This window comes from Bradyrhizobium sp. UNPA324 (assembly GCF_006658635.1).
Classification (GTDB): domain Bacteria; phylum Pseudomonadota; class Alphaproteobacteria; order Rhizobiales; family Xanthobacteraceae; genus Bradyrhizobium; species Bradyrhizobium nanningense.
Genome location: NZ_LFJD01000004.1, coordinates 5877985 through 5972418, shown reverse-complemented (window position 1 = coordinate 5972418; position 94434 = coordinate 5877985). Strand labels below are relative to the sequence as shown.

The following is a 94434-nucleotide window of genomic DNA, read 5'->3' as shown; positions in this document are numbered from 1 at the left end:
TCCACATCGCGCGCCGACGCCGTCGCGGCCACCGCATCCCGGCCCGCGTCCCGTGACGATCGCGAAACGCCCCTTGTGGCAGGCGGGATGTCCAGGCTTGTACGGCAAAACCGAATTACTGTAAATACGAATATTTTTTTCGGCGGCTCTCGACCCAGCGCTGGCGTGTTTTGCACGTCGGGCAACGCAAGGGATTGTGTACCCCGCTTTGGACAAGACCCATTCGGCTCTTCGTCTCGCCCATCGCCCGCAACCATCCTTCGAGACGCCCGCTTTAGGCGGGCTCCTCAGGATGAGGACGGTGTGCGCGGCAGCAGTTTCAACGGCACCGGCGCCGATGAGCCTCATCCTGAGGAGACCGCAAAGCGGTCGTCTCGAAGGACGAGGCGTCGCGCTCAGACCGGCCTCCCCCGAAAATCAAGCTGTTCTCAAGAAAAACAGGAGCCGGTCCGAAGACTTCCCTCAAGCCGGAACTGGCGTCCCGGCCTACAGACGAGATCGTTTGTCGTTCGCCTCGGCATCGCGAAGAGCGTCACGATCCCGCCGCACGGCCCATTTCGATCACGCAGAGCGAGAAGTGCACATGGCTGTCATAGCAAATTTTTCCGCCGGAATTCTCACCGTCTTTGGCGACGGCAACAACAACGCGGTCACGTTGGGCCGGAATGCGGCCGGGACAATCGTCGTCAACGGCGGCGCGATCGCGGTCAAGGGCGGCCCCGCCACGGTCGCCAACACCAAATTGATCCAGGCCCTCGGCCTGGACGGCAACGACATCATCACGATCGACGAGAGCAACGGCGCGATGCCAGCGGCGAACCTGTTCGGTGGCGCCGGCAACGATACGTTGACCGGCGGATCCGGCGGCGACATGCTATTCGGCCAGTCCGGCAACGACACGCTGTTCGGCAAGGGCGGCAACGACCTGCTGTTCGGCGGCTCCAGCAATGACGTGCTGGTCGGCGGCGACGGCGACGACCAGATGTTCGGCGAGGCCGGCGACGACCGCATGATCTGGAACCCCGGCGACGACAGCGACCTGATGGAAGGCGGCGAAGGCATCGACACCGCCGAGGTCAACGGCGGTAACGGCAGCGAGATCTTCGCCATCACGGTCAACGGCACGCGCGTGCGCTTCGACCGGGTCGATCCGGCACCGTTCTCGCTGGACATCGGCACCACGGAAAACCTCGTGGTCCATGCAGGTGGCGGCGACGACGTCATTACTGCCACCGGCAATCTCGCTGCGCTGATCAATCTGACGCTCGACGGTGGCGCCGGCAACGACACGATCCTCGGCGGCAACGGCGCCGATCGCCTGCTGGGCGGCGACGGCAACGATTTCATCGACGGCAACCAGGGCAACGACACCGCCCTCTTGGGCGCCGGCAACGATACCTTCCAGTGGGACCCCGGCGACGGCAGCGACAAGGTCGACGGGCAGGCCGGAACAGATACCCTCCTCTTCAACGGCGCGAACATCAGCGAGGACATCACCTTGTCCGCCGCCAGTGGCGGACACACGCAGCTGACCCGCAACGTCGGCAACGTCACGATGGACCTCGACAGCATCGAAACCATCACCATCAATGCACGCGGCGGCAACGACAACATCGTCGTCAACAATCTGGCGGGCACCGACGTCAAACAGGTCAATATCGATCTCGGATCGGCCGGCGCCGGTGACGGCGCGGCCGATACCGTGACGCTGGTGGGCACGAACAGCGCCGACGCGATTCAGATCTCCGGCTCGGGCACGTCCGTCGCGGTCACGGGCCTGCCGGCCGCCGTCAACATCACCAATGCGGAAGGCGCGAACGATGCCCTTCTCGTCGAAGGCCTCGCCGGCAACGATACGATCTCGGCGGCCGCGCTTGCCGCGGGGATCGTGCACCTGACGATCGATGGCGGCGCCGGCAATGACACGATCACCGGCAGCGGCGGCGCCGACACGCTGATCGGCGGCGACGGCAACGATTTCGTCGTCGGCGGTCGCGGCAACGACGTCGCCCTGCTGGGTGCCGGCACGGATGTCTTTCAATGGAATCCCGGCGACGGCAGCGACACCGTCGAGGGCGGCACCGGCGTCGACACGCTGCAGTTTTTCGGCGCCAACATTGCCGAGACCATGGCCGTTGTGGCGAACGGCGACCGCGCCCTGCTGACGCGCGACGTTGCCAATATCACGATGGACCTGCACGGGGTCGAGCACGTCGATATCCACGCGTTGGGCGGCGCCGACCATATCGCGGTGGGCGATTTGAGCGGGACCGACGTGACGCGGGTGAACATCGACCTCGCCGGTCCGGCCGGAACGCCCGACGGCGCCGTCGATACCGTCTCGGTCGACGCGACCCAGGGCGCCGACACGTTCGGCGTCAGCGGCAATGCCGGCGGCGTGACGGTGTTCGGCCTGCATGCGGCGACCCACCTGACCTCCATGGACGCAACCGATCAGCTGACGCTCAATGGCCTTGCCGGCGACGACACCATCGACGCCAGCGGGCTCGCTGCCGGCGTGCTGCAGCTGACGATCAACGGCGGCATCGGCAACGACACCATCCGCGGCAGCCAGGGCGACGACCTCATCAACGGCGGCGACGGCAACGACGTCGCCCTGATGGGTGCAGGCAACGACACCTTCGTCTGGAATCCCGGCGACGACAACGACACGATCGAGGGCCAGGCCGGCAGCGACACTCTGCTGTTCAACGGCGCCAACATCGCCGAAACCATCGACATCTTCGCGAACGGCTCCCGTGCCGAGCTGACGCGGGACGTCGCTTCCATCACGATGGACACGGGCGGCGTCGAGACGATCGCGTTCAACGCCCGCGGCGGCGCCGACAAGATCACCGTCGGCGACATGAGCGGCACCGACGTGACGCAGGTGAAGATCGACCTCGGCGGCGTCCCCGGCACCCCCGGCGGCGACGGCGCGGTCGACAACATCACAATCAACGGCACCGGCGGGGACGACGTCATCACGCTGTCGCTCAACAGCAACGGCGCGCTGGTGATCGACGGTCTGGCCAGCCAGGTCGTGATCGAGAATTTCGACTTCAACGACACCATCACTATCAACGGTCTGGGCGGTGATGACGTGATCACGGCGTCGGGCGTCGGCCCCGGCGGGCCGCACCTCGTTTTCGACGGCGGCGTCGGCGACGACGTCCTCATCGGAAGCGCCGGCAACGATACGCTGCTCGGCGGGATCGGCGACGACATCCTGAGCGGCGGCGGCGGCATCGACGTGCTGGACGGAGGGCCCGGCAGCAACGTCGTGCTTCAATCGCTGCTCGCCCATGCAAGCTTGCACGCGGGCACGCTGGTCTAAACAGGCGGTTCCGGACTTGCGTTGGCGGCGTCGGCGCCCAGGCGTGACGCGCCGACGCAATCACTCGCAAGTCGGCCGGCCGCATGGCTGACCTCCGATCGCCGCGACCGCGGGCGCTTGTCGATCTCGCCATTTCCTGATCCTCTCTCCCCAATCGCCGGAGCAACCGGCCATGCCTTAAAGGGAGAGAGACGCCATGAAGCTCGGCACCGCCATTGCGGAAATCATGCGGCGCGAGGGGATCGAGATCCTCTGCGGCTATCCCGTCAATCATCTGATCGAGCATGCGGCGAAAGCCGAGATCCGCCCGGTGATGGTGCGGCAGGAGCGCGTCGGCATCCACATGGCGGACGCGATCTCGCGCGTAACCTCGGGACGCAGCATCGGCACGTTCTGCATGCAGCATGGGCCCGGCGCGGAGAATGCGATGGGCGGCGTCGCCCAGTGCTTTGGCGAATCCGTTCCCGTGCTGGTGCTGCCGATGGGCTATCAGCGCCGGCTGTCGCATATCGAGCCGAACTTCAATTCCAGCGAGGCGATGAAGCCGTTCGCGAAATCGTCCGAGCCGATCATCCTGGCGGCCGAGGTCGCCAACATCTTCCGCCGCGCCTTCACCAAATTGAAGAACGGCCGCGGCGGGCCCGTGATCGTCGAGATCCCCTCCGACATGTGGAACGAGGAGGTGCCGGAGCCGCTCGACTACACGCCGGTGCTGCGCACGCGCTACGGCGCCGACCCTATGCATGTGACGGAGGCCGCCAGCCTGCTCATCAACGCCAAGCGTGCGGTGATCTATGCCGGCCAGGGCGTGCATTACGCGCAGGCCTGGCCGCAACTGAGGCGGCTCGCCGAGCGGCTGGCGATCCCCGTCACCACCAGCCTCGGTGGCAAATCCTCGTTCCCGGAGACGCATCCGCTCTCGCTCGGCTCCGGCGGCCTTGCTGTGCCGCGCGCGGTGCCGAAGTTCCTCGCGGAGGCCGACGTCATCTTCGGCATCGGCTGCTCGTTCACGGAAACGAACTTCGGCATCGCCATGCCGAAGGGCAAGACCATCATCCATTCCACGCTCGACCCCAATCATCTCAACAAGGACGTGGAGGCCAAGATCGGCCTGGTCGGCGATGCCGGCCTCGTGCTCGACGCGCTGCTGGAGGAGATCGGCAAGACCGTCACCTCGGATCGCGATGCCTTAGCCGTTGCGGCCGAGATCGCGGCCTCGCACAAGGAGTGGCTGGCGAAATGGATGCCGAAGCTCACCAGCAATGACGCACCCTTGAGCCCCTACCGCGTGCTGTGGGATCTGCAGCACACCGTCGACATCGACAACACCATCATCACGCATGATGCCGGCAGCCCGCGCGACCAGCTCTCGCCGTTCTGGAAATCGACAAAACCTCTCACCTATCTCGGCTGGGGCAAGACGACGCAGCTCGGCTACGGCTTGGGCCTTGCGATGGGCGCAAAACTGGCGAAACCCGACAAGCTCTGCATCAATGTCTGGGGCGATGCCGCCATTGGATTCACGGGCATGGATTTCGAGACCGCGGTGCGCGAGCGCATCCCGATCATGTCGATCCTGCTCAACAATTTCTCGATGGCGATCGAATTGAAGGTGATGCCGGTCTCGACCGAGAAATATCGCTCGACCGACATCTCCGGCGACTACGCCGCCATGGCGCGCGCCTTCGGCGGCTACGGCGAGCGGGTGACGAGACCGGAGGACATCATCCCCGCGATCGAGCGCGGCATCCAGAAGACGCAGGAAGGCGTGCCGGTGCTGCTGGAGTTCATCACCAGCAAGGAGACGGAAGTGTCGCGGCCGGGCACGTGAGGCAAGCCGAACGCTGGCTCCGACCGCGGAGGATGTGATAATCCGGCTCGATGCCGCGCGGCTCGCGGCATCGGACTGGATTACGAATGACTGACCGTCCCAACGATATCGCCAACGAGCTTGCAGCCGAGAATGCGCGGCTACGCAGCGAGCTGGCGACTGCGCGGGATCGCCAGAGCGCCAGCGCCGAGATCCTGCGCAATATCGCGGCCTCGCCTTCCGACGCCCGTCCGGTATTCGCCGCGATTGCGTCCAGCTCCAAGCGCTTGCTCGACGGCTTCTCCGCCACGGTGCTGCAGTTCATCGGCGACGAGCTGCACCTCGTGGCGTTTACGCCGACCAGCCCGGAGGCGGACGATGGGCTGAAGGCCTCCTTCCCCCGCAAGATCGCGGAGTTTCCGACCTTCGCGCTGGTGCGCGGCGGCGAGACGATCCAGTTTCCCGACAGCGAAGCCGAGGACGTTCCGGAGCTGAACCGCGAGCTGGCGCGGCTGCGCGGCTTCCGCAGCGTGCTATTCATGCCGCTGATGAACCGCGGCACGCCGGTCGGCATGATCAGCGTCACGCGCGCCCAGCCCGGGGCCTTCGCGCCCGACCTGGTGCAGTTGCTGCAGACTTTCGCCGACCAGGCCGTGATCGCGATCGAGAATGCACGCCTGTTCAACCAGACGAAAGAGGCGCTGGAGCGCCAGACCGCGACGGCCGACATCCTGAAGGTGATGGCGGCCTCGCCCTCCGACGTGCAACCGGTGTTCGAGGCCATTGCCGCCAACGCCAACCGGCTGATCGGCGGCTTCTCCACGGCGGTGCTGCGCTATGTCGACGGCGCCGCGCATCTTGCGGCATTCACGCCGACCGATCCGGCCGGCGATCGTGTGCTGCAGGCCTCGTTCCCCGTGCCCTTCGCGCAATTCCCACCCTACCAGCTGGTGGCCAAAGGGGCCGCCGCGCAACTGCCCGACACCGAGCTCGAGCCGGCCGCGCGCGACATCGCGCGTGCCCGCGGCTACCGCAGCATGCTGTTCGCGCCCTTGATGAGCGAGGGCGAAGCGATCGGCCTCATCATCGCGACGCGCCGTACGACTGGTGCCTTCGCCGAGCATCACGTGCGCCTGCTGCAGACCTTCGCCGACCAGGCGGTGATCGCGATCAAGAATGTCAGCCTGTTCAATGCGACGCGGGAAGCGCTGGAGCGCCAGACCGCGACCGCCGATATCCTCAAGGTTATCGCGGCTTCGCCCGCCGACGTCACGCCGGTGTTCCAGGCCATCTCCGACAGCGCCAAGGCGTTGATCGGAGGACATTCGTCCACCGTAACCCGCCTCAAGGACGGCATGCTGCATCTGGCTGCCTTCACCACCGACAATGAAGCGGGCAATGCCGATCTGCTCAGTTCCTTCCCGGCGCCGCTGTCGTCATCGGGCATTCACAGCCGGGTGGCGAGAAGCGGACAATATGCCTTCCGCAGCGACATGCAGAACGAGCCTGATCTCACCGAGGCCATGAAGGAGCTGGCGCGGACGCGGGGCTATCGCAGCATCCTCGTGGCGCCGATGCTGCGCGACGGCGTTGCGATCGGCACCATCGCCGTGACGCGGCCGCAAGCCGGTCAGTTCCCGGACAAGGCGATCAACCTGCTCAAGACCTTTGCCGACCAGGCCGTGATCGCGATCGAGAACACGCGCCTGTTCAACGAGGTGCAGGACCGTACGCGGGAGCTTGCGAAATCGCTGGACGATTTGCGGGCGGCGCAGGACCGGTTGGTGCAGACCGAGAAGCTTGCTTCGCTCGGCCAGCTCACCGCCGGCATCGCGCACGAGATCAAGAATCCGCTCAACTTCGTCAACAATTTTGCATCGCTCTCCGCCGAATTGACCGACGAGCTGAACGAGGTGCTCGCGCCCGTCACCCTCGCGAACGATGTCCGCGCCGAGGTCGACGAGCTCGCGGGACTCTTGAAGGACAATCTCGGCAAGGTCGTGCAGCACGGACGGCGCGCCGATTCCATCGTCAAGAACATGCTGCTGCATTCGCGCGAGGGCGGCGGCGAGCATCGGATGAGCGACATCAATGCGGTGGTCGAGGAAAGCCTCAACCTTGCCTATCACGGCGCGCGGGCCGAGAAGCCGCAGTTCGACGTGACGCTCGAACGCGACTTCGATCCGGCGGCCGGCTCAGCCGATGTGTTCCCGCAGGAGATCACGCGGGTGCTGCTGAACCTGATCGGAAACGGATTCCATGCGGTCGCCAAGCGCAAGGCGGAGAGCGAGGCGGCCGGTTACGAGCCGGTCGTGACCGCCGCGACCCGCGACCGCGGCGATCGCATCGAGATCCGCATTCGCGACAACGGCACGGGAATCCCGGACGAGGTGAAGGAGAAGATGTTCAATCCGTTCTTCACCACCAAGCCGGCCGGTGAAGGCACCGGCCTCGGACTGTCGATGAGCCACGACATCGTGGTGAAGCAGCATGGTGGCACGATCGACGTCGCGACGGAGCCGGGCAAGTTTACCGAATTCACGATCATGCTGCCGCGCAAGAGCAGCTTCCCGGATCGTGCGGGCTGAGCTTACTCCGCCATCTCGACGGGTTGCTTCGCCGAGGGGCCGGCCAGCGGCCGCTCCTCCATCGCGATCAGGCACAGCGCGGCAATGGTCATCAGCGCGGTGGCGGCGCCGAACACGTAGCGGAAGGCGTGCCGCATGTCCTCAGTGGGAATCGCCACGCTACCTGCGGCGTGATGCTCGCCGGCGAGCGGAACGTCGATACCGAGCGCGATGAGCAGGATCGCCGCGAACGCGGCGACCGTGAACGAGGACATCAGCGAGCGGAAGAAGTTCATCGCGCCGGTGATGGTGCCGACCTGCGGGCGCGCGACCGAGTTTTGCAGCGAGACCACGCAGACCGGGAAGGTGGTGCCGAGCCCGAGCGCGAACGTCGCCATCAGCATCAAGAGCCCCCACAGCGGCAAGGTGGTGAGCGTGAGGCCGAGGCCGCACAGCGCGGCCCAGGATGTGCCGATGATGGCGACGCGCTTGTAGTGTTTTGCACGGGCCATGGTGCGGCCGGCGACGGCCGCGCCAATGGTCGAGACCGCCGCAAGCGGGATCAGCGCGAGACCCGCCTCGCTTGCGCTCAAATGGTAGACCTGCTCGTAATAAAGCGGCAGTTGCACGGTGAGGCCGGTGATCGCCCCGAGCCCGCAGCCGCCGGCGGTCAGCGCGAACGGCGCCACCGATCCGGTCAGCAGCTTGAGCGGCAGGAACGGCTCCTCAGCCCGGCGGGCGTGCCACACGAAGCTGACCGCGAGCGCGACAGCGCCGCCCACCATCGCCAGCACGGTCGGCGACAGCCAGGGATAGTGCGTGCCGCCCCAGGTCAGCACCAGCATGAAGACGACGGCCGAGGCCATCAGCAGAATACCGCCGAGCCAGTCGACCTTGCGCTTGCGGTGGAATACCGGGATCTTCTTCATCTTCGGCAGCAGCATCACGATCGCTGCAGCCGCGAGCGGCAGGTTGATCCAGAAAATCATCGACCAGTGCAGATGCTCGGCGAACACGCCGCCGATCACCGGGCCCAAAATGCCGCCGACCATCCAGACGCTGGAGAAATAGGCCTGATACTGGCCGCGCTCGCGAGGGGAGACGACGTCCGAGATCACGGTCTGCACGACGGGCATGATGCCGCCGCCGCCGAGGCCCTGAAGGCCGCGCGCCAGGATCAGCATCGGCATGTTCGGTGCGATCGCGCACAGCACCGAGCCCGCCACGAACAGGCTAAGCGAGGTGATAATCATGGCGCGGCGGCCGTAGATATCGCTGAGCGTGCCGAACACCGGCGCGACCGCGGTCGAGGCGAGCAGATAGGCGGTGATGACCCAGGAGAGATTGGAGACGTCCTGGAACTGGCGCCCGATGGTCGGCAGCGCGGTCGCCACGATGGTCTGGTCGAGCGCCGCCAGGAACATCGTCAGCATCAGGCTGATGACGATGGTGCGGACCTCGTCCTGTGACAGCGGCGCCGGCGGCGTGATGGACGGGGCGTCATCGACGCTGATGACCTCGCTCGGCAGCCGGGACAGCTCCTCGGCGATATCGTCGGGCAAAGTCTGGATGTCGGCAGAACTGCTCTGCCGGTCGAACTTGTTCATCTCGCTCGGACGTCGTGGGGCGGCGCAACGCCGCGAAGGATTCGTTCTATGCAGCCCAATCTAGACAGCAAAGTTTGTCCCGGGCAGGCACCACGGCGCATGGGTGCATCCCGCCCCCGGGCCATCCCGACCACGTGATCGGCTGCGTGCCGCGCCTCAGTCCTTCGGACGTCGCTTCAGGCGGGCCCGTTTCGGCAGCAGGGCCGGCCATTGCACGATGTGGTCCTCGAGCTCCTGGTCCGGGATCTCCCCCTCGCTGCCTTCGACCCGGCCGCGCACGGAGACGCCGGCTTCGTGGACCGTGTTGGGATCACCGGAGACCAGCGGATGCCACCAATAGAGGTCCCGCCCCTCGGCGACGAGCTTGTAGCCGCAGCTCGGCGGCAGCCAGTTCAGGGTGCGGACATTGGCCGGCGTCAGGCGGACGCAATCTGGAACCTTGTCGGAACGATTCGGATAGTCCTTGCAGGCACAGCTGGCGCCATCGAGCAGCTTGCAGCCGACATGGGTGAAATAGATCTGCCCGGTGTCCTCGTCCTCGAGCTTGTTCAGGCAGCAGCGGCCGCAGCCGTCGCACAGGCTTTCCCATTCGGCCCCCGACATCTCTTCCAACGTCTTGGTTTTCCAGAAGAATCCTTCCTGGCCGGAAGGTCGTTTGGGAGCTGCGGTCATGCGCCTCAACAAAGGTTCGAAAGAGTAACGGCGACGCCATCTAGGGCGTGCGGCCGGGATGGTGCAAGCAACGCGCCCGCAAGGCCCGTAATGAACCGGGGTCAATTAGGCCTGTTGTTCAAAATCGCGAGCGTGACCATTGGTTTATGGGCCCCGCTCGGCTAGAAGGAACAGCAAGTCCCTCGGATGCTGGCCGGGCGCCTTGGGTTTGCCGCAACATTCCCCCAAGACGTCTCGATGCCGCCCCGGCCGGGTGCTTGAACGCTTTCGAAGCGAGCCTCAAGGGTTCTAGGTGCGCCAGATCATACCACCGCATTGGAAGCAGAAGGTCCGGAATTTCTTCCTGGATCTCGATGCGCGCATCGACTCCTCGCTGTTCTCCTCGGCCAAGGGCATCCGCGAGCTCTACGAGCGCTATTCGACCTTCATGGACCGGTTCTATGTCGGCCGCTGGAAGCGCTGGGTGTTCATCGAGCCGCTGTCGGAGGCCGCGACGCTGGGCCTCGGCGGCCTGGTCGTGATGCTCACCCTCGCCATCCCCGCCTTCCGCGAGACCGCGGACGAGGACTGGCTGAAGAAGTCGGATCTGGCGGTGACCTTCCTCGACCGCTACGGCAACCCGATCGGCAGCCGCGGCATCAAGCACAACGATTCGATCCCGCTGGAAGATTTTCCTGACGTGCTGATCAAGGCGACGCTGGCGACCGAGGACCGCCGCTTCTACGAGCATTTCGGCATCGACATCGCCGGCACCGCGCGCGCCCTCGTCACCAACGCGCAGGCCGGCGGCGTCCGCCAGGGCGGCTCCTCGATCACCCAGCAGCTCGCCAAGAACCTGTTCCTGAGCAACGAGCGAACCATCGAGCGCAAGGTCAACGAGGCCTTCCTCGCGGTCTGGCTGGAATGGCGCCTGACCAAGAACGAGATCCTCAAGCTGTATCTGGACCGCGCCTATATGGGCGGCGGCACCTTCGGCGTCGACGGCGCGGCGCATTTCTACTTCAACAAATCCGCGCGCGACGTGACGCTGGCGGAAGCTGCGATGCTGGCCGGCCTGTTCAAGGCCCCGACCAAGTACGCGCCCCACATCAACCTGCCCGCCGCGCGCGCCCGCGCCAACGTCGTGCTCGACAACCTCGTCGATGCCGGCTTCATGACCGAGGGCCAGGTGTTCGGCGCCCGCCGCAATCCGGCGTTCGCCGTCGACCGCCGCGACGAGGCTTCGCCGAACTATTATCTCGACTATGCCTTCGACGAGATGCGCAAGCTGGTCGACACCTTCCCGAAGTCCTACACCGAGCGCGTCTTCGTGGTGCGGCTCGCCATCGACACCAACGTGCAGAAGGCGGCGGAGGACGCGGTCGAGAACCAGCTGCGCCAGTTCGGCCGCGACTATCACGCGACCCAGGCCGCGACCGTCGTCGCCGATCTCGACGGCGGCATCCGCGCCATGGTCGGCGGCCGCGATTACGGCGCCAGCCAGTTCAACCGCGCCACCGACGCCTATCGCCAGCCCGGTTCCTCGTTCAAGCCTTACGTCTACACCACCGCGCTCCTGCACGGCTTCACGCCGAACTCGATCGTGGTCGACGGCCCGGTCTGCATCGGCAATTGGTGTCCGCAGAACTATGGCCATTCCTATTCCGGCTCGGTGACGTTGACGCAGGCGATCACGCGCTCGATCAACGTGGTGCCGGTGAAGCTCTCGATCGCGATCGGCCAGAAGGAGCAGCCGAAGGCGCCAAACCCGGCCAAGATCGGCCGCGCCAAGATCGTCGAGGTCGCGCGCCGCTTCGGCCTCAAGGCGCCGCTGCCCGACACGCCGTCGCTGCCGATCGGCTCGGACGAGGTCACCGTGCTCGAGCACGCCGTGGCCTACGCAACCTTCCCCAACCGCGGTAAGGCGGTGACGCCGCATTCGGTGCTCGAGGTGCGCACCGGCGCCGGCGACCTCGTCTGGCGCTGGGACCGCGACGGCCCGAAGCCGCGGCAGGCCATTCCGCCGAACATCGCCGCCGACATGGCCGGCATGATGAGCCACGTCGTCAGCGAGGGCACAGCGCGCCGCGCGGCGCTCGACGGCATTCCGACCGCGGGCAAGACCGGCACGACCAATGCGTATCGCGACGCCTGGTTCGTCGGCTACACCGGCAATTTCACCTGCGCGGTCTGGTACGGCAACGACGACTATTCGCCGACCAACCGCATGACCGGCGGCTCGCTGCCGGCGCAGACCTGGCACGACATCATGGTCGCGGCGCATCAGGGCGTCGAGGTCCGGGAGATCCCCGGCGTCGGCATGGGCCAGAAGCTGCCGCCGCAGCATGTAGCCAACGCGCAGGCCAATGCGGCGCCGAAGATCCTGGAGACCAAGCCGGGTCCGCCGCCGGTGCTGACCAAGCGCGGCGCCGACATCCTGGTGCGGGTCGAGAAGCTGCTGGATGACGCGGCCAGGACGGCGAAGAAATCGGCGGATGCCGACGCCAAGCCGTCCTCGGCGACGAGCGCCCTCGCCTTCCCGCAGAACTATGCGGAAGAGAATGCCAACGCCTCCGCTCCGCGCAAGAACTGATCGAAACCCGTGCGGCTGATCCTGATCACATTGACGGCCCTTCTGCTCGCGACGGTGGTCGGCGTCGGCGCGACCTGGATGACGACGACGCGCGGCACCGAGATCGGTGCGCTCACCATCGGCGCCTGGACCGCCCGCCCCCGCACCGGCACCGCCGACGTCGATCCCTATTCGCGCGCCACCATCGTGCGCAACGGCGAGCTGCCGATCGGCACCGGCGACGGCGTCGCCTTCACCGCCACCACCGACGACAAGAAGAAGGCGCTCGACGGCCGCTGCGACGTGATCGTCTCCGGCGTGACGCCGCCGGCGCGGTTCTGGACGCTGACGCTCTACGATCGCAAGGGCCATCTCGTCGCGAACTCGCTGGCGCGCTACGGCTTCACCAGCCAGGAGATCGTGCGGTCCTCCGACGGCTCGTTCGAGATCCGGATCGCCTCGCGCTCGCGCGCCGGCAATTGGCTGCCGACCGGCGGCATCGAGCGCTACGCACTGATGCTGCGCCTCTACGACACCCCGGTCGGCGTGGCGACCCGCACCCAGCGCGATGCGCCGATGCCCTCGATCTCGACGGTGGGCTGCTCATGATACGCCTGCTGTTCACAATCGTTGCCGGCATCGTTCTGGGCCTCGTGGTCCATCTCGTCAGCGTGCTGGCGCTGCCGCGGATCGCGACGCAGGACGCCTATTCCAGGCTGACGCCGATGACGAAGGTGAACGCCGTCACCCAGCTTCCCCTCGCCGATCCCAGCACGTCGCCGATGCCGTTCATGGACCCGGCCTTCGCACTGGCGATCTGCCGCTACGACCTTTCGGGCGGACCGATCAAGCTCACCGTGCCCGTCAGCCAAGCCTACACCTCGGTGTCGTTCTACACCCGCAACGAGATCGCCTATTACGCCATCAACGACCGCTCGGCGGGGCGCAAGGTGATCGAGCTCGACCTCATGACGGAAGCGCAGCACAACGAGCTGCCCGAGGACGAAGAGGTCACCGCGGCCGACCGCCTGATCATCGATTCCCCGACCACCACCGGCCTGATCTTGATGAAGGCGCTCGCCGCCGAGCCCGGGCTGATGCAGCAGGCGCAGGCAACGCTTCAAGCCGCGACCTGCGCGCCGCAGACCGAGCCGCCGGCCAAGGCCGAGGCGCCGCGCGGACGGCGGTGAAGCTCGGCCGGTTCGGCAGGCCTCATCACGAAAAGCGCGAAAACAACCCCATGCACAGTAGCGGGGGCATTGAAATCATTGGGCGCTTGCCTTGGACTCATAAAGCGGCCGGCAAGCCAATGTCGGCTCGGTCCCGTCACTGATCCAGGCGCCCGGCACACGCCGCTCCCGCCGGCAACGCCGCCTCCGCCGATAACACAACCTCGTTTATGAACCTCGCGGCCCCACCGGGAAGGGTAGAGCTGGATGCGAGCGCGATCACGAGGTTGCGGTCTGGAAAGTTCAAGATGAGCTGGCTCTGCGAGCCGGAAGCAAAATAGGCCGGCGAGCCATCGCGCGTCGCACCCTGGGTGGATTTTGATCTGTCGCCCTATCCCGCCGTGCTAGTCTAGCTCATCGGCAGCGAGTAGGGTCTCGCGCGGCTGTGGTTGCTGCTCTCAAGGCCGAAGGGCTGGTGCCATGGCCGGTTACGCCGCCTCATTGACATTGCAGACAGCGACGCCGTTATCGGTCAAGGGCCGCCCTCGGCAGCTTTCAGAGCGCAATTCAGCTTCGTCCTCGGAAGCGGACGGTGTGAGGCCGGGAGTGGAAGTCAGCCACGGGCCAAACCCGGAAATAGACCGGGTCTATTCGATCACCTCGTCGGCGCGGGCGAGTAGTGAGGCCGGGACAACGATGCCAAGCGCCTTAGCGGTCTTCAAATTGATCACCAGTTCGAACTTGGTCGGTTGCTCGACGGGCAGGTCAGACGGTTTCGTTCCCTGGAGAATCTTGCCTACGTAGATCGCGGCGCGGCGACTCAAATCAGGAAGATTCGGTCCGTAGGACATGAGGCCGCCAGCCTCGACATAGTTCCTGGACTGGAAGACAGCCGGCAGCCGATGCTCTGCCGCGAGATCCGCGAGGCGTCGTCGCTCAAGTTGGAATACGGGTGTTGGCCACACGACCAGAGCACCCGCGCGCGCACTGGACATATCCGAGAAGACCCCGTCGAAGTCCCCCCGTTCCCGCGCCTCAAAAACTTGAAGCTCCATCCCGAGCGCCCGCGCCGAGGCATCGGCCTCCTTTAGTCTAGCCTCTCTGACGCGGTCGGGCATGGTATCTGGTTTAAAGAGAAGAGCGACCCGACTGGCCCCCGGCACGGCTTCCTTGACCAGTTCCAGCAACTTGCCGATAAGGTCGGGAAGGGTGATAGAAAACCCTGTGACGTTACCGCCAGGCCGCGCCAAGCTGACGACGAGGCCCTCTGCTACCGGATCACCAACAGCAGCGAAGACGATGGGGATAGTCGCCGTCGCCCGCTTGGCGGCTATGGCGGCGAGTGTGCCTCCAGTGGTCAAGATGACATGGACCTTGAGCATAACCAGTTCGGCCGCGAGAGCGGGGAATCGCTCGGGGTTACCCTCCGCCCAGCGATAATCGATCGTCACGTTCTGGCCCTCGGCGTAACCGGCTTCGCTCAGTCCCTGACGGAACGCGGCCAGAAACACCTCCGTGTCGGACGAGCCCATACCGAGGTAGCCGATCACTGGCATCGCCGGTTGCTGCGCCCGCGCGGCCAGCGGCAACGCCGCCGCGCCACCGATTGCCGCAATGAAATCTCGCCGCTTCATAGTCCGCCCCCGGCTCAGAGCCAATATCCTATCGGCTCAAACAATCATCCGATAGGTGCACCACATGCGCGCTGATGTCTCTTGTGGGTCGAAATGCGAAGAACGCAGTGTGAGCAAATCTGGTCCGCTTCCCTGCGCCGAGCGGACCTCAACGCGAGCGCGCGAGCACTTCGCTGATGGGCCACGACCGGACATCAGGTCGATTACGACCGGGGCCGCGCGACTGTCTTGCTACGGCACGAAAAACCATGAACATTGATCGGCAGTTCCAAACGGCTCGATGATTCAGAAACAGGAACCGCAATCGGGGGGCATCATGAAGAAGCTCTCGGGCAATGTAGTCGCGTCAACGCTGGGGTTGGCGATCATCCTGTTGTGGCTCACCAATGCGCAGGCCGCCGAGCTCAGAGTGTTGGCCGGCGGCGCCATGACGACGATTTGGGGAGAGCTTAAACCGAAGTTCGAGCATGCCTCGGGCCACAAGCTCATTGTTCGGTTCGGTACGACCCCCGAACTAATCAAGCTGGCCACGACTGGCGGTCCCTTTGACCTCGGTGTGGTCCCTCGGGAAGTATTCAAGGACGCTGCCGCTCAAGCTCAGTTCGTAGCCGGGCCGACAACTGACATTGCTCGTGTGGGGCTCGGGATCGCGGTCCGTTCCGGTGCTTCCAAACCCGACATTAGCACGCCGCATGCCCTGAAGCAGACGTTGCTCAAGGCGGAATCAGTCGCCACCATCCCCGCTAGCGCGGCCGGTGCACAGGTTTTGCGGGCGTTCGAACGTCTCGGCATTGGTGAAGCGATGAAGGCTAAGATCAGGGCGCAGCCCGGACCTGCCAAGGTCGTCGAGGCGGTTGCCAACGGCGACGCAGAGCTTGGCGTTTTCCTTATCAACGTGCCCACCGCCCCGGGACTCGACGTTGTTGGGCCATTCCCCGGCGATTTGCAGCAGGATGTGGTATTCACAGCGGCGCTTTCAACGGACACCAAAGAGACGGCCGTTGCGCAGGCGTTGATCACCTATCTCAAGACACCGGAGGCGGCTGCCATCATCAAGGCCAAGGGGATGATGCCGTAGATAGCGCAAGCCGTGAGATCACTTCGTGCCAGCATCCGGAACATCAGGTTTTGATGTATCCGATCGGATAGGCCGCTTTGGGTCAAAATGCGAATAACTCAGGTTGAGCAAATCTGGTTCCTGCGCCGCATTGAGCGGACTTCCGTCAAACGGCGCGCGACTTCGCCGATGGGCCAACGCCAGACTCGGGAGGCTCAATCACGTCGCGTGTTTGCCTCAAAAGGATCGGCGCAGCCATCGCCCCCCGCTCGGTAATGCGGTCAATGCACCACAAAGATTATCGGCGAACGATCCAGCCTCGACGTGGCGGCTGGGTTAGGGGTGAAGAAAAACTCCTGGCTGCTGCCGGGCTTTCTCGCGCAGAGATTCCCACGTATTGTAGCTGGATCATAGCCCTGCTGTGCTGTTGATGCGAGCTTAGCGGTGTTCAGGCGATGAACCTAGATCTCGTTCTCCTAAGATTTATCAACAGCTTCGCTCATCGCTCATCGAGCTTCGATGCGTCAGTCAGCTTTTTGGCCGATCTACCATTACTCAAAGGCGCGCTACTAACATCGATTCTATGGTTAGTCTGGTTCCAACCCTACCGGAATCAAGAAACGCGTCGCGAGCTAGTCATTTCAACCCTTGCCGCGACGATCACGTCACTCGTTCTGGCAAAAGTCATCAGATCGCTATTGCCGTTCCGGTTACGACCCATTCATGACGCCGCGACCGGCTTCACACGGCCTTATTATGTCTCCAGCGAGACATTATGGAACTGGAGCTCATTCCCGAGTGATACTGCTGCTATGGTATTTGCTTTAGCCGTGGGTCTGCTGATTATTTACGGTCGATGGGGATGGCTCGCTATCCTGTACAGTTTGGTCGTGGTTGGTATCCCCCGCATCTACCTCGGCTACCACTATCCATCGGATGTTGCTGCGGGCGCTGTGTTAGGGGGCCTATTTGCATATATCATGAGCCGTGACGAAATCAGGACGCCTTTAAGCCGCCCGTTACTGTCATTGAGCCAATGCTATCCGGGCGCGTTCTACTGTGCATTTTTCGTTTTAACGTACGAGATCGCGACGGTGTTCGAGAACACGCGGCAAATCATCGCCGTCGTCTCGAAGTTGTTTCGGTAGCCGACCTCCAACAATCCGTCGCGCGCTCGTCTCGACAGGCCCCGCAATCCTGCGCAAACGCGCGGTGCGCGAAGAGGCCGATCGCGTGTCCGAAGCAAAGGCGGCTTCTCCGATGGGTCCGCATGCACGGAGCGTTACACCTTGATCGCGCATGCGCGCGCCGACGACATCATCTCGCCGTCCGACGTCGTGGTCCGCTTCGGGTCAAAAAGCTGAAGGTCGTCGGCTTACGCGATGAGGTCTGTTATGGGCCAACAGGTACCAACGTCAGCAAGCGGCCGTGATGGAAGGCCGATGATTGGGTTGGGCACGAAGCTGTCTTATGCGCACCAGAGCGTACGCAGGCGGCTCCTGGCACAGAAGTCCACGGCACCGGACATAGACTATGGAAGCCGGAGCAAAGTCACCCAAGGAAAGCCAATAGTATCAAAATCCGGCCCGAATCTAGAACGTGTATGGCAAGCGATAGCAGTCGGGCCGACCAAAATTACCAGATGCTCATAGTTGGCGGGCTTGTCTTTCGAGGCGTATGCGATGAGATCGCCGGGCTGAAGCTTGGTCAAAATATTATGTTTTGTAAGTGGCAAATCTCTAGGCTGAAACTGCGGCCCCACCACTGTTGCCAGCTTCGCAGAAACCAGATGCGGCACCATTTCAGGTACCGTGTCTCGACCATAGGCGCCAGCTTGCTTAACGTGCGGAGCTGTCTGTAGTGGTAGGCCGCCGCCCTCAATGTGAGTCCCCATGACCTTCATGGCCGGCGGCCGTCCGATGCAGCAGGAGATAAAGTGAGTGCAATCCTCCTCTCCAGCTACAGCGCCGATCTGGCTGAATGGAAGGCCGGGTGTTAGATTCACACCATTTACTGCTTTGGGATATCCGGTTTTGGTAGCTATTCGCCCGTCCGATGTGATCTTGTCATGGAACATGCCCGCGTAAATTATTGCGAACATTCGCTTGTATATCCCGACGGGCGGAGGTGGCGCTGGGAGTCTCTTGATCACATCCATTGCTATGTTGATCAAGTTCATGGTGATCGAGCCAACGATGCCGTCACCGACAATGTTATTGCGTGACTGAAATTCGACAACCCGCGCCTTCGTCCTAACTCCGAAGATTCCGTCTGTCTTGAGAAGCGCGTTCGCCGTGTCGAATTTGGGCTGATTATACTGGGCTATCGTATTAAGAGCGTTTTGAAGATGTTTGACATCTTCGCCGCTCAATCCCATGGACAGTTGCCTTGGCATGTTCGCCTGCCCTATCTTAAGTGGTCAGCACATAGCATAGCATGACCTGGCTTTGCTGCCACCATGTCACCGGGCCTTGTTCTTAGAGCGTCACTGAGGTGTAAGTGACCTTTATGGATCACAAGCGGCCGTGAGCGGGCATCGCCGTGATAGTCCGCTATAGCCCAGACGCGGACTCTTGGCTTTGGTCTTGCACCCATTATCGGCCGCAACTCGTGCGTTGATCGTTCAACCTGTACGTGGAAACCTGAATCATCATGATGATCCGCACATCCGATATGGCTTCGGTCTTCTTCCTGAGCCGCGTCAGTGCGCGAATTTGAAGTGGACGACCGTCGCCGATGCGACCGTCAGCAATGCCGAAGCAATCCAGATCGGCACCAGCAGGAAGATGGCTAGCGCGCCCTGCCCACAGGCACCGCACCCAACCCAAAACACGATGGGAAAAAGACAGAGCAGGATGACGTTGGCACGTCCCGTGCTGAGCCAGACGCCTCTTCTTCCCCATCGCCGACCAAAGAGCCATGGCACGGCGGGAAAGCCAAAGGACAGAACAACCAGGGAATTCACGAGAACGTCGAACATGATCTCTGCCCGATCGGCATTTCGATCGCGCTCCCAACCGACGCGGCCGGCCGATCTTATGCCCGGCTCTTGGTCGTCAACGCCTGGCGGATGGTTCAAGCTCATGCAACAAGCGCGCGAGCCCTCGTCATTCCGCGCCGGACTAACGCTCCGTCGAAACAAGCGTGCTCACGATCGCCGCTTGCCCGAATGATCCCTCCGCGCCCACAGCAGTGCCAACGGTCCCAGCGCGATACCGGCTGCCAGCACGACGAACACCAGCAGCCAGCCGCTCGCACTCTGCGGTCCGCCCGCCGTGTCGAGCGCGACGCCGGTGCCCCAGGCGCCGAGCGCCGACAAGCCGAAGCCGACCGTGGAGTGCAGGGCCAGGGTCGCGCCGCGATGCTCGGAGACGGCCGCCGCCGACATGCCGGCGGTCAACGCACCTGAATCAGCCGGCACCGTCAGGCCATAGATCATCAGCAGCAGCGCCAGCAGCCACGCCGGGGCCGTTGCATTGAGGCCGATCACGAGCGCGACGCAAGCCGAAGCGATCATCACGACCGTGATCGCGCGATGCCGCCCGAATTTCAGAGCGGCCTCGTTGCCGAGAATGCTGGCCGGCATCGAGATCACCGCGAAGCAGAAGCTCATCAGCACCGGCGTCATCCAGGACGGCCCGCCCTGATGCGCAACGACGAAGGTCCAGAATCCGACCAGCCAGGTGCGAATGCCGTAGAGCTCGAAGCAGTGCGCGCCGTAGCCGAGGATGTAGCCGAGCGCCTCGCGATTGGCGAAGACGGGCGCGAAGTTCAGCAGCCGTCCCGCTTTCGCAGCCGGCCGACGGCCCTCGATCAGAAGGCACGCGACCACCATCGCGATCGGACCGACGCCGGTGACATAGAACGCGGTCCGCCAGCCCCAGCGATCGGCGAGGACTTGCGCAACCAGGAACGACAGGCCGACGCCGACCGAGAAGCTCGACGTGTACAGCGTCACCGCCCGCGAGGTGTCGCCGGCGGGCAACCGGTCGGTCAGCGCCTTCAGCCCCGGCATGTAGGCGCCGGCAAAGCCCAATCCTGCGACCGACCAGATGATGGTGCCCGACCAGAATCCGTCGGCGAAGATGCCGAAGGCCGCGGTTGCAAGTCCGCTGACGATGGAGCCGCACAGCAGCACGATCCGGGCATCGATGCGGTCGGTCAGTGTCGTCAGCACCGGCACGGCCAGCATGTAGCCGAACGCATAACCGCTCGCCATCAACCCGCCTTCGGCGGCGGACAGTCCCCACGCCGGCATCAGATGCTGCGCCAGATTCGCAGACAGCGTCACGTGCGGCAGCAGATTGCCAAGCTGGCCGATGCACATCACCGCGATCAGCGGTCCCCCGTCCAGACTCCGAATGCTCGCCTCCCGTCCGATGCGGGGCAATCGCATATGGGATCGATTTCCCCTGTGGCTATCCTTCGAGACGCCCGCCTTTGGCGGGCCCTCAGGGTGAGGATCGCGTGCGCGGCTGTCGTTGCGACAAGCACCGATGCTGCCTAGCGCGTCATGAACAGCCGCACCCCGCGCGGCCTGCCTTCTTGGCCGTTTCATCGGCGGCACAGCAGGCTGACGTCTCTTCCTTCGCCGGACCGCCGCAGCATCCCGCGCCCGCCGCCTCGACGCCGCCGCGCGTGCAGACGCCAGTCTCCGGCAGCACGAGCTCGACCCGCGCCGCAGCCTTCTTGTCGCCGGCGATGTCGGCCGCGATGGAACGGACCTGCTCGTATCCGGTCATCATCAGGAAGGTCGGTGCACGGCCGTAGGACTTCATGCCGGCAAGATAGAAGCCCGGCTCGTCGTGCGCGAGCTCGCGCGCGCCGTGGGGACGGACTGTGCCGCAGCTATGCTCGTTGGGATCGATCAGCGGCGCGAGCGCAACAGGCGCCTCGATGGCCGGATCGAGGCGCAGCCTCAGCTCGGACAGGAACGACAGATCGGGACGAAAGCCGGTGGAGACGACGAGTTCATCGGCCATTACGCTTCGCGCGCCGCCGCCGGAAATCCTGAGGCGACCTTCGGACTCCGAGAGGTGAGTGACTCCGAACTCGCTCTCAACCCTGATCTTGCCGGCGGCCACGAGTGCGGCAAAGGCTGCGCCGAGTTCGCCGCGCGCGGCAAGCTTGTCATTGCGGCCGCCGCCGAATGACTTTGCGGGATCGGCGCCGCGCAACAGCCAGATCGCTTGCGTGCCGGACACCTCGCCCGCGAGCTGTGCGAGATCGATCAGCGTCCCCACCGCGGAATGGCCGGCACCGAGCACGGCAACAATCCTGCCGGCATATCTGGCGCAGTCGGTGCCCCGCACATCCGGCATGCCATAGGCGATGCGGTCGGCGCGCTCGCGCTCGCCGATCGCGGGCAAGCCGTTGCTGCCGGCGGGATTGGGGGAGAACCACGTGCCCGATACGTCGATAACGGCATCGGCCAGCAGCACCTCGGGACTCCTGCCATTCTGATAGCGGATCTCGAACGGCGCCCGCTCCCTGCCCTTCGTTTTCGCCTTGTCGAAGCCGGCGCGGCTGATCGCCGCGACCCGGCTCGACGTGCGGATCGTCTCGCGCAGCGGCGTGCGCGTTGCGAGCGGCGTCAGGTATCGGTCGATCAGCTCGCCGCCGGTCGGATAGGATTGAGGGTCCGGCGAATTCCATCCCGTCGGCGCGAGCAGGCGCGCCGCCGCCTTGTCGATATTGTATTCCCATGGCGAGAACAGCTGGACATGTTGCCACTGGCGGATCGCGTGGGCGGCTTCAGGCCCGGCCTCGAGCACGATCGGAGACATGCCGCGTTCGAGCACGTGCGCGGCGGCAGCGAGGCCAACCGGCCCTGCACCGATGATGGCTACCGTCTTGGCGCTCATTTTGGCGTTCATTCCGACTTATCCTGTATTTCTAGAATCATCGAATAAATTCACAAAAGGATCACGCCGCCGTTTGCGCTCCCTTGCATCCAGCTTCGTCGGCGCAACACTCCGCCGCCAGGAAGGCGACGAGGCCGCGCATCGCATCGAAGTTGGCGTGGCAGATCAGCGTCGTCGATTCCCTGACCTGGCTGACGAGCCCGACCGCAACCAGGGTCTTGATGTGATGCGACAGCGTCGACGCCGGGATCTTCAGCTTCTCCTGCAAGCGGCCGACGGGCATGCCCGCGTGCCCCGCCCGAACCAGGGCCCGGTAGATCTGGAGCCGGGTTTGATTGCCCAGGGCCTCCAAACGTGCTGCTGCGTCGGCGATCTTCATGACACCCACGCTGCGTCCGTCCGCGCTCCCTGTCAAACCATATTTCTAGAATATTCGAATTAATGCGCGACTGACGACGAGCTTCAGGTTGACGCTCTTCCGTGATTTCCGTAAATCTGGATATATGGAAAATAGAGAAGCTGTTCTCGCCCTCGCTGCACTGGCCCAACCGACCCGTCTGGAAGCATTCCGGACGCTGGTCAGGCACGAGCCCGAGGGCCTTGCCGCCGGCGACCTCGCCCGCCTGCTTGAGGTCCCGCAGAACACGCTCTCAGCGCATCTGGCGATCCTCAGCCGGGCGCGCCTCGTCTCTTCCGAGCGGCACAGCCGCTCGATCGTCTACCGCGCCAATCTCGACGAATTCCGCGACGTCGCGCTCTTCCTGCTTCGCGATTGCTGCGGGGGACGACCGGAGGTCTGCAATCCCGTCGTCGAGACACTGCAATCCTGCTGCTCGCCGAAACGAAAGGAGCGAAGCCGTGCCTGACCATATCTACAATGTGCTGTTTCTGTGCACCGGCAATTCGGCACGATCCATCCTGGCCGAGTCGATCCTTCGCAAAGACGGCGCCGGCCGCTTTCGGGCCTTCTCCGCCGGAAGCACGCCAAAGGGCGCGGTGCATCCGCTCGCGCTGCGCACGCTTCAGTCCATGGACTACCCGGTCGACGGGATGCGCGCGAAGAGCTGGCTGGAATTCGCAGCCGCCGATGCGCCCGTGATGGATTTCGTATTCACCGTTTGCGACAACGCAGCCGGAGAAGCATGTCCGGTCTGGCCCGGCCACCCGACGACGGCGCATTGGGGTATCGAAGATCCTGCAGCTGTCGAAGGTTCTGAGCTGGAGAAGCAGGCAGCGTTCGTCACTGCGTTCCGCTACCTCAAGTATCGGATCGATGCCTTCGTAAATCTGCCGCTCAGCAGCATCGACCGACTGTCGCTCGGCACCAGGCTGCGCGAGATCGGCCGCTCCGATGGCGCGACGTCCAACCGAGGCGACGTGGCCTGACGATGGGCATCTTCGAACGATATCTCACTCTGTGGGTTGCGCTTTGCATCGTCGTCGGCGTCGCACTGGGGCACGTCCTGCCCGGTTTCTTCGGCGCGGTCGCGGCCGCCGAGGTCGCCAAGGTCAATCTGCCGATCGCAGTGCTGATCTGGCTCATGATCGTGCCCATGTTGCTGAAGATCGACTTCGGCTCGCTGGGCGAGGTGCGGAAACATTGGCGCGGCGTCGGCGTCACGTTTTTCATCAATTGGGCCGTGAAGCCGTTCTCGATGGCGCTGCTCGGCCCCTTCTTCATCGGTCATTTGTTCGCACCGCTGCTGCCGGCAGGCCAGATTTCGTCCTACATCGCCGGCTTGATTCTGCTGGCGGCCGCGCCCTGCACCGCGATGGTGTTCGTGTGGTCGAACCTGTGCGAGGGCGAGCCTCACTACACGCTGAGCCAGGTCGCCCTGAACGACGTGATCATGGTGTTCCTGTTCGCGCCGCTGGTGGGACTGCTGCTCGGAGTGGCCTCGATCAGCGTCCCCTGGGGCACGCTGCTGCTCTCCGTCCTGCTTTACATCGTGGTTCCGGTGATCGTCGCACAGCTGTGGCGCAAGGTTCTTCTGCGAAACGGCACGGCCGGCTTCGACCGCGTCATGCGCACGCTGCAGCCGCTGTCGCTGTTTGCGCTCCTCGCCACATTGGTGCTGCTGTTCGGCTTCCAGGGCGAGCAGATCGTCAGGCAGCCGCTCGTCATTGCCATGCTCGCCGTGCCGATCCTCGTCCAGGTCTATCTCAATGCGGGCTTGGCGTACTGGCTGAGCCGACGATTTGGCGTGGCCTGGTGCGTCGCCGCTCCAGCCGCCCTGATCGGCGCGAGCAATTTCTTCGAGCTGGCGGTCGCCGCCGCGATCAGCCTGTTTGGCCTGAACTCCGGCGCAGCGCTGGCGACCGTGGTCGGCGTGCTCGTCGAGGTCCCCGTGATGCTGTCCGTCGTCCGCATCGTCAAGGCGACCCGGGACTGGTATGAAGCGGGCGCAGCCAGAGCCCCGACGGCTTTGGAGGCCCGCCAGTAAGGCGGCCGACCAGGCGCGGAGCGCCCATGAGCGCTCCGCGTTGCACGGGGCCCGAAGAGATTAGGCAACCCTGGCGAGAGGCAACTCAGTGACCCCCGGCACCACCGCTTTGATGCGAATGTTGCGGAATTGCACCTTCGAACCATCGTGATGGTTTTGCAGCGCGATGTGCCCGCGAAGAGACCTGGGCCTGGGGTCGGTGAAGTCGTTCACGACCACATCGTTCAGCGTCACCTTGATGCGGCTGCCGACAGCCTCGATGACGAATGTGTTCCACTGCCACGGGCCTTTCGCAACATCGGTGCGGATCGGCGCATTGACGTTGTAGATTGCGCCGGTGCTGCGCAAGGGATCGTTCTCCATGCTCTTTTCGGAGTTGTATCCACGCGGATCGATCTGGATTTCGTAGCTCTGGTCGATTGCAGCCGTCCAATCGTTCGGATTCGAGCTGTTCAAGTTGGGCACGCGGATGAACACACCGGAATTGTCGGTGCGGTTCGCGTATTGCCATTCGAGCTCGAGCACGAAATCGGAGAAGCTCTCGCGCGTGTACCAGAGCAAGCCGGGCCCCCCGACGGATTCGAGGATGTCGTAAACCTGGAGGAAGCTTCCACCTCCCGACATCTGCCAGTCTGCCAGGCTCCCGGCGTATAGCGGCTTGGAACGTGCCGAAGGTGCCGGCGTCAATGCCGCAACGACCGCCGCGCTCGTCCGACGCGCGAGCGCAAGCCCCGTCAAGGAGGGGTTCGCCGAGCCGACGGTGGGGAACAAGGCAGGGCCGGCGACGTAGGCGTTCGAGATATGATGGAATTGTCCGTTGGGGGCCGTAATCGACGTGGTTGGATCGTCGCCCATCCACAGCGTGCCCGCTTCATGATGGGTGTTGCCAAGCTGGTCCTTAGTGGCAGCAAACGGATCAGGTGGCGGTGCGCTTTGCCAACCGCCGTTGTACAAGTACTCGACGTCGCCGGCGGTCTTGCCGAAGCGTTCCGCCAGCTTGACGGCCGCGGCAGCGAGCTTGCCCCATGCCGTATAGTCATTCGACGTCGGCGTGAAATTGACCCACGCACGCGCGCTCATGCCATCATTTTGAAGCGGGTCGGCCGCATTGGTGAGATTTACGAAACTCGTGGCGCTGCCGGGGCCGGCCGTCCTGTCGCCATCCATCTCTCCGAGGCCGCGGAAGACGATGGCCACCCAGTCGGGGTCCTCGTTTGACAGCAGGTTTCGCAAGAGGTCGATGTCGGGCACCATCGTCCACATCGTCGCTTCCGGATTCTGTCCCTTCTCGGCCGATGCCAGTACCTGCAAATGATAGCGCCGTTTGCTTCCGTCCGGGTTGGTGATCTCGCCACGCACGATCGCGCCGCCCTGCTCAAGGGTTGTGGCCGCGGCGAGCCCGAGCGCACTGCGCTTGACGCGCACGGTGAGATTCGTGCGCAGATGCGCCATGAAATTGGCACCCATGCTGTACGCACCACGCGCCACCGGAAACGACTCGATGGCCAGTCGCGTCGATTCGATCGTTCCCGCCGCGACCACGACCTGGCAATCGGGACTGAGATTGGACGGAGTGGAAAGCGACCGGAACTGACCATTGTAGGTGAGATCGATCCCGGTGACTCTGCCTCCGCTGTTGCGAAGCCGTATCACGTGGCACCGTGGAACGAGGAAGAAGCGCCGCCGCGAGTTATCGTTCAAGGTCCAGCGCTTGGCGATATCGTCCCGGATGCTTTCGAGCAGCAGGGGTCCGCTGCTGAACTTGTCGAACGAAAACAGCCCAGGGCCCGGGGAGCTCGCCTGCACCGCGATCGGAGCTTCCTCGACGACGTCCAATGTCACGTCAGGCATGATCGCGCTCGTGCCCGAGGCGACAGCCTGCAACTGCGCATTGAGCACCGTGTTGAGCCGACCCGATAGATAGTCAGCTTTGTCCTCTACGCCGATCTCGCGCTCCACGTCAGGATAGGTCGCCATCAGAAAAGCGCGCACGTCATTGGGCCACGTCGCGAGGTCGGCCGGCATGAGCCGGGGCGCCCAACCGCCCCAGAATAGAGAGCGTCCTCCGGGGCAGTAAGCGAGGCCGGTGAACGGCTCGTTGCTGTGCCAAGGAATGCCCCAGACACCGTTGCGCGCACCCCGATCCTGATCATTGCGGGTCACCAAGGCGGTATCTGGCGCATTCAGGCCAAGATGCGGCATGTTCTGCACATGCGTCGGGGCAAGATAGCCTCCCGCGTCGAGCAGGAGCACCCGAAGGTTCTGGTCGGCACCTTTGCGATAGATCCTGTTGGCCGCATACGCGCCGAACATCCCGGCGCCGATCACCACGACGTCGAACGGCCTGCCGCCGTTGCTCACCGCTTCGTCGAATGTGCTGCACACGTATCTGCCGAGCAGATCGCGCGTGAAATCCGTGTCCTGGACGTCGACGGGAATGGAAGGATCGTGTTGAAGAAAGGTCAGCATCGGAAAGCTCCTTTCGAGGCGTTAATGCCGCAGCGAACCAGATGTTTGGTCCGGCCGTGTCACGTTCCACTGGGACGGCGGCGCCAGAGGGCATTCTCGGAGGCAAACGGAGAGTCGCTAAAACAATCGCTCTGTGGCGCGGTTCGAAAAGATAGGAGCAACCTGTGGTCGATTGTATGAGCCGGTTCACACAACTGGGCGACTTTCAGCAGCCGCAGACATCACGATCCGGTCTCAGGTCACGCACTGCCAGGGATCGCTTGTGCGCCAAGGAGGAGCATGATAGCGGTTGGTTTCGGGCCACATACAACCGCCCGACCAGCTCTCGAGCCAAGCGTTGTTTCGCTCCATTTCGGAGGTGAAACATGTCTTGCGACAGCACCATTGCCTCAACCGATACATCCCGCGCAGCCTTCAGCCCTTCTCCAAATCTTGCATGGGTCTGGAGATTGCCGCTCGCGCTCTTGAACGGAATAACGCGGCGCCGCCAATACAGCGAGCTTCTCGAACTGGATGACCGGTTGCTCGCGGACATGGGTTTATCGAGAACGATCGTTGCGGAAGCTCGAAAGTCTGCCTCCGCCGACTGGGCAACACTGGTTGATTGTTCATTTTCCATCGACCAAGCGCGCCGCACCTCGCCCTGCGAGGGCGGCGCGCCAAGCTCGCGCCGACGTTGATGAGCAGTCCAGCCGTAGTCTTGACGTCCGGTCTCAGAACTCCAGCTTGTCGCGTATGGCCTCGATCCCGGCTTTCGCGCAGGCTTCGTCCGCGTCGCCGCCGGGTGCGCCGGATACGCCGACCGCTCCGACCAGAGAGCCGCCTGTTTCGACGATCAGTCCTCCTCCTATGATGACTGCTCCGGGAAGATCGCGAATGCCCGCCTGCATCATGCCGGGCTGGCTGATTGCATTCAGCTCGGTCGTGCTGGTCTTGAACGACACGGCGGTCCACGCTTTGCCGGATGCCGTCAATGGCGTGTGGGGCCCTGCAAAGCGATCGCGCAGCATCACTTGCGTGACGCCGGAGCGATCGACGACAGCGACGGCGACCTGATATCCACGGCTACGGCAGCTGTCCAACGCGGCGCGCGCAAGATCGAGCGCCAGTTCCGGGCTAAGTGGTTTGTAGGCGACAAGGGCTTCTTCCGCCCGCATTGGACCGATGGATGCGATCAGCAGAGCGGTCGCGACCGACCAACATCGAACATTCATGACAATCTCCGGCAAAGGTGACAAGCGCCTATTTGACCGCGCCATATGCCAGATCATCGAACAGCGTGACGCTGTCCGCCTTGGTCCACAGGCCAATCATGCCGGGATCCGTCATGGTCGCGTCCTCCACTTCGAATAACGGCTTTCCGTCATAGGTCACCTTGAACCGACTTCCCGCGAAATCGCAGCGCAACGCATGCCATTGCCCGGATGACACCGGCGTGCCGACACCGTAGCCGCCCTTGCGACCGACGATCTCCAGCGAGGTTCGAACGCCCCTCACCATCTTGTAGAGCACGACATTGGCCTCCAGCGCGTTGGCCCGCACAACGTAATAATTGTCGGCATCCCTCGCGCGCCAGATCACTCCCGCGGCGCGGTCCTCAGAGCCGGTAACCGCCTTGAATTTGACCTCCACGAAGCCGTCACGGATGGAGGTATCGCTCTTGATGGCCACCGGAAACGTCGCTCGTCCGGATTGCTTGAGAACGTTCGGTTTGCTCGGCGCCGTGAGGTCGGCCTCGACGGTCCATTTCGGCGCTCCCTTGCCGGTCATCGTCAAGGTCCACCCTTCGGGCGGCATTCCGGCGGGAGCGTTGTCAAAATTCACGGTCTCGGCCACGGCATTCCCTCCTACGAACAGAGCCAGCATGCAGGTCAAGGCAAGCCTCGCCCGCGCAGAGGGTCGGGACGCTGGGATTGCGGCGGTGCGGGTCATCAAGTTTCTCGACATGCGGCTCCTCCGTGGGCGTGGGGCGTGCCCCGCTCCGTCTTCGCGTCATCACTCATCCGAGAATACCAGAAGGGCCCGTTCGGGATGGAAATGAAGCCCAAGCTCTTCAGCGGCATGACGCCCTCATGGTCAACGGAAGGAAAACGGCGGGATCGACACGATCAGCGAGAGTCCCGCAAACAGCAGCAATGCCAATACAGTCTTGCGGAATGTCTCGTCCTTGATCGTGCCGAACAGTTTGAAGCCGGACCAAAGGCCCGCGACCATGAAAGGAACACCCATAGCGTACAGCATCAGTGTTTCCTTGGTGAGCGTGCCGGCTGCGGCCTGCGACAGGGAGATGACCACGAAGGCGATGAACAGCACCGGCTGAAAGACGGCTCGCTGCACATCCTTCGGCCAACCCCGCCACTGGCACGATATCGTGGAGATGACGCCGCCCAACCCCGTCAGGCCGCCAAGCATGCCGTTCGAGATGCCGATCGCGATATCGGCACCGGTCCCGATCTTCAGCGGCGCGAATACCGGCCGCGCGAGGCCGTAGATCGCATATATCAACAACAACATGCCCACGCCGAACCTTAGATGGACCGGATTGAGATAGGCGAGAATTCCGACGCCAATAGGAATGCCGATCACGGTTCCGAGCGCGAGCGGCCATGCCTTGCGCAGATCCAGGACATGTCGCAGCTTGTAAATGCCGTAGCCTTGGGTGAGCAGACCGTATCCAGCAATCAGAGTGGCGGTCTGCATTGGCGTGATGATGTGCAGCCAGACACCAGAAACCACCAGGCCCATCGCGAAGCCCAAGAAGCCGCTGACGAAACCGCCGATGAGCGCGGCAAGAGCAAAGACAGTGAAGACAAGTGTATCCATAGGGTCGTCCCTCGGAACGAGGTGGCGCGCACTTGGATGGGACCCCATCTCACGGGGAGGTCGCGGTATCCCCGAAATCGCCAGCCGTTATTCAGATGCCTGTCCGGCCTACCTCCCGTCGCCGCGATATGCCGGCTGCAAAATGCCATCGAGCGGGCCGCCGATGCCCGTCGGCGTCAGCTCAATCCGTTCGCCGCTCAGCGTAACCCGATAGCAGCCGTCATCGGTCTCTCCGAGATCGAGGCATAATTCGTCCTTATCGACATGCCATTTGCCGATCTTCTTCACGCCCATCGCATAGCTTCGAAGCGTGCCATCGGGGTCATAGACGAGACGGTAATGGACTTCGTCAGTGAGTTGCTTGCCGGTGAAGCTCGCACGTATCTCTGCGCCGGTAAGGGCACGCAGACCTTTGGCTGTGGCAAGACCAGCATGGATGGCGATCAGGCTCCCGGCGCCGGCAGCAAGTGCCGAGATGAAACAACTCGCTCGCAAGCTTCCGAGCTCCATGGGCCTCACTTCCTGCAGGACTTGCGACATATCTGATACTCGGTCTTGCAGGCTGGCCCTGCATAATTCTTCATGCAGGCTTTTTGCTGTTCGGCGCATACCCTGCAGGATGTTTGAGCCTGCGCCGTCGCGCTCGCAGCTAACAGACCAATCAGCACGCATAAACCCAGTGCCGCGCTTCGCATTCGATTTTCCTTTCGTGAGTAGCACTTTGTCCGGCGCCGGAGCTTTCATCGATCTTGATTGATGTTGGTCGTGCCCTCCAAAGCAGCCTGCTTGCCGGGCCGGACCTGCAATCGTTTCATCGGTTCGGTTGGTGAGCCATGACTTTAGCCTCGAACGTCTTTTCATCCCCGCCGGCGCGCATCCTGATATTTTCGCCCGACATCCAGACCTGGTTGCAGACAAGCGACGTGATGCTCGGTTGCGTCATGCAGAGCCTCTCATCGCGAATTTTCCAACTACCGGTCCAGGAATCTCCGGACTCTGAACCTATGATCGAACCGTCTGGCCGTAGATAGAGCGACCAGTGCGCTCCATCGGTGATGTCTTTGCCCACCATACGTGCACGGATCTGTTTGCCGTCCAGCGGCTGAAACCGATCTCCTGCGCGTGCCTCGATCGTAAGGACCAGCAGCGCCGCGCAACCGATCAGACGCAATGCGTCGTGTGAAGCGCGCCTCATTCCCGCATCCCTTCGTAAGCCCGCTGCACGACGCTCCAATTGACCGCCGTCATGAAAACGTCCACATAGCTGCCGGCCTTGGCGCCATAATCGATGTGATAGGAGTGCTCGTACATATCGAGCGCCAGAATCGGCGTTGCACCGGCGAGGGTGTGACAGTGATCCGACGCCCACTGATTGACGAGCTTGCGGTCGCGCGGCGACCACGTCAGCAAGACCCAGCCGGAGCCACCGCCGAGCGCCTTGCCCATCGCCATGAATTCCGACCGCCACCGCTCGTACGAACCGAAGTCGCGTGCCAAGGCCTCCTTCAGACTTGCTCCCGGATCGCTCTCGTCCCCCAGACCATCAAAGAACACTTCGTGGAGGATCATCGAGTTCGTTGCGATGAGCTGTTCGCGCTTCAAGCCGTTGATTAAGAAGCCGGGCGCGGTGACAAAGTCGATCTCGGCGAGCTTTTCTGCGATCAGATTCAGCCGTTTGACTGCACCGCCATAGTTGTTCTCGTAGTGGCTGATAATCATCCGCTCCGACATGCCGCGGATGCGACTCGGGTCGCACGACAGCGGCTTCATGACGTGCGTCATGGCAGTTCTCCATTGAGATCAAAGAGAAGTTTCACATTCGGTCGTACGCCGTGCCTGGCTCGGCGGAGGCCGTCGGCACGGCGATCCCGCAGCCGACAACGAGACATCGACGCGCGAAGCACGGATAGAACGTCTTGGGGCTGGGGGCGGCAAACGGCAGACATGCAGCGTCCTTATCGGAACCGGACGCGATTCTTGGGCATGTCGCCTCACGGGGAGATCGCTTCCCCGTACGTACAACTATTGCGCAGTTGGCGGATTTGTCAAATGGATGCGCAGGACTCTCCGGGGTCGGCTGTCGGCTCACCGCGGCTCACGAGCGTCAGGATGAGCTCGCCAGTCTCGACCGACGGTCTGATGCTCCTGTCCGGATGGCTCAGCTCGATCCGCGCGGCCGCCTTCACCGCCACCTTGCGCTTTCCAATCACGCCCAATCTGAACGTCTTCGGCATCCTTTCTGCTCTGCTCGCGGGCCTGCTCGGCCTGGCGCGGCGTTTGATCCGGCTGTACTGGAGCAGCGGCCGGGTCCGACTGGGCCGGGGCCTTCTCCGCTTCGGCGGCGAGCGCGGGGGCGACAGTGCAGGACAGCAGAACTGCCGTTATCGTCGCAAGAACACGCATAATCTCCTCCATAGTTCGATAGACGGTAACACCCGGCCCGCGCATGAGTTCAGAAAGCATCCCAGCCCGTGGCGCTGCACTGCAAGACAGCGGCACGAACAAGGAGAATGCCTGCTCTGTCGATACGTTGGAGCGCCGCTTTGGATGACGAGGATCCGGTCAAGGACGCGTCCGGATCGACGCATCATCGTGCGCAGCTCCCTCCCAGACGTCAGCTTTTCGTGCTGGCGGTCTTGTCGAGCGCGGCACGCAGGCCGCCCGCGAGCTTGATCGCGTCGTCATTGGCCCAGAAGTGCATGAAGAAGAGCCTTGGCTGCTCATCCAGCATGTGACTGTGCAGCGCCGTCACCTCGATGCCGTGCGTGCGCAGCGCCACGATGACCGGATTGACCTCGTCGCTGGTCAGCACGAAATCGCCGGTGATGGCGGCCTTGCCTGCCCCGGTCGGCTGGAAATTGATGGCGATCGCGACGCCCATCGCGCCGACCGGCGTCAGCGGCATGCCGTCTTCGGTGACCGGGTCCCGCCGCTTGACGTTGAACTGGTAGACGCCGCCGTTGGCCTGCCCTTTGACGCCGATGATCTGATCCAGCCTGGCCGTATCGAGGTCGATCGCCGGTGCCGGGTTCGATGGCGCCGCGACCGTCAGCGGGGTCTTGCTTTCGGCGAGCGCATCATGGATCGCCGAGGCCAGCTTGACGGGGTCGCCGTGCCCGGCGATGTGCATGTAGAACGTGGCCGGACTGGCGCGCAGCAGATGATTGTGCACGGCGGTGATCGCAAGACCGCTCGCGATCATCTTGGCCATGACGGGATTGATCTCGGTCTCGAGGAGCACGAGGTCTCCCATGATCATGGCGCCGCCATGCGCAGGCTTGAACGCGATCCAGCCGCCGAGCGCCAGCGACGGCTTGATCGTCACCCCGTCCAAGGTCACGGAGAGATCGGTGCGGGGAAAGCCGTAGCGGCGGACGTCGTCCGAGACGGCGGGCTTGCGCCCCAAATTCTCGTCAACCTTCTGCCAGTCAGCATCTTGGGCATATGCCGGGATGAAGGGGCCAACGCGAAATGCAACGAGGCAGGCGCCAATGACCGCCACGGACCAGATGATTCTTTTCATCGTTCTACTCCTCCGACTTAGTTTCGCTCCTTGACCTGGCCGCTGCTGTCGACGACGAGCGTCACCGCCTTGCCGTTCTTTAGCGCCTTGGCAGTGATGCCCTCGGCGGTCGACTTGATGTCGCTGACCTGGGTGTAACCGGCCGCCTGGATCCTCGCGACGAGTTCCTCCTGTGTCAGGGCTTGGGCACTCGACAGCCCGCCCGCGATCGCAAGCAATAGAGCGGTGCGGAAGGTTGTTCCTGGTCGCATGATCGTTCTCCTGGTTATGCCCTGCCCCAGGCGAAGTCCGTCTCGCGATCCTGCCCCTACATCCCGGCTCGGTGCTCAAAAGGGCGCAACGCCGCGCGCGCAAGCGATGCGGTCGGCGCGGGCGCTGTACCGAGGCCGGGATAATCTGTCGGATGTATCGGGGGTGAATGATGGCATGCTGCGCCCTTGGTGATCAGGACGCGATGCTTGGGCGTGTCGCCTCACGGGGAGATCGCACGTCCCCGGTCCAGAGATAAAACCCCGAGGCCCGGAAGCTGTCAACCGGCATGTGCCGGAGCGAGCCTACCGACCGCGAGCGAGCATCACCAAGAGTTCACGATTGGAACGGAACGCGCCGACCGCCGCCTTGAAACTCGCGAACGGTCCGATTATTGTTCCGCAAGTGGGGACAAAGCAGACTCCCCGTGAGGCCTCGGTCCAAGCTCTGCGCAGCACGCCATTCGTGGAGCTTGCGCATGAATACCGAACGACAGCCCTCTTCCCGACCTTCCGTGGCCATTCTTTCGCGAGGCGACGCTGCGGCGCGCCAGGATGCGAACCCGCGGAACAGCCGCTTCGTGCACGTCTTCGAAGCCCTCGCCGCTCTGGGCATCGAGGCGTGGCCGGCGATCTACGATGAAAGTTTCACCGAGGAGGTGCGGCATCAACTGCTCGCGGCGGACGGCGTGCTGGTCTGGGTTAACCCAATTCAGGACGGTCGAGATCGCGCCGATCTCGACGCGCTGCTACGGGACGTCGCCGCACGGGGCGTGTGGGTCAGCGCTCATCCGGACGTCATTCTCAAGATGGGCACCAAGGAGGTCCTCTATCGTACCCGCTCGATGGGGTGGGGATGCGACACGGCTTTATATCAAACCGCCGCGGCCATGCGCGCCGAGTTGCCGACACGTCTCGCCACCGGTCCGCGGGTAATCAAGCGCAACCGGGGCAACGGGGGTCAAGGCGTCTGGAAAGTCGAGAGGCTGCCGGCTTCCCCGATGATAAAGGTGCTCGACGCGACCAGGGATGGGTCCGAGGAACTGACGCTGGATGATTTTGTCCGCCGTTGCGCGGAGTATTTCGAAAACGGCAGCGTGGTCGATCAGCCGTTCCAGCCTCGCTTGAGCGAAGGTGTGGTGCGCTGCTATATGGCAGGTGATCGCTGCGCCGGCTTCGGTCATCACAAAGTCAAGGCCTTGGTTGACTCGCCGGTCGCACGTTCCGAGGCCGGACCACGGCTCTACACGTCGAACGCGGACCCGCGCTTCCAGCGGCTGCGTCGCTTAATGGAAGAGGAGTGGACGCCGCAGCTGACCTCGTTGCTAGATATCGCGCGAGGTGACCTACCAATGATCTGGGACGCCGACTTCATGCTTGGTCCGGTCCTTCCCGACGGCACCGACAGCTATGTACTCGGCGAGATCAATGTCAGCTCGGTGCATCCTTACCCGAACGAGGCGCCTGCGGAAATCGCCGCGCGAGTTGCCGATCGGCTGCAGCGCAAGCACTGACACATGCTGACGGTCCGCGCACTCAAACGTCTGCACATCTTTGTCTCATTCGACTTGCAGGACGGCGAATGCGTCGCCCTGCAGGGCCCTTCTCTCTTTCGACGGCCGGCTCGTCAGCGAGGGCCGGTGCCAAGGGCTGTCAATCCGGGGAGTCTTCTCAAAATCGCCGGCGCGGGGCACGAAGAGTTCACCGGCCGTGGCCTCGGTTTCCGTGACGCCGAGCCTGGGAACATGCTTCGTCGATAGCTCTCAACCGATCGCCTGCGAGCCGACGAAGCGCATGAATGGCCTTTGTCCATCAGCACCGAACAGCACGACGGCGTAGGGCTGCGGCTTGCCGCCTTCCATCCCGGGCGATCCGATCGGCATGCCCGGCACGGCGAGCCCCTTCGCAATGGGACGCTCCGAGAGAAGCCGCCGCACGGCCGCAGCCGGCACGTGCCCCTCGACGAGATAACCTGCGACCTCCGCGGTGTGACACGCGGCCAAGTCCGGGGGAATGCCGAGACGGCTCCGAACCGCGTCGAGATCGGCAGCCTCCTCCACCCGTACGGTAAATCCTGCGTCTCGGAGATGCTGCACCCAGCCGGCGCAGCAGCCGCAGTTCGGATCCTTATGCACCGTGATGGTGGCTTGTTCGGCCTGCGCCGCGCCGGCAGGCCCGGCAACGACCGCCGCGGCCATAAGCCATACAAGCGACCGGCGCGTCATCAAATGCGCGCGTTTCTTCATCTTCGAATCTCCTTGCCACAGGTGTCAACGAGGACTCGCCTGGCCCTCGTACATGAAGGTCATGGGCTTCAGCCCATTCATGTATCCGGTGCGCATCTCCTCGATGCGAAAGCCGTTCCGGTTCAGGATGTCTGCAATGTCCCGATTGAGATGACAGCCGCCCGAGATGCACATCCACGCGGGGGTCAGGCGATCTTGCCACCAGCGCACGCGCGGTTCGGGCGCGCGGCCGTGCTCGACGAAGACGAGCTTCCCTCCCGGTTTCAACACACGGCGCGCCTCTGTCATCGCGCGATCGACGTCCGGAATGCTGCACATGGTCCAGGTCGTCACCACCGTATCGATGCTGCAGTCCCCGATCGGTATGGCCTCGGCCGAAGCTTCGACAAACTCGACCGGAGTTTCCGGATGTGGAGCGTGTCGCGCCATCTCGATAAGCTTCGCGCCGGGTTCAAGCCCCACGACTTGCTTCACGGTCGTCCCGTAGAACGGCAGGTTGCGGCCGGACCCGATGCCGATCTCGAGCACCCGGCCGTGTGCGGCACGGGCCGCGCGCTCCCGGTAGGGCGCAAGTTCCTTGTTCCGCATCGCAAGGTCGCAAAGCCGCGGGAGAATGACATCGTTGTAGAAGCCCATGCGCGTCTCCTAGCATCGCCGTTCAATAGTCTTGCTGATCTCTTCAGGTGCGGCAAAGATCACGTCCGCACGGTCGCCCATCATGCCGGCGGGTACCAGGGCGGGCGCGCCGCTTTGTGGACCATCTTTGCCCGAATCCGTCTTCAGGCGCAGATTGCGCTCCCAGAAGGCGCGCGTCTTGCCGTCGGCGGTGATGACACGATAGGTGTCGTGACAATAGGTGATCGCTTCTACCTGCATACTCTCCTCCAGGCTTTTCAAATCGGGATCGCGTCCGCCGCCCCCCATCATTCCGCCCGTCATCCCTCCCATTCGACCTTCGACAGCGGACTGCGGCTGCGCGCCCGGTTTGGTGGCCTGCTTCAGGAACGCAATTAAATCGGCGCGGGCGCGATCATCCTTGATACCGTTGAATGGCATTTCGTTGCCCGGCACCATGCGCTCCGGGTTCATGAGCCAGGCATCAAGCGAGCGTTCGTTCCAAATGATTCCAGACGATTTGAGCGCATCGGAATAGCGTTCGAAGCTTTCCAAGCTGCCGGCCTTTCGATCCCATAGTTGTGCGAGGCTCGGGCCGGTCATGTTCCGGTCCGGCTCTAGCGAGTGACACGGCATGCAACCTCGGAAATCTCGCTGGCCGCGAGTCACGGCATCCTGCTGCGCAAGAACGGGCGAGGAAGCCAGGATCACAGCCAGTCCGGTAAGATAGAAGCGATGCATCTTCAATCTCCCTTGAAGAGATATTTGATCAGCGCCGCCGCCGTCAATACGAGAACGATGACGATCAGTGCGGTGATCAATCCCATCGTCCCGAACGTTCCCGACATCATGTCGTGCATCATGGCTCACCTCATTCGGCAGGCTCCAGCACCCGCGATCTCGTACTGATCGGCTCTGGCACTTTGATCGATGGTCCCTTGTCTTCGTCCTTGGGAGGCAAGCGGAAGCCTTTGACCAGCCCGAAGATCGCCGGAATTACGATCAGCGTCAGCAGCGTCGACGAGATCATCCCGCCGATCATCGGCAGTGCGATGCGCTGCATGATCTCCGAGCCCGCACCGGTACTCCACATGATCGGCAGCAGGCCCGTCATGATGGCGACCACTGTCATCATCTTCGGGCGGACGCGCTCGACGGCCCCCTCCATGATGGCATCGTGCAGATCCTGGCGCGTGAGAACCCGATGGGCCGCGCTTCGCTTGGCCTTGATCTCTGCAAGAGCTTGCTCAAGATAGATCAGCATCACGACGCCGGTCTCGGCGGCGACGCCCGCGAGCGCGATGAAGCCGACCGCGACGGCGACGGACAGGTTGAAGCCGAACCACCACATCATCCAGATGCCGCCGACCAGCGCGAACGGCAACGACAGCATCACGATCAACGTCTCGGTCAGCGCCTTGAAGTTCAGGTACAGCAGCAGGAAGATGATCGTGAGCGTCACGGGCACGACGATCTTCAGGCGGGCGGCAGCCCGCTGGAGATATTCGTACTGGCCGCTCCAGACGACGTAGGTGCCGGCGGGAAACTGGATGCTCTCCGTCACGGCGCGCTGCGCGTCCGCGACGTAGCCGCCGATGTCGCGATCGCGGATGTCGACATAGATGTAGGTCGCGAGCTGACCGTTCTCCGTCCGAATCGACGTCGGTCCGCGCGCCGGCTCGACCTTCGCGACCTCGCCGAGCGGCACGGCGCCGCCCGCCGGCATCGGCACCAGGATGTCGCTGGCGATCGCCTTGGGATTGTCGCGCAGGTCGCGCGGATAGCGCATGTTCACCGTGAAGCGCTGGCGTCCCTCCACGGTCGTCGTCACCGTCTGGCCGCCGAGCGCTGCCGCGATGGTGTCCTGAACGTCCTGGATCAAAATGCCGTAGCGGGCGAGCGCCTCACGGTCCGGGACGATCTCGAGATAATAGCCGCCGATGCCGCGCTCGGCGTAAGCCGACGACGTGCCCGGGACGGTCTTGATCACCCGTTCGACCTGCCGCGCCAGCCGGTCGATCTCGACGAGATCGGTACCCATGACCTTGACGCCGACAGGCGTGCGGATGCCGGTCGACAGCATGTCGATGCGTGCCTTGATCGGCATGGTCCAGGCGTTGGAGACGCCGGGAAATTGCAGCGCCTTGTCCATCTCCGCGATCAGGCTGTCGACGGTGAGGCCGGGGCGCCAGGATTCCTTCGGCTTCAGGTTGACCACCGTCTCGAACATTTCGGTCGGCGCCGGGTCGGTCGCGGTCGCGGCCCGTCCCGCCTTGCCGTAGACGGAGGCGACCTCGGGGAACGACTTGATGATGCGATCCTGAATCTGCATCAGCTCGGCCGCCTTGGTGACGGAGATGCCGGGCAGCGTGGTCGGCATGTAGAGCAGCGTCCCCTCGTTCAGCGTCGGCATGAACTCGGTGCCGAGCTGGCGGGCCGGCCATGTCGTGACGGCGAGAATGGCGAGGGAGGCCAGGATCACCAACGTCTTGGCGCGGAGCACGCCCTTGATCACCGGACGGTAGACCCAGATCAGGAAGCGGTTGATGACATTCCTGCTCTCCGGCACGATCCGGCCACGGACGAAGATCACCATCAGCGCCGGCACCAAAGTGACGGACAAGAGAGCCGCAGCCGCCATTGAGAACGTCTTGGTGAAGGCAAGCGGGCTGAACAGCCGCCCCTCCTGCGATTCCAGCGTGAAGATCGGCATGAACGACACGGTGATGATCAGCAGGCTGAAGAACAGCGCAGGCCCGACCTCGGACGCGGCATCGATCAGGATCTGAACGCGGGACTGATCGGGCTTGGCGCGTTCGAGATGCTTGTGGGCGTTCTCGATCATGACGATCGCGGCATCCACCATGGCGCCGATCGCAATCGCGATTCCGCCGAGGCTCATGATGTTCGAGCCGAGGCCGAGCAGCTTCATGGCGCCGAACGCCATCAGCACGCCGACCGGTAGCATCAGGATCGCGACCAGCGCGCTGCGGACATGGAGCAGGAACACGATGCAGACCAGCGCGACGACGATGCTCTCCTCGAACAGCGTGTGCTTGAGCGTGTCGATGGCCGCGTAGATCAGGCTGGAGCGGTCGTAGACCGGGACGATCTCGACCGACTTCGGCAGGCTGCTCGCGATCTCCTTGAAGCGCTTTTTGACGTTCTCGATGACGTCGAGAGCGTTGACGCCGAAGCGCTGCAGCACGATGCCGCTTGCGACCTCGCCTTCACCGTTCAGCTCGGTGATGCCTCTGCGTTCGTCCGGTCCGAGCTCGACATGAGCGACGTCGCGGAGCAACACCGGTGTGCCGCCGGAGGTCTTCAGCACGATGTTGCCGAGATCGTTGATGCTCTTGAGGTAGCCCTTGCCGCGGATAACGTATTCGAACTCGGCGAGCTCGACAGTGCGGCCGCCGACATCGGCGTTGCTGGCGCGGATGGCTTCACGGATCTTCTGCATGCTGATGCCGCGATCGCGCATCCGCTGCGGATCGAGCACCACGTTGTACTGCTTGACGAAGCCGCCGATGCTGGCGACCTCGGCGACGCCTTCGGCCTTGGCCAGCGCGAACTTCAGATTCCAGTCCTGGATCGTCCTGACGTCGGCGAGGTTCAGTTCTTTCGACATCACCGCGTACTGATAGACCCAGCCGACGCCGGTCGCATCGGGGCCGATGGTCGGGGAGACGCCGGCGGGAAGCCGCGACGCAGCGCCGTTCAAAAATTCCAGGACGCGCGAGCGCGCCCAGTAGATGTCGGTGCCGTCCTCGAAGATCACGTAGACGAAGGACACACCGAAGAACGAGAAGCCGCGCACGACCTTCGATTTCGGCACGGTCAGCATCGCCGTGGTCAAGGGGTAGGTGACCTGGTCCTCGATCACCTGCGGCGCCTGGCCGGGATATTCGGTGTAGACGATGACCTGCGTGTCCGAGAGGTCTGGGATCGCATCCAGCGGCAGATGGATCAGCGCATAGAGACCGGCGGCGGCCGCAAAGCCGGTGCCGAACAGCACCAGCAGCAGGTTGCGCGCCGACCAGGCGATGATGCGGGCGATCATTTGTGCTCTCCCGTCGCATGGCCAGGTTCGGAAGCCTGAGGCGCCGCGTCGGCGAAGCCTTTGAGCGCGGCCTTCAGATTGCTTTCCGCATCGATCAGGAAGTTGGCGGATGTGACCACCGCTTCGCCCTCCGCAAGTCCGTCCCGCACCTCGATGTGGCCGCCGCCGCGCCGACCGAGCTTCACCTCACGCGGCTCGAAGCGCCCCTCGCCCTTGTCGACAAGGACGGCCTGACGCGTGCCGGTGTCGAGCACCGAGCTGTCCTGGATCGCCAGGACGGGCGCGCTATCAGCCGTGTCGATATCGGCATCGACGTACATGTCCGGCAGCAGCACCGCATCGGGATTGGCGAGCTCGATCCGGACGCGAACCGTCCGGGTGTCGCGGTTCACCTGCGGATAGACGATTGCGATCTTGCCGCTGAAGATGCGGCCGGGAAAGCTCCGCGCGCGCACCGCCACGCCCTGCCCCACCGCGATATTGCCGAGATCGCGCTCGGCGACGTCGACCAGCGCCCAGACCAGCGAGATGTCCGCGATCTTGAACAGCACGTCGCCCGGATTTGCGCGCATGCCTTCGATCGCGCTGCGCTCGAGCACGATGCCGTCGCGCGGCGCCGACCAATGGATGGTGACGGGCGCGACGCGGGTCTTCTCCATCTCGGCGATGACCTGCTCGGGGACGTCGAGATTGACCAGCCGTTGCCGCGAGCCGCGGCCGTAGATCTCGATCCCGCCCGTGGTCTTAGAAGTGATTGTCGAGAGATATTCAGCGGCGGCGGACGCGACCGCCGAACTGTAAATCTCCATCAACGGCTGGCCCGCCTTCACGCGCGTGCCGGTGGTGACGTCGGCGACCTTCTGCACGAAACTTTCGGCGCGCATTGCGATCACCGAGACGCGCCGCTCGTCGAGCTGGATCGTGCCGGGCGCCTTGACCGCGACGCGGATGGCGCGACGCCGGGCCGGCTCGGATCTCACGCCGGCGCGCTGGATCTTGCCCGGCGAAAGCTTCACCGTGCCGTCGTCGACCTCGTCGCCCTCGTAGACGGGGATATAGTTCATCCCCATCGGATCCTTCTTCGGCACCGGCGAGGTGTCGGGCAGGCCCATGGGATTACGGTAGTAGAGGATCTTTCGCGATGATTCCGCCTGCGCCGGCTTCGGTGCCGCCGCGGCGGGCTGATCGTCATAGACCGGCAGATAGTCGCGCCCGCGGTCGTCCTTCCTCGGAGCGGCGGACCACAGAGGCGCGCCGCCGGGATCGCGGTAATAGAGCGGAGCCCGGTTCGCCTCTGCCGCAGCCGGGGTCACCTCGGCGTGAACGGACCAGCGCCCGTCGTTCGAGGACCAGTGCCCGCCCAAGGCGAGGCCACCGCCGAGTGTGAGAATCGTCAGGAGACGCAGCGTCTTCATGGTGTGTCTTCGCGCGCCCGGCGCGCGTCCATCTGAATGAGAAAGAGAAGTCCGGACGCCGCGAGCGGCGTCCGCGCGCTCACTTGGTCGCCGTGACGACCACCTTGCCGGTGACGGTCTCAGCCTCGCCCTGCACCTTGGCCGACAGCGTGACCTGGTAACGCCCGGCCATCGGCAGGTCCGTCCTGAAGGCGTAGACGCCCGGCTCCTTCGACGGCAGCGGCGCCACGGCCGATTCCATCTCGGCCATCCCGTCGGGGGCCATGTCGACGCGGGTCTTGAAGATGACGGCGTCCGCCACCGGCTTGCCGGTCTGCTTGTTGGTCAGGCGAACCGAGAGCGTGACGTCGTCGCCCTTCTTCATCTGCGCATTGACGGGCTCGAAGACGTATTCGCCGGCGCCCGCCATCGCGGCGGAAGCGGCAAGCGAAAGGGTGGCGGCGAGCGCCGCTGTGCTGAATCTGGAAAGCATTGTCCTGTCCTCATGATCTGATCTTTCGCCGTGGCGCAGAAAAGCGCGCACGTCAGTCGTCGTCGCAAGCAGGCGTGCCGCTCGCGTCTTAAGGCTTGACGAGATCAGATTCGAGGAGGTCGGAAGGGAGGACTGCCACCGAGGACGGAGACGACCTGATCCTCAGGGATGGCGATCTTGCTCGCCGCTAAGGTGAAATGCGCGAACGCGACGGGCCTGATGTCATCGAGCGCAACGAGCCCGCCGACGCAGCAGAAGCCCATCCCACATTTATAATCGCCTGTGTTGGAGGCCGGTCCCTTCATGTCGGGGCAGCATTCGTCCATCGACATCTCGGCGTTGCCGCCCATCTGCATGCTCGCCTGCATGTCGTCCGGCGACATGGCGAGATGAGAGGCGGAGACGCCAACCGGCAGCATCGCCAGAGATATGGCGATTGCGAATGCCAGGATGGTACGGACGAACCGCATCAAGATCAGCTTAACCTTTCGGCTGGAACACAGCTTCACTAGCATATTCGGACGCCGAAAACAGTCATTGATCCCGGTCAAGCATTCGTGAGCGAAACGCCCTCCCGCGACGCGGCCCCCTCAACTTCCGGGGCCGCCGACCAGCCTGCACTAGAACTTCAGCGTCGTTCGCAATCCAAACACGGACGCGCTTGGTAATGGCCTTCCCGGCCGTGGTCCGGCCGGAGCCGTCGCGCCGCCGCCGGGATGGACGATGTATTGGAAGTTCGGCTGAACGGTCCAGCCGTCCTTGACCTGATATTGATAGACCGCCGTGAACAGCCCCTCGAAGCTCCGCAGCGGCCAGCGGGGGTCCACGTACTTGCCGTAGTCGGCGTCCAGCGCCTGGGCGCGTTTCGAGACATGCGCATAGCCGGCGGCGATGCCGAACTTGTCGTCCGGACGGGCATTGCTGAGTCCGATGAGCTCGATGCCGCCATCCACGTAGAGGTCCACCAGGTTGCGGTCGGCCGGCGCGCCCGACACCCGCGCGAAAATGCCGATGCCGCGGTCGTCGCTGTTCGGCACCCGGTAGATCTGCTGCTCGAGGACCGCCCAGGCTCCGATATCGCCCGAAAGCAGCAGCGGCTCGCCGCTGCTCGCCGGCGCGGCGAGCGAAGCGCCGTTGGAGGCGAAGCGCAGATCCTCGAACGATCCGAAATGGCGCCAGCCGCCGATCTTGATCTGGCCAGCCAGATTCGGATCGCCCTTCTTGTTGTTCCAGGCATATTGGATCTGGCCCAGCAGAAGCGGCGGATCGTTGACGCGGAAATTCACGCCGTAGCGGTTGCGCTCTTGCGGATCACCCGGGCCCGGACCGGCTTGATCGCCGTCGAAAATCGCGCCGAGAACGGACAATTGATCCGTGAAGTTGACAAGCAGGCGCGCGCCTATCGCCGCCAGAGGCGGCGATGGCCCACCGCTCGGCAACGCCAGCGAGGTGATCGCCGGCCAGCCCATCGATGCGTTGGTGAACACATCGGTATATTTGGTATTGAAGAATTCGCTGTCGGCCGCGAGCTGCCCGAACTTGAGCGAGACTTTCTTGTCGCCCCACTGCTTCTCGAAATAGGCTTCGTAAAGCCGGGTCGCGGGCAACGCTTCGATACCGCTGACGACGAAGAAATTCTGCAGATTCGATCGCGACAGCCCGTCGCCATGGATCTGAAACATATTGGCGTGAAAGGTCAGCTTGTCGAGGCCGACCAGTTTTTCGAAGTCCAGATCGACGGCAAGGTTGAGCCGGCCCTCGTAGACCGCGCCCGTCTTCAGGCCGCCGGTGGGATTTCCGAGCACCTCGCCGATATAGGTCGCGGCAAACTTCACGCCGTTCTTTTGCCAGGGGTTCGGCAGCAGCCCGAGCGTCTTCTCCTCGACCGTGCTTTCTCCCGTATCGGGATCGGCAGGCTTGTCCTCGTCCGTTTTCTTGTCTTCCTGAGCCGCAGACCGGGCAGCCGCGATCAGACAGACCCCGACGACCAGCACCCGCGCGATATGGCTGATTGCTCTGGCGGCCACGCTCTCCTCCCGGGCGGTCAATGACGCACGCCGCAGTCCGACATTCAAGCCGGTCGTCGAGCGATTAGCGCGGCGCTCCCGATCGATTCCCTAGGAATTGCACTACCGCATGCAAGGAGGTCGTTATGTCCACTTTTGCACATTCGAAGTCATCATCGCGCGCCCCGGTCGAGCGCTCAGATCTTCGGGATCTTCGCCCGCTCCACCACGCCGGTCCATTTGGCGATTTCGCTCTCGATCAGCTTCTTCATCTCCTCCGGCGAGCTGCCGCGGACCTCGCCGCCGACGGCGGTCTCCAGCCGCTGCCTGAGCTCGGGGTCTCGGAGCGCGTCCAGCGTCGCCGCGTTGAGTGCAGCGATAATGGCGGGCGGCGTTCCCTTGGGCGCCAGCAGGCCTGCCCAGGTGCGCACGTCATAGCCCTTGATGCCGGCTTCCTGAACCGTCGGGACATCGGGGAGCAACGCGGTGCGCGTCGGCGAGGTTACTGCCAAGCCGCGGATCGCGCCGCTCTGGATTTGCGGGGCGAGCAAAACGGGCGTGCCGACGATGACAGGAACGTCTCCCCCGAGCAGTGCGGTGACGGATTGCGAATCGCCGCGATACGGCACGTGCACGATCTCGACGCCGGCGGTGGCGTTGAGCAATTCTCCCGCGAGGTGATGGGTGCTGCCGAAACCAACCGATCCGAAGCTGAGTGAACCCGGCTTCGCCTTGGCCATCGCAACGAGCTCGCCCAGCGATTTTGTGGGGTAATCGTTGCGCACGGCGATGACGAGCGCGTAGTAGACCAGCGTCGAGATCATCTCGAAGCTCTCGGCCGGCTGGTAGGCCAGGCTCTTGTAGGTCGCCGCGGAAATCGCGTGCGCACCGGTGACGAGGCCGAGCGTGTAGCCGTCGGGTGCCGCTTTTGCGATCGCGTCCGCCGCGATGTTGCCGCCGGCGCCCGGCTTGGCCTCGACGACGACCGGCTGCCCGAGCTTCTTCGATAGCCCGTCGCCGATGATCCGCGACAGCGTGTCGGCCGCGCCGCCGGCGGCAAAGCCATGCAGCAGGCGGATCGGACGCGACGGATAATTGTCCGCCGATGCAGGGCCGCTCAGACAACTGCCAAGAAAACCGCCGAGCAGAAAAATGGCCGCAGCAAGCCGCTTCATCCCTCGCATGGATGCTTCTCCCTTTGATCGTTATGTCTTTGGCCGCGCGTGCGGCGATCTTCCGTTCAACTCAAATCCGCTAGCGCGCGAACTCCGTGCATTCAGGCGATGGCGGCATGCCCCAGACGTCGCGCGGCAGCCCGACCCAGACCTTTGGCCGCTGCGGACGATCGCGATGCCATGGGCGCGGCTCGAAATAGCCGAGCGCTTCATCGGTCATGCGGTCGAGATCGCAAAACAGCTCGACCAGATGTCCATCAGGATTGCGGTGATAGATCGCGGTGTTGTGCCCGGGGCCATGACGCACCGGCCCCCAGAGCACGGGCAGCTTGTGCCGCGCGAGATGATCGCAGGCGCGATGCATGTGGTCTGGCCCCCGCAGCTCGAAGGCGAAGTGATGAAGACCGCGCACCGGTGCGCGCGCGAAGTTGAGCGTGTGATGCTCGAAGCCGCTGCGCATGAACACGAAGCGATCCTCGATCCAGTCGGAGACGCGCAGGCCCATGACATTCGCGTAGAACTCCGAAGCCGCCTTGGGATCGGGCGTGTGGAGCGCGACATGGCCGAGCTTGGCGACGGCGAGCCCGCCGATCCGCTCCTGCGCGGGCGTCGGCATCCAGCCCTGGATCAATTCGAAGCGCGTGCCTTCAGGATCGCTAAAGGACAGCAGACGGGACACGCCAGGGAGGGAATCGCTGTGCAGCTCGGGTCGGAGATCCGCCTGCTTCAGCGCGGCGCCCAGTGCGTCGATCTGGACCTCCGGGGCGATTTCAAAGGCGATGCTGCTCAGCGCGGCCTCGCCAGGCTCGATCACCAGCGAGAGCTGCTCGGAATCGCTGGCGAGGAACAGGCGCTGTCCGTCGCGGGCAACGAGGCCGAGACCGATCACGCCGCGATAATAGTCGAGCAGCCGTTCCGGATCGGGCGAGGTGAAGGTGGCGTGCCGCAGCCGGGTGAAGCGTGCAATGGGTGCTTGTGTGCTCATCGTGCGGTTCACCCCCTCATGGAATCATGATGATCTTGCCGAGCGCCGAGCCCTGCTCCAGCAACGTGTGCGCCTGCCTGACCTCGTCGAGCGTCAGCACCGCCGAGATCGCCGGCTTGATCGCGTTGCGGCTCAGGGCGTCGATCACGCTCCGCATCAGGGCACGGCGCCCCTCGCGATCGTGGTCGTAGATGTGAAAGGAAAAGCAGCGCACCGCCGGACAGATGTCGAGATGGTTGCGCATCGCCGCCATCAAATTCTCTTCCGGCAATCCGGCAAAGGCGTTGTACGAGAGCAGCGTGCCCCATTTGCCGAGCGCGCCGAGATAGCCGGTGAACTCGGGCCCGCAGACGTGATCGAGCACGAGGCCGACGCCCTCGCCCTTCGTCAGCTCGCGGGTGCGCGCCACCACGTCCTCGCTTCGGTAGAAGATGACATGATCGGCACCATTCGCCTTGGCGAAGGCGGCCTTCTCCTCGGTCGAGACCGTGCCGATCACGATCAGCCCGGCGAGCTTTGCCAGTTGCACCAGCGCGGTGCCGACGCCGCCGGCGGCGCCGATCACCAGCACGCTTGCAGGTGCGCGCGGATGGCGGCACTCATGCAGCAGCGCATAGGCGACCTGGTAGTTCGACAGGCACACGGCGGCTTGCAGATCGACATTGTCAGGCAGCGCATGCACGGCATCCGCCGGTGCAACCACATAGTCGGCATAACAGCCGCCGCGCTGGGCGAGATCGCGTGCGCTCAGCAGCACCTTCTGGCCGATCGCAAAGCCCGCGACACCCGGCCCGAGCGCCGAGATGCGGCCGGCGACGTCGTTGCCGGGATTGGCCGGCAATGGCGGCATCCATTTGTAGACGCCGCGCCGGATGAGCACGTCGGGCTGCCCGACGCCGAACGCCTCGGCCCGGACCTGCACCTGACCTGCGCCCGGCTCGGGCACCGGAAGCTCGACCACCTCAAGTGCATCCGGCCCACCCGGCTGACGCACCAGCACTGCCCTCATGTCTTCACGCTCCCCAGACCATATTTTCGAAAATCATATCGTTTACGAAAATTATTGCAAGATGGTCCTTGGCGCGGCATCTTGAGCCATCGATTCATGGGCAGGACCATGCCTGACAGCGCCATTCGCCCCCGCAAGGAATTCGGCAAGACGATCGCCGCCGACATCACCCATCGGCTGCGCGAGGAGATCATTGCCTGCGCACTTCCGCCGGGCGAGCCGCTGCGATTCGATGTGCTGCGCGAGCGGTTCGGCGCGAGCTTCACCACGCTGCGCGAGGCGCTGACCGCGCTCGCCGCGGAGGGGCTGATCGACGCCCAGGAGCAGCGCGGCTTTCGCGTCGCGCCGGTCAGCCGCCAGGATCTGGTGGAGGTCACTGACGCGCGGGTGCTGATCGAAGTGGAATTGATCCGCCGCTCGATCGCGCGCGGCGATGACGATTGGGAAATCGCGGTGATCTCGACGCTGCACCGATTGAAGCGGATCGAGCAGCGCGATCCCGAGCACCCCTTGCGCGACCCCGAGTGGAAGATCGCGCATCGCCAGTTCCACCAGGCGCTGGTCTCCGCCTGCGGCTCGGCGACGCTGCTTGCCATTCGCGCCGAGCTGTTCGACCGCGCCGAGCGCTACCGGCATCTCTCGGCCAATTTCCGGCCGCGCCCGCGCGACAAGGCTGGCGAGCATCAGGCGATCATGCAGGCCGCGATCTCGCGCAATGCGGATCTCGCCGTGCAACTGACCGAGAGCCATATCCGCTCGACGGCCGACAACGTCGCGAAATACGCCGCCCACCTGCTCGACAACGAATAGGCCATCGGCAATTTCAGAGCGGCGGGCTTGCGTCCCGCCAGATTTTCGAAAATAATACGATAGATCGAAAATGGAAACTTTGGGGCAAGACCAATGAAGCTGCTGTCGTTCTTGGACGGAAATCGCGAGAGCTGGGGCGCCGTTGTCGAAAACGGCGTGGTGGATCTGGGCCGTGCCCTGCCCCAGTACCCGACGCTTGCGGACTTTCTCGGCAGCGATGACTACGCGAAACGCGAAGCGATCGTCGGCGGGCAGAAGCCCACGCTGGCGCTGAGCGACGTCAAATATCTGCCGGTGATCCCGCGCCCCGAGAAGATCGTCTGCGCCGTGCGCAATTATCTCGACCATCACAATGAAGCCGTGGCGTTCGGCATGAAGCGCGAGATCACGGAGTTTCCGCCGATCTTCCTGCGGGTCTGGCGTTCACAGGTCGCGCACAACGCGCCGGTAATCCGGCCGAAGGTCTCGGACAATTTCGACTGGGAGGGCGAGCTCGCCGTCGTCATCGGCAAGGGCGGCCGCCACATCAGCCAGGCCGATGCCTGGAGCCACGTCGCGGGCTACTCGATCTACAACGACGTCAGTGTGCGCGACTGGCAGCGTCATGCCCAGCAGATCGCCTCGGGCAAGAACTTCGTCGGCACCGGCCCGTTCGGTCCGTGGCTGGTCACACCGGACGAGATCGGCGATCCCACCAAGCTCAAGCTGGAGACGCGCGTCAACGGCGCGACCGTGCAGTCCTCCGACACCTCGATGCTGATCTTCTCGATCCCGCGGCTGATCGAATATTGCTCGACCATTTTCGACCTCGTCCCCGGCGACGTCATCGCGACAGGTACGCCGGCCGGCGTCGGCTTCACCCGCAAGCCTCCGATCTTCCTTAAAGCCGGCGACGTGGTCGAGGTCGAGATCGAGAATATCGGCGTGCTCCGCAATCCCGTCGTGGACGAGGCGTAAGGCCGCTGATGTCCTACGACATTCGCAAGACCGCGCTCGGCGTCGAGACCATCTGGCATGAGCGCGGGCCCCGGCTGGACAAGCCGCTTCTGGTCGGCACCGCCGTTGCCGTGATCCGCAATCCCTTCGCCGGCCGCTATGAGCCTGACCTGATGCCATTTCAGGCCTCCTTACGTGAGCTCGGCCGCGAGCTCGCCAGCGGGCTGATCGCGCAGCTCGGCGGCGCGACGCAGATCGAAGCCTATGGCAAGGGCATCATCGTCGGCGAAGACGGCGAGCTCGAGCACGGCGCGGTCTGGCACGAAGCCGGCGGCCACGGCATGCGCGAGATGCTGGGACAGCCCAGAGCGATCGTCCCGGCGGCAAAGACCATCGGCGGACCCGGCACGCGCCTGATGGTGCCACTCGGCCACATCCACGCCGCCTATGTCCGCAGCCATTTCGGCACCGCGGAGATGACGTTGTGGGATGCGCCACGGCGCGACGAGATCGCCTTCGGCCTCGTGATGGCAACCGGCGGCCGCCCCCACGCGCGCATCGGCGGCCTCAAGGCATCGGAGATCTCCGTGCACGACGGGCAGCGCTGACGTCAGCGGCCCCGCGCTCAATGCCCTCCGCAGCGGCAGCGCTCGTAGTCGGCGGGATCGTGGCTGTTGACGATCCTCACACGGTCGCCGTGGCTCAGCTTGAGCGCGCGCAGCCGCGCCTGGTTGGCGATCCGCATGCTTCTGTCCATGTCGCCGCGGCGCTGGAAATAGCCGAGCATCAAGGGCACGCGCGGCGATGCGTCGAGCTGGGCATGGTGGAAGTAGCTGTCGCCGGCATGCAGCAGCCATGTCTCGCCCGAGCGCACCGCGATGCCGCAATGGCCGAGCGTGTGGCCGGCGAGCGGGATCATCAGGATGTCCGCTTCCGTGTCGCCGAGCGCGCGCACGCCTTTGAAGCCGAACCAGTCCTCGCCGGCTTCGCCATAGAATTGCCAGCGCGATCCGTGGCTCCACTGGCCCGTGACATAGCGCCCTTGCGGCGGCGCCGGCTTGCGCAGCACCGCCATGTCGTATTCGGCGCGATGGACGTGGATCGCGGCGTGGGGGAAGTCGGGCACGCCGCCGGCGTGATCGCGGTCGAGATGCGTCAGCAACAGGTGACGCACGTCTTTGGGTGAATAACCGAGTGCCCTGACCTGCTCGACCGCCGTCTCGGCGGGATCGAGTCTTGGCGCGGTCTGGCGCAGCCATCGACGTCCCAACCGCTCGGGCGCAGCGATATCGCCGAGGCCGATGCCGGTGTCGACCAGAGCCAGCCCGTCATTGGTCTCGACCAGCAGGCAATGGCAGACCAGGCGGGCGCGCTGGAACAGGCCGCCGCTGCCGTTCACCAGTCGGCGGCCGAGCGGGCACATCGTGCCGGTGTTGAGATGGTGGATCTTCATCGCGTGTTCCTGCCGGTTCATGAGCGGGACGTTCTTGCCATGACCCAATCCATAGGTAAAATATCGAGTATTGATATTATCTCTAGGCCATTCCTATGGATATCCGCGAACTCCGCTACTTCGCCGCCGTCTACCGCGAACGCAATCTGACCGCCGCCGCGCGGGCCTGCTTCGTATCGCAGCCGTCGATCTCGACCGCAATCACCAGTCTCGAGACCGAGCTCGGCACCACCCTGTTCATCCGCCACAAGAAGGGCGTGGCGCCGACCGCCTCGGCCGAGCAGTTTCACACGCTGGCCCGCCGCATCATCGACGAGGCCGACGCAGCGCGCAGCCTGTTCAGGAAGCCGAGCACGAAGACCAATGTCACGCTCGGCCTGATGCGCACGCTCGACGTGCCCCGGACCATCGCGCTCCTGAAGCCGCTGACGGCGCGCAGCGACGTCGCGCTCCGCCTTGTCGGCAGCGACGAGCCCGCCGATGCGCGGATCATCTCCAAGAGCATGCTGCGCAAGGACGAGCAGTTCGTCGCGCTGTGGAGCGAGCGATATGTCGCCGCACTGCCGCCGTCGCATCCGCTGACGCTGAAGGACAAGCTTCGGACCGCCGATCTCGCCGGCGTACCGCTGATCGACCGCTGCCATTGCGAGCAAAGCGCTTTCTTCGGCCGCGCCGCGCAGCGTCGCCAGACCGCGGCGATCGCGCAATCGGAGGACTGGGCCATCGCCCTGGTCGCGGCCGGCGTCGGCGTCGCCATCCTTCCGGAAGGCGTGGCGCGCGGCAATCCCGACGTCGCCGTGCGCGAGATCGAGGTCAAGGTGACGCGCGAGGTCGGCCTTGCCTACCTCGCATCGGCGCCGCTGGCGGATCCGCTGAAGGATTTTGTCGGGAAGCTGCAGAAGCCACGCGGGCCGGATCGAACCGGGCGCCGGGCGGGCGCGCGCAAAACGCTCAGCCCTTCGAGATGACCGCGCGACCGTAGGGCGGTTGGGCCTGGACCGGCGGGTTGGCGGTCTGGGCGGCGAGTTCACCGATCAGGCGGTCGGCATCGGCGGCCATGCCGTCGGGCGCCTGGATCACCAGGCGCTCCAGCGCCCAGCGATAGGACGAGATGCGCTGCTCGAGGCACTGCTGCACCCACTGCACGATCAGTGAGTTCTCCTGCATGCGCGCGACCGCATCCTCCTGCTCCCTCGGCGAGAGCGCGGAGACGCGCGCCATGCTGGCATTGCGCTTCCGGTCGAGATCGATGACGCGGATCGCCGATGCGAAGAACGGCTCGAAGCGGGTGATGTCGTTGCGCACGTCCTCGATCAGCTGCGCATAGCGCGAGGAATGCGAGCGGTGCGGCTCGTCGATCAGCGTGCGCCCGTACATGGTGCGGTCGAACACGACCTTCTGCCGCCAGGGCGAGGGGATCGCCTTGTAGTCGCCGAACACGCTCTTCCATGCGGGGCGCGACAGCGGCGGCTCGATCATGGGATAGGCGAGGTCGCGTAGCTGGCGCTCCTCGTCGGTGAGCTGGAATTGCGAGGGCTTCAGGCCGACGCTGGAGGTGACCTCCGCGCCCAGCCAGCGATGCATGTCGTCGCTGCGCATGTCGGCCCGGGTGCGGCCGAAATCACCGCCGCTGCACGCACCGAGCGTCGCAGCCAGCAGTGCGAGCAGGACGGCCGATGTGACGGGCCGGATCTGGCGGATATTGTCCGGCATTGCATGAAGCCGGATGTCAGCGACGGCGACGACGGCGCCCCGGCGCTGTGCCCTGCTCAGGGCCGCGATCGCCGCTGGGTTCATCTGCCTCGCGCTCGATACGGATGACGGGAAGGATCAGGATCGTTCCCATGTCCGCGCGCGGAGCGACATCCCCCGACGAGCCCACCCGGCGACCGGCCGGAAATTCAATGATGGTCCCCATGTCAGCTCTCTTCAATTGCCGCGCGACCGAACGCGCCCCTGCAACATGCATTCATTAAGATCAGTTCATGGTTAACGGGGTGTAAACGACCCATTCGGACCGTAGCCGCACGGGCCGGCCGCGACGTCCCGTTAAGGCACGAGATCGCTACAAAGCGAGCGTTCGGCTTCACGCCTCGTTTTCCTTAACGAGCCTTTAAAGGAGCCTGCGATAGGCTGGCGACGAGTATGTCTTCCAGGTCGCGTATCTCTCCATGACCAAGTCGCTGTTTCCCGGATTCGACGGGCTGATGTCCCTCTCCCGTCGCGAAGGCGTCGATGTTCGGCCGACGCTGCTGCGCGTGCTGACCGACCTCTATGTCCAGACGCGCATCCACAGCGACGACGAGCAGCGTCAATTTACCGAGCTTGCGACGCGGCTGATCGACCAGGTCGACGACGCGACGCGCGCGGCCATCAAGGCCAAGCTCGCGATCTATCCGCAGACGCCCGTCCCGGTGCTGCAGAAGCTCGGGCTGGTCGCAGCCCAGGAAGGCCGCAGGGTTCCGCTCGCCCGCGAGATCCCGGCGCCCGCCCACCCCCCCTCCCCAGCCCGCACGCCGAGCGACGCCGAGCTGCGCATGGCCGCCAACATGGCGATGCAGCCGAAGGACGCTGCCGAGATCCACGACATGTTCTTCGGCGCCGGCCCATCCGAGCGCGCGCTGATCCTGCACAATCTGGCGCAGACCCCGCTGAAGGCCGCGCCGCGGATTCCGACCGTGCGCGCCAAGCGCGCGATCCAGATCCTGGAGATGGCGGCGATCGCAGGCGACGTCGAGAGCTTCGCCCTCGAGCTCGGCGACAGCCTGATCCTGCCCTCGCGCGTCGCAGCCCAGATCGTCGACGATGCCGGCGGTGAAGCACTCGCCGTCGCCGCGCGCGCGCTCGACATGCCGAGCCCGGTGTTCCAGCGCATCCTGCTGTTCTTCAAGCCGGAGATCGGCAATTCCGTGAACGAGGTGTACCGGCTGTCGCGGCTCTACGACCGCCTCATCGACCGCTCGGCGCTGGTGATGCTGGCGGCCTGGCGCGGCTCGACGCTCGCCGTCACCCGCGCGAAGTACCAGCCGTCACTGCACGACGGCGAACGCCAGCGCGCCCGCGCCGGCGCAAGCCAGACGCGGCCGGGCGTGCAGCCGGGTGCGATGCCGCCGCGCCGCACCGGCACCGACGGATCGTCGGAACGGTGACTGGCTCGCGCGCCGCGTCAACGCTGAGCGAGACGTATCCCAAGCTTGTCATTGCAGCGTGCCCCGGACGCGGCGCAGCGCGCCGGCGACGCGAAGCATCGTCCGGTGCGGTGCGCTGCAGAGCCGGGGGCCCATCTCACCGCGTCCGTTGATGCCGCCTTCTGGGTCCCGGCTCTGCACGGCGACGCTGACGCGTCGCCGCTGGTTCGGGACACGACGAGCAGCAGTTACGTCTTCGCCAATTCCAGAAAATGCCGTCCCGCGCGATCCTCGGTCTCGACGATCCAGGCGTCCGGATCGAAGCGGATCTCCTTGGTCAGCCGTTCCTCGACGGTGTGCTCCGGCAGAGGTTGCGGCGCCACCGGCACGAAGAAGCGATCGACGGGGCGGCCGTCGTCGTAAGAGGTCTGCGGCGCCGGCACGTAGAGCATCGCATGGCCGTCGAGCAGCGACACCTTCACGAACACCGCTCCCGCCTCCTCGGCACCGCGACGGCGTACCGCGCCGAACACGCCCTCGGTCTGGCATCGGCGCAGATAAGCGGCGACCCATATATTGGATTTCAAACGCATGAGTCGGACGATAGGCCAGCGTGACGCGCGCCGCCAGCCTCAGCTCGCGCCTCAGACGTTGCGCAGGCCCTGCCCGCCGCGGATCTGGCGTGCGACGAGGTATGACAGCGGCATCGCAAGCGCAAATCCCACAGCGACCGCATAGGGGATGTTCCTGATGGCGTCCGCGGCGAAGCTCGGCACCATCAGCACCACGATCAGGCTGACGCCTGCCAGCACCGTACCCAGCATGATCCAGACCAGGACCGAGACCTTGAACATGACACCCTCTCTTCTTCGTTGAAGATGGGTGATCATGGTCCCCGAAGCTGTCGGCCGTCATTGATCCCAAGCAAATCGCGCCTGCGGGGCGCGCCAGGGTCTGCCGGCGCGCGGTGCCCGGATTTGATCCGCGTCAATGACAGTGGGACGCGCGTTATTCGACGGGATGGCCGATCGCCGCACCGAGCTCGCGCAGCAGCCGATCGGACAGCTGGCCGGTGACCTGCATCTTGTGCTCGCGCTCGAACTTCTGGATCGCGGACTGGGTCTCGCCGCTCATCGTGCCCGTGATCTTCAAATTGCCGTAGCCATATTCGGACAGCGCGCGCTGCACGCCGGCGATACGCCGTGCGGCCGGGCTCTGCGGCACGGGAATCGGCGCCGGCGGACGCATGGCGGACGGCGGCGTCGAGGTCGTCGCCTTGACCAGGTTGGTCATCGGATCGTTCGAGCGCGTCGATGCGGTCGCTTCGACGGGCTTCTCCGGTGGCTTCTCGGCGGCCCTCTCGGCAGGTTTGAGCTCGGCGCGGAACTCGGTCGCGCGCGGCTCCAGCGGCGAGGTATCGGCGCCGACCGGGCGCGGACGCGGCAAGGGATTCGACAGCGACACCGATGACGGCGCGGGAAGGTTGATCACGGTGCCGAACATCGGCGCCGGATGCCGGCCAGTCTGCAGGAACAGCGCATTGGCAACAATCGCGCCGATCGCAGCGACGGCGACGAGACCGGCCAGCGTGTCCTTGGGGCTGTGCAGCAGCGCGCGCATCACGAGGTTGCGCTCGGTCTCGACGTCGACAATCGCGGCCTTGGCACCACGGCGGCGCGGAGCGGTTTCGTCCTTGGCAGACTTCTTAGGCACTTTTCTTCACCAGAGCGGGTTGGTCCTGAGACAGGTCGTGAGCTTGGTCTTGAAGCTCCTCGTCTTGAAGCTCCTGGCCTTGAAGCTCCTGGCGCAGCACCGGCGTCAGCGTCGCGATCTTGCTCTCGGCCGGCTTGGCTTGCAGCGGCGTGTAGACCAGCGGCAGCCTGACGGTGACGGCGGTGCCCTCGCCTAGCTTGCTTTGTACCGTCAATTCGCCGAGATGCAACGCCACAAGGCTCTTCACGATCGACAAGCCGAGACCGGTGCCTTCGTGACGGCGCTGATAGGTCCTGCCCGCCTGGAAGAACGGCGCGCCGATGTGCTTGAGATCGTCGGGCGCGATGCCGACGCCGGTGTCGCTGATGCGCAGCATCAGCTGCGAGCCGGTCACCGCAGCGGAAACGGAAACCTGGCCGCCGCGCTCGGTGAACTTGATGGCGTTGGCGACGAGATTGAGCACGATCTGCTTGAAGGCCCTGGGATCGCCGGTCATGACAGGCAGGTCGTGGGGCGCGTCGGTGATGAGGTCGATGCCGTTTTCCCGTGCCTTCAGCGCCAGGAGATTGCAGCAATGCAGGAGCGAGGCGCGCGGCGCGAACGGCTCGGACGCGATCTCGAAATTGCCCGACTCCATCTTCGACATGTCCAGGATGCCGTTGACGACCGACAAGAGATGCTGGCCGGAATCGTTGATGAGCTGGGCATATTCCCGGCGCTGGGCCGCACCGAGCATCAGGGTCTGCTCCTGCGCGATCATCTCGGAGAAGCCGATGATGGCGTTCAGCGGCGTCCGCAGCTCGTGGCTCATGGTGGCGAGGAAGCGCGTCTTGGCGGCATCGGCCGCTTCGGCGGCGCTGCGCGCCTGCTCGAGCGCCTGCTCGGACAGCTTGTGGTCGGTGACGTCGCGCATCACGGCGACGACTTCGGCCTCGCGCGTGGCGTCGCTATGAGGATTCTGGCCCATATCCTGGTCGAGCGGGCGGCAGCGCATCTCGACCCAGAGAAAATCGGCCCGACCGCGCTCCGAACCGTCGGGCTCACGCCGCAGCCGGAACTCGACGCTGCGCACCTCGCCGCGCGCGGCATCGGACAGCGCGGTGAGATAGGCCGGGCGATCGGCGACATGGACGCGGTCGAACAGGCCATGACCGAGCAGCTCCGCCACTGATATGCCGAGCATGGCCTCCGCCGCCGGCGAGATGAACTGCACCGCGCCGTTGCGCTGATGCCGCGAGATCACATCGCTCATGTTGCGGGCGAGCAGGCGATAACGCTCCTCTTCGCGCGAGAGCAGCGCAACGCTGGTGCGCGCGAGCGATTCCGCACCGAAGGCGAGGCCCGCGGCATAGAGCGTCGCCGAGACGACACCGCAGGCCATCAGCACGCCGCGTTCCGCGGCGCTGGTGTCTGCCGGCGGCAGCCAGTCGAGCTGACTGAGGAGGATCAGGAGTCCCGCACAGGACAGCGCGAGCAATGAGGCGAAGGCGGCGACGCGGCGCGAGGCCGACAGCGCGGCTTCGAGGGGAACCACGACCAGCCAGACCGCGGCGAACGATTCGATGCCGCCCGTGGTGCCCGCGACCGCCATGATCAGGCCGGCGAGCGCCAGCGACGACAGCACATGCGCGCCTTCATAGCGGCCGGTGCGCGACAGGAACCAGGACAGCAGGATGGGCGCGATCAGCCAGGCGAAAGCGGCGACCTCGACCGCGCTCGGCGCGCCCCGCATGGCGAGATAGATCGGGAATGCGGCGAAGGCGGCCAGGCTGCCGAGCAGCCGAGGCGCCATGAAGGCACGATGACGTGCTCGCATCAGCGCATCGTAACGCGCGGAGGGATGCAGCAGTGCATCGAGACAATCGCGGATGATACTCAAAACTGTCACGGGTCTCGCGCTTCGGCTCAATCGTCTTTAGAAGACGCGCCGGAACGCCTCCTTGTCGTTGAGCCACCGTGTCAGAGCGACCTTAAACGAGTGCTAAGGCGGCGGGATGCTCGACCGGACGCCGGGACATCGCGTGGCTTTTTAGACGATTTGACGACGTCTTCGCTGCGGATGGTGAACACAGGGTTTCACCTTCCCGCTCATGGTTTCGAATTGGTGGATTTGCCCGCCGGCAGAATCACGGACCTCGGCGTCAATCGAAAATTTACGACACCTTCGATCCCGAAGAATTTTGCGTAAATTTTCCGCGAATTAAGCTCAAGGCAATCACTTGCGATTTATCGAGAGTTGCTAGGTCGAAACGCGCGCGGACCATCGCCGCGGACGGGATCTACCATACAGGTCGATAAAGATGCGCTTTCTGCTCCGCATCACATTCTGGCTCGGGCTGGTGCTGGTGCTCCTGCCGCGGGACAAGACGCCCGAATCGGACAAGCTGCCGCAGATCGGCGCCGCCGACGCGGTGCAGGCTGCGACCGCGGCCGTCTCCGATATGACCCAGTTCTGCAAGCGCCAGCCGGCGGCCTGCGAGGTCGGCGGACAGGCCGCGACCATCATCGGCCAGCGCGCCCAGGACGGCGCGCGCAAGATCTACCAGATCATCAACGACAAGAAAGAGCAGATCGGCAACGAGAAGAACGACAAGACCGACAAGAACGACAAGAACGACAAGACCGACAAGAACGACAAGAACGACAAGAAAGCGCCCGATCACACCGGCTCGATCGCGATGGCCGGCGAAGGCGACACTGCCGCGAGCGAAGCGCCGCGCGACACCCTGAGCCAGGACGACCTCGCGCTGGAATGGCGCGGCCCGCAGCCGGCGAATTAGGCCCCAAACCCTATCGATTTCGGCGCCTCGCATCCCTATATTGGAGGGAAGCGGGAAGATGGGCCAGCATGACGACAATCGACCAAATCAGGGACAATTTCGAGCTTCTGGACGAGTGGGACGACCGCTACCGGTATGTCATCGAGCTTGGCCGCACCCTGGAACCGATGCCGGAGGCCGAGCACTCCGCCGAGAACAAGGTGAATGGCTGTGTCAGCCAGGTTTGGCTCCAGAAGCTGGTCGACCGCAGCAAGGGTGTGCCGATCCTGAAATATCGCGGGGACAGCGACGCGCATATCGTGCGCGGGCTGGTCGCGATCGTGCTCTCGCTCTATTCGGGCCGCACGCCGCAGGAGATTCTCGATACCGACGCCATCGCCGTGTTCAACGAATTCGGCTTTCGCGATCATCTGACGCCGCAGCGCTCCAACGGCCTGCGCTCGATGGTCGAGCGCATCAAGACCGACGCGAAAGAGGCGCTCGCGGAAGCGACGTGAGAGGCTTCGTTGGGTGGGTTAGGCGAAAGCCGTAACCCACCGCTTCTCTATCCGCAGAACCAGAAGTGGTGAGTTACGCTGCGCTAACTCATCCTACGAGAGCAGTGACCCGATCTACTTCCGCTTCCGCTGCTGCTGTCCGAGACCCATCTGCTTTGCCAGCTGCGAGCGCGCCACCGCATAGTTCGGCGCGACCATGGGATAGTCGGCCGGCAGGCCCCATTTCTCGCGGTATTGTTCCGGCGTCATGTTGTACTGGGTGCGCAGATGGCGCTTCAGCGATTTGAAGCGCTTGCCGTCTTCCAGGCAGACCAGATAATCGGGCGCGATCGACTTCTTCAGCGAGACCGCCGGCTTGGCCGGTTCGAGCGGCGCGGCCTCGGTGCGACCTGACGACACCCGCACCAACGCGCCATGCACCTGGCTGATCAGGTTCGGAATCTCCGCAGCCGGCGTCGGATTGTTGCTGAGATAGGCCGACACGATGCTCGCCGTCAGCTCGATGAAATTCTTAGCCCCCGCATCCGACATGGGCCCGCCCTCTCTCCACCTTGCGCCTCACGGGATAGACGACGGCGAAGTATTCCGTGTCAACAATACGTTCGGCTGAAATCCGACAACTGACGACGATCGACTGATTAAAGACGAGAGGTGGTGCTTTACTTGGGCGCAGCCGCCTCAGCCGCGCTGGTCGAGATGGGCGCGCAGCTCGTCGATCGAAGCAAAGCGCATCATGCCCTCAGGCATCTGCGCTTCGATCGAGCCGTCGGAATAGAGCGAATAGGCCATGCCGTCGACGATTCCGGATTTGAGCACGGTCACGGGCGGCTGCTCGACAGGTGGCGGCGGCGGCTCGGGTGCAGGCGGCGGAGCGGCCTCCGCAAAGGTCGATGGCGAGCGCGGCGGCGGGCGGCGCAAGGCGGCCGGCGGCTCCGGCGGACGCATACGGTCCGGCTTCGGCCAAGCATCGTCAAAGCTTGCAGGCGGAGTGTCCAGGGCCTCACTGGGCTCCGCAGGTAGCTGCGGCGGCGCGCCCTCGGTGGCCTTCGCCTCCGCGCGCTCCCGCTCCTTGCGCGAGGTCGAGGCGAACAACAGGTTGCGCCGGCGCGGCGCTTCCGGAGCCGCGGGCGGCGTTGGAGCCTCCGGCTCCGGCGGCGTCTCGACACGCGGCCGCTCGCGCGCGGCAGCTTCGCTCTGCCACGGCGGCGGGCCTGCGGCCGGTGGCGGCGCCGACTCGATCCTGGCCACCGAGGCAGGCATCGGCTCGGGCGCAGCAGCACCTGATGCGGCGAGGCCCGGCAGCACGGGCCTGACCCGCACCTCGGACGGCGCACCGGCCAGCCGGCGAGCGATGCCCTTCAGTTCCGCGACCACGACATAGAGGCCGGCCAGTAACAGTCCGGAGCAGACGGCGATCGTGCCCGAGATTATGAGGGGGCTGCCGAGGCTGAACTCCCTGACGGAGAAGCCGAATAGGATCGAAAGGAGGCCCGCCACAACGGCGAAAATCCCCGCGATCAACAATGCCAAGGTCATCGAACTCACCCCCGGCCGCACATCCACACGCGACCCGTCACGCCACGATACCGTCATACGCTGTTCCACGCCAACGGCCAATTGCAAGCAGCGTTCCTAATGGGAAGGAAATCAGGGACTTATTCACATTCCCTTCAGCTAGCGCTCGCTACTGCTAGACTGCTGTCAATGATCCGGAATTGCTGCGTCGCATCAGGAATTTAGCCATAATGCCCAATTACTTGGTAATGGAACTGCGCTATAGGAAGTCCGGGGTTGAGGCCCGCGCGCACCAGCTGCGCCAAGAGGGGATTCCGGGGCACCGATAGCCATGACATCCATCACGACTTCCGCGATCGACACGCCTCAGCGGCGCTCGGTCGAACGGACTTGCGACGATCTCGCCATGCTGGTGCTGGCTGCGGTCGCCGTCATTGCAGGCTTGACTTTCCGCGACTACGGCCTTGGCTGGGACGACTACACCCACGCCGAATATGCCGACCTGCTGCTGCGGATGTTCGGTTCCGGCTTCAAGGACAATGCGGCGCTCTCCTTCGCCAATCTCTACATGTATGGCGGCGGCTTCGACATGGTCGCGGCCCTTCTCCACAAAGTCATTCCGCTCGAATTGTTCGAGACGCGCCGCCTGGTCGGAGCCATCGTCGGCGTGATCGGACTGGCGGTGACCTGGCGCCTCGCCCGCCGCGTCGGCGGGCCGCTCGCCGGTCTCGCCGCGCTGCTGCTGCTCGCGCTCTGCCCGATCTTCTACGGCCACATGTTCATGAACCCGAAGGACGCGCCCTTCGCGGTGGCCATGATCATCCTGATGCTCGGCCTCGTCCGGCTCGCCGAGGAATATCCGCAGCCGTCGCCGCGCACGATCCTGATCGTCGGCTTGGGTGCCGGCCTTTCGATCGGCTGCCGCATCCTCGGCGGGCTCGCGCTGGTCTACGCCATGCTCGGCTTCGTGCCGCTGTTCCTGGAGGAGCTGCGCAGCGAGGGGCTGCGCGAGTCGGTCCGCCGCTTTGCCCATGTCGTCTACGTGCTGCTGCCCGGCCTCGCGTTCGGCTACCTCGTGATGGGCCTGATCTGGCCGTGGTCGATCATGGAGCCCGGCAATCCCTTCGAGGCGCTGACCTACTTCTCGCACTTCTTCGAGAAGCCGTGGAAGGAGATGTTCGACGGCGCCATCGTGTCGGTGCCGGACATGCCCTGGTCCTATCTGCCGACCCTGTTCGCGCTGCAACTGCCCGAGGTGATGCTGGTGCTGATGGCCGGCGCCGTGGTCAGCACCTTCGCCATGCTGCCGCGAGGCGACGTGCCGGCGCGGCGCAAGACCATCCTGCTGATGCTGACCTTGGCTGCGACTCTGCCGCTCGCGATCGCGATGGTGAAGCGGCCGGCGCTGTACAACGGCATCCGCCATTTCGTGTTCGTGATTCCGCCGATGGCGGTGCTCGGCGGCGTCGCGTTCGCCTGGGTCATGGAGCGCCTGCGCGCCAATCACCGCACCTGGCAGCCGGTCGTGCTCGCGACATTCTGCTTCGGCCTCGCGCTGTCGCTCGCCGAGATGATCCGGCTGCATCCCTATCAATACACGCACTTCAACCACATCGCCGGCACCGTGCGCGGCGCCGACGACCGCTTCATGCTGGACTATTGGGGCCTTGCGCTGAAGCAGGCCTCCGACGGATTGCGCGAGCAACTCGTCGAGCGCCAGGAGGTGCCGCCGGCAAGCCGCAAATGGAAGGTCGCGGTGTGCGGTCCGCAGCGCCCTGCGCAGGTCGCGCTTGGGCCCGACTTCACTATCGGCTGGGATTCCAACGCAGCCGATTTCGCGATGACGCTCGGCGAGTTCTACTGCAAGGGCCTGACCGCGCCTGTCATGGTCGAGATCAAGCGCGACGACGTGGTGTTCGCCCGCGTCTACGACATCCGCGGCCGCAGCATTTCCAGCCTGCTGTCGATCCCCGCGCCGTAATGATTTTCTCCCGTAGCGCTTCCGCCTTCGCTCTTCGAGCTACGGCGGACAAGCATGCGGGCTACGCTGAACAGCCCCGCTCTGGCCGCCTTGCCGTCCCTCACCACCACGACTACGCTCGCTCCCCGCAACAACGATGTTCGGAGAGATCAGCCATGTCGCCAGCGGAAGCGCGCCTGAAGGAAGTGCCGTCTGATATGACGGAGGCCGAGTGGCAGCAACGGGTCAATCTCGCCGCCTGCTATCGTCTGGTCGCGCTGTACGGCTGGGACGATCTGGTCGACACCCACATCTCCGCGCGCGTGCCCGGTCCCGAGCATCACTTCCTCATCAACCCCTATGGGCTGATGTTCGACGAGATCACGGCCTCGAGCCTCGTCAAAGTCGATTTGCACGGCAACCAGCTCTCCGAGAGCGAATACAGCATCAACCCCGCGGGCTTCACCATTCATTCGGCGATCCACGAGGTCCGCGAGGACGCGATCTGCGTGCTGCATCTCCACACACTCGACGGCACCGCGGTGTCGAGCAGCGCAGAAGGTCTGTTGCCGCTGAACCAGACCGCCCAGCTCGTCACCCACGACCTCGCCTATCACGACTATGAAGGCATCGCATTGGACCACGACGAGCGACCGCGGCTGCAGAAGGACCTCGGCGACCACAATCACATGCTGCTGCGCAATCACGGCACGCTGACGGTCGGCCGCTCGGTCGCCTCCGCTTTCGAGCGCATGTACCACCTCGAGCGCGCCTGCTCGATGCAGGTGCGCACGCGCGCACTCGGCACGCCGGTCTACCCGGTCGAGGGAACCGCGATCGAGAAGAACACCGAGCTGCTTGCCAACCGCGATCGCGCCGAGCTGCGCGCCACCAACCTCGTGTGGCCGCCCTTGCTGCGCAAGCTCGACCGCGAGCTTCCGGGCTATCGGTCTTGAGATTTTCAAGAGTTTGAGGTAGTTTCTTCGTCGAACTACCTCTGCACGTTCTGGAATGAAACGCCGCCCAATCCCGGGCGGCGTTTTTATTTGGCGCGGCGGCCTCTCGGCTCGTCATTGCGAGGAGCCCTTGCGACAAATTGCGAAGCAATTTGCGCTGGCGACGAAGCAATCCAGACTGTCTCCGCGGAAAGATTCCTGGATTGCTTCGCTACGCTCGCAATGACGGATCGAGGTCTCGTAGGGTGGGCAAAGCGAAGCGTGCCCACGTCTTCGTAATCACTGAGAGATGGTGGGCACGGCGCAAGATCGCCTTTGCCCACCCTACGGTACCCGTGCCTATTTCACCTCCGCCAGCGCGGCGAGGATCCTTGCCCAGGAGCGGATGCCTTTCTGGAAGCTGCGGAGGTCGTATTTCTCGTTCGGCGAGTGGATGTTGTCGTCATCGAGGCCGAAGCCGACCAGCAGCGAGTCGAGGCCGAGCGTGCGCTTGAAGTCGGCGACGATCGGGATAGACGCGCCGGAGCCCATCAGCACGGTCTTCTTGCCCCATTCGTCCGTAAGCGCCTTGCTGGCGGCGGCGAGCGGCTTCATGTTCCAGTCGAGCGCGACAGCGGGCGCGGCGGAATGGTCGCCGAACTCGACCTTGCAGTCGCCCGGAAGCCGTGCCGTGACGTAATCGCGGAAGGCTTTGCGGATCTTTTGCGGGTCCTGCCCTTCGACCAGGCGGAACGAGACTTTGGCCGAGGCATGCGAGGGGATCACCGTCTTGGAGCCCTCGCCGATATAACCGCCCCAGATGCCGTTGACGTCGCAGGTCGGGCGCGACGAGGCCTGCTCGATCAGCAGGCGTCCCTTCTCGCCGGCAGGGATCGACAGCCCGATCGGCTTCAGGAACGTCTCCGGCGTGAAATCGAGCTTCTTCCATTGCTCAAGGATGTCGGCCGGCAGATCCTTCACGCCGTCGTAGAAGCCGGGAATGGTGATGCGGTTGTCGTCGTCGAACAGGCCGCCGAGGATTTTCGTGAGCACCCTGATCGGGTTCATTGCGCTGCCGCCGAACACGCCGGAATGCAGGTCGCGATTGGCGGCGGTGATCTTCAGCTCTTCATAGAGCAGGCCGCGCAGCGAGGTCGTGATCGCCGGCGTATTGCCGTCCCACATGCCGGTGTCGCAAACCAGCACGTAGTCGGCCCTGAACTCATCCTTGTTGGCCTCGATGAAGGGCACGAAATTCTTCGAGCCGACCTCCTCCTCGCCTTCGATCAGGAAGGTGACGTCGATCGGCAGCGAGCCCGTCACCTTCTTCCAGGCGCGACAGGCTTCGACGAAGGTCATCACCTGGCCCTTGTCGTCCTCGGCGCCGCGCGCGACGATGATCTTGCGGCCGTCGGCGTGGTCGGTCACCGCAGGCTCGAACGGCGGACGGTGCCAGAGATCGAGCGGATCGACCGGCTGCACATCGTAATGGCCGTAAAAGATCACATGCGGCCGCCCGCCGGCCCCGGTCTTGCCGACGATGGCGGGATGGCCCGCGGTCGGCCTCACCTCAGTGGCGACGCCGAAGCTCGCGATGTCCTTGGCGAGATGTTCCGCCGCCGCCTTGCAATCCCCGGCAAAGGCCGGATCCGCGGAAATCGACTTGATCCGGAGCAGTGCAAACAGACGCTCCAGGCTGTTGTCGAAGTCCTTGTCGATGTGATCGAGCACGGATTGAAGCTGCGGATTGGCCATGGTTGTTGGTCCTGATTGCTGGATCTTGATATGTCTGCGCTTTTAACGCCGCCACCGCGCCTGTGCCAGTCACGACACGGCGTAGCAAGTCTGCGCGAGGCGAGCGTCTCGAAGGATGGCCGCGAAAGAGCTGCCTAGCGCCGCAGCAATCCGCCGAGCGCGCCGCGGACCAGCGTGCGGCCGATCGAGCCACCGAGCTGGCCGCCGAGCGATTTGCCGATATTGGCCGCCATCCCGCCGATCACCTGGTTGGTGACTGATCGCGTCACGTCCCGCGCGATGACCTGGCCCGTCGACAAACGGCCGCGCTTGACGTTGGTACCGAACACGGTGCCGACGATCGAGCCGATCTGGCCGAGAATGCCGCCGCCGCTTCCGCCCGCGGAGCCGTCGGCCGTCGCCGCCGTGCCGGCGATGCGCTTCTGGATCATCTCGTAGGCGGATTCTTCATCGACCGCGGTGTCATATTTGCCCTTCACCGGGCTTGCAGCCATGATCGCCTTGCGCTCGTCCGGCGTGATCGCCCCGATGCGGGCCGACGGCGGACGGATCATCACCCGCTCCACCATGGCCGGTGTGCCGTTGCCCTCGAGGAAGGACACGAGCGCCTCGCCCTTGCCGAGCTCCATGATCACCTTTTCGGTGTCGAGCTTCGGGTTTGGCCGGAAGGTCTGGGCTGCGGCCGCGACTGCCTTCTGGTCGCGCGGGGTGAAGGCGCGCAGCGCGTGCTGCACCCGGTTGCCCAATTGTCCGAGCACGCGGTCGGGCACGTCGATCGGGTTCTGTGTCACGAAGTAGACGCCGACTCCCTTGGAGCGGATCAGGCGGACCACCTGCTCGATCTTGTCCATCAGCGCCTTGGGCGCGTCATTGAACAACAGATGCGCCTCGTCGAAGAAGAACACGAGCTTCGGCTTGGGCAGATCGCCGGCCTCGGGCAGCTCTTCGAACAGCTCCGACAACATCCAGAGCAGGAAGGTCGCGTAAAGCCTGGGGTTCTGGAGCAGCTTGTCGGCGACCAGGATATTGACCATGCCGCGGCCGTCGCGGTCGGTCTTCATGAAATCCTTCAGCGTCAGCGCCGGCTCGCCGAAAAATTTGGTGCCGCCCTGGTTCTCCAGTACCAGGAGCTGGCGCTGGATGGTGCCGACGGTGGCCTTGGTGACGTTGCCGAACCCCTGCGCGGCCTTGCGGATGGCGGCGAGCGGATCCTCCTCCGCGTCCGCCGCTTTCTTCCCGCTATCGGGCACGATGGCGTCGAGCAGCGCGCGCAGATCCTTCATATCGATGAGGGTCAGCCCGGCGTCGTCAGCGACGCGGAAGGCGACGTTGAGCACGCCCTCCTGCACGTCGTTCAGATCGAGCATGCGAGCGAGCAGAAGCGGCCCCATTTCCGTGACGGTCGCGCGCACCGGATGGCCCTGCTCGCCGAATACGTCCCAGAACACCGTCGAGAACTGGTCAGACTGGAACGTCAGCCCCATTTCCAAGGCACGCTTCAGGATGAAATCCGCGGGCACGCCGACCTCGGAGATGCCGGAGAGGTCGCCCTTGATGTCGGCGGCGAAGACCGGAACACCGGCGCGCGCAAATCCTTCCGCCATCACCTGCAGCGTCACGGTCTTGCCGGTTCCGGTTGCACCGGTGACGAGGCCGTGGCGATTGGCGAGCGCCAGCGTCAGCCAGGCCTGCTCGTCTCCCTTGCCGACGAAGATCTTGTCGTCGGTATCGCCGAGCTTGCTGTCCTGTGCGGTCATTCTTTTCTCTGATCTCTTCTTGCCGGTTTCGCGTGTCGAAACTCGAACGCTCCAGTTCCGTAGTTTAACGCATGTCGCGCGCCGATTGAAACCGTTCAACACGCTCCAAGCATGCGACATTGTCGGAAACTGACGGACAACATCAGCCGAAAGTAGGAACGAGCTGTTCGCAACGCGGCAATTTTTCGCCGATTCCATCTCCGCTCTTGCACCGCTGCAACACTCTTCGCGCGTTCGAAGATGAATCGCGACGCCGCCTGCGTTCATCGCTTGAATTTCACATCACACCGGCTCAAGATCATTTTCGAAAGAAATACTCCGGCATGCAACCGGCTGAGGGGCGGGCCTTATGGACGAACTGATCGGGCGGCTGGCGACAAACGCCAGCATAGACAGTGCTGTCGCTACAAAGACCGTCGGCATCATCCTGGGCTTCCTCCGCAGCGAGGGTCCTCCCGATAGCGTGCAGGCCCTGATTGATCAGATCCCCGGAGCGGAAGCCGCGATCGAGGCATCCAGGAGCGGCGGCGGGCTGTCGCGACTGATGGGCGGCGGCCTGATGGCGGTCGGCACGCGCCTGATGGGCCTGGGGCTCGGCATGTCCGAAATTCAAAACATCGCCCGTGAACTTTTCCGCTACGGCCGAGACAAAATCGGAGCGGATCAGATGGGCAAGATCGTTGCGGGGACGCCGGGCCTCAGCCAGTTCGCCTGAAGCTTTGGCATTTCATATCGAGTATCATGACATATCCGATCTCCGAGATTGAGGGCCTGTCGGTCTTTGCCGCCAACAAGTTGAAGGCGCAGGGTATCCGCACCACCGACGCGCTGCTCGAGGCGGCCGGCACGGTAAAGGGCCGCAAGGCGCTTTCCGCCAAAACCGGTATCAGCGAGCAGCTGCTGCTGGAATGGGCCAACGTGTCCGACTACATGCGCATCCCCGGCATGGGCCGGGCCAAGGTCGGCCTGGTCCGCGCCGCCGGCGTCACCACCGTGCGCGAGCTCGCCTATCGGAATCCGGCAAGGCTCACCCAAAGCATGCGCGACGCCAACGAGAAGAAGAAGCTGCTCCGCATCCTTCCTTCCGAGAAGTCGGTCGGCGACATCATCGCCAAGGCGAAGAAGCTGCAACCGAAGATCACGTATTAGGACGGTTCTGTCCCGCCGCGTTCGTGCCCCGGACGCAGCGCAGCGCTTCTTCAGCGATGCGCTGCAGAGCCGGGATCGAGGCTGTTGCGTGGTATGGGTCCCGGCTCTGCGCAGCAACGCCAAGGGCATTGCAGCGCGTCCGGGACACGAGAGACGGGGCGTAACGCGCGGCGTTTGTCCCAGGTCACGCCCCCATCCCGCCTTGAACTCCCCCTCCCCGCCCGCTAAAGCGGGCGCCATGAACGCCTCGCCCTCCCCATCCGTCCCGCCGGCCGGCTCGGCCGGGCCTGATGTGCTGCGGACCCTGCTGGGACGGCCGATCCCGGCTTTGATGGGCGTGCTCAACGTCACCCCGGACTCTTTCTCCGACGGCGGCGAGTTCATCGCGCCTGAGCAGGCGCTCGCACGGGCGCGGGCGATGATTGACGCCGGCGTCGACATCATCGACATCGGGGCCGAGTCCACCCGGCCCTACAAGGGTGCCCGGCCGGTCACGGCGGAGGACGAGCTCGCCCGGCTGAAGCCGGTGCTGGCAGGCGTGGTGGCTCTCGGCGTGCCGGTCTCGATCGACAGCATGAAGGCCGAGGTGGTGGCCTTCGCGCTCGATCAGGGCGCGGCAATCGCCAACGACGTCTGGGGCCTGCAGCGCGACGCCGCCATGGCGCCGCTGGTGGCCGCAAGAGGCGTCCCCGTCATCGTCATGCACAACCGCGACGACGCCGATCCCGCCATCGACATCATCACGGACATGAAGACCTTCTTCCTGCGCTCGCTCGATATCGCCGCCAAGGCCGGCATCGCGCGCGACAGAATCGTGCTCGATCCCGGCATCGGCTTCGGCAAGACCGCCGAGCAGAGCATGACCGCGCTGGCGCGGTTACGCGAATTCGAGATGTTCGGCCTGCCAATCCTGGTCGGTGCCTCGCGCAAACGCTTCATCGCCTCGGTGTCGCCGTCGGAGCCGAAAGAGCGGCTCGCCGGCTCGATCGCCGCGCATCTGATCGCCGCGCAGCGCGGTGCCAAGATCATCCGGACCCATGACGTCGCCGAGACCTTGCAGGCCTTGCGGGTCGCGCATGCAATCGAGGGCAAGCAATGACCGATACGATCTTCGTCACCGGCCTGTCGATCCATGCCCGCCACGGCGTGATGGATCACGAGACCGAAGTCGGCCAGCGCTTCGTCATCGATCTCGAACTCTATACCGACCTGTCGGAGCCCTCGCGCAGCGACCGGCTGGCCGATACGGTGTCCTACGCCGACGTCGTGGCGACGACGACGGCGGCGTTCAAGAACACCAATTACAAGCTGTTGGAGCGTGCGGCCGGCGCGGTGGCCGATGCCATCCTGTCGCACTTCCCGCGCATCCGCGCCGTGAAGATCACCGTGCACAAGCCGCATGCGCCGATCGCCGCGATCTTCGACGACGTCGGCATCATGCTGACGCGCTCGCGGCATCCTTAAGATGGCGAGCGTCTTGATCGCGCTCGGCGGCAATGTCGGCGATGTCCGCGCGACGTTCCGCAAGGCGATCGCCCATATCTGCGGCATGGCGCAAGGCGCACTGATCGCGCGCTCCTCCGACTACGCAACGCCGCCCTGGGGCGACGAGGATCAGGCTCCCTTCATCAATGCATGCATCGAGATCGAGACCGGCCTCGATCCCCATGCGCTCTTGTTCGTGCTGCAGAAGGTCGAGCAGAAATTCGGCCGTATCAGGGACAAGGCGCGGCGCTGGGGCCCGCGCACGCTCGATCTCGACATGATCGCCTATGACGACGTCTCCTTGCAGAAGCCCGACCTGACCCTGCCGCATCCGCGCCTGTTCGAGCGCGCTTTCGTGCTGGTGCCGCTGGCCGAAATCGCGCCCGACCGCGTGATCTCGGGCATTCGTGTGCGTGACGGGCTCGCCAGCGTCTCGACGCAAGGCATTGAGCGGCTTCCGGATACCGGTTAACCAAAAACAACCGTTTGCAGGGACGGTCCGCCGTGGCAATTTCGCCTGCGAATAACGAGACGTTTGGGAGCCCCTCGCCGCATGACCTCCATGACTGACGACCTGCCGCTGGCGGCGGATTTTCCCAAGGCGACCGTCGAAGACTGGCGCAAGCTGGTCGACGGCGTGCTGAAGGGCGCGCCGTTCGAGAAGCTGGTCGGCAAGACCTATGACGGTATCAAGATCGAACCGCTCTATCCGCGCGCCAAGGGCGTTGCGCCCGTGGTGGGGCGGCCGGCCGCCGCGCCCTGGCAAATCATCCAGCGGATCGACCATCCCGATGCAGCGCTCGCGAATGCTCAGGCGTTGCAGGATCTGGAGAACGGCGCGACGGGGCTTGCGCTGGTGTTCGCCGGCGCCAATAGCGCGCGCGGCTTCGGTCTGGAACCTTCGGCGGAGGCGGTTGCAAAGATCCTGAAGGACATTCATCTCGATGCCGGCATTGGCATCGAGCTCGAGGTCGGACCGCAATCACGGATGGCCGCGATCCATGTCGCGGAATATGTGAAGGCCCAAAGCCTCGAACCCGCAGCGTGCAACATCCGCTTCGGGCTCGATCCGCTCGCGGCCGGCGCGGTGTGGGGCTACAGTCCCTATACCTGGGACGAAATCGCGCCCGCCGTCACCGGTGCCATCAAGGGGCTCTCCACGCTCGGCTTCAAGGGACCGTTCGCGTCCGCCGACGGGCGCGTGATCCACGATGCCGGCGGCTCCGAGGTGCAGGAGCTCGCCTTCGTGCTCGCCTGCGGCGTCGCCTATCTGCGCGCCATCGAAGGCGCCGGTATTCCCCTCGAGCAGGCGCAGGGTATGGTCTATGCGCGGCTTTCCGCGGACGCCGACCAGTTCTTGACCATGGCCAAATTTCGCGCGCTGCGGCTGTTGTGGGCGCGGATCGAAAGCGCGTGCGGGCTGACGCCGAAACCGCTGTTCATCGCTGCCGATACGGCCTGGCGCATGCTGACGCAGCGCGATCCTTACGTGAACATGCTGCGCGCGACCATCGCGACGTTCGGCGCCGGGCTCGCCGGCGCCAACGCGATCACGGTGCTGCCGCATACGCTGGCGCTCGGCCTGCCCGATCCGTTCGCGCGGCGCGTGGCGCGCAACACGCAGCTCTTGCTGCTGGAAGAAAGCAATTTCGCCAAGGTCAGCGATCCCGCAGCGGGCGCCGGCGGCATCGAGACGCTGACCGCGCAGCTTTGCGAGGCCGCCTGGGCTCTGTTCCAGGAGAGCGAGAGGGCCGGCGGCGCCTTCGCCGCGCTTCAGCAAGGCCTGTTCCAGAGCAAGGTCGCGGCCGCGCGAAAAGCGCGCGACGCCAACATCGCAAAACGCCGCGACGTGCTGACCGGCGCCAGCGAGTTTCCGAACCTGCACGAGAGCGAAGCCAATGTCCTGAAGGCGACGCCGGTCGCGCTCGCGCCTTACGGCGAGCAGAAATACAAGTTCGATCCGCTGCTGCCGATCCGGCTTGCGGAACCGTTCGAGGCACTGCGCGACAAATCCGACGAGGCGCTCAAGTCGCGCGGCGCGCGGCCAAAAGTGTTTTTGGCCAATCTCGGCACGCCAGCCGATTTCACGGCGCGCGCGACCTTTGCCAAGAGCTTCTTCGAGGCCGGCGGCATCGAGGCCACGGACAGCGAGAGCTTTGCCGATCCGACCAAGCTGGCGGACGCCTTCAAAGCCTCCGGCGCCGAGCTCGCCTGCCTCTGTTCCAGCGACAAGGTCTATGCGGAACACGCCGAAGCTGCGGCCAAGGCCCTGCAAATCGCGGGCGCGCGACATATCTATCTGGCGGGCCGTCCGACGGAGGCCGAGGCGACGCTGCGGGCGGCCGGCGTCACGGGTTTTGTCTTCGCCGGAGGCGATGCGCTTGCCACGCTGCAGGACGCCTACCGACGGATGGAGCAGCCATGACCGACACCAGCAAACCCGTTCTGACCGGCGGCTGCCAATGCGGGGCGGTGCGCTTCGCAATCATGACGGCGCCGAACCGGGTCTCGATCTGCCACTGCCGCATGTGCCAGAAGGCGGCCGGCGCGCCCTTCGCCTCCTTTGCCGACATCAACAAGACCGACTTTGCCTGGACCAAGGGGAAGCCGTCGTTCTTCCGCTCCTCCAGCATTGCCGAGCGCGGCTTTTGCGCCGCCTGCGGCACGCCGCTGAGCTTCGGCCGCATCGACGGCGACCGGATCGAGATCATGACCGGCGCCTTCGATCACCCCGACCGGGTGATCCCGACGCGGCAGTTCGGCACCGAATCCCGCCTCGGCTGGGTCGTCGGCATCGCCAATTTGCCGAGCCAGACCACGCAGCAGAATTACGGACCGGAGAAGATGGCGACCATCGTCAGCCATCAGCATCCGGACCATGATTGATGATATGGTTGAAGCCATGAGCCGCATTCCTGATTTCGCCGATGTCGCCTTCGAGCGCGCCGCCACCACAGCGCCTGCCGGCAGCGCCGAGCCGTGGCTGACGCCGGAGGGAATCCTGGTGAAGCCCGCCTATGGCGAGGCTGATCTTGCCGGGCTCGATTTCCTCGAGACCTATCCGGGCATCGCGCCCTATCTGCGCGGCCCCTACCCGACCATGTATGTCAATCAGCCCTGGACGGTCAGGCAATATGCCGGCTTCTCCACGGCGGAGGATTCCAACGCGTTCTACCGCCGCAATCTCGCGGCGGGCCAGAAAGGCCTCTCGGTCGCCTTCGATCTTGCGACCCACCGCGGCTACGACTCTGATCATCCGCGCGTCGGCGGCGATGTCGGCATGGCCGGCGTTGCCATCGATTCCATCTACGACATGCGCACGCTGTTCGCAGGGATTCCGCTCGACCAGATGAGCGTGTCCATGACCATGAACGGCGCGGTGCTGCCGGTCCTCGCACTCTACGTCGCCGCGGCCGAGGAACAGGGCGTGCCGCCGGAGAAGCTGTCGGGCACCATTCAGAACGACATCTTAAAAGAGTTCATGGTGCGCAACACCTATATCTATCCGCCCGCGCCCTCGATGCGGATCATCTCGGACATATTTGCGTACACCTCGCAAAAGATGCCGAAATACAATTCGATCTCGATCTCCGGCTATCACATGCAGGAGGCCGGCGCGACGCAGGACCTCGAACTCGCTTATACGCTCGCCGACGGCGTCGAATATTTGCGCGCCGGCCTTGCCGCGGGCCTCGACGTCGACCGCTTCGCGCCGCGCCTTTCGTTCTTCTGGGCGATCGGCATGAACTTCTTCATGGAAGTTGCCAAGCTGCGCGCCGCGCGTCTGCTCTGGGCGAAACTGCTCAAGCCCTTCAACCCGAAAGACCCGCGCTCGCTGTCGCTGCGCACCCATAGCCAGACCTCGGGCTGGTCGCTGACCGCGCAGGATGTGTTCAACAACGTGATGCGCACCACCGTCGAGGCGATGGCGGCGACGCAAGGCCACACCCAGTCGCTGCACACGAATGCGCTCGATGAGGCGCTGGCGCTTCCGACCGATTTCTCGGCGCGCATCGCCCGCAACACCCAGCTGTTCCTGCAGCAGGAGAGCGGCACCACCCGCATCATCGATCCCTGGGGCGGCTCGTATTATGTCGAGCGGCTGACGCGGGACCTCGCGGCGAAGGCCTGGGCCCACATCCAGGAGGTCGAGGAGCTCGGCGGCATGGCGAAGGCGATCGAGGCCGGCCTGCCGAAGCTGCGCATCGAGGAGGCTTCCGCCAAGACGCAGGCGCGGATCGATGCCGGCAAGCAGGCCGTGATCGGCGTCAACAAGTACAGACCGACCGACGAGGTCCCGATCGACATCCTCAAGGTCGACAACACCAATGTCCGGCGCTTGCAGATCGACAAGCTGACGCGGCTGAAAGCCGAGCGCAACCAGAAGGACGTCGATGCCGCGCTGGCCGCGCTGACGCGCTCGGCCGGCGAAGGCAACGGCAATCTGCTGGCGCTCGCCATCGACGCGGCGCGGGCCAAGGCGACCGTCGGCGAAATCTCCGACGCGATGGAGAAGGTGTTCGGCCGCCACCGCGCCGAAATCAAATCCATCACCGGCGTCTACAAGCGGGAGGCGTCCAGCATGGGCAACCAGGTCGAGAAGGTTCAGGCGCTGATCGACGCTTTCGAGGAAGCCGAAGGCCGCCGCCCGCGCATCCTGGTCGCCAAGATCGGCCAGGACGGCCACGACCGCGGCCAGAAGGTGATCGCCTCGGCGTTTGCCGATATCGGCTTCGACGTCGACATCGGACCGCTGTTCGCGACCGCCGATGAGGCCGCGCGCCAGGCGGTCGAGAACGACGTGCACATCCTCGGCGTCTCTTCGCTCGCCGCCGCCCACCTCACCGCGGTGCCCGAGCTGAAGGCCGCGCTGAAGAAGCACGGCCGCGACGACATCATGATCATCGTCGGCGGCGTGGTGCCGCCGCAGGATTACGACGCGCTCTACACGGCCGGCGCAGAGGCGATCTTCCCGCCGGGCACCGTGATCGCGGACGCGGCCGAGGAGCTGATCCGCAAGCTGAATGCCCGGCTCGGGCACAGCGAGGCGGCATAGCCGGAATACAAGCTCACCCGAGCGCTCGTCCGAATATGACTAGCAGGCAGCAATCATGTCGACCCTAGATCGAATTCGTCATGAGATAGATCACATGCGCGTTCAGGTCGGACGTCACCGTAGGGAAGCGTCTCGACTGCGACATGCAGGAATAGATGTGGGCGCAACGGAAGCGCTCATCGGCAAGATACAGGCGAAAATTCAAGAATTATGCTCTGAGAGAGATGAGCTGAGAAAGATGCAACCGAGTCCGACAAAGGGTAGGGTCGGTCGTCGGAAATGGTGAATCCGAGAGCTGGCGCAGGGTAGAAGTTACGGTGCCAGCGCTTTGTCCATAGCTCTGCCGGAATACGCGGCAGAGTTGCCTCAGGTCTGCGCACTTCGATCAGAGCAGTTCGACCCTAGCCGCAACAAAATCATCTCCTCTCGCGGTACCGGCTAGCGAAAAAAGAGCCTTGCGTCCGTGGGCCACAGCATAAAATGCTGCTTGGTCATGCGAGGCGTGACGACTTTGAACATTAATGCCGAAGGGACAGCGCAACTATGATCACACAATTGAAGCCCGCGGCGGAGGCATGAATAAACGGTCCTCGCCAAATAGGGAGTGAGAAGATGAAGCTTAAGCACGTCTATCTTACCGCTCCGGAACCTGAAGCACTGGCCCGCTTTTACGAAGCACTTGGATTGACGATCCGCTTTGCTGACCGCGGCAAGTGGATTCAGTTCGTAGGAGATAAGGCCGCCTTTTGCTTAGCAAGCCCTGCGGAATCCGTGTCCGAGCAGTCTCGGAATGCTGTGGTTGTATTCGAGGTGGAGGATATGGACGCTGCGCTTGAGCGAGCGCGGGCGGAGGGCGCTGAGCTCGTCGGTGAAGTTCGGGAGATGGGGGCGCATGGCCGGGTGGCCCATTTGAAAGATCCGCAACGCAACACAATTCAGTTCTTTCAGGCTGTGGTCAAGAAGGGCGTCTAACCCGCTTTATGAATTAGATTCGGTTCGATTTATCGGGGAAACCTATCACCATGAACTTCCGAGTGTCGCCCATGCCTAGTCAAGAAATCTCCGCGTTCAGTAGCAAGGAATTCCGGAGCGCAATGCGCAACGTGCCGGGTGCAGTGTCTATCGTAACTACGGGGGTGCATCCTGGCAGGCACGGTTTGACGCTGACGGCCGGCTGCTCATTGTCGACCGAGCCATCGAGCGTGCTGGTCTGCGTGAACAAGTCGGCTGGCGGTCACGATACGATAAAGCAGAGCGGATCATTCTGCTGGAATATTCTCGCGGCGGATCACGCCGAGCTGGCAAGAAAGTTCTCCGGACAGGACGGCAGCAAGGGTGACATACGCTTTACCGACGGTTTGTGGCGCGAACTGATTACGGGATCGCCAAGTTTGATCGATGCGATTTGTAGCTTCGATTGCCGACTGACTGACTCTCACGATGCTGGCAGTCATACGATCTTCGTCGGTGAGGTGGTCGCACAAGCGATAAACGCCGATCGCGACCCCCTTGTCTATGTGAATGGCGAATTCACAGTACCGAAGCGTTAGAACTCCGACTGGTTCGGGGAACGTGTTTGAGGCATGGAGCGGATACTAACACCGCTAAAATGAACCGATGTTTGTAGCCAATAAAGGTCAATTCTGGAGCAAGGTTGCGGCGATGAGCGTTGAGGAGACCAGGCGGAAAGCCATTAGCGAAGTCATCTCGATTTGGAGCGACGGACGCGAGGCGCCAGCCGCGCCTTCGGGCATCCCAATGTCTTGGCTGCGGTGTCCACTCGTACCGCTCGTTGCTCACTAATGTTGTCACTCTGGCTCAACGTTCTTGCGAGCGGCATTCTGCTTGGTCTCGTTTATGGCTTGGTGGCGCTGGGGTTGACCATCATATTCGGCGTGATGCGGGTGGTAAACTTCGCTCACGGTGAGATGGTCGTCTTCGGGGTCTATATCGGATACTGGGCGGTCCGTCTTTGGGACGCCCCGATCATCGTAGCGGCGGCAATAGCTGCGGTCGTCATGTTCTTTTTCGGGTACCTCCTGGAAGCCCTGATAGTGAAGCGGTTCGTCAACCGGCCCCATCATTACCAATTCATTGTATTCATCGGTCTATCGCTGCTCTTCAGCGGCGTCCTTCTGGTCGCCTTCGGGCCTGACCCGCGTCCGAGCGCTTCTCTACTATCGTTTCGCACTGTATCACTCGGCTTCGTGACGCTCGATCTGGCGAGATTGCAGGCGGCGATAACCGCGGGTGTGCTTATCGCTCTGCTGGGAGTATACCTCCGGTTTTCCTCGCTTGGCCGGGCGTTGCGAGCGGCCGCAGACAACCGGTTGGGAGGGCTTGTCGTTGGATTGAACATTCCACGGGTCTACGCGGTGACGTTCGGAATTGGTGCTGCCTGCGCCGGTGTAGCCGGGGCGCTGATATCTCCTCTGTTTGATGCCCAACCCTATCTCGCCGTTGACTTCACGCTTCTTGCTTTCGTGACGGTCATTGTCGGTGGTCTCGGCAGCTTCAGCGGAGCGCTGCTGGGAGGCCTTGTTATCGGCGTTGCCGAGGCAATTGCGGCACTAATGTTCACCCCGTCGATGAAGACGGCGCTTCCCTATGCGCTCCTCATCATCATCCTGATTTTCCGTCCGAGAGGGTTCTTCGGTGCAAAAGAGATTTGACGGCGGGCCTGAAATAAAGCGGTGGCTCGCGGGAGCGATGGTCTTCATCGTTCTTGCGTTCGTGGGCTCTTCTGCAGATCCGTACTTTATCTCACTGATGACGATCGTGTTGCTATTCACTTTCCTGGGGCAGTCCTGGAACTTGATGCTCGGCATCGGCGGCCAACTATCGATTGGCCATGCGCTTTTTGTCGGGCTAGGTGCCTATTCGGTTGGCGTCCTCTACGTAAAGTACGGAATCTCGCCGTGGATTGGCCTCTTCCTTGGAATGATCATTGCCGGATCAGTCGGTGCGGCATTGGCCTGGTTGAGCTTCCGCTTCGAAGTGCGCGGAATCTATTTCGCGCTGCTGACGATTGCGGCTGCGGAGTTTGCCAGGATCATGTTCAGTGGATGGGAATTCGTTGGCGCAATGCAGGGGCTGTTCTTTCCGGCGCCAACTGGCGCGATCGAATTCTCAATGCTCCGGGGAGGAGCCCGCTTCTATTACTTTGTCGCGCTCGCACTGGCCGCGCTGGGAATTATAGGAACCGAACTCATTTCACGATCCTACCTCGGATACGTGTGGCGAGCGATGCGAGACGATGAACCGGCCGCACGAGCGCTGGGCGTCCGCACTTTCCGGCACAAGATTCTTGTGATCTCTGTATCCGCCGCAGCGGCCGCGGCCGGCGGTGGGGTTCTGGGACTCGTGCAAGGGTCGATATTCCCGGACTCGATCATGGGTATGGGGCTCTCTGTTGATGTGCTGATCGGACCTGTGGTCGGTGGGCTGGGGACGACGTTCGGTCCTCTGATTGGCTCGCTTGCCGCGATCCCTCTGAACCATTTGATGAGTGCCATCGGCGACAATCTTCGGATTCCGGGGCTGAACAATATCGCTTACGGTATTGTCCTCATTTTGGTCGTCTGGTTTCTGCCAGATGGCATCTGGCCGGCGATCGTGCGTCTCTGCAAAGCAATTCAGGCGCCATCCCGACTGTGGTTGCCGCATCTGAGGAAGGCCGAGGAATGACGGCTTTATTGGAAGTAAAGAACCTCTCTCGATCGTTTGGGGGATTGGTTGCGGTCAAGGACGTCAACTTCACGCTAGAGGCCGGACGTATTACTGCGCTCATTGGGCCGAATGGTGCGGGAAAGACGACCTGTTTCAACCTTGTCGCCGGCTCCCTGAGCCCGACCAGCGGGCAGGTGTTCTTCGAAGGACGCCAGATCGACAGTACCCCTCCGGAAATTGTCTGCAGGATGGGTATCGCAAGAACATTTCAAATCGTTCGACCAATGCGTGATATGTCCGTGCTCGAGAACGCAATGGTGGGCGCCTTCAGCTGGACCAAAAGCGTAATGGAAGCCAAATCGAAAGCCTACGAATCCCTTGAAAGCGTCGGACTCGCCGGCAAGGCCAATGCGCGGACGGACCAGCTAACGCTTCCGGATCGGAAAATGCTGGAGACGGCGAAGGCCTTATCCACCCGGCCAAAACTGCTGTTGCTGGATGAAGTAATGGCGGGCCTTCGACCGACAGAAGCGGCGGGTGTCGTCCGAGTGCTGCAGACACTTGCCGAAGGCGGCCTGACGATCCTCCTGGTCGAACACGTCATGCGGATCGTGATGGAAGTCGCGTCGAACGTCGTCGTACTTCATCACGGTGCCAAGATCGCGGAGGGAAGTCCCGCAGAAGTGGTTGCCGATCAGAAGGTTCTTGATAGCTATCTAGGGGCAGGCTTCCATGCTTGACGCGGCGCTCTTATCGATTGACGGGCTCTCTGTTGCCTACGACGGATCGAGCGCATTAAACGGCGTCTCGCTGCAGATCCGCAAAGGAGAGTTGATCTGCGTCGTTGGGGCGAATGGTGCAGGGAAAACGTCGCTCATCAGATCGATCTCGGGTATAGTACGATCTTCAAGTGGCACCGTAAAAATGAACGGCGTCAATATTACTGGGCTGCCCCCATGGGAGATATGCGAACGCGGTATAGCGCAGGTCGCCGAGGGCCGACAGATTTTCGGCAGCCTCTCTGTCGAGGAAAATCTTCTGCTAGGCGGATCACTGAAGCGCGCGAAGGCCTATCAGTTCGAGACGCTTGAGTTCGTCTACCAACTGTTTGAGAGACTACGGGAGCGTAGACGGCAACTGGCCGGGACGCTATCCGGGGGCGAACAGCAGATGTTGGCGATCGGACGTGCGATCATGTCGAAGCCCGAAATGGTTATGTTCGACGAGCCGTCGATTGGGTTATCGCCTGCACTGACAGACGTGATGTTTGGCGTAGTGAAATCGCTCCACGAGCAAGGGATTACAGTGCTGCTGGTCGAACAGAACGTGGCGAAATCGCTTGCCTTGAGCAATCGCGGCTATGTCCTGGAGAATGGTTCAATCGTACTGCACGGATCGAGTCAAGAATTGCTCAACAATTCCGAGATTCAACGCGCATATCTCGGAATGTAGCGGAGCTGTGGCGCAAATTGCGCCGAGCACTGTGTGCTCTCTCTCTTACTTAACGGTCCCTCGGACCAGCGGAATTGCAAGCCGTCTAAGCAGATAATGCCGCAATGTGCCGCCGGGGCAACCTTTTGTGTTGATGCCTGCCGACGATGAAGCGGTGTACAGCAATCAATTCCGAGGTACGTCACCTAGGCTCTACTCATGATACAGAATGATGCCCTCTTAATCGATCGCCAACTTGACCTGGTCACACTGACTATGAATAGGCCACCGGCAAACGCGTTGAACAACGAACTAGTTGAGCGCTTGCTGGATGCCTTTCGGGCGCTTGCCTGCCAGGCGATGCCGCCAGGTATTGTTTTGACTGGTCAGGGTACCCGGTTCTTCAGTGCAGGCGGCGACATAAAGGAAGTGACGGGCATCGAGATATCCCGGCCTCGTATGAGGTCGTTCCATGCGCTCCTTTGCGAGATGGAGCGATATCCGGCGCCGCTTGTGTGTGCCGTCCGAGGTTACGCTGTCGGCGGCGCGTTGGAATTTCTTCTGCACGCCGATTACGTGATCGCGAATGGCGAGTGTAAGATCGGTTTCCCGGAAATCAACCATGGTCTCTTGCCCGCGGCCAAAGGCATGCGGAAGGCAGTGCAGAAACTGGGACTTCGTGATGCGCGAGCGCTGCTATATTGGGGCGAGCTGGTCGATGCAAGGAAAGCACTCGAGATCGGAGCAATCGACGAGATTACAGCGACTTCGGACGTGACGTCGCGGGCGTTAGAAGAGTGTAAGTACCTTCGCGGAAAGGATCAAAGGCTATTTGCGGCCATCAAGCGCTCGCTGAACCTGACGGAACAGATGGACGACGCCTCCCTTGAGGCGATGACAATTGAGGATCTTGGGGCCTACCTGACGGGAGACAGTTCGGCAGATGCGCGGGCCCGATTTCTGTCGAAAAACGCAAAGTAGGCATCGATGACCGAGTTCGCTTCTTCTGATGAAGTTCGACTGGAGTTGATGAATTTCGAGCAGGTGTCGGCGGCCCTGGCGCGGGGGACGTCGACGATCCTGGTACCGTGCGGGGCCGTCGAGCAACATGGACCGCATCTTCCTCTTTGCATGGATGCCGACCACGCTGATGCGCTCGCATCTAAGGTGGTACGGCATCTTGGAAATGCTTTGATCGCACCGACAATCAAGGTCGGCTGCTCAGCTCACCATCTCGTATTTCCCGGCACCATCTCCCTTCGTCCTGAAACGTTCGAAGCGATCTGCCTCGACTACTGCACAAGTCTCGCTCGGCACGGCTTCAAGCGGATCCTGCTGTTCTCGGGACACATCGGTAATTTTCCAATCCTGCGCGACATGCTTCCTCGATTGAAGCAGGCCATTCCCGAAGACGTCGAGATCGACGCATTCTCCGATTCGATCGCCTGGATCGACAGGTGGCGAAGCGCCGTCAAAGAGGCCGGCGCAAACCCAGATGCGGTCGGCGGGCATGCCGACATAGCGGAGACGTCTCTCATGCTGTATCTGCGTCCCGACAGCGTGCGGCCGGATCGGTTCGAGGCGGGGCACCTTGGCGCGCTGTCTGAAGAGCAACTTCGATCCATGTGGAGAAACGGCGTCAAATCGGTCACTGCCAACGGCATCATTGGCGATCCGCATGGGTCGACTGCGGCAATTGGCGAGCGATGTCTTGAGGCGATAACCGAGCTCCTCGTCGCGTCCTTTGCCAAATAGACCGGCTCGTATCGAGCGCATCCCGCTCTTCGAGCACTGTCCCCAAGTAAATCGCCACGTCGTTGCGACGAAGGACGGCGATGTCCTGAGACATGACGCGGTTCGGCTGCGTACAGCACAAAATTTGGAAAGTTGCGTAGCGAGACCCTGCATTCGGACGAAAATATTGCTGTGCTTATGAAATGTTAGGCCATCTCGAAACTCCCTGAGGATTAAGAAGATGGCACTTACGTTCGGGTTTTGGTCGGAGCAGGAAACCCAGGTCGGGCAGAGTTATGCGCGCCGACTCCATGAGCTGGTGGACGAGGTGCGCCTCGCAGAAAAAGTGGGGTTCGATTGCGCCTCGCTCTCCGAACAACACGTCGCATTGGGCGGCATTTCGAGCTCGGCGCCAGAGGTGGTCTATGGCTATCTCGCTGCCGTCACCTCGCGCATCAAGCTGAGGCCGGCGGTCACTTTGATGCCGCAGAAGATCAATCACGCCTTGCGGACCGCGGAGCGCTTGGCGGTGACGGACATTCTCTCGAACGGTCGCATGGAGTTCTACGCCGGTCGAGCCAATACCACCATCGCGATGCGCGCGTTCAACGTTGATCCGGGTGAGACGCTCGCTCAAATGGAGGAGGGGATCGCGCTTCTGAAGAAATCGATGCGCGAAGACATCTTCACCTTCGAGGGCAAGTACTACCAGGTTCCGCCGCGAATGCTTGTCCCGAAGCCCCTGCAGAAGCCCCATCCGGTCATCGGCATCGCTGCCACGAGCGAACGCAGTCACAGCTGGGCTGGCGCCGAAGGCCTCGCTGTAATGAGCAATTCGATCTACCAGGGATGGGAGGTCCAGGAAAAGCTGCTCAACTCCTATCGTCGATCCTGGAAGCGTGACGAGCTTGGGCCGCTCGAGCGCCCACGCATCGGCATTCCGCTCTTTTTCGGGATTGGTCCTACGGATCAGAAGGCGAAGGAAGACTACGCCGAGCCGTTGATGAATTATGCGAAGATCTCGACCGACGCTTATCCGCGCTTGGCAAAGATTGCCGATGATTACGCGTACATGAGCGAGAGCGTACCCGCCATGGAGCGCGCCGCGAAGGACTGGGACTATCTGCTCAATCACTCGGCAACTACGGTTTGCGGAAGCCCCGATACCGTCATTCGACAGATCGAAAAGTTCCAGGCATTGGGCATTGATGAGGTCCTTCTGCATCTGGACTCCGTAAATCACGAGAAGATCATGGAAGCGATTGAAATGGTCGGGCGCTACGTCATCCCGCACTTCAATGACAGAAACAATGTCGTGCGGCCGACGGAGGAGATCCTCGGCCAGATTCGCGCCATGCGGCCGCAAAAGTAAAGTTTCCAGGAAAACACGGGAGCAGACCAATGTCGAAGCAGGGCTACAAATATCTGATTGTCGAGCGGCGGCCGAGCGGTGTTGCCGTCATAACGATGAACCGCCCGGAAATCCTGAATGCGATCAACTGGGATATGCACCACGAGCTGGAGCGCGTCTTCGTCGAGCTGGACGACGACAAGGCGACACGCGCAATCGTGCTGACGGGCGCCGGGCGCGGCTTCTGTTCCGGTGGCGATCAGAAGACGCTCGACAAGAGCCCGATTCCTTCGCCGACCCGAGGTGGGCGTCATCTGATTCGGAATATGCTGGAAGTCGAAGTCCCGATCGTTGCTGCAGTCAACGGCGTTGCTGTCGGTCTGGGCGCGACGCTAGCGCTATTTTGCGATGTCATCTTCGCAAGTCCAACGGCACGGTTCGCCGATACGCATGTCACGGCGGGTGTCGTCGCAGGCGACGGAGGGGCTGTGATCTGGCCTCTCCTGATGGGGCCTGCCCGTGCGAAACACTATCTCATGACCGGCGAATTCATTTCCGCGGAAAAGGCGGCTTCCATCGGAATGATCAACGATGTCATTTCCGACAGAGACGTCAAGGAGGCCGCGATCGAATACGCTGAGATGCTCGCGAGCGGTCCGAGGGAAGCGATCATTTGGACGAAATACAGCGTCAATAAGATCATCAAGCAATATTCGCACCTATTGCTGGATACGTCGACTGCTCTGGAGACCATCACTTTCGCATCGCCTGAGCGGAGGGATGCGGTCGCCGCGTTCGCCGAAAGGCGCAAGCGTTTCGCGGAGCGGTGAAATGGATGTCGAACACATCACGTCGGGGGCTCAGTTCGCGGATGTCACCATTCCGCAGCTTCTGAGCTCTCGACGAGCGGCGCGGCCGGACGAGATAGCATTCAAGCAGAAGCGCCGGGGCGAATGGACTGCGACAACCTGGAAGCAGTATTCAGATCTGGTCGCCAATTTGGCCGCGGCTCTGCAAAAAGCCGGATTCAAGCACGGTGACCGTGCGGCCATCATGGGAGACGTGTCTCAGGAATGGCTGCTTGCGGACATGGCGACGATCTGCGCCGGCGGGGTTATGGTCGGCGTCTATTTTACGTCATCGCCAGAAGAAGTTGCTTACTACCTCAGCGATTCCGGAGCATCCTTCGTCTTTGTCGGGAGCGAACTTCAACTCAATATTGTCCTGGCGTCAGGCCAGACTGAGAAATTGAGAAACATCATTGTGCTCGACCCAGAGTGGAAGGGGGCGGGCGGCCCAGCGAATGTCGTTCCTCTCCAAGTCTTCTGTGGGGAGACTTCGGTTGACGCGGACGTGTTCCTTAGGGAGCAAGTTGCGAAAGCAAAGGCTAGTGACCTGGCGAGCATAGGGTACACATCCGGCACGACAGGGTTTCCAAAGGGCGCGATGTTGACCCACCTTTCGCTGCTCGCTGGTGCACACTCTGTAACGACATTCAGTTCGAAGTTGCGTTCCGATGCTCATCGCGTGGTGGTGCATCTTCCGATGTCGCATACGGTTGCGCGCGCACAGGCAACGACGTTACCTTTGCTGATTCGGCTGATCCCGTACTTCGGGGAGACGAGCGCTGATTTCGCTCAGACCATCAAGGAAGTGAAGCCAACCTACTTCATGGCTCCGCCGAGGTTCTATCAGAGGTTTGCCACCCAAATCCTCAGCAAGGTTCATTCGGGGTCTGAGAAGCAGAAGCAGGACTACCAATTCGCAATGACGATCGCTCGCAAGGCGCTCGACGACCGTCAGGCCGGCGGTGTGCCCAACCCGTTCATATCCGCCCTGTTCGCCGTCTGCCGGGAACGGATTTTCCGTCCCTTGCTTGCCGAGGTCGGGTTTGAAGAACTCACCGTCACCTATACGTCGTCGGCTGCGATGCCTTCCGAACTCATGTCTCTGTGGCAGCTGTGGGGACTGCAGCTAAAGGAATGTTACGGGCAGACCGAGCTGGTTGGAGCGAACCTGGTCCAGATGGCTGAATGGCCGGAAGCGGGAACCGTGGGCGTCCCCGTGCATGATGCGGCTTGGCAAACTGCCGTTCTTGAAGACGGAGAAATGATCGTCAAAGGTCCCGGGCTCTTTGTCGGGTACTGGAATAAGCCAGAGGAAACGAAGTCGGCCCTCCGCGATGGCTGGCTTTATACCGGCGATATCGTGGAGATTGGGCCGACAGGCCTGTTCAAGCTGGTCGATCGAAAGAAGGAGATCATCAACACATCCAACGGCAAATCGATCAGCCCCACGCAGATCGAGAATGAAATCCGGCACAGTCCCTTTATCTCTGAAGCGGCGGTGATCGGAGAAGGAAAGAAGTATCTGACCGCGTTGATCGAAGTAGATGCGACCGCGACGATGGAGTGGGCCAAATCGCGTGATGTTCGCATTGCTCACTATTCGGATCTGGCGGAGTCAGAGATCGTCGTCCGGATGGTTGAAGGCGAGATTGCCAAAGCAAACGGTCGGCTAGCGAGGGCCGAGCAGATCAAGGCCTTCCGAATACTTCCGGAGGAGCTCTCTCCGGAGAATGGCGTGATGACGCCAACGCGGAAAAAGCGCCGCAAGCAAATAATGGAGCGGTACCGGTCACTGATCGATTCGCTCTATGACGATAGTGAGGAGAACCTGATCAAGACCGAGGTGGGAATATAATCTGATCCGTTTCCGCTTCGTGCGATCATCAAGCTTGCTGAGCGCGTGTCGCAGTTGTGTTCGCGTTGCAGCGCGCTGTCATTCTTAAAGCTTCCGACCAAATCGCCGTAATTTCCATTGTAGTCAACTGAAAGAGACTTCACATGAAGAATCGCATCGGAAACGGGCTTACTCGCCGGACCGTGCTCGGCAGCGGTTTTGGCATCGCCGCAGGGCTTGTATCGTGGCCGGTCAGGGCGGTGGGCCAAGTCAAGGTTAAGATCGGCGCGATCATGCCCAGCAGCGGCGTGTTGGCGTTCCCCGGACAGGCTTGCGTGCGCGGCATTGATCTCGGCGCGAAGTTCGCCAGACAGAAGTACGGTGATGAGATTGAGGTCATTCACGCCGATACGCAGAGTCGGCCGGAAAATGGCCGTATCGCTGCGGAGAACCTGATCCGCCAGGGTTGTACGGTCCTCATCGGCGCCTGGGACTCGGGCGCGACCATCTCGGCGCTTCAGGCCTGCGAAGCAGCGAAGGTCCCGATGGTCGTGCATATCGCCAGCGCGACGCAAGTGACCTCGCAGGGCTTCACTCAGGTCTTCCGTTACTATCCGACGTCGCTGATGATCATTCGTCAGTCGCTGATCGATTTGAAAGCTCTGTTGACGACCCTCAACGGTCCGCCAGCCAGCGCGGTCGTCCTCCACCTCAACAACGTGATGGGGCAGTCGAGCGCCACGAGCATAGCACAGGCCTGGAAAGAGGTCGATCTCCCGATCAAGCTCACTGAGTTCATTCCATACGATGAGAAGGCCAAGGATCTCTCGGTCGAAGTCGCAAAGGCAAAAGCGACCGGCGCTGACATGCTTTTCCCGATCACCCGGGTCAACGACGCCATCATGATCACACGTGAGTGTGTAAAGCAGGGATGGAGCCCGAAAATGATCTACTCGGCGAATTCGAACGGCGTTATCGACAAGGCATATTACGACGCGCTTGGGAAGTACGCTGACGGCGCGATGGCGTCGGCGCTCTACTACAATCCGAAGGCGCCCGATGCGCACAAAATTCTCGAGATGTTCGCGGCCGACTACCCCAATGAATGGCTCGACGCAAATGCGGCATGCGCCTTCGAGGCCGTGCAGATCGTTAGGGACGCGGTAAATCGTGCTGGCTCGTCGGAATCGGGGGCAATTCACGGCGCCCTCAAGCTGACGGAAATGCAGCCAGTCTTGATGTCGTCTGGGACGATCAAATTTGACTCAAGCGGTCAGAACTTGAATTCCGCCGTGGCTCTGCTTCAAGCGCAAAAAGGCAAGCCGCGCGTGGTTTCACCGAGGGCAATTGCCGAAGCAGACCTGGAATATCCGGTGGTGCCCTTCAGCTCACGATAAGGCGCCACGAACCACCGCCCCGGTTCAATGCCGGGGCTGTGTTTCTATGCGTGCTAAGTGAAGGGCTGCTGGCTGCTGAAGCTCGACCGTTCGGCGAGGAAGCGGCGGGGGCTCTTTCCCATTGTCTTCTTGAACATAGTGATGAACGCGCTCGGCGTCTCATAGCCCAGATCGAGCGAAACGGCCTGCACCGACGATCCAGCCGTCAAGCGTTGCAATGCGACCAAGATATGAAGCCGCTGCCGCCAGCGCCCGAATGTCATTCCGGTTTCCTTCAAGACCAGGCGGGCGAAGGTCCGCACACTCATTGCATACCGGGCGGCGAGTTCATCGATGGTGCTACGGTCGCCGGGATCATTGAGCAGTGATGCCGCGAGATGTTGAAGTCGGCTGTCCGTGGAAATTGGCAAGTACATCTGTTCCGTGGACATCTGCACTAATTCGTCGAGCAACACTCGACCGAGTCGGCTCGTCGGTCCTTCAACGGGATAAAGTGGCGGAAATACGGATAGCCGGTGTATCAACTCGCGAACGAGCGACGATATCGTGAATGTGCAGCAAGTGTTTGGAAGCATACTTGCCAGCGGATCGATAAAGACCAGATAGACCTTTCCATGGTCTGACACGCAATTGCTATGCATGACCCCAGGAGGTATCCACACGGCTCCTTGCGGAGGAACGATCCATAACCCACCAGGGGCACGACACATGACTGATCCATGTGAGGCGACGACCAATTGTCCCTTCTTGTGCGAGTGGAGCGGGAGTTCGTCACCATGTTCACCAGTCTCAATGCACATCGAGACGATTGGACGATCGAACTGATCCGGATCTATCGGGTCGTAATTGAGCCTAAGATCCGGCAAATTCATTCTGGCCAGGCTATGATCCATTTCAGATGCGGGTGATGTGCTCATTGAGTTCACTCGTTAATGGATACGGTTCCATCCGTCAGGTGGCGCGAGTGGAGCTCGCTTCGGGAGCCTGCGGGCGACAATAGCCCTTTGCCAAATGATCGTCACGAAAAAGTAATGTGGTCGAAGCGGGTCTAAGCCCTCGGCTCTGCTTTTTCCAACCGCGACATGAGCCGGATGGGCGGGCAGCCGTGCGGCGCGATCCAGCCAGCCGCGACAAAGTGTGCTTTCCGGGTACCTCATTTGCCCTCTCGCACGCGACACGGCAGAGAATGCCAAGATCCGCAACAGCTGCCTCGTTCGATCGCGTGTTCAGCCCGAAATGCCGGAGTTTTCGGCGAGATATGCCACGACACCCAATGCTACCAAGGAGGGAGTTCGAAGGAGTCTGACGACAGTGACCATTCGCATCGACGCCCCGACCAAGTCAGCCGGTGGACAATCGCTTGACCAAGACGAAAACGAAACGGCCGATTGGCTTGCATCCCTCGGATCTCTCCATCGAAGCGCGGGTGCTGAACGTGTACGCTTTATTCTCTCGGCACTGGATCAGCGAGCCAAGGAGCTCGGCGTACTTTCAGATGTGCCTCCCTACTCTCCTTATCGAAATTCGATACCTCTCGAGTCGCAGCCGCCCTATCCGGGTGACATCCAGATGGAGACCCGGATCACTGCGATTATCAGGTGGAACGCCCTCGCCATGGTTGTTCGGGCCAATAGGGCCTATGGGGAACTCGGGGGCCATGTCGCTAGCTATGCGTCGGCGGCAGAAATATTTGAGGTCGGTTTCAACCATTTCTTCCGCGCGTCAAGTCCGGAGGCGGAAGGCGACATTGTGTACTTCCAGCCGCATTCCTCGCCGGGCGTGTATGCGCGCGCGTATCTCGAAGGGCGCCTGTCAGAAGAAAACTTAAGATACTATCGTCAAGAGCTCACCGGGGCGGGCCTGTCCTCATATCCGCATCCTTGGCTCATGCCAGACTTCTGGCAGATGCCAACAGGCTCGATGGGCATCGGACCAATCAGCGCCATCTACCAGGCGCGTTTCATGAAGTATCTCGACAACAGAGGTTTGGCGCGTACCCAAGACCGCCACGTGTGGGGCGTATTCGGTGACGGAGAAATGGACGAGCCGGAGTCGATCGCCGGCCTGTCTTTGGCCGCGCGTGAGAACCTCGACAATCTGACGTTTATCGTCAATTGCAATCTTCAACGGCTCGACGGTCCAGTGCGCGGGAACGGACAGGTCATCCAAGAACTGGAGATGATCTTCCGAGGGGCAGGCTGGAATGTGATTAAGGTGCTGTGGGGATCGGAGTGGGATCAGATCTTCTCGCGCGACACAGAGCACGCATTGTTGCGCAAATTCGCTGCGACGGTTGATGGGAAGTATCAGACGCTCGGTGCCAAGGACGGAGCGTACAATCTCGCGAACTTCTTCGGTGAAGATCCGGAGGTGCGGGCTCTTGTCTCGCATATGTCCGATACTGACATCGATGCGCTGAAGCGAGGCGGCCATGATTTTCGGAAGCTATTTGCCGCCTTCGCTGCAGCAAAGGCGACCAAGGGGCGGCCGACTGTTATCCTGGCGAAAACCAAGAAAGGGTATGGAATGGGAGGCGCCGGGGAGTCGCGCATGACGTCTCATCAGGCGAAAAAGCTCGACATCGATGCGCTCTATGCGTTCCGCGATCGCTTCTCTCTTCCACTGACCAACGAACAGGTTGAACGTCTCGAGTTCTTCCGTCCCGCGAACGACAGCGCCGAGCTTCAGTATCTACGGTCGAAGCGTGAGGCACTTTGCGGCTACATGCCGACCAGAAGGCGGACGGCGGCGGCCGTTGCCGTCCCCGCCCTACAGTCCTATGCCGAGTTCGCGCTCAAGGGCGAGGGCAAAGAGACGTCGACGACGATGGCGGTGGTTCGGCTGTTCTCGAATCTGCTTAAGGACAAAGTGCTCGGTCCCAGAATTGTGCCAATCGTTGCTGACGAGGCGCGGACGTTCGGTATGGCTAACCTGTTCAGGCAGGTGGGGATCTACTCACCGGTCGGGCAGCTCTATGAGCCGGAAGACGCGGGCTCGATGCTCTACTACAAGGAGGCGGCGGACGGTCAACTGCTCGAGGAAGGCATCACAGAGGCGGGCGCGATTTCTTCCTGGACGGCCGCGGCGACGTCTTACAGCGTCCATAACTTCGCATTGCTACCGTTCTATATCTACTATTCGATGTTCGGATTTCAGCGGATCGGCGATCTTATCTGGGCGGCCGCGGATCAGCGCGCACGGGGCTTCCTGATCGGCGCGACCGCCGGCCGCACCACTCTCGGCGGCGAAGGACTGCAGCATCAAGACGGCTCTAGCCATGTCATCGCAGCGACGATCCCGAACTGCCGAGCATACGACCCGGCGTTTTCCTACGAAGTCGCCGTCATCGTGGACCATGGAATGCACGCCATGCTCGAAGAGGGGCGTGATGAATTCTACTATCTCACGGTGATGAACGAGAACTACGCGCAGCCAACCATGCCTGTGGATGTTCGCGACGACATCATAAAAGGTCTCTATCGCATCGTTTCGAGCGAAAATGGACCTGCGAAGGTGCGCCTCGTCGGTTCCGGCGCAATTCTTCCAGAGGCATTGGAGGCTGCAAAGATGCTGGAGAGGGATTGGCAGATCTCCTGCGAAGTATGGTCGGCCACCAGCTTCGCAGAACTTGCGCGGGAGGCTCGAGAAATTGAGCGCAAGAACCGTCTAAACCCGCTCTCCAAGCCAAAGGAGAGCCACGTTTCAAAGTGTCTCTCAGGAAGCGTGCCGGTCGTGGCGGCCTCCGACTACGTGCGTGCCTATCCGCAGCTCATAGCGTCGTATTTCGAGGCGCCGTACACCGTTCTCGGTACTGACGGTTTCGGACGGAGCGATAAGCGTTCCGCGCTAAGGTCGTTCTTTGAAGTCGATCGCGCGCAGATCGCTATCGCTGCACTGACATCTCTGGCGCGGTCGGGGGCGATCGATCGCAGCCGGGTGGCCGAGGCCATCGCGCGCTATGACGTCCCGGCGGACGCAAATTCCCCCTGGTCAAGGTAACGCAGGTCAAAGCGAAATCATGGTTGATTCAATAGAAATCGTCCTGCCGGACATCGGGGACTACAAGGACGTGCCGATCGTTGAAATCAACGTTGCGATTGGCGATGATGTCGTAATCGATACACCATTGCTCTCGATCGAATCTGACAAAGCAACGATGGAGGTGCCGTCTCCCGCGGCAGGAAAAGTCAAGCAGTTGATGATCGAGGTCGGTAGCTTGGTATCTCAAGGATCAATCTTGATGATCCTAGCAGGATCGGCATCAGGTGACTCACCTGCTCAAGAGATGAGTGCGGAACCGGCTTCATCAGAGAAGGATGTCGGTGCTGTGGCGCAGGGAGGGGCCGCGTCAATCAAGGTACGAGAAAGGCCTGAGCCAAGTGGATTAGAGGACCGGGGCGGACGGCCCGAGGTAAGTCAGGCGCATGCATCACCGTCGGTTCGCGCATTGGCGCGGGAACTCGGCGTGCCGTTGGCCCTCGTCGTGCCAAGCGGAGCCAAGGGCAGGGTGCTGCACGATGATGTTACGAGCCACGTGAAGCAGGTGATGGGGTCGACCCAGTTGCCGCCATCTGCAATCGCTCCAGCGCTGCCAAAGGCAGACTATGAAAAGTTCGGCGCGATCGAAAGAGTGCCTCTCTCGAGAATCCAGCAGATAACAGGGGCAAATCTTTCACGAAACTGGAACACGATCCCGCACGTCACAAACTTCGACAAAGCTGATGTGACCGACGCGGAGGCGTTCCGAAAGAATATCAATGGAGAGGTGGGGGAGGCCTCAGCGAAGCTGACGATGGTGTCGATCTTGATTAAGGCAGCAGCCCTTGCGCTGAAGAAATATCCCCGCTTCAATTCGTCCTTTGATCAAGATGCCCTAATTCTCAAGAAGTACATTCACATCGGATTTGCAGTCGACACTCCCAAGGGTTTGGTGGTTCCGGTCATCAGAGATTGCGATAAGAAGGGACTGATAGAGATCGCCTCCGAAATGCGTGCGCTCGCGGACAAGGCCCTTGGAGGTCAGTTATCCCCGGGGGACATGCAGGGAGGCTGCATCTCGGTCTCGTCGCTGGGAGGCGTCGGCGGTCATGGGTTCACGCCAATCATCAACGCTCCCGAAGTGGCGATCCTGGGAGCGGGGCGCGCTGTCACCGAGGCAGTCTGGGACGGAAGTGGATTTCAGCCGCGTCAAATGCTTCCGATAACGCTCTCGTGGGATCACCGGGTGGTCGACGGTGTCGCTGCCGCGCGGTTCTTGGGCTTCGTCGCGACTCTGCTGAACGATCTGCGGCGATACGCGTTGTGAGGCCCCCATGGAGCGCGTGATCGATATATTGGTCCCCGACATTGGAGACTTTAAGGACGTTCAGATTGTGGAGGTGCTCGTCAAAGACGGTGACATCGTTGACAAGGAGCAGGGGCTTATCGTTGTTGAATCTGACAAGGCCACGATGGAAATTCCTTCGCCGATCGCGGGTCCTATCAAGGAGGTGCTTCTGAAGGTTGGCGATAAAGTGTCGCAAGGCACCGTCATTGCCAAAGCGCAACCGATTGCGCCGGACCGGGCGCCATCCAAGGCTGAAGCCCAGAATGGCTCGGCCGCATCTGGCGGAGGCGAGGAACGCTTCGATCTCGCCGTGATCGGTGGTGGACCAGGTGGATATTCTGCTGCATATCGCGCCGCGGATCTGGGTCTCAGGGTCGCGATGATTGAGCGATACCAATCGTTGGGTGGCGTATGCCTGAACGTCGGGTGTATTCCATCCAAAGCGTTGCTCCACATCGCGGCGGCCAAGGAAGAGGCCGAAAGGATCGCTGAGAAGGGAGTGCGATTCGGCGCACTGGAATTGGATCTGAATGCACTCAGATCGTTCAGGGACGGAACAATAAAGAAGCTGACTGACGGGCTCGGTCAGATGGCGCGGGCGCGGGACGTTAGAATCATCAACGGAGTTGCCAGATTTGTCGCGTCGAATTGCTTGGCAATCGATCTCGATACTGGTGCGTCTCAATATGTTGAGTTCGAGAAGTGCATCATCGCCACGGGTTCCTCGGCGAATAAGTTAAGTGTGTTTCCGAAAGACAAGCGGATCGTCACGTCGACCGGAGCCCTGCAGCTAAAGACGATTCCGAAGCAAATGCTTGTCGTCGGGGCTGGCATCATCGGACTCGAGATGGCCACGATTTATAGCGCGCTTGGCGCTCAAATCGATCTCGTTGAACGATTGCCAAGTATGCTCGCCGGCGTTGATCCGGATGCTGTGAAGATATGGCAAAGCAGGAACGCTCATCGGTTCCAACATATTGATCTCAATGCGGGTGTAGTGAGCGCCACGGCCGATAGTAAGGGCGTATCGGTCGAGATTGAAGGCGCAAAGCCGGGGCGTCGAACTTACGATCTTGTCCTGCAGTCCGCAGGCAGAGTGCCGAACAGCGCAAGTCTTGGCTTGGAGAAGATTGGTGTAAGATGCGACGCAAAAGGTTTCGTTGCAGTCGACAGGCAAATGCGGACGAATTTGCCTCATATTTTCGCGATCGGAGATGTCGCGGGCAACCCCATGCTCGCCCATAAGGCGGTTCACGAGGGGCATGTTGCGGCCGAAGTGGCTGCCGGGCTCAAGAGCTTCTTTGACGCGAAGATCGTCCCGAACGTTGCCTACACTGATCCCGAGGTGGCCTGGGTTGGCGTCATGGAGCATGAGGCTGCCTCTTCAGGCAGGCGCGTTAGATCCGCGAAGTTTCCGTGGGCCGCCTCGGGCAGAGCGGTCGCCTCGGGCGCGTCCTATGGCATGACCAAGCTGATCATCGACCAAGAGACGCACCGCATCATCGGCGGTGTGATCGTTGGCCCGCACGCTGGCGACATGATCGGAGAAATCTGTCTGGCGATCGAGATGGGCGCCGATGCAATTGATATCAGCAAGACCATTCATCCACATCCGACGTTCGGAGAGACAATAGGCCTGGCTGCCGAAGTGTATGAAGGCGTTTGCACGGATGTGTTGCCGGGTGCGAAGAGGCCGACCAAGCGCGCGAGCCACTAGAAATCCAAAACCTGAGCCGGCATCAGGTGTCTCGCTGCCGGTCGTTCGTATGGAACCCGAATATGGCGGGAGATTCTCGGAGGGACGTCAAGGTACCTTTGAGCGTTCAAGAGGAGGAATTTGCCGCGGCATGTCGAGACTTCGTTCTGGAGAGAAGACCTGATCTGGCGGCATCCATCGTCATTGTAGACAACCAACTCTGGATTGCGAACGATCCGCATGTTCGGGTCGCATTTGTAGAACTCGGTCTTGGCAGATTGGTGCGAGTTCTGCATCTCGCAATCGAAGGCAAGGCGATTGCGCTCAAAAGAGTGCCAAGGCTCCTGTTCGACCTGTCGAGCTTCAGAAGAAAGATACTCCGCGCGCTAGGTAGAGACGATCGAGGACAGCCCCTCGGGAAATAGGCGCGATTTCTTCAGCGCGCAGTTTCAAGGAAT

At 62.9% G+C, this 94434-nt stretch carries 87 protein-coding genes; 45 read left to right on the top strand and 42 right to left on the bottom strand.

Annotated elements, in window-relative coordinates:
• Positions 1 to 583 precede the first annotated feature (583 nt).
• The 3 genes from UNPA324_RS28610 (at position 584) to UNPA324_RS28600 (ending at position 7735) form a co-directional block, all read left to right on the top strand.
• Positions 584 to 3337, top strand: coding sequence for a beta strand repeat-containing protein (locus tag UNPA324_RS28610; RefSeq protein WP_141937216.1), 2754 nt, complete (start codon positions 584 to 586; stop codon positions 3335 to 3337).
• Positions 3338 to 3533: 196 nt separating this feature from the next.
• Complete coding sequence (locus tag UNPA324_RS28605; RefSeq protein ID WP_141937214.1) at positions 3534 to 5168, top strand: thiamine pyrophosphate-requiring protein; 1635 nt, start codon at positions 3534 to 3536, stop codon at positions 5166 to 5168.
• Between the two features lie 86 nt (positions 5169 to 5254).
• Positions 5255 to 7735 carry a GAF domain-containing sensor histidine kinase gene (locus tag UNPA324_RS28600; protein WP_181769550.1) on the top strand — a complete coding sequence of 827 codons (2481 nt, stop codon included), beginning with the start codon at positions 5255 to 5257 and terminating at the stop codon, positions 7733 to 7735.
• A 2-nt stretch (positions 7736 to 7737) separates the two neighbouring features.
• Here UNPA324_RS28600 and UNPA324_RS28595 read toward each other — a convergent pair whose 3' ends face one another.
• Complete coding sequence (locus UNPA324_RS28595) at positions 7738 to 9321, bottom strand: MDR family MFS transporter (RefSeq protein WP_141937210.1); 1584 nt, start codon at positions 9319 to 9321, stop codon at positions 7738 to 7740.
• A 156-nt stretch (positions 9322 to 9477) separates the two neighbouring features.
• Positions 9478 to 9993 carry a YcgN family cysteine cluster protein gene (locus UNPA324_RS28590; protein WP_141937207.1) on the bottom strand — a complete coding sequence of 172 codons (516 nt, stop codon included), beginning with the start codon at positions 9991 to 9993 and terminating at the stop codon, positions 9478 to 9480.
• A 292-nt stretch (positions 9994 to 10285) separates the two neighbouring features.
• On the opposite strand from UNPA324_RS28590, the gene UNPA324_RS28585 reads away from it, so the two are divergent.
• Genes UNPA324_RS28585 through UNPA324_RS28575 form a run of 3 tightly spaced genes read left to right on the top strand, consistent with a single transcriptional unit; the run spans position 10286 to position 13734 of the window.
• Positions 10286 to 12565 (top strand): transglycosylase domain-containing protein, encoded by a 2280-nt coding sequence (locus UNPA324_RS28585; RefSeq protein WP_141937205.1) that lies wholly within the window; start codon positions 10286 to 10288, stop codon positions 12563 to 12565.
• Positions 12566 to 12574: 9 nt separating this feature from the next.
• The gene (locus UNPA324_RS28580; protein WP_128918961.1) at positions 12575 to 13153 is read left to right on the top strand and encodes a DUF1214 domain-containing protein; all 579 of its coding nucleotides are present in this window, start codon (positions 12575 to 12577) and stop codon (positions 13151 to 13153) included.
• Positions 13150 to 13734, top strand: coding sequence for a DUF1254 domain-containing protein (locus UNPA324_RS28575; RefSeq protein ID WP_128918960.1), 585 nt, complete (start codon positions 13150 to 13152; stop codon positions 13732 to 13734). Before UNPA324_RS28580 ends, UNPA324_RS28575 begins: the two co-directional genes overlap by 4 nt.
• Positions 13735 to 14360: 626 nt before the next feature.
• Here UNPA324_RS28575 and UNPA324_RS28570 read toward each other — a convergent pair.
• Positions 14361 to 15347 carry an ABC transporter substrate-binding protein gene (locus UNPA324_RS28570; protein ID WP_141937202.1) on the bottom strand — a complete coding sequence of 329 codons (987 nt, stop codon included), beginning with the start codon at positions 15345 to 15347 and terminating at the stop codon, positions 14361 to 14363.
• 316 nt (positions 15348 to 15663) lie between these two features.
• Here UNPA324_RS28570 and UNPA324_RS28565 point away from each other — a divergent pair, with 316 nt between their 5' ends.
• Entirely contained in the window at positions 15664 to 16425 is a 762-nt protein-coding gene (locus UNPA324_RS28565) for a molybdate ABC transporter substrate-binding protein (protein WP_141937198.1), read from the top strand.
• Between the two features lie 434 nt (positions 16426 to 16859).
• On the top strand, positions 16860 to 17552 hold the full coding sequence (locus UNPA324_RS28560; protein WP_141937195.1) for a phosphatase PAP2 family protein: 693 nt from the start codon (positions 16860 to 16862) through the stop codon (positions 17550 to 17552).
• Between the two features lie 383 nt (positions 17553 to 17935).
• Here the strand turns inward: UNPA324_RS28560 and UNPA324_RS28555 are convergent, their stop codons facing one another.
• The 5 genes from UNPA324_RS28555 to UNPA324_RS28535 form a co-directional block, all read right to left on the bottom strand.
• Positions 17936 to 18799 (bottom strand): peptidoglycan-binding protein, encoded by an 864-nt coding sequence (locus UNPA324_RS28555; RefSeq protein ID WP_128918956.1) that lies wholly within the window; start codon positions 18797 to 18799, stop codon positions 17936 to 17938.
• A gap of 306 nt (positions 18800 to 19105) precedes the next feature.
• Positions 19106 to 19384, bottom strand: a complete 279-nt coding sequence (locus tag UNPA324_RS28550; protein WP_141937191.1) for a hypothetical protein — start codon at positions 19382 to 19384, stop codon at positions 19106 to 19108.
• 168 nt (positions 19385 to 19552) lie between these two features.
• Positions 19553 to 20731 (bottom strand): MFS transporter, encoded by a 1179-nt coding sequence (locus tag UNPA324_RS28545; RefSeq protein ID WP_141939062.1) that lies wholly within the window; start codon positions 20729 to 20731, stop codon positions 19553 to 19555.
• A gap of 184 nt (positions 20732 to 20915) precedes the next feature.
• On the bottom strand, positions 20916 to 22268 hold the full coding sequence (locus UNPA324_RS28540) for an NAD(P)-binding domain-containing protein (protein ID WP_141939060.1): 1353 nt from the start codon (positions 22266 to 22268) through the stop codon (positions 20916 to 20918).
• Positions 22269 to 22329: 61 nt separating this feature from the next.
• Positions 22330 to 22647, bottom strand: coding sequence for an ArsR/SmtB family transcription factor (locus tag UNPA324_RS28535; RefSeq protein WP_128918954.1), 318 nt, complete (start codon positions 22645 to 22647; stop codon positions 22330 to 22332).
• Positions 22648 to 22771: 124 nt separating this feature from the next.
• On the opposite strand from UNPA324_RS28535, the gene UNPA324_RS28530 reads away from it, so the two are divergent.
• From UNPA324_RS28530 to arsB, 3 genes are read left to right on the top strand one after another with little or no spacing between them, the layout of a single operon-like run.
• Positions 22772 to 23134: an ArsR/SmtB family transcription factor gene (locus UNPA324_RS28530; protein ID WP_141937188.1), complete on the top strand. Its 363-nt coding sequence runs from the start codon at positions 22772 to 22774 to the stop codon at positions 23132 to 23134.
• On the top strand, positions 23127 to 23654 hold the full coding sequence (locus UNPA324_RS28525) for an arsenate reductase ArsC (protein WP_141937185.1): 528 nt from the start codon (positions 23127 to 23129) through the stop codon (positions 23652 to 23654). The genes UNPA324_RS28530 and UNPA324_RS28525 overlap by 8 nt, the downstream gene beginning before the upstream one ends.
• 2 nt (positions 23655 to 23656) lie before the next feature.
• Positions 23657 to 24712 (top strand): ACR3 family arsenite efflux transporter, encoded by a 1056-nt coding sequence (arsB, locus tag UNPA324_RS28520; RefSeq protein WP_141937181.1) that lies wholly within the window; start codon positions 23657 to 23659, stop codon positions 24710 to 24712.
• A 60-nt stretch (positions 24713 to 24772) separates the two neighbouring features.
• Here the strand turns inward: arsB and UNPA324_RS28515 are convergent, their stop codons facing one another.
• Positions 24773 to 27181: a 3-keto-alpha-glucoside-1,2-lyase-like domain-containing protein gene (locus UNPA324_RS28515; RefSeq protein ID WP_141937179.1), complete on the bottom strand. Its 2409-nt coding sequence runs from the start codon at positions 27179 to 27181 to the stop codon at positions 24773 to 24775.
• 365 nt (positions 27182 to 27546) lie between these two features.
• Here UNPA324_RS28515 and UNPA324_RS36105 point away from each other — a divergent pair, with 365 nt between their 5' ends.
• Positions 27547 to 27861, top strand: coding sequence for a YjiS-like domain-containing protein (locus tag UNPA324_RS36105; RefSeq protein WP_141937177.1), 315 nt, complete (start codon positions 27547 to 27549; stop codon positions 27859 to 27861).
• A 33-nt stretch (positions 27862 to 27894) separates the two neighbouring features.
• Here UNPA324_RS36105 and UNPA324_RS28505 read toward each other — a convergent pair whose 3' ends face one another.
• The 9 genes from UNPA324_RS28505 to UNPA324_RS35375 all read right to left on the bottom strand — a co-directional run bounded on the left by UNPA324_RS28505 (position 27895) and on the right by UNPA324_RS35375 (position 33778).
• Complete coding sequence (locus tag UNPA324_RS28505) at positions 27895 to 28395, bottom strand: GlcG/HbpS family heme-binding protein (protein ID WP_181769549.1); 501 nt, start codon at positions 28393 to 28395, stop codon at positions 27895 to 27897.
• A 28-nt stretch (positions 28396 to 28423) separates the two neighbouring features.
• The gene (locus UNPA324_RS28500; RefSeq protein ID WP_245471649.1) at positions 28424 to 29017 is read right to left on the bottom strand and encodes a hypothetical protein; all 594 of its coding nucleotides are present in this window, start codon (positions 29015 to 29017) and stop codon (positions 28424 to 28426) included.
• 240 nt (positions 29018 to 29257) lie between these two features.
• On the bottom strand, positions 29258 to 30004 hold the full coding sequence (locus tag UNPA324_RS28495) for a sulfite exporter TauE/SafE family protein (RefSeq protein WP_141937175.1): 747 nt from the start codon (positions 30002 to 30004) through the stop codon (positions 29258 to 29260).
• 108 nt (positions 30005 to 30112) lie between these two features.
• Entirely contained in the window at positions 30113 to 30748 is a 636-nt protein-coding gene (locus UNPA324_RS35380) for a hypothetical protein (RefSeq protein WP_181769548.1), read from the bottom strand.
• Between the two features lie 67 nt (positions 30749 to 30815).
• The gene (locus UNPA324_RS28480; RefSeq protein ID WP_246667229.1) at positions 30816 to 31199 is read right to left on the bottom strand and encodes a hypothetical protein; all 384 of its coding nucleotides are present in this window, start codon (positions 31197 to 31199) and stop codon (positions 30816 to 30818) included.
• On the bottom strand, positions 31196 to 31786 hold the full coding sequence (locus UNPA324_RS28475) for a superoxide dismutase (RefSeq protein ID WP_141937170.1): 591 nt from the start codon (positions 31784 to 31786) through the stop codon (positions 31196 to 31198). The genes UNPA324_RS28480 and UNPA324_RS28475 overlap by 4 nt, the downstream gene beginning before the upstream one ends.
• Positions 31787 to 32049: 263 nt before the next feature.
• On the bottom strand, positions 32050 to 32238 hold the full coding sequence (locus UNPA324_RS28470) for a hypothetical protein (protein ID WP_164936193.1): 189 nt from the start codon (positions 32236 to 32238) through the stop codon (positions 32050 to 32052).
• 380 nt (positions 32239 to 32618) lie between these two features.
• Positions 32619 to 33527, bottom strand: coding sequence for a DUF1259 domain-containing protein (locus tag UNPA324_RS28465; RefSeq protein ID WP_164936192.1), 909 nt, complete (start codon positions 33525 to 33527; stop codon positions 32619 to 32621).
• A gap of 17 nt (positions 33528 to 33544) precedes the next feature.
• Positions 33545 to 33778, bottom strand: coding sequence for a hypothetical protein (locus tag UNPA324_RS35375; protein ID WP_164936191.1), 234 nt, complete (start codon positions 33776 to 33778; stop codon positions 33545 to 33547).
• Between the two features lie 476 nt (positions 33779 to 34254).
• Between UNPA324_RS35375 and UNPA324_RS28460 the strand changes: the two genes are divergently transcribed.
• Positions 34255 to 35289, top strand: coding sequence for a Cj0069 family protein (locus UNPA324_RS28460; RefSeq protein WP_128918944.1), 1035 nt, complete (start codon positions 34255 to 34257; stop codon positions 35287 to 35289).
• 249 nt (positions 35290 to 35538) lie between these two features.
• Here the strand turns inward: UNPA324_RS28460 and UNPA324_RS28450 are convergent, their stop codons facing one another.
• The 12 genes from UNPA324_RS28450 to UNPA324_RS28400 form a co-directional block, all read right to left on the bottom strand.
• Complete coding sequence (locus UNPA324_RS28450; RefSeq protein WP_128918943.1) at positions 35539 to 36021, bottom strand: DUF411 domain-containing protein; 483 nt, start codon at positions 36019 to 36021, stop codon at positions 35539 to 35541.
• Between the two features lie 24 nt (positions 36022 to 36045).
• Positions 36046 to 36657, bottom strand: a complete 612-nt coding sequence (locus tag UNPA324_RS28445) for a class I SAM-dependent methyltransferase (RefSeq protein ID WP_128918942.1) — start codon at positions 36655 to 36657, stop codon at positions 36046 to 36048.
• Positions 36658 to 36666: 9 nt separating this feature from the next.
• Positions 36667 to 37377: a c-type cytochrome gene (locus UNPA324_RS28440; protein ID WP_128918941.1), complete on the bottom strand. Its 711-nt coding sequence runs from the start codon at positions 37375 to 37377 to the stop codon at positions 36667 to 36669.
• Between the two features lie 2 nt (positions 37378 to 37379).
• Complete coding sequence (locus UNPA324_RS36100) at positions 37380 to 37499, bottom strand: archaellin/type IV pilin N-terminal domain-containing protein (protein WP_347338736.1); 120 nt, start codon at positions 37497 to 37499, stop codon at positions 37380 to 37382.
• Positions 37500 to 37507: 8 nt separating this feature from the next.
• Positions 37508 to 40699, bottom strand: a complete 3192-nt coding sequence (locus UNPA324_RS28435) for an efflux RND transporter permease subunit (protein WP_141937168.1) — start codon at positions 40697 to 40699, stop codon at positions 37508 to 37510.
• Positions 40696 to 42114: an efflux RND transporter periplasmic adaptor subunit gene (locus tag UNPA324_RS28430; RefSeq protein ID WP_141937166.1), complete on the bottom strand. Its 1419-nt coding sequence runs from the start codon at positions 42112 to 42114 to the stop codon at positions 40696 to 40698. The genes UNPA324_RS28435 and UNPA324_RS28430 overlap by 4 nt, the downstream gene beginning before the upstream one ends.
• Before the next feature lie 79 nt (positions 42115 to 42193).
• A complete protein-coding gene (locus tag UNPA324_RS28425) occupies positions 42194 to 42586 on the bottom strand; it encodes a FixH family protein (RefSeq protein WP_128918938.1) in 393 nt (130 codons plus the stop codon).
• Between the two features lie 104 nt (positions 42587 to 42690).
• Positions 42691 to 43056, bottom strand: coding sequence for a hypothetical protein (locus tag UNPA324_RS28420; RefSeq protein WP_128919026.1), 366 nt, complete (start codon positions 43054 to 43056; stop codon positions 42691 to 42693).
• Positions 43057 to 43206: 150 nt separating this feature from the next.
• Positions 43207 to 44613, bottom strand: a complete 1407-nt coding sequence (locus UNPA324_RS28415) for a carbohydrate porin (RefSeq protein ID WP_246667228.1) — start codon at positions 44611 to 44613, stop codon at positions 43207 to 43209.
• A 176-nt stretch (positions 44614 to 44789) separates the two neighbouring features.
• Positions 44790 to 45776 (bottom strand): tripartite tricarboxylate transporter substrate binding protein, encoded by a 987-nt coding sequence (locus UNPA324_RS28410; protein ID WP_141937164.1) that lies wholly within the window; start codon positions 45774 to 45776, stop codon positions 44790 to 44792.
• 70 nt (positions 45777 to 45846) lie between these two features.
• Positions 45847 to 46752, bottom strand: a complete 906-nt coding sequence (locus UNPA324_RS28405) for a VOC family protein (protein WP_141937162.1) — start codon at positions 46750 to 46752, stop codon at positions 45847 to 45849.
• A gap of 16 nt (positions 46753 to 46768) precedes the next feature.
• The gene (locus UNPA324_RS28400; RefSeq protein ID WP_141937161.1) at positions 46769 to 47761 is read right to left on the bottom strand and encodes a zinc-dependent alcohol dehydrogenase family protein; all 993 of its coding nucleotides are present in this window, start codon (positions 47759 to 47761) and stop codon (positions 46769 to 46771) included.
• A 108-nt stretch (positions 47762 to 47869) separates the two neighbouring features.
• On the opposite strand from UNPA324_RS28400, the gene UNPA324_RS28395 reads away from it, so the two are divergent.
• The 3 genes from UNPA324_RS28395 (at position 47870) to UNPA324_RS28385 (ending at position 50115) form a co-directional block, all read left to right on the top strand.
• The gene (locus UNPA324_RS28395; protein WP_141937159.1) at positions 47870 to 48571 is read left to right on the top strand and encodes a GntR family transcriptional regulator; all 702 of its coding nucleotides are present in this window, start codon (positions 47870 to 47872) and stop codon (positions 48569 to 48571) included.
• 93 nt (positions 48572 to 48664) lie between these two features.
• Positions 48665 to 49528 (top strand): fumarylacetoacetate hydrolase family protein, encoded by an 864-nt coding sequence (locus UNPA324_RS28390; protein WP_141937157.1) that lies wholly within the window; start codon positions 48665 to 48667, stop codon positions 49526 to 49528.
• An 8-nt stretch (positions 49529 to 49536) separates the two neighbouring features.
• Positions 49537 to 50115 carry an amino acid synthesis family protein gene (locus UNPA324_RS28385; protein WP_141937155.1) on the top strand — a complete coding sequence of 193 codons (579 nt, stop codon included), beginning with the start codon at positions 49537 to 49539 and terminating at the stop codon, positions 50113 to 50115.
• Positions 50116 to 50132: 17 nt separating this feature from the next.
• On the opposite strand, the gene UNPA324_RS28380 is transcribed toward UNPA324_RS28385, so the two are convergent.
• Positions 50133 to 50960 carry an MBL fold metallo-hydrolase gene (locus tag UNPA324_RS28380; protein ID WP_164936190.1) on the bottom strand — a complete coding sequence of 276 codons (828 nt, stop codon included), beginning with the start codon at positions 50958 to 50960 and terminating at the stop codon, positions 50133 to 50135.
• Positions 50961 to 51055: 95 nt separating this feature from the next.
• Here UNPA324_RS28380 and UNPA324_RS28375 point away from each other — a divergent pair, with 95 nt between their 5' ends.
• Complete coding sequence (locus UNPA324_RS28375) at positions 51056 to 51928, top strand: LysR family transcriptional regulator (RefSeq protein ID WP_141937151.1); 873 nt, start codon at positions 51056 to 51058, stop codon at positions 51926 to 51928.
• Here UNPA324_RS28375 and UNPA324_RS28370 read toward each other — a convergent pair.
• Positions 51912 to 52673 (bottom strand): hypothetical protein, encoded by a 762-nt coding sequence (locus UNPA324_RS28370; protein WP_128918929.1) that lies wholly within the window; start codon positions 52671 to 52673, stop codon positions 51912 to 51914. The genes UNPA324_RS28375 and UNPA324_RS28370 overlap by 17 nt on opposite strands.
• A 16-nt stretch (positions 52674 to 52689) precedes the next feature.
• Complete coding sequence (locus UNPA324_RS28365) at positions 52690 to 52878, bottom strand: hypothetical protein (protein ID WP_128918928.1); 189 nt, start codon at positions 52876 to 52878, stop codon at positions 52690 to 52692.
• Between the two features lie 253 nt (positions 52879 to 53131).
• On the opposite strand from UNPA324_RS28365, the gene UNPA324_RS28360 reads away from it, so the two are divergent.
• Positions 53132 to 54109 carry a DUF2336 domain-containing protein gene (locus UNPA324_RS28360; protein WP_141937149.1) on the top strand — a complete coding sequence of 326 codons (978 nt, stop codon included), beginning with the start codon at positions 53132 to 53134 and terminating at the stop codon, positions 54107 to 54109.
• A 227-nt stretch (positions 54110 to 54336) separates the two neighbouring features.
• Here UNPA324_RS28360 and UNPA324_RS28355 read toward each other — a convergent pair whose 3' ends face one another.
• The 4 genes from UNPA324_RS28355 to UNPA324_RS28340 form a co-directional block, all read right to left on the bottom strand.
• A complete protein-coding gene (locus UNPA324_RS28355; RefSeq protein WP_128918926.1) occupies positions 54337 to 54681 on the bottom strand; it encodes a DUF1491 family protein in 345 nt (114 codons plus the stop codon).
• Positions 54682 to 54732: 51 nt separating this feature from the next.
• The gene (locus tag UNPA324_RS28350; protein WP_164936189.1) at positions 54733 to 54942 is read right to left on the bottom strand and encodes a hypothetical protein; all 210 of its coding nucleotides are present in this window, start codon (positions 54940 to 54942) and stop codon (positions 54733 to 54735) included.
• 154 nt (positions 54943 to 55096) lie between these two features.
• Positions 55097 to 55801, bottom strand: a complete 705-nt coding sequence (locus UNPA324_RS28345; protein WP_141937147.1) for a peptidoglycan-binding domain-containing protein — start codon at positions 55799 to 55801, stop codon at positions 55097 to 55099.
• Positions 55794 to 57689 (bottom strand): ATP-binding protein, encoded by a 1896-nt coding sequence (locus UNPA324_RS28340; RefSeq protein WP_181769547.1) that lies wholly within the window; start codon positions 57687 to 57689, stop codon positions 55794 to 55796. The genes UNPA324_RS28345 and UNPA324_RS28340 overlap by 8 nt, the downstream gene beginning before the upstream one ends.
• A gap of 412 nt (positions 57690 to 58101) precedes the next feature.
• Between UNPA324_RS28340 and UNPA324_RS28335 the strand changes: the two genes are divergently transcribed.
• Together UNPA324_RS28335 and UNPA324_RS28330 are read left to right on the top strand one after the other, a co-directional pair.
• Positions 58102 to 58581: a DUF5330 domain-containing protein gene (locus tag UNPA324_RS28335; RefSeq protein WP_141937143.1), complete on the top strand. Its 480-nt coding sequence runs from the start codon at positions 58102 to 58104 to the stop codon at positions 58579 to 58581.
• Positions 58582 to 58649: 68 nt separating this feature from the next.
• A complete protein-coding gene (locus tag UNPA324_RS28330) occupies positions 58650 to 59078 on the top strand; it encodes a SufE family protein (protein ID WP_141937141.1) in 429 nt (142 codons plus the stop codon).
• A 114-nt stretch (positions 59079 to 59192) separates the two neighbouring features.
• On the opposite strand, the gene UNPA324_RS28325 is transcribed toward UNPA324_RS28330, so the two are convergent.
• Both UNPA324_RS28325 and UNPA324_RS28320 read right to left on the bottom strand, forming a co-directional pair.
• Positions 59193 to 59609 carry a Ros/MucR family transcriptional regulator gene (locus UNPA324_RS28325; protein ID WP_128918920.1) on the bottom strand — a complete coding sequence of 139 codons (417 nt, stop codon included), beginning with the start codon at positions 59607 to 59609 and terminating at the stop codon, positions 59193 to 59195.
• A gap of 147 nt (positions 59610 to 59756) precedes the next feature.
• Positions 59757 to 60614, bottom strand: a complete 858-nt coding sequence (locus UNPA324_RS28320) for a DUF308 domain-containing protein (RefSeq protein WP_181769546.1) — start codon at positions 60612 to 60614, stop codon at positions 59757 to 59759.
• Positions 60615 to 60924: 310 nt separating this feature from the next.
• Between UNPA324_RS28320 and UNPA324_RS28315 the strand changes: the two genes are divergently transcribed.
• Together UNPA324_RS28315 and UNPA324_RS28310 are read left to right on the top strand one after the other, a co-directional pair.
• The gene (locus tag UNPA324_RS28315) at positions 60925 to 62574 is read left to right on the top strand and encodes a glycosyltransferase family 39 protein (RefSeq protein WP_128917775.1); all 1650 of its coding nucleotides are present in this window, start codon (positions 60925 to 60927) and stop codon (positions 62572 to 62574) included.
• Between the two features lie 155 nt (positions 62575 to 62729).
• The gene (locus tag UNPA324_RS28310) at positions 62730 to 63509 is read left to right on the top strand and encodes a class II aldolase/adducin family protein (RefSeq protein WP_128917776.1); all 780 of its coding nucleotides are present in this window, start codon (positions 62730 to 62732) and stop codon (positions 63507 to 63509) included.
• A gap of 339 nt (positions 63510 to 63848) precedes the next feature.
• On the opposite strand, the gene UNPA324_RS28300 is transcribed toward UNPA324_RS28310, so the two are convergent.
• A complete protein-coding gene (locus UNPA324_RS28300; protein WP_141937137.1) occupies positions 63849 to 65243 on the bottom strand; it encodes a M20/M25/M40 family metallo-hydrolase in 1395 nt (464 codons plus the stop codon).
• 134 nt (positions 65244 to 65377) lie between these two features.
• Positions 65378 to 67000, bottom strand: coding sequence for a helicase HerA-like domain-containing protein (locus tag UNPA324_RS28295; RefSeq protein ID WP_141937135.1), 1623 nt, complete (start codon positions 66998 to 67000; stop codon positions 65378 to 65380).
• Between the two features lie 349 nt (positions 67001 to 67349).
• Here UNPA324_RS28295 and UNPA324_RS28290 point away from each other — a divergent pair, with 349 nt between their 5' ends.
• From UNPA324_RS28290 to UNPA324_RS28195, 20 genes are all read left to right on the top strand, one after another.
• Positions 67350 to 67715, top strand: a complete 366-nt coding sequence (locus tag UNPA324_RS28290) for a DUF2267 domain-containing protein (protein ID WP_141937133.1) — start codon at positions 67350 to 67352, stop codon at positions 67713 to 67715.
• A 26-nt stretch (positions 67716 to 67741) separates the two neighbouring features.
• Positions 67742 to 68149: a DUF4332 domain-containing protein gene (locus UNPA324_RS28285; protein WP_128917137.1), complete on the top strand. Its 408-nt coding sequence runs from the start codon at positions 67742 to 67744 to the stop codon at positions 68147 to 68149.
• A 238-nt stretch (positions 68150 to 68387) separates the two neighbouring features.
• Positions 68388 to 69248, top strand: coding sequence for a dihydropteroate synthase (folP, locus tag UNPA324_RS28280; protein WP_128917136.1), 861 nt, complete (start codon positions 68388 to 68390; stop codon positions 69246 to 69248).
• Positions 69245 to 69613 (top strand): dihydroneopterin aldolase, encoded by a 369-nt coding sequence (folB, locus tag UNPA324_RS28275; protein WP_027533885.1) that lies wholly within the window; start codon positions 69245 to 69247, stop codon positions 69611 to 69613. The genes folP and folB overlap by 4 nt, the downstream gene beginning before the upstream one ends.
• A gap of 1 nt (position 69614) precedes the next feature.
• Positions 69615 to 70106, top strand: a complete 492-nt coding sequence (gene folK, locus UNPA324_RS28270) for a 2-amino-4-hydroxy-6-hydroxymethyldihydropteridine diphosphokinase (RefSeq protein ID WP_128948011.1) — start codon at positions 69615 to 69617, stop codon at positions 70104 to 70106.
• A gap of 81 nt (positions 70107 to 70187) precedes the next feature.
• Positions 70188 to 72059 (top strand): methylmalonyl-CoA mutase family protein, encoded by a 1872-nt coding sequence (locus tag UNPA324_RS28265; protein ID WP_141937131.1) that lies wholly within the window; start codon positions 70188 to 70190, stop codon positions 72057 to 72059.
• A complete protein-coding gene (locus tag UNPA324_RS28260; protein ID WP_141937129.1) occupies positions 72056 to 72520 on the top strand; it encodes a GFA family protein in 465 nt (154 codons plus the stop codon). The genes UNPA324_RS28265 and UNPA324_RS28260 overlap by 4 nt, the downstream gene beginning before the upstream one ends.
• Positions 72521 to 72536: 16 nt before the next feature.
• Positions 72537 to 74690, top strand: coding sequence for a methylmalonyl-CoA mutase (gene scpA, locus UNPA324_RS28255; RefSeq protein WP_141937127.1), 2154 nt, complete (start codon positions 72537 to 72539; stop codon positions 74688 to 74690).
• Between the two features lie 612 nt (positions 74691 to 75302).
• Entirely contained in the window at positions 75303 to 75662 is a 360-nt protein-coding gene (locus tag UNPA324_RS28250; protein WP_091890167.1) for a VOC family protein, read from the top strand.
• Between the two features lie 122 nt (positions 75663 to 75784).
• Entirely contained in the window at positions 75785 to 76240 is a 456-nt protein-coding gene (locus UNPA324_RS28245; RefSeq protein ID WP_245471628.1) for a flavin reductase family protein, read from the top strand.
• 252 nt (positions 76241 to 76492) lie between these two features.
• Positions 76493 to 77362, top strand: a complete 870-nt coding sequence (locus UNPA324_RS28240; RefSeq protein WP_128918401.1) for a branched-chain amino acid ABC transporter permease — start codon at positions 76493 to 76495, stop codon at positions 77360 to 77362.
• A gap of 37 nt (positions 77363 to 77399) precedes the next feature.
• On the top strand, positions 77400 to 78377 hold the full coding sequence (locus tag UNPA324_RS28235; protein ID WP_128918400.1) for a branched-chain amino acid ABC transporter permease: 978 nt from the start codon (positions 77400 to 77402) through the stop codon (positions 78375 to 78377).
• On the top strand, positions 78374 to 79099 hold the full coding sequence (locus UNPA324_RS28230; protein ID WP_128918399.1) for an ABC transporter ATP-binding protein: 726 nt from the start codon (positions 78374 to 78376) through the stop codon (positions 79097 to 79099). Before UNPA324_RS28235 ends, UNPA324_RS28230 begins: the two co-directional genes overlap by 4 nt.
• Positions 79092 to 79811: an ABC transporter ATP-binding protein gene (locus UNPA324_RS28225; RefSeq protein WP_141937125.1), complete on the top strand. Its 720-nt coding sequence runs from the start codon at positions 79092 to 79094 to the stop codon at positions 79809 to 79811. Before UNPA324_RS28230 ends, UNPA324_RS28225 begins: the two co-directional genes overlap by 8 nt.
• A gap of 198 nt (positions 79812 to 80009) precedes the next feature.
• On the top strand, positions 80010 to 80771 hold the full coding sequence (locus tag UNPA324_RS28220; RefSeq protein WP_141937123.1) for an enoyl-CoA hydratase/isomerase family protein: 762 nt from the start codon (positions 80010 to 80012) through the stop codon (positions 80769 to 80771).
• Between the two features lie 6 nt (positions 80772 to 80777).
• The gene (locus tag UNPA324_RS28215; protein ID WP_128918396.1) at positions 80778 to 81545 is read left to right on the top strand and encodes a creatininase family protein; all 768 of its coding nucleotides are present in this window, start codon (positions 80778 to 80780) and stop codon (positions 81543 to 81545) included.
• A gap of 220 nt (positions 81546 to 81765) precedes the next feature.
• Positions 81766 to 82896 (top strand): LLM class flavin-dependent oxidoreductase, encoded by a 1131-nt coding sequence (locus tag UNPA324_RS28210; RefSeq protein WP_128918395.1) that lies wholly within the window; start codon positions 81766 to 81768, stop codon positions 82894 to 82896.
• A gap of 29 nt (positions 82897 to 82925) precedes the next feature.
• The gene (locus UNPA324_RS28205) at positions 82926 to 83705 is read left to right on the top strand and encodes an enoyl-CoA hydratase/isomerase family protein (protein ID WP_128918394.1); all 780 of its coding nucleotides are present in this window, start codon (positions 82926 to 82928) and stop codon (positions 83703 to 83705) included.
• A gap of 1 nt (position 83706) precedes the next feature.
• On the top strand, positions 83707 to 85578 hold the full coding sequence (locus tag UNPA324_RS28200; protein ID WP_128918393.1) for an AMP-dependent synthetase/ligase: 1872 nt from the start codon (positions 83707 to 83709) through the stop codon (positions 85576 to 85578).
• A 143-nt stretch (positions 85579 to 85721) separates the two neighbouring features.
• Entirely contained in the window at positions 85722 to 86954 is a 1233-nt protein-coding gene (locus UNPA324_RS28195; protein ID WP_128918392.1) for an ABC transporter substrate-binding protein, read from the top strand.
• Between the two features lie 53 nt (positions 86955 to 87007).
• Here the strand turns inward: UNPA324_RS28195 and UNPA324_RS28190 are convergent, their stop codons facing one another.
• A complete protein-coding gene (locus tag UNPA324_RS28190) occupies positions 87008 to 87871 on the bottom strand; it encodes an AraC family transcriptional regulator (protein WP_245471629.1) in 864 nt (287 codons plus the stop codon).
• A gap of 394 nt (positions 87872 to 88265) precedes the next feature.
• On the opposite strand from UNPA324_RS28190, the gene mdeB reads away from it, so the two are divergent.
• Genes mdeB through lpdA form a run of 3 tightly spaced genes read left to right on the top strand, consistent with a single transcriptional unit; the run spans position 88266 to position 93997 of the window.
• Complete coding sequence (gene mdeB, locus UNPA324_RS28185; RefSeq protein WP_430641871.1) at positions 88266 to 90953, top strand: alpha-ketoglutarate dehydrogenase; 2688 nt, start codon at positions 88266 to 88268, stop codon at positions 90951 to 90953.
• Between the two features lie 19 nt (positions 90954 to 90972).
• Positions 90973 to 92259, top strand: coding sequence for a 2-oxo acid dehydrogenase subunit E2 (locus UNPA324_RS28180; RefSeq protein ID WP_141937121.1), 1287 nt, complete (start codon positions 90973 to 90975; stop codon positions 92257 to 92259).
• A 7-nt stretch (positions 92260 to 92266) separates the two neighbouring features.
• Entirely contained in the window at positions 92267 to 93997 is a 1731-nt protein-coding gene (gene lpdA, locus UNPA324_RS28175; protein WP_128918389.1) for a dihydrolipoyl dehydrogenase, read from the top strand.
• Positions 93998 to 94434: the final 437 nt, after the last annotated feature.

Bases quoted from the DNA above. Each gene is read 5' to 3' on its own strand.
- UNPA324_RS28610 (WP_141937216.1), top strand. From the start codon at position 584: ATGGCTGTCATAGCAAATTTTTCCGCCGGAATTCTCACCGTCTTTGGC.
- UNPA324_RS28605 (WP_141937214.1), top strand. From the start codon at position 3,534: ATGAAGCTCGGCACCGCCATTGCGGAAATCATGCGGCGCGAGGGGATC.
- UNPA324_RS28600 (WP_181769550.1), top strand. From the start codon at position 5,255: ATGACTGACCGTCCCAACGATATCGCCAACGAGCTTGCAGCCGAGAAT.
- UNPA324_RS28595 (WP_141937210.1), bottom strand. From the start codon at position 9,321: ATGAACAAGTTCGACCGGCAGAGCAGTTCTGCCGACATCCAGACTTTG.
- UNPA324_RS28590 (WP_141937207.1), bottom strand. From the start codon at position 9,993: ATGACCGCAGCTCCCAAACGACCTTCCGGCCAGGAAGGATTCTTCTGG.
- UNPA324_RS28575 (WP_128918960.1), top strand. From the start codon at position 13,150: ATGATACGCCTGCTGTTCACAATCGTTGCCGGCATCGTTCTGGGCCTC.
- UNPA324_RS28570 (WP_141937202.1), bottom strand. From the start codon at position 15,347: ATGAAGCGGCGAGATTTCATTGCGGCAATCGGTGGCGCGGCGGCGTTG.
- UNPA324_RS28565 (WP_141937198.1), top strand. From the start codon at position 15,664: ATGAAGAAGCTCTCGGGCAATGTAGTCGCGTCAACGCTGGGGTTGGCG.
- UNPA324_RS28560 (WP_141937195.1), top strand. From the start codon at position 16,860: ATGAACCTAGATCTCGTTCTCCTAAGATTTATCAACAGCTTCGCTCAT.
- UNPA324_RS28555 (WP_128918956.1), bottom strand. From the start codon at position 18,799: ATGCCAAGGCAACTGTCCATGGGATTGAGCGGCGAAGATGTCAAACAT.
- UNPA324_RS28550 (WP_141937191.1), bottom strand. From the start codon at position 19,384: ATGTTCGACGTTCTCGTGAATTCCCTGGTTGTTCTGTCCTTTGGCTTT.
- UNPA324_RS28545 (WP_141939062.1), bottom strand. From the start codon at position 20,731: ATGTGCATCGGCCAGCTTGGCAATCTGCTGCCGCACGTGACGCTGTCT.
- UNPA324_RS28540 (WP_141939060.1), bottom strand. From the start codon at position 22,268: ATGAGCGCCAAGACGGTAGCCATCATCGGTGCAGGGCCGGTTGGCCTC.
- UNPA324_RS28535 (WP_128918954.1), bottom strand. From the start codon at position 22,647: ATGAAGATCGCCGACGCAGCAGCACGTTTGGAGGCCCTGGGCAATCAA.
- UNPA324_RS28530 (WP_141937188.1), top strand. From the start codon at position 22,772: ATGGAAAATAGAGAAGCTGTTCTCGCCCTCGCTGCACTGGCCCAACCG.
- arsB (WP_141937181.1), top strand. From the start codon at position 23,657: ATGGGCATCTTCGAACGATATCTCACTCTGTGGGTTGCGCTTTGCATC.
- UNPA324_RS28515 (WP_141937179.1), bottom strand. From the start codon at position 27,181: ATGCTGACCTTTCTTCAACACGATCCTTCCATTCCCGTCGACGTCCAG.
- UNPA324_RS36105 (WP_141937177.1), top strand. From the start codon at position 27,547: ATGTCTTGCGACAGCACCATTGCCTCAACCGATACATCCCGCGCAGCC.
- UNPA324_RS28505 (WP_181769549.1), bottom strand. From the start codon at position 28,395: ATGAATGTTCGATGTTGGTCGGTCGCGACCGCTCTGCTGATCGCATCC.
- UNPA324_RS28495 (WP_141937175.1), bottom strand. From the start codon at position 30,004: ATGGATACACTTGTCTTCACTGTCTTTGCTCTTGCCGCGCTCATCGGC.
- UNPA324_RS35380 (WP_181769548.1), bottom strand. From the start codon at position 30,748: ATGAAAGCTCCGGCGCCGGACAAAGTGCTACTCACGAAAGGAAAATCG.
- UNPA324_RS28480 (WP_246667229.1), bottom strand. From the start codon at position 31,199: ATGAGGCGCGCTTCACACGACGCATTGCGTCTGATCGGTTGCGCGGCG.
- UNPA324_RS28475 (WP_141937170.1), bottom strand. From the start codon at position 31,786: ATGACGCACGTCATGAAGCCGCTGTCGTGCGACCCGAGTCGCATCCGC.
- UNPA324_RS28470 (WP_164936193.1), bottom strand. From the start codon at position 32,238: ATGCCGAAGACGTTCAGATTGGGCGTGATTGGAAAGCGCAAGGTGGCG.
- UNPA324_RS28465 (WP_164936192.1), bottom strand. From the start codon at position 33,527: ATGAAAAGAATCATCTGGTCCGTGGCGGTCATTGGCGCCTGCCTCGTT.
- UNPA324_RS35375 (WP_164936191.1), bottom strand. From the start codon at position 33,778: ATGCGACCAGGAACAACCTTCCGCACCGCTCTATTGCTTGCGATCGCG.
- UNPA324_RS28460 (WP_128918944.1), top strand. From the start codon at position 34,255: ATGAATACCGAACGACAGCCCTCTTCCCGACCTTCCGTGGCCATTCTT.
- UNPA324_RS28450 (WP_128918943.1), bottom strand. From the start codon at position 36,021: ATGAAGAAACGCGCGCATTTGATGACGCGCCGGTCGCTTGTATGGCTT.
- UNPA324_RS28445 (WP_128918942.1), bottom strand. From the start codon at position 36,657: ATGGGCTTCTACAACGATGTCATTCTCCCGCGGCTTTGCGACCTTGCG.
- UNPA324_RS28440 (WP_128918941.1), bottom strand. From the start codon at position 37,377: ATGCATCGCTTCTATCTTACCGGACTGGCTGTGATCCTGGCTTCCTCG.
- UNPA324_RS36100 (WP_347338736.1), bottom strand. From the start codon at position 37,499: ATGATGCACGACATGATGTCGGGAACGTTCGGGACGATGGGATTGATC.
- UNPA324_RS28435 (WP_141937168.1), bottom strand. From the start codon at position 40,699: ATGATCGCCCGCATCATCGCCTGGTCGGCGCGCAACCTGCTGCTGGTG.
- UNPA324_RS28430 (WP_141937166.1), bottom strand. From the start codon at position 42,114: ATGAAGACGCTGCGTCTCCTGACGATTCTCACACTCGGCGGTGGCCTC.
- UNPA324_RS28425 (WP_128918938.1), bottom strand. From the start codon at position 42,586: ATGCTTTCCAGATTCAGCACAGCGGCGCTCGCCGCCACCCTTTCGCTT.
- UNPA324_RS28420 (WP_128919026.1), bottom strand. From the start codon at position 43,056: ATGCGGTTCGTCCGTACCATCCTGGCATTCGCAATCGCCATATCTCTG.
- UNPA324_RS28410 (WP_141937164.1), bottom strand. From the start codon at position 45,776: ATGCGAGGGATGAAGCGGCTTGCTGCGGCCATTTTTCTGCTCGGCGGT.
- UNPA324_RS28405 (WP_141937162.1), bottom strand. From the start codon at position 46,752: ATGAGCACACAAGCACCCATTGCACGCTTCACCCGGCTGCGGCACGCC.
- UNPA324_RS28400 (WP_141937161.1), bottom strand. From the start codon at position 47,761: ATGAGGGCAGTGCTGGTGCGTCAGCCGGGTGGGCCGGATGCACTTGAG.
- UNPA324_RS28395 (WP_141937159.1), top strand. From the start codon at position 47,870: ATGCCTGACAGCGCCATTCGCCCCCGCAAGGAATTCGGCAAGACGATC.
- UNPA324_RS28390 (WP_141937157.1), top strand. From the start codon at position 48,665: ATGAAGCTGCTGTCGTTCTTGGACGGAAATCGCGAGAGCTGGGGCGCC.
- UNPA324_RS28385 (WP_141937155.1), top strand. From the start codon at position 49,537: ATGTCCTACGACATTCGCAAGACCGCGCTCGGCGTCGAGACCATCTGG.
- UNPA324_RS28380 (WP_164936190.1), bottom strand. From the start codon at position 50,960: ATGAAGATCCACCATCTCAACACCGGCACGATGTGCCCGCTCGGCCGC.
- UNPA324_RS28375 (WP_141937151.1), top strand. From the start codon at position 51,056: ATGGATATCCGCGAACTCCGCTACTTCGCCGCCGTCTACCGCGAACGC.
- UNPA324_RS28370 (WP_128918929.1), bottom strand. From the start codon at position 52,673: ATGCCGGACAATATCCGCCAGATCCGGCCCGTCACATCGGCCGTCCTG.
- UNPA324_RS28365 (WP_128918928.1), bottom strand. From the start codon at position 52,878: ATGGGGACCATCATTGAATTTCCGGCCGGTCGCCGGGTGGGCTCGTCG.
- UNPA324_RS28360 (WP_141937149.1), top strand. From the start codon at position 53,132: ATGACCAAGTCGCTGTTTCCCGGATTCGACGGGCTGATGTCCCTCTCC.
- UNPA324_RS28355 (WP_128918926.1), bottom strand. From the start codon at position 54,681: ATGCGTTTGAAATCCAATATATGGGTCGCCGCTTATCTGCGCCGATGC.
- UNPA324_RS28350 (WP_164936189.1), bottom strand. From the start codon at position 54,942: ATGTTCAAGGTCTCGGTCCTGGTCTGGATCATGCTGGGTACGGTGCTG.
- UNPA324_RS28335 (WP_141937143.1), top strand. From the start codon at position 58,102: ATGCGCTTTCTGCTCCGCATCACATTCTGGCTCGGGCTGGTGCTGGTG.
- UNPA324_RS28330 (WP_141937141.1), top strand. From the start codon at position 58,650: ATGACGACAATCGACCAAATCAGGGACAATTTCGAGCTTCTGGACGAG.
- UNPA324_RS28325 (WP_128918920.1), bottom strand. From the start codon at position 59,609: ATGTCGGATGCGGGGGCTAAGAATTTCATCGAGCTGACGGCGAGCATC.
- UNPA324_RS28320 (WP_181769546.1), bottom strand. From the start codon at position 60,614: ATGACCTTGGCATTGTTGATCGCGGGGATTTTCGCCGTTGTGGCGGGC.
- UNPA324_RS28315 (WP_128917775.1), top strand. From the start codon at position 60,925: ATGACATCCATCACGACTTCCGCGATCGACACGCCTCAGCGGCGCTCG.
- UNPA324_RS28310 (WP_128917776.1), top strand. From the start codon at position 62,730: ATGTCGCCAGCGGAAGCGCGCCTGAAGGAAGTGCCGTCTGATATGACG.
- UNPA324_RS28300 (WP_141937137.1), bottom strand. From the start codon at position 65,243: ATGGCCAATCCGCAGCTTCAATCCGTGCTCGATCACATCGACAAGGAC.
- UNPA324_RS28295 (WP_141937135.1), bottom strand. From the start codon at position 67,000: ATGACCGCACAGGACAGCAAGCTCGGCGATACCGACGACAAGATCTTC.
- UNPA324_RS28290 (WP_141937133.1), top strand. From the start codon at position 67,350: ATGGACGAACTGATCGGGCGGCTGGCGACAAACGCCAGCATAGACAGT.
- UNPA324_RS28285 (WP_128917137.1), top strand. From the start codon at position 67,742: ATGACATATCCGATCTCCGAGATTGAGGGCCTGTCGGTCTTTGCCGCC.
- folP (WP_128917136.1), top strand. From the start codon at position 68,388: ATGAACGCCTCGCCCTCCCCATCCGTCCCGCCGGCCGGCTCGGCCGGG.
- folB (WP_027533885.1), top strand. From the start codon at position 69,245: ATGACCGATACGATCTTCGTCACCGGCCTGTCGATCCATGCCCGCCAC.
- folK (WP_128948011.1), top strand. From the start codon at position 69,615: ATGGCGAGCGTCTTGATCGCGCTCGGCGGCAATGTCGGCGATGTCCGC.
- UNPA324_RS28265 (WP_141937131.1), top strand. From the start codon at position 70,188: ATGACCTCCATGACTGACGACCTGCCGCTGGCGGCGGATTTTCCCAAG.
- UNPA324_RS28260 (WP_141937129.1), top strand. From the start codon at position 72,056: ATGACCGACACCAGCAAACCCGTTCTGACCGGCGGCTGCCAATGCGGG.
- scpA (WP_141937127.1), top strand. From the start codon at position 72,537: ATGAGCCGCATTCCTGATTTCGCCGATGTCGCCTTCGAGCGCGCCGCC.
- UNPA324_RS28250 (WP_091890167.1), top strand. From the start codon at position 75,303: ATGAAGCTTAAGCACGTCTATCTTACCGCTCCGGAACCTGAAGCACTG.
- UNPA324_RS28245 (WP_245471628.1), top strand. From the start codon at position 75,785: ATGCGCAACGTGCCGGGTGCAGTGTCTATCGTAACTACGGGGGTGCAT.
- UNPA324_RS28240 (WP_128918401.1), top strand. From the start codon at position 76,493: ATGTTGTCACTCTGGCTCAACGTTCTTGCGAGCGGCATTCTGCTTGGT.
- UNPA324_RS28235 (WP_128918400.1), top strand. From the start codon at position 77,400: ATGGTCTTCATCGTTCTTGCGTTCGTGGGCTCTTCTGCAGATCCGTAC.
- UNPA324_RS28230 (WP_128918399.1), top strand. From the start codon at position 78,374: ATGACGGCTTTATTGGAAGTAAAGAACCTCTCTCGATCGTTTGGGGGA.
- UNPA324_RS28225 (WP_141937125.1), top strand. From the start codon at position 79,092: ATGCTTGACGCGGCGCTCTTATCGATTGACGGGCTCTCTGTTGCCTAC.
- UNPA324_RS28220 (WP_141937123.1), top strand. From the start codon at position 80,010: ATGATACAGAATGATGCCCTCTTAATCGATCGCCAACTTGACCTGGTC.
- UNPA324_RS28215 (WP_128918396.1), top strand. From the start codon at position 80,778: ATGACCGAGTTCGCTTCTTCTGATGAAGTTCGACTGGAGTTGATGAAT.
- UNPA324_RS28210 (WP_128918395.1), top strand. From the start codon at position 81,766: ATGGCACTTACGTTCGGGTTTTGGTCGGAGCAGGAAACCCAGGTCGGG.
- UNPA324_RS28205 (WP_128918394.1), top strand. From the start codon at position 82,926: ATGTCGAAGCAGGGCTACAAATATCTGATTGTCGAGCGGCGGCCGAGC.
- UNPA324_RS28200 (WP_128918393.1), top strand. From the start codon at position 83,707: ATGGATGTCGAACACATCACGTCGGGGGCTCAGTTCGCGGATGTCACC.
- UNPA324_RS28195 (WP_128918392.1), top strand. From the start codon at position 85,722: ATGAAGAATCGCATCGGAAACGGGCTTACTCGCCGGACCGTGCTCGGC.
- UNPA324_RS28190 (WP_245471629.1), bottom strand. From the start codon at position 87,871: ATGAGCACATCACCCGCATCTGAAATGGATCATAGCCTGGCCAGAATG.
- UNPA324_RS28180 (WP_141937121.1), top strand. From the start codon at position 90,973: ATGGTTGATTCAATAGAAATCGTCCTGCCGGACATCGGGGACTACAAG.
- lpdA (WP_128918389.1), top strand. From the start codon at position 92,267: ATGGAGCGCGTGATCGATATATTGGTCCCCGACATTGGAGACTTTAAG.